The sequence below is a fragment of the Chitinophaga ginsengisegetis genome, from assembly GCF_900168065.1.
Classification (GTDB): Bacteria; Bacteroidota; Bacteroidia; order Chitinophagales; family Chitinophagaceae; genus Chitinophaga; species Chitinophaga ginsengisegetis.
The window spans coordinates 1-115343 of sequence record NZ_FUZZ01000004.1 but is presented as its reverse complement, the minus strand read 5'-3'; the positions used below and the strand labels follow the sequence as shown (position 1 = coordinate 115343).

General features: G+C 47.9%; 108 protein-coding genes, 3 tRNA genes and 1 riboswitch (1 of these 112 running past the window's edge). Of the genes, 41 read left to right on the top strand and 70 right to left on the bottom strand.

The features are described from left to right. On the top strand, positions 1–81 hold the final stretch of the coding sequence (gene ypfJ / locus B5Z18_RS23115) for a KPN_02809 family neutral zinc metallopeptidase (RefSeq protein WP_079471900.1). 783 nt of this gene lie to the left of the window's left edge; 81 of the gene's 864 nt are visible here — the last part of the coding sequence; its start codon lies beyond the left edge, outside the window; the stop codon is at positions 79–81. A 63-nt stretch (positions 82–144) separates the two neighbouring features. Here ypfJ and pncB read toward each other — a convergent pair whose 3' ends face one another. Beyond that, positions 145–1311, bottom strand: a complete 1167-nt coding sequence (pncB, locus tag B5Z18_RS23110) for a nicotinate phosphoribosyltransferase (RefSeq protein ID WP_079471899.1) — start codon at positions 1309–1311, stop codon at positions 145–147. A 61-nt stretch (positions 1312–1372) separates the two neighbouring features. On the opposite strand from pncB, the gene B5Z18_RS32580 reads away from it, so the two are divergent. Beyond that, the gene (locus B5Z18_RS32580; RefSeq protein ID WP_079471898.1) at positions 1373–1768 is read left to right on the top strand and encodes a hypothetical protein; all 396 of its coding nucleotides are present in this window, start codon (positions 1373–1375) and stop codon (positions 1766–1768) included. Between the two features lie 4 nt (positions 1769–1772). On the opposite strand, the gene B5Z18_RS23100 is transcribed toward B5Z18_RS32580, so the two are convergent. After that, positions 1773–2603 (bottom strand): ion transporter, encoded by an 831-nt coding sequence (locus B5Z18_RS23100; protein WP_079471897.1) that lies wholly within the window; start codon positions 2601–2603, stop codon positions 1773–1775. A gap of 90 nt (positions 2604–2693) precedes the next feature. On the opposite strand from B5Z18_RS23100, the gene B5Z18_RS23095 reads away from it, so the two are divergent. After that, on the top strand, positions 2694–3140 hold the full coding sequence (locus B5Z18_RS23095) for a DinB family protein (protein WP_079471896.1): 447 nt from the start codon (positions 2694–2696) through the stop codon (positions 3138–3140). A 4-nt stretch (positions 3141–3144) separates the two neighbouring features. Next, positions 3145–3789: a phosphatase PAP2 family protein gene (locus B5Z18_RS23090; RefSeq protein WP_079471895.1), complete on the top strand. Its 645-nt coding sequence runs from the start codon at positions 3145–3147 to the stop codon at positions 3787–3789. On the opposite strand, the gene B5Z18_RS23085 is transcribed toward B5Z18_RS23090, so the two are convergent. From B5Z18_RS23085 to B5Z18_RS23075, 3 genes are all read right to left on the bottom strand, one after another. Continuing rightward, positions 3778–4299 (bottom strand): hypothetical protein, encoded by a 522-nt coding sequence (locus tag B5Z18_RS23085; RefSeq protein WP_079471894.1) that lies wholly within the window; start codon positions 4297–4299, stop codon positions 3778–3780. The genes B5Z18_RS23090 and B5Z18_RS23085 overlap by 12 nt on opposite strands. Before the next feature lie 442 nt (positions 4300–4741). Continuing rightward, entirely contained in the window at positions 4742–5572 is an 831-nt protein-coding gene (locus tag B5Z18_RS23080) for a phosphatase PAP2 family protein (protein ID WP_079471893.1), read from the bottom strand. A 58-nt stretch (positions 5573–5630) separates the two neighbouring features. Further along, on the bottom strand, positions 5631–6134 hold the full coding sequence (locus tag B5Z18_RS23075; protein ID WP_168771358.1) for an FUSC family protein: 504 nt from the start codon (positions 6132–6134) through the stop codon (positions 5631–5633). A 64-nt stretch (positions 6135–6198) separates the two neighbouring features. Here B5Z18_RS23075 and B5Z18_RS23070 point away from each other — a divergent pair, with 64 nt between their 5' ends. Both B5Z18_RS23070 and B5Z18_RS23065 read left to right on the top strand, forming a co-directional pair. Next, positions 6199–7254: a PCMD domain-containing protein gene (locus B5Z18_RS23070; protein ID WP_159454399.1), complete on the top strand. Its 1056-nt coding sequence runs from the start codon at positions 6199–6201 to the stop codon at positions 7252–7254. A gap of 27 nt (positions 7255–7281) precedes the next feature. Then, complete coding sequence (locus tag B5Z18_RS23065) at positions 7282–8055, top strand: porin family protein (protein ID WP_159454398.1); 774 nt, start codon at positions 7282–7284, stop codon at positions 8053–8055. Positions 8056–8121: 66 nt separating this feature from the next. Here B5Z18_RS23065 and B5Z18_RS23060 read toward each other — a convergent pair whose 3' ends face one another. Further along, a complete protein-coding gene (locus B5Z18_RS23060) occupies positions 8122–9666 on the bottom strand; it encodes a S10 family peptidase (RefSeq protein WP_079471889.1) in 1545 nt (514 codons plus the stop codon). A 71-nt stretch (positions 9667–9737) separates the two neighbouring features. Then, entirely contained in the window at positions 9738–10529 is a 792-nt protein-coding gene (locus tag B5Z18_RS23055; protein WP_079471888.1) for a helix-turn-helix transcriptional regulator, read from the bottom strand. Positions 10530–10615: 86 nt separating this feature from the next. Between B5Z18_RS23055 and B5Z18_RS23050 the strand changes: the two genes are divergently transcribed. The 3 genes from B5Z18_RS23050 to B5Z18_RS23040 are packed head-to-tail and all read left to right on the top strand — an operon-like array spanning position 10616 to position 14616. Further along, positions 10616–11941, top strand: coding sequence for a TolC family protein (locus tag B5Z18_RS23050; protein WP_079471887.1), 1326 nt, complete (start codon positions 10616–10618; stop codon positions 11939–11941). Between the two features lie 3 nt (positions 11942–11944). Next, positions 11945–13018 carry an HlyD family secretion protein gene (locus tag B5Z18_RS23045; RefSeq protein ID WP_079471886.1) on the top strand — a complete coding sequence of 358 codons (1074 nt, stop codon included), beginning with the start codon at positions 11945–11947 and terminating at the stop codon, positions 13016–13018. Between the two features lie 2 nt (positions 13019–13020). After that, positions 13021–14616 (top strand): MFS transporter, encoded by a 1596-nt coding sequence (locus B5Z18_RS23040; protein WP_079471885.1) that lies wholly within the window; start codon positions 13021–13023, stop codon positions 14614–14616. Between the two features lie 376 nt (positions 14617–14992). Here B5Z18_RS23040 and B5Z18_RS23035 read toward each other — a convergent pair whose 3' ends face one another. The 4 genes from B5Z18_RS23035 to glk all read right to left on the bottom strand — a co-directional run bounded on the left by B5Z18_RS23035 (position 14993) and on the right by glk (position 18547). Continuing rightward, complete coding sequence (locus B5Z18_RS23035; protein ID WP_200817323.1) at positions 14993–15499, bottom strand: RidA family protein; 507 nt, start codon at positions 15497–15499, stop codon at positions 14993–14995. Between the two features lie 84 nt (positions 15500–15583). Next, positions 15584–16021, bottom strand: coding sequence for a VOC family protein (locus B5Z18_RS23030; RefSeq protein WP_143313668.1), 438 nt, complete (start codon positions 16019–16021; stop codon positions 15584–15586). Positions 16022–16071: 50 nt separating this feature from the next. Next, positions 16072–17358: a voltage-gated chloride channel family protein gene (locus tag B5Z18_RS23025; RefSeq protein WP_079471883.1), complete on the bottom strand. Its 1287-nt coding sequence runs from the start codon at positions 17356–17358 to the stop codon at positions 16072–16074. Positions 17359–17403: 45 nt separating this feature from the next. After that, positions 17404–17475, bottom strand: a riboswitch (Fluoride riboswitch). A gap of 16 nt (positions 17476–17491) precedes the next feature. Beyond that, positions 17492–18547, bottom strand: coding sequence for a glucokinase (gene glk / locus B5Z18_RS23020; RefSeq protein WP_079471882.1), 1056 nt, complete (start codon positions 18545–18547; stop codon positions 17492–17494). A 164-nt stretch (positions 18548–18711) separates the two neighbouring features. On the opposite strand from glk, the gene B5Z18_RS23015 reads away from it, so the two are divergent. Next, entirely contained in the window at positions 18712–20493 is a 1782-nt protein-coding gene (locus tag B5Z18_RS23015; protein WP_079471881.1) for a glycoside hydrolase family 15 protein, read from the top strand. 53 nt (positions 20494–20546) lie between these two features. Here B5Z18_RS23015 and B5Z18_RS23010 read toward each other — a convergent pair whose 3' ends face one another. The 4 genes from B5Z18_RS23010 to B5Z18_RS22995 all read right to left on the bottom strand — a co-directional run bounded on the left by B5Z18_RS23010 (position 20547) and on the right by B5Z18_RS22995 (position 26450). Beyond that, positions 20547–22733 carry a bifunctional alpha,alpha-trehalose-phosphate synthase (UDP-forming)/trehalose-phosphatase gene (locus B5Z18_RS23010; RefSeq protein WP_079471880.1) on the bottom strand — a complete coding sequence of 729 codons (2187 nt, stop codon included), beginning with the start codon at positions 22731–22733 and terminating at the stop codon, positions 20547–20549. Positions 22734–22972: 239 nt separating this feature from the next. Then, positions 22973–23875, bottom strand: a complete 903-nt coding sequence (locus B5Z18_RS23005; RefSeq protein ID WP_079471879.1) for an EamA family transporter — start codon at positions 23873–23875, stop codon at positions 22973–22975. Then, a complete protein-coding gene (locus B5Z18_RS23000; protein ID WP_079471878.1) occupies positions 23872–24486 on the bottom strand; it encodes a CGNR zinc finger domain-containing protein in 615 nt (204 codons plus the stop codon). The genes B5Z18_RS23005 and B5Z18_RS23000 overlap by 4 nt, the downstream gene beginning before the upstream one ends. Before the next feature lie 332 nt (positions 24487–24818). Next, positions 24819–26450, bottom strand: coding sequence for a hypothetical protein (locus B5Z18_RS22995; protein WP_079471877.1), 1632 nt, complete (start codon positions 26448–26450; stop codon positions 24819–24821). Between the two features lie 114 nt (positions 26451–26564). Between B5Z18_RS22995 and B5Z18_RS22990 the strand changes: the two genes are divergently transcribed. The 4 genes from B5Z18_RS22990 to B5Z18_RS22975 are packed head-to-tail and all read left to right on the top strand — an operon-like array spanning position 26565 to position 30125. Continuing rightward, entirely contained in the window at positions 26565–27452 is an 888-nt protein-coding gene (locus tag B5Z18_RS22990) for a decaprenyl-phosphate phosphoribosyltransferase (protein WP_079471876.1), read from the top strand. Beyond that, the gene (locus tag B5Z18_RS22985; protein WP_079471875.1) at positions 27452–28783 is read left to right on the top strand and encodes an FAD-binding oxidoreductase; all 1332 of its coding nucleotides are present in this window, start codon (positions 27452–27454) and stop codon (positions 28781–28783) included. Before B5Z18_RS22990 ends, B5Z18_RS22985 begins: the two co-directional genes overlap by 1 nt. A gap of 26 nt (positions 28784–28809) precedes the next feature. Beyond that, the gene (locus B5Z18_RS22980) at positions 28810–29541 is read left to right on the top strand and encodes an SDR family oxidoreductase (protein WP_079471874.1); all 732 of its coding nucleotides are present in this window, start codon (positions 28810–28812) and stop codon (positions 29539–29541) included. Beyond that, positions 29538–30125, top strand: a complete 588-nt coding sequence (locus B5Z18_RS22975; RefSeq protein ID WP_079471873.1) for an HAD family hydrolase — start codon at positions 29538–29540, stop codon at positions 30123–30125. Before B5Z18_RS22980 ends, B5Z18_RS22975 begins: the two co-directional genes overlap by 4 nt. 108 nt (positions 30126–30233) lie before the next feature. On the opposite strand, the gene B5Z18_RS22970 is transcribed toward B5Z18_RS22975, so the two are convergent. Together B5Z18_RS22970 and B5Z18_RS22965 are read right to left on the bottom strand one after the other, a co-directional pair. Then, positions 30234–31010 carry an acyl-CoA desaturase gene (locus tag B5Z18_RS22970; RefSeq protein ID WP_079471872.1) on the bottom strand — a complete coding sequence of 259 codons (777 nt, stop codon included), beginning with the start codon at positions 31008–31010 and terminating at the stop codon, positions 30234–30236. A gap of 112 nt (positions 31011–31122) precedes the next feature. Next, the gene (locus B5Z18_RS22965) at positions 31123–32766 is read right to left on the bottom strand and encodes an ABC transporter substrate-binding protein (RefSeq protein WP_079471871.1); all 1644 of its coding nucleotides are present in this window, start codon (positions 32764–32766) and stop codon (positions 31123–31125) included. 45 nt (positions 32767–32811) lie between these two features. Here B5Z18_RS22965 and B5Z18_RS22960 point away from each other — a divergent pair, with 45 nt between their 5' ends. Next, a complete protein-coding gene (locus B5Z18_RS22960) occupies positions 32812–34443 on the top strand; it encodes a M1 family metallopeptidase (RefSeq protein ID WP_079471870.1) in 1632 nt (543 codons plus the stop codon). Between the two features lie 53 nt (positions 34444–34496). Here B5Z18_RS22960 and B5Z18_RS22955 read toward each other — a convergent pair whose 3' ends face one another. Beyond that, complete coding sequence (locus B5Z18_RS22955) at positions 34497–35156, bottom strand: NADPH-dependent F420 reductase (RefSeq protein WP_079471869.1); 660 nt, start codon at positions 35154–35156, stop codon at positions 34497–34499. A 206-nt stretch (positions 35157–35362) separates the two neighbouring features. Continuing rightward, complete coding sequence (locus B5Z18_RS22950) at positions 35363–36115, bottom strand: menaquinone biosynthetic enzyme MqnA/MqnD family protein (protein ID WP_079472474.1); 753 nt, start codon at positions 36113–36115, stop codon at positions 35363–35365. Positions 36116–36257: 142 nt separating this feature from the next. Here B5Z18_RS22950 and purB point away from each other — a divergent pair, with 142 nt between their 5' ends. After that, positions 36258–37595, top strand: a complete 1338-nt coding sequence (gene purB, locus B5Z18_RS22945; protein WP_079471868.1) for an adenylosuccinate lyase — start codon at positions 36258–36260, stop codon at positions 37593–37595. Between the two features lie 163 nt (positions 37596–37758). On the opposite strand, the gene B5Z18_RS32575 is transcribed toward purB, so the two are convergent. Together B5Z18_RS32575 and B5Z18_RS22940 are read right to left on the bottom strand one after the other, a co-directional pair. Continuing rightward, positions 37759–37926 (bottom strand): hypothetical protein, encoded by a 168-nt coding sequence (locus B5Z18_RS32575; RefSeq protein ID WP_159454397.1) that lies wholly within the window; start codon positions 37924–37926, stop codon positions 37759–37761. Between the two features lie 87 nt (positions 37927–38013). After that, positions 38014–38364, bottom strand: a complete 351-nt coding sequence (locus B5Z18_RS22940) for a YraN family protein (protein WP_079471867.1) — start codon at positions 38362–38364, stop codon at positions 38014–38016. Positions 38365–38510: 146 nt separating this feature from the next. On the opposite strand from B5Z18_RS22940, the gene manA reads away from it, so the two are divergent. Beyond that, a complete protein-coding gene (gene manA / locus B5Z18_RS22935) occupies positions 38511–39713 on the top strand; it encodes a mannose-6-phosphate isomerase, class I (RefSeq protein ID WP_079471866.1) in 1203 nt (400 codons plus the stop codon). 237 nt (positions 39714–39950) lie between these two features. On the opposite strand, the gene B5Z18_RS22930 is transcribed toward manA, so the two are convergent. Genes B5Z18_RS22930 through B5Z18_RS22910 form a run of 5 tightly spaced genes read right to left on the bottom strand, consistent with a single transcriptional unit; the run spans position 39951 to position 46723 of the window. Continuing rightward, positions 39951–40901: an NADP-dependent oxidoreductase gene (locus tag B5Z18_RS22930; protein WP_079471865.1), complete on the bottom strand. Its 951-nt coding sequence runs from the start codon at positions 40899–40901 to the stop codon at positions 39951–39953. A gap of 37 nt (positions 40902–40938) precedes the next feature. After that, positions 40939–43542: a polynucleotide kinase-phosphatase gene (locus B5Z18_RS22925; protein ID WP_079471864.1), complete on the bottom strand. Its 2604-nt coding sequence runs from the start codon at positions 43540–43542 to the stop codon at positions 40939–40941. Then, complete coding sequence (locus tag B5Z18_RS22920; RefSeq protein WP_079471863.1) at positions 43526–44602, bottom strand: DNA polymerase beta superfamily protein; 1077 nt, start codon at positions 44600–44602, stop codon at positions 43526–43528. Before B5Z18_RS22920 ends, B5Z18_RS22925 begins: the two co-directional genes overlap by 17 nt. Then, positions 44592–45353, bottom strand: a complete 762-nt coding sequence (locus B5Z18_RS22915) for a nucleotidyltransferase domain-containing protein (protein WP_079471862.1) — start codon at positions 45351–45353, stop codon at positions 44592–44594. Before B5Z18_RS22915 ends, B5Z18_RS22920 begins: the two co-directional genes overlap by 11 nt. Further along, positions 45350–46723, bottom strand: coding sequence for a 3' terminal RNA ribose 2'-O-methyltransferase Hen1 (locus B5Z18_RS22910; RefSeq protein WP_079471861.1), 1374 nt, complete (start codon positions 46721–46723; stop codon positions 45350–45352). Before B5Z18_RS22910 ends, B5Z18_RS22915 begins: the two co-directional genes overlap by 4 nt. Before the next feature lie 152 nt (positions 46724–46875). On the opposite strand from B5Z18_RS22910, the gene B5Z18_RS22905 reads away from it, so the two are divergent. Continuing rightward, complete coding sequence (locus tag B5Z18_RS22905; RefSeq protein WP_079471860.1) at positions 46876–48180, top strand: O-acetylhomoserine aminocarboxypropyltransferase/cysteine synthase family protein; 1305 nt, start codon at positions 46876–46878, stop codon at positions 48178–48180. Between the two features lie 43 nt (positions 48181–48223). On the opposite strand, the gene B5Z18_RS22900 is transcribed toward B5Z18_RS22905, so the two are convergent. From B5Z18_RS22900 to lepA, 11 genes are all read right to left on the bottom strand, one after another. Further along, positions 48224–50650, bottom strand: coding sequence for an AsmA family protein (locus B5Z18_RS22900; protein ID WP_079471859.1), 2427 nt, complete (start codon positions 50648–50650; stop codon positions 48224–48226). A gap of 44 nt (positions 50651–50694) precedes the next feature. Further along, entirely contained in the window at positions 50695–51399 is a 705-nt protein-coding gene (locus B5Z18_RS22895; RefSeq protein WP_079471858.1) for a hypothetical protein, read from the bottom strand. A gap of 9 nt (positions 51400–51408) precedes the next feature. Next, positions 51409–52188: an urease accessory protein UreD gene (locus B5Z18_RS22890; protein WP_079471857.1), complete on the bottom strand. Its 780-nt coding sequence runs from the start codon at positions 52186–52188 to the stop codon at positions 51409–51411. Beyond that, complete coding sequence (gene ureG / locus B5Z18_RS22885; RefSeq protein ID WP_079471856.1) at positions 52185–52820, bottom strand: urease accessory protein UreG; 636 nt, start codon at positions 52818–52820, stop codon at positions 52185–52187. Before ureG ends, B5Z18_RS22890 begins: the two co-directional genes overlap by 4 nt. Before the next feature lie 17 nt (positions 52821–52837). After that, positions 52838–53518 (bottom strand): urease accessory protein UreF, encoded by a 681-nt coding sequence (locus tag B5Z18_RS22880; protein ID WP_079471855.1) that lies wholly within the window; start codon positions 53516–53518, stop codon positions 52838–52840. A 5-nt stretch (positions 53519–53523) separates the two neighbouring features. Then, positions 53524–54027 (bottom strand): urease accessory protein UreE, encoded by a 504-nt coding sequence (gene ureE / locus B5Z18_RS22875; RefSeq protein ID WP_079471854.1) that lies wholly within the window; start codon positions 54025–54027, stop codon positions 53524–53526. Positions 54028–54039: 12 nt separating this feature from the next. Further along, positions 54040–55761, bottom strand: coding sequence for an urease subunit alpha (ureC, locus tag B5Z18_RS22870; RefSeq protein ID WP_079471853.1), 1722 nt, complete (start codon positions 55759–55761; stop codon positions 54040–54042). After that, positions 55758–56132: an urease subunit beta gene (ureB, locus tag B5Z18_RS22865; RefSeq protein WP_079471852.1), complete on the bottom strand. Its 375-nt coding sequence runs from the start codon at positions 56130–56132 to the stop codon at positions 55758–55760. The genes ureC and ureB overlap by 4 nt, the downstream gene beginning before the upstream one ends. A gap of 21 nt (positions 56133–56153) precedes the next feature. After that, complete coding sequence (gene ureA, locus B5Z18_RS22860; protein ID WP_079471851.1) at positions 56154–56456, bottom strand: urease subunit gamma; 303 nt, start codon at positions 56454–56456, stop codon at positions 56154–56156. A gap of 163 nt (positions 56457–56619) precedes the next feature. Then, a complete protein-coding gene (locus B5Z18_RS22855; protein WP_079471850.1) occupies positions 56620–57174 on the bottom strand; it encodes a thioredoxin family protein in 555 nt (184 codons plus the stop codon). Positions 57175–57302: 128 nt separating this feature from the next. Then, positions 57303–59096, bottom strand: coding sequence for a translation elongation factor 4 (gene lepA, locus B5Z18_RS22850; protein WP_079472473.1), 1794 nt, complete (start codon positions 59094–59096; stop codon positions 57303–57305). A 248-nt stretch (positions 59097–59344) separates the two neighbouring features. On the opposite strand from lepA, the gene B5Z18_RS22845 reads away from it, so the two are divergent. From B5Z18_RS22845 to B5Z18_RS22835, 3 genes are read left to right on the top strand one after another with little or no spacing between them, the layout of a single operon-like run. Further along, a complete protein-coding gene (locus B5Z18_RS22845; protein WP_079471849.1) occupies positions 59345–59608 on the top strand; it encodes an acyl-CoA-binding protein in 264 nt (87 codons plus the stop codon). Between the two features lie 59 nt (positions 59609–59667). Then, entirely contained in the window at positions 59668–60906 is a 1239-nt protein-coding gene (gene rocD / locus B5Z18_RS22840) for an ornithine--oxo-acid transaminase (protein ID WP_079471848.1), read from the top strand. Between the two features lie 10 nt (positions 60907–60916). Further along, a complete protein-coding gene (locus tag B5Z18_RS22835) occupies positions 60917–61561 on the top strand; it encodes a VIT1/CCC1 transporter family protein (RefSeq protein ID WP_159454396.1) in 645 nt (214 codons plus the stop codon). A 55-nt stretch (positions 61562–61616) separates the two neighbouring features. Here the strand turns inward: B5Z18_RS22835 and B5Z18_RS22830 are convergent, their stop codons facing one another. Both B5Z18_RS22830 and B5Z18_RS22825 read right to left on the bottom strand, forming a co-directional pair. After that, a complete protein-coding gene (locus B5Z18_RS22830; RefSeq protein WP_079471846.1) occupies positions 61617–62012 on the bottom strand; it encodes a hypothetical protein in 396 nt (131 codons plus the stop codon). Between the two features lie 28 nt (positions 62013–62040). Then, a complete protein-coding gene (locus B5Z18_RS22825; RefSeq protein WP_079471845.1) occupies positions 62041–64203 on the bottom strand; it encodes a S9 family peptidase in 2163 nt (720 codons plus the stop codon). Positions 64204–64423: 220 nt separating this feature from the next. Between B5Z18_RS22825 and B5Z18_RS22820 the strand changes: the two genes are divergently transcribed. The 3 genes from B5Z18_RS22820 to B5Z18_RS22810 all read left to right on the top strand — a co-directional run bounded on the left by B5Z18_RS22820 (position 64424) and on the right by B5Z18_RS22810 (position 66071). Next, entirely contained in the window at positions 64424–64687 is a 264-nt protein-coding gene (locus B5Z18_RS22820) for a hypothetical protein (RefSeq protein ID WP_079471844.1), read from the top strand. Positions 64688–64766: 79 nt separating this feature from the next. Continuing rightward, positions 64767–65381 (top strand): trimeric intracellular cation channel family protein, encoded by a 615-nt coding sequence (locus B5Z18_RS22815; RefSeq protein ID WP_079471843.1) that lies wholly within the window; start codon positions 64767–64769, stop codon positions 65379–65381. Between the two features lie 42 nt (positions 65382–65423). Next, positions 65424–66071 carry a MarC family protein gene (locus tag B5Z18_RS22810; RefSeq protein WP_200817322.1) on the top strand — a complete coding sequence of 216 codons (648 nt, stop codon included), beginning with the start codon at positions 65424–65426 and terminating at the stop codon, positions 66069–66071. A gap of 392 nt (positions 66072–66463) precedes the next feature. Here the strand turns inward: B5Z18_RS22810 and B5Z18_RS22805 are convergent, their stop codons facing one another. The 6 genes from B5Z18_RS22805 to B5Z18_RS22780 form a co-directional block, all read right to left on the bottom strand. Next, a complete protein-coding gene (locus tag B5Z18_RS22805) occupies positions 66464–66664 on the bottom strand; it encodes a hypothetical protein (protein ID WP_079471842.1) in 201 nt (66 codons plus the stop codon). A gap of 48 nt (positions 66665–66712) precedes the next feature. Further along, on the bottom strand, positions 66713–67804 hold the full coding sequence (locus tag B5Z18_RS22800; RefSeq protein WP_159454395.1) for an efflux RND transporter periplasmic adaptor subunit: 1092 nt from the start codon (positions 67802–67804) through the stop codon (positions 66713–66715). 13 nt (positions 67805–67817) lie between these two features. Further along, on the bottom strand, positions 67818–71021 hold the full coding sequence (locus B5Z18_RS22795; protein ID WP_079471840.1) for an efflux RND transporter permease subunit: 3204 nt from the start codon (positions 71019–71021) through the stop codon (positions 67818–67820). 12 nt (positions 71022–71033) lie between these two features. Then, positions 71034–72413: a TolC family protein gene (locus B5Z18_RS22790; protein ID WP_159454394.1), complete on the bottom strand. Its 1380-nt coding sequence runs from the start codon at positions 72411–72413 to the stop codon at positions 71034–71036. 66 nt (positions 72414–72479) lie between these two features. After that, positions 72480–72836 carry a hypothetical protein gene (locus B5Z18_RS22785; protein ID WP_079471838.1) on the bottom strand — a complete coding sequence of 119 codons (357 nt, stop codon included), beginning with the start codon at positions 72834–72836 and terminating at the stop codon, positions 72480–72482. 87 nt (positions 72837–72923) lie between these two features. After that, complete coding sequence (locus B5Z18_RS22780; RefSeq protein WP_143313667.1) at positions 72924–73730, bottom strand: DUF6630 family protein; 807 nt, start codon at positions 73728–73730, stop codon at positions 72924–72926. A 93-nt stretch (positions 73731–73823) separates the two neighbouring features. Between B5Z18_RS22780 and B5Z18_RS22775 the strand changes: the two genes are divergently transcribed. Next, entirely contained in the window at positions 73824–74771 is a 948-nt protein-coding gene (locus B5Z18_RS22775) for an aldo/keto reductase (RefSeq protein WP_079471836.1), read from the top strand. A gap of 48 nt (positions 74772–74819) precedes the next feature. Here B5Z18_RS22775 and B5Z18_RS22770 read toward each other — a convergent pair whose 3' ends face one another. The 3 genes from B5Z18_RS22770 to B5Z18_RS22760 all read right to left on the bottom strand — a co-directional run bounded on the left by B5Z18_RS22770 (position 74820) and on the right by B5Z18_RS22760 (position 77467). Next, complete coding sequence (locus tag B5Z18_RS22770; RefSeq protein WP_079471835.1) at positions 74820–75857, bottom strand: outer membrane beta-barrel protein; 1038 nt, start codon at positions 75855–75857, stop codon at positions 74820–74822. An 82-nt stretch (positions 75858–75939) separates the two neighbouring features. Further along, positions 75940–77127: a BamA/TamA family outer membrane protein gene (locus B5Z18_RS22765; protein ID WP_079471834.1), complete on the bottom strand. Its 1188-nt coding sequence runs from the start codon at positions 77125–77127 to the stop codon at positions 75940–75942. A 61-nt stretch (positions 77128–77188) separates the two neighbouring features. Further along, the gene (locus tag B5Z18_RS22760) at positions 77189–77467 is read right to left on the bottom strand and encodes an Rdx family protein (protein ID WP_079471833.1); all 279 of its coding nucleotides are present in this window, start codon (positions 77465–77467) and stop codon (positions 77189–77191) included. Between the two features lie 139 nt (positions 77468–77606). Between B5Z18_RS22760 and B5Z18_RS22755 the strand changes: the two genes are divergently transcribed. Further along, the gene (locus B5Z18_RS22755) at positions 77607–79679 is read left to right on the top strand and encodes a tetratricopeptide repeat-containing sensor histidine kinase (RefSeq protein WP_143313666.1); all 2073 of its coding nucleotides are present in this window, start codon (positions 77607–77609) and stop codon (positions 79677–79679) included. Here the strand turns inward: B5Z18_RS22755 and B5Z18_RS22750 are convergent, their stop codons facing one another. Further along, positions 79680–80144, bottom strand: a complete 465-nt coding sequence (locus tag B5Z18_RS22750; protein WP_079471831.1) for an Lrp/AsnC family transcriptional regulator — start codon at positions 80142–80144, stop codon at positions 79680–79682. Positions 80145–80310: 166 nt separating this feature from the next. On the opposite strand from B5Z18_RS22750, the gene B5Z18_RS22745 reads away from it, so the two are divergent. After that, positions 80311–81441 (top strand): histidine decarboxylase, encoded by a 1131-nt coding sequence (locus B5Z18_RS22745; RefSeq protein WP_079471830.1) that lies wholly within the window; start codon positions 80311–80313, stop codon positions 81439–81441. Here B5Z18_RS22745 and B5Z18_RS22740 read toward each other — a convergent pair. The 3 genes from B5Z18_RS22740 to B5Z18_RS32850 form a co-directional block, all read right to left on the bottom strand. Next, positions 81438–82322, bottom strand: a complete 885-nt coding sequence (locus B5Z18_RS22740) for a mechanosensitive ion channel family protein (protein WP_079471829.1) — start codon at positions 82320–82322, stop codon at positions 81438–81440. The genes B5Z18_RS22745 and B5Z18_RS22740 overlap by 4 nt on opposite strands. 58 nt (positions 82323–82380) lie before the next feature. Further along, positions 82381–82635, bottom strand: a complete 255-nt coding sequence (locus B5Z18_RS22735) for a hypothetical protein (protein WP_079471828.1) — start codon at positions 82633–82635, stop codon at positions 82381–82383. 106 nt (positions 82636–82741) lie between these two features. Beyond that, positions 82742–83161, bottom strand: coding sequence for a DUF6496 domain-containing protein (locus tag B5Z18_RS32850; RefSeq protein WP_079471827.1), 420 nt, complete (start codon positions 83159–83161; stop codon positions 82742–82744). Positions 83162–83432: 271 nt separating this feature from the next. On the opposite strand from B5Z18_RS32850, the gene B5Z18_RS22725 reads away from it, so the two are divergent. The 4 genes from B5Z18_RS22725 to B5Z18_RS22710 all read left to right on the top strand — a co-directional run bounded on the left by B5Z18_RS22725 (position 83433) and on the right by B5Z18_RS22710 (position 85060). Continuing rightward, positions 83433–83753 carry a KGG domain-containing protein gene (locus tag B5Z18_RS22725; RefSeq protein ID WP_200817321.1) on the top strand — a complete coding sequence of 107 codons (321 nt, stop codon included), beginning with the start codon at positions 83433–83435 and terminating at the stop codon, positions 83751–83753. Between the two features lie 110 nt (positions 83754–83863). After that, entirely contained in the window at positions 83864–84247 is a 384-nt protein-coding gene (locus B5Z18_RS22720; RefSeq protein WP_079471826.1) for a ribosomal maturation YjgA family protein, read from the top strand. A gap of 28 nt (positions 84248–84275) precedes the next feature. Next, a complete protein-coding gene (locus B5Z18_RS22715; protein WP_079471825.1) occupies positions 84276–84638 on the top strand; it encodes a DUF1304 domain-containing protein in 363 nt (120 codons plus the stop codon). A gap of 8 nt (positions 84639–84646) precedes the next feature. Then, positions 84647–85060 (top strand): hypothetical protein, encoded by a 414-nt coding sequence (locus B5Z18_RS22710; protein ID WP_079471824.1) that lies wholly within the window; start codon positions 84647–84649, stop codon positions 85058–85060. Between the two features lie 2 nt (positions 85061–85062). On the opposite strand, the gene soxC is transcribed toward B5Z18_RS22710, so the two are convergent. The 6 genes from soxC to B5Z18_RS22680 are packed head-to-tail and all read right to left on the bottom strand — an operon-like array spanning position 85063 to position 94436. Then, positions 85063–86301, bottom strand: coding sequence for a sulfite dehydrogenase (gene soxC / locus B5Z18_RS22705; protein WP_079471823.1), 1239 nt, complete (start codon positions 86299–86301; stop codon positions 85063–85065). 5 nt (positions 86302–86306) lie between these two features. After that, the gene (locus B5Z18_RS22700; protein WP_079471822.1) at positions 86307–86873 is read right to left on the bottom strand and encodes a c-type cytochrome; all 567 of its coding nucleotides are present in this window, start codon (positions 86871–86873) and stop codon (positions 86307–86309) included. An 8-nt stretch (positions 86874–86881) separates the two neighbouring features. After that, positions 86882–88534: a hypothetical protein gene (locus B5Z18_RS22695; protein WP_200817320.1), complete on the bottom strand. Its 1653-nt coding sequence runs from the start codon at positions 88532–88534 to the stop codon at positions 86882–86884. Positions 88535–88544: 10 nt separating this feature from the next. Further along, a complete protein-coding gene (locus B5Z18_RS22690; RefSeq protein WP_079471821.1) occupies positions 88545–89894 on the bottom strand; it encodes a hypothetical protein in 1350 nt (449 codons plus the stop codon). Positions 89895–89920: 26 nt separating this feature from the next. Next, entirely contained in the window at positions 89921–91282 is a 1362-nt protein-coding gene (locus B5Z18_RS22685; RefSeq protein ID WP_079471820.1) for a RagB/SusD family nutrient uptake outer membrane protein, read from the bottom strand. A 19-nt stretch (positions 91283–91301) separates the two neighbouring features. Continuing rightward, positions 91302–94436 (bottom strand): SusC/RagA family TonB-linked outer membrane protein, encoded by a 3135-nt coding sequence (locus B5Z18_RS22680; protein WP_079472469.1) that lies wholly within the window; start codon positions 94434–94436, stop codon positions 91302–91304. A gap of 412 nt (positions 94437–94848) precedes the next feature. On the opposite strand from B5Z18_RS22680, the gene tkt reads away from it, so the two are divergent. Then, positions 94849–96924, top strand: a complete 2076-nt coding sequence (gene tkt, locus B5Z18_RS22675; RefSeq protein ID WP_079471819.1) for a transketolase — start codon at positions 94849–94851, stop codon at positions 96922–96924. A 9-nt stretch (positions 96925–96933) separates the two neighbouring features. Further along, positions 96934–97680, top strand: coding sequence for an HAD-IIB family hydrolase (locus tag B5Z18_RS22670; RefSeq protein WP_079471818.1), 747 nt, complete (start codon positions 96934–96936; stop codon positions 97678–97680). On the opposite strand, the gene B5Z18_RS22665 is transcribed toward B5Z18_RS22670, so the two are convergent. From B5Z18_RS22665 to B5Z18_RS22645, 5 genes are all read right to left on the bottom strand, one after another. Next, positions 97668–98672 (bottom strand): glycoside hydrolase family 130 protein, encoded by a 1005-nt coding sequence (locus tag B5Z18_RS22665; protein ID WP_079471817.1) that lies wholly within the window; start codon positions 98670–98672, stop codon positions 97668–97670. The genes B5Z18_RS22670 and B5Z18_RS22665 overlap by 13 nt on opposite strands. A 32-nt stretch (positions 98673–98704) precedes the next feature. Next, entirely contained in the window at positions 98705–99238 is a 534-nt protein-coding gene (locus B5Z18_RS22660) for an FEKKY domain-containing protein (protein WP_079471816.1), read from the bottom strand. Between the two features lie 121 nt (positions 99239–99359). Next, a tRNA-Arg gene (locus tag B5Z18_RS22655) sits at positions 99360–99436 on the bottom strand. Between the two features lie 144 nt (positions 99437–99580). Continuing rightward, positions 99581–99654: transfer RNA gene (locus B5Z18_RS22650), tRNA-Arg, on the bottom strand. A gap of 208 nt (positions 99655–99862) precedes the next feature. Next, positions 99863–101275, bottom strand: coding sequence for an aminotransferase-like domain-containing protein (locus B5Z18_RS22645; RefSeq protein ID WP_079471815.1), 1413 nt, complete (start codon positions 101273–101275; stop codon positions 99863–99865). A gap of 95 nt (positions 101276–101370) precedes the next feature. Here B5Z18_RS22645 and B5Z18_RS22640 point away from each other — a divergent pair, with 95 nt between their 5' ends. Then, positions 101371–101823 (top strand): GNAT family N-acetyltransferase, encoded by a 453-nt coding sequence (locus B5Z18_RS22640; protein ID WP_079471814.1) that lies wholly within the window; start codon positions 101371–101373, stop codon positions 101821–101823. A gap of 71 nt (positions 101824–101894) precedes the next feature. On the opposite strand, the gene B5Z18_RS22635 is transcribed toward B5Z18_RS22640, so the two are convergent. Continuing rightward, positions 101895–102515, bottom strand: coding sequence for a rhomboid family intramembrane serine protease (locus B5Z18_RS22635; protein WP_079471813.1), 621 nt, complete (start codon positions 102513–102515; stop codon positions 101895–101897). Positions 102516–102545: 30 nt separating this feature from the next. Then, the gene (locus B5Z18_RS22630; protein ID WP_079471812.1) at positions 102546–103019 is read right to left on the bottom strand and encodes a 23S rRNA (pseudouridine(1915)-N(3))-methyltransferase RlmH; all 474 of its coding nucleotides are present in this window, start codon (positions 103017–103019) and stop codon (positions 102546–102548) included. Positions 103020–103143: 124 nt separating this feature from the next. Between B5Z18_RS22630 and B5Z18_RS22625 the strand changes: the two genes are divergently transcribed. Continuing rightward, positions 103144–103217: transfer RNA gene (locus tag B5Z18_RS22625), tRNA-Arg, on the top strand. Between the two features lie 76 nt (positions 103218–103293). Here B5Z18_RS22625 and B5Z18_RS22620 read toward each other — a convergent pair. Further along, positions 103294–104043 carry a response regulator transcription factor gene (locus B5Z18_RS22620; RefSeq protein WP_079471811.1) on the bottom strand — a complete coding sequence of 250 codons (750 nt, stop codon included), beginning with the start codon at positions 104041–104043 and terminating at the stop codon, positions 103294–103296. A 772-nt stretch (positions 104044–104815) separates the two neighbouring features. Between B5Z18_RS22620 and B5Z18_RS22610 the strand changes: the two genes are divergently transcribed. Next, entirely contained in the window at positions 104816–105352 is a 537-nt protein-coding gene (locus tag B5Z18_RS22610) for a GNAT family N-acetyltransferase (RefSeq protein ID WP_079471809.1), read from the top strand. A gap of 70 nt (positions 105353–105422) precedes the next feature. On the opposite strand, the gene tilS is transcribed toward B5Z18_RS22610, so the two are convergent. Together tilS and B5Z18_RS22600 are read right to left on the bottom strand one after the other, a co-directional pair. Next, positions 105423–106760, bottom strand: a complete 1338-nt coding sequence (tilS, locus tag B5Z18_RS22605) for a tRNA lysidine(34) synthetase TilS (RefSeq protein WP_079471808.1) — start codon at positions 106758–106760, stop codon at positions 105423–105425. Positions 106761–106784: 24 nt separating this feature from the next. Continuing rightward, the gene (locus tag B5Z18_RS22600) at positions 106785–107096 is read right to left on the bottom strand and encodes a tetratricopeptide repeat protein (RefSeq protein WP_079471807.1); all 312 of its coding nucleotides are present in this window, start codon (positions 107094–107096) and stop codon (positions 106785–106787) included. Positions 107097–107232: 136 nt separating this feature from the next. On the opposite strand from B5Z18_RS22600, the gene B5Z18_RS22595 reads away from it, so the two are divergent. The 4 genes from B5Z18_RS22595 (at position 107233) to ispE (ending at position 110654) form a co-directional block, all read left to right on the top strand. Beyond that, positions 107233–107973 carry an electron transfer flavoprotein subunit beta/FixA family protein gene (locus B5Z18_RS22595; protein WP_079471806.1) on the top strand — a complete coding sequence of 247 codons (741 nt, stop codon included), beginning with the start codon at positions 107233–107235 and terminating at the stop codon, positions 107971–107973. Positions 107974–108009: 36 nt separating this feature from the next. Next, positions 108010–108981, top strand: coding sequence for an electron transfer flavoprotein subunit alpha/FixB family protein (locus B5Z18_RS22590; RefSeq protein ID WP_079471805.1), 972 nt, complete (start codon positions 108010–108012; stop codon positions 108979–108981). Positions 108982–109170: 189 nt separating this feature from the next. Next, on the top strand, positions 109171–109770 hold the full coding sequence (locus tag B5Z18_RS22585) for a bifunctional nuclease family protein (RefSeq protein ID WP_079471804.1): 600 nt from the start codon (positions 109171–109173) through the stop codon (positions 109768–109770). 74 nt (positions 109771–109844) lie between these two features. Continuing rightward, entirely contained in the window at positions 109845–110654 is an 810-nt protein-coding gene (ispE, locus tag B5Z18_RS22580; protein WP_079471803.1) for a 4-(cytidine 5'-diphospho)-2-C-methyl-D-erythritol kinase, read from the top strand. A 3-nt stretch (positions 110655–110657) separates the two neighbouring features. On the opposite strand, the gene rplT is transcribed toward ispE, so the two are convergent. After that, the gene (gene rplT / locus B5Z18_RS22575; protein WP_078673350.1) at positions 110658–111002 is read right to left on the bottom strand and encodes a 50S ribosomal protein L20; all 345 of its coding nucleotides are present in this window, start codon (positions 111000–111002) and stop codon (positions 110658–110660) included. A gap of 48 nt (positions 111003–111050) precedes the next feature. Next, positions 111051–111248 carry a 50S ribosomal protein L35 gene (gene rpmI / locus B5Z18_RS22570; RefSeq protein WP_079471802.1) on the bottom strand — a complete coding sequence of 66 codons (198 nt, stop codon included), beginning with the start codon at positions 111246–111248 and terminating at the stop codon, positions 111051–111053. Positions 111249–111676: 428 nt separating this feature from the next. On the opposite strand from rpmI, the gene B5Z18_RS22565 reads away from it, so the two are divergent. Further along, on the top strand, positions 111677–115343 hold a 3667-nt coding region (locus B5Z18_RS22565; protein ID WP_200817319.1), incomplete at its 3' end, for a hypothetical protein.

Here is a 115343-nt window from a genome sequence, read left to right as displayed (position 1 = left end):
AGAATGTTCTGGTTTAAGAAAGGCTTTGAATCCGGGAATGTGGCGGAAGGGGATACGGGTATTGGCCTGGGGAACTGGTAACTGATGGTTTCCGGATTTGTTACCTGTATCATGCGGGCAAACAAATCCGGAAACAGTCCGCTGTTAAATATCCAGCATTTCCTTTGCCAGTTCGATCATCCTCGGATCGCCGGTATATTTCCCGTTCACATCAGACAACTTCACAACAGGCGTCCACCGGGTAGCATCTTCGGGCAGGGCCTCATACATCTTAATTACAATATTCAGGGCTGTTAACCCTACATCATTGGTAAAATTGGTACCGATGCCAAACGACATCCCTATCTTTCCCCGGCAATAGGCGGCGATATCTGCTACTTTCTCATAGTTAAGGCCGTCGGAGAAAATGATGGTTTTGCTGAGTGGGTCTACGTTCTTGCCTTTGTAGTGAATAATAGTACGGTCTGCAAATAAAATAGGATCGCCACTGTCGTGCCGCACGCCATCAAACAGCCGGGCGAATTTCTTATCGAACTGCTCAAAGAAAACAGGCGTGGTATAGGTATCAGAAAGCGCAATCCCCAGATCCCCGCGGTACACCTGTACCCAGTTTTCCAATCCAAGCATATTGGCCATTTTAAAGCCATATTTAGCCGCATGGAACATAAACCATTCGTGTGCGTGGGTTCCTACCGGCTTTACGCCATTCCGCATGGCCAGGTGTACATTGCTGGTGCCAATAAAACAGCCTTCTCCATAGTCGCGCAGCGTTTTCACCACCAGCTTATGAACGGCGAGGGAATGCCGCCGCCGGGTGCCAAAGTCCGCGATGGTGATATCCATCTCTTTATATTTCTCAATCTTTCCCCGGGTAATGCGGGTTACTTCTTCATCGGCTACCCGTTCCTGGCCGGTTAGCTGGTAATAGAGCTCACAAATGAGCGACATCAGCGGTACTTCCCGAAGGATGGTACGGTACCAGTAGCCATCTGCATGTACTTCCAGGTTTTCGCCCTGTTGTGCAATATGTATTTCAGCAGGATTATAGCGATAGCCCTGTAAAAAATCGAGGTAGGTGGGATCGAGGTACGGACAGGTTACAGCCAGGTATTCTTTTTCTTCCCGGGTAAGCTGCAGTTCCTGCATGTTATTCACCGCTTCACGGAGAGCTTCCGCGAAGCCCGGCGGAAATGCGTGCTGTCCGCGGTTAATGAAAGTATAACGGGCACGGGCCTTCGGAAACAATTTGATAACACCATGTTGCATGGTGAATTTGTAGAAATCATTATCAAGTAGCGAAGTAAGGATCATATTTACCGTTTAGATTCACAATAAAATTATATTTTTGCGGCTAACCATATTGTTAATTACCATGAAGCAGATTAAAGTTAAATGGCCCCTTAACCCACAGGAAACCGTGTTATTCAAAGTAGACGGGGTGTACATCAAAAACAACTTTAATGCAAAACAAGTTACATTGTATATTACAAATGAGCGAATTGTTTTGGAATCAAAGCGGATGCTGATGTTTTTTTTATTTGGCATCATCGGTTGGTTGCTCACCCGTAAAAAGATTACCCTGGAATTTCCGCTGTCTGATATTACGGATTTCAGAAGAACTAAACACGGGTTTAATAAAAAGGTGGCCGAGTTTGACCTGATAGACGGCCGCACCATACGCATCGGCGTTTCCGGTAAATGGGAAGTTTTTGATGCCGCTTACCAGAAGGCGATGATAGATGTACAGCCATTATTCAGTGTAAATTAATTATTCAGAGTTTATTACCGCAGTATTTGCAGAAGTCCGCATTGGCATCGTGTCCTTCACGCATGCAATGCGGACAAACTCTACGATCTACATCTTCGCGGCTACGTATCCTGCTCATCTCTACTGTTACGATCCCTGTAGGCACTGCTATAATTGCATAACCCATTATCATAATGAGCGCTGAAAATGCTTGTCCCAGTGGTGTTATAGGCGCAATGTCCCCGTAACCCACGGTTGTTAGTGTAACTACTGCCCAGTACACACTTACCGGGATGCTGGTGAATCCCGAATTGTGCTCAGACTCTATCACATACATGATAGCGCCTAAAACAACAGTTAATAATCCAATAAAAAAAAGGAAAACAAATATTTTACGTTTGCTTTGTTGTAAGGCAAGCGACAGTTGTTTGCTTTCATTCAGGAAGGGAACCAGTTTAAATATCCTGAAGATACGCATGAGCCGCAGTATCCGGATGGTGAGCAGGAAATGCGCACCACCATAAAAAGCTTCTACATAGGTAGGCAGAATGCAGAGCAGGTCAACAAGTCCGTAGAAGCTGGTGATATAAGCCTTTGGGCGGTAGCTGCACCATACCCGGAAAAGATATTCAAGGGAGAAGATAATAGTGAATACCCATTCCAGTATGTGAAACAAGCGTCCGAATTTCTCCTGCAAAGGCATCACGCTTTCCATCATTACAATAACAACACTGATCAGGATGGCAACGAGAAGGATAATATCGAACGCCCTTCCCGCCGGCGTGTTTGCCTCGAAAATGATAGTATGCCATTTCTCCTGGAAGGGCGTAAGTTCGCGTTTGTTATTGTCAGTCATCCTGTTGGGTTATGTACTTTAAACAAAAACATATCAGTTTATGTTTAAGGAAAACTTTAGATGATTGCGGGCTTTTCCTATCTTTAGTATATGCTAAACGGAATTTTAATTAACTTATTTGAGCGCGATCTCAGCAAACTGGAAGAAGAGATCGCCGCATACGAAACAGCAGCAGGCATTTGGCGGGTTCCTCCCGGGATAACAAATTCAGCTGGAAACCTCTGTCTGCATCTCTGTGGTAATCTGCAAAACTATATAGGCGCCATACTGGGGAAAACGGGGTATGTCCGCAACAGGGAGCTGGAGTTCAGCGCGCGGAATGTACCCACGGAAGACCTGCTGGTGCTGATCAGTTCTACCCGTCGTGTAATCCTTACCGTTATAGCCGGTTTAACGGCGGAAGATCTTGAAAAAACGTATCCGGAAAAGGTTTTTTCAAGTGCCATGTCTACCGGGCATTTCCTGGTGCACCTGAGTACACATCTTAATTATCATCTCGGACAAATAAATTATCATCGCCGGTTAACCCAGTCGTGATCGCATGAATACCTTTCTGAAAAATTTCATTACAGTATACCAGCAGCTGAAATGGCTGGTGTGGCCATTTGCACTTTTAGTAATCACGGTGCTGATAACGCGGCTGGTGATAAGCCGTCAGGATGCTTATTTCTTTATCAATAAACTGCACACGCCTGCGGGCGACTTCCTGTTTCCCCGGATAACAGAGCTGGGAAGCGTTGCTGCGGCGGTACTCATTTCGTTGTTGCTGCTGGTTATTAACAGGCGTGCCGGCGCTATGTTGGCTACTGCTTACCTGTTTACCGCAGCTATCAGTTTCACGCTGAAAGCAATGATCGGCTTTCCCCGCCCGCACCGTTATTTTGCCAGCCGTTTACAGGAAATTTATTTTGTACCCGGCGTTCCGGTTCTTGATAATTTCAGGAGCTTCCCTTCGGGGCACAGCGTATGTGCGTTTACGGCAGCTACGGTGCTTTCCTATTATGCAAAAAACAAGTACTGGTCGTTGTTATACCTGGCGCTGGCTATGCTGGTGGGATATTCCCGGATGTATATGAGCCAGCATTTCCTGGAAGATGTTACCGCCGGCGCTACGCTGGGTGTTGTCTTCTCTATGGTTTGGTTAAGCATCTTCAGGGGTAAAACGGCACAGCTGTCAGGACAATAAATCTTTTTTGTCCTCCATTTCCTGTATCAGCGAGTCCTGGTGCTGCCTGAGCATTTCATTATATAGTTTTGCGGGAGATGCCATTTCGGTGTCTTTTTCTTTGTGCCATACAGGGGCAGGAGTGTACCTTGCCCATAGTATTTCATAGCCGATGTAGATCTGGTATTTGCCTTCCCTCACATGATCGGTATGTCCCAGCCGGCGTTCCTCTCCGGGAGCGAGGTTTTCAATGAGGCGGGCCTGGTGCGTGGTTCCCATAGTGGTAGTGATCACCTGGTTAATCGCCACGGTCATAAACCTTTTGTCCGACAGGTTCTTTACGCTGCGGAGATATTTGGATACGCTGAATACACTGTTGGATACACCTATTATCCTGACCGCATGAATAGCATCTTCTCCCGCTATGGGCTTTAGTTTCTTTTCTTTAAAAGACGCACTGCGAAAGCTTTGGGTTCGGAAATGAATGTACCACAACATGAAAAAGAAGAAAATAATTACCGGAACATACATAATTAACAGCTTTTGAGGAGGGGTTTGTTAAACACAGGATCAGTTTTATTTTGAGTCGTTTGCAGGTTAAAGGGTTTTAATGATTATCATATTGATAATGCTAAAATAATGGGTCCGGCACAGGCAACTGTAAATCCTATGTTAATGAAAGCACGATATTTTGCACAGATCACTGGTTTTTCACGGGGCCTGGTGCAAAAATGAACATTTTTTTTTCACGTTAACAATTAAATCACAAAATTTCTCAGGATAAACCCGCAACTTTACCGAATTGCCAAAAACAGGTGTTTGTAACCAGGTCAACTTTAGGGGTTAACCCCCATATACTCTTTCGTTAACACTCCAATTAATATTTTAATATACGTATTTTTCACATCCGGGACAGATGCAGCATCATAGCGCTGCATAGGCGTTATGACATGTTATATACTTATCAAGCTACTTAGCGGGGAAAGAAGATAAAGCTGAGGCCCGCGCTGTGAAATTGCGGGTTGTAATAAGGCATGATCACCTTATCCGTGGAGCGCGCAGGATCTTTAAAGAGCTGCCGTTGTATCCAGGGGTACATCCAATAGGCCGCTTTGGTACCCAGTATACCTATTCCGGCGCCTGCTACCACATCACTGAGCCAGTGTTTATTATTATACATCCTTAAAGCGCCGGTGGTGGTAGCGGCTAAATAGCCGGCCACGCCGTACCAGGGAGAAACGTCTTTGTACTCCTGCCGGAGATATTCTGCGGCGGCGAAAGCCGTGGCGGTATGCCCGGAAGGGAAGGACAGGTAATCAGAATGATCCGGCCGTTCTTCATGCGTGCCTTTTTTTACAATTTCCACTGTACTGGCGGTAATCACCGCGGAAATACCGAGGAGGATGGTGCGGTCGCGCAGGTTGTGTTTTCCCTGTATGCCGGCGGCATTCAGGATATAAACAGCTGCAACTGGAGCATACTGCAGGTAGTTATCAATATGGGTGCGGAATTGAGGATGGTCTTCCTTGATTTCCGTTTTGGTAGTGGAGTTCAGGTCCCGGAGGGTTGGATTGTTGAGCGCAACCACACCATAACCGATCATCACCGCCGGAACGGCAATACCAGCAAGGGTGGTATGAAACTGTTTTGTTTGCCAGGCAGGCAGCTGGCTCTTTTGTACAGGATACGTAAAACGGATGGAATCATTTCCGGCAGGCAGGGAATCTATTTCCTGTGCAGCAGCACAATAAGAACAGGAGAGGGCGCCTAATGCCAAACCTGTTGATAATATCATTTTCTTCATGCTTCACTCCTTGTAGCGACAAAAATAAGGGCCGATTCTGAAGCAAATCTGTATCATTTTATTCCCCGCCACGGTCGGGTTTCGGAAGGATCATTTCAGCGGTTTGTTTTGTATAACGGTTATGGAAGATGAAAGTAATCAGCAACCCAAGCAAACAACCGGCTAACACAGACAATACCCTTGCCACCGCAGTATCCCATACATGTTCACCAGCCTCGTGGGTCATTACAATAATAGTGGCCGCCAACGCTGTACGCGTAGCCGCTTCCAGGTTCAGCAGGTTGCAGATCACCACGGTAACAAATACAGCAGTACTCATCATCAGCAACATATTCGGATGCACCAATATCAGCAGGAACCCCGATATACCACCCACCACATTTGCCTTAATACGTGTAACCGCCAACGTTACTGCGTCTGATCCGTCCGGAGATAGCACCAGCATCACGGAAATCAGCACCCAGATGATGTCATTGTAATTTACTAACCACGACAGACCAAGCACTACCAGCACGCCGGTTACGCATTTGGCTGCATAGATTAATATTCGCCTGATTCTCATTTTGTCAATCATGATTGAACTTTTCACAGTTGGGAGTTGTTCTGGCTATTTAACCAATAACGGCATGAAAATAAGGAAACTATATTATCTGACCACGCTGACTATTTTGTTACACGCCTGTATTAAAGACGCACCCATTAACCCGGAGGCCGATATTGAAACATTTACTATTGAAAAAAAATATCTTACTGCCGATATTTTTATTGATCAGGCAAACAAAAAGATTATGCTGAATCTCACACCTGCTGCCTTTAAAAGCGGTGTGACCCCTGTTATTACAACTTCAGCGGGAGCCAGCGTATCACCGGGTTCCGGCGACTCACTGCACCTGGATTCCTCGCGGGTAAGCGAATATGTGGTGACCGCTGCAAATGGAAATAAGAAAATCTATACAGTTGAATTTGGAGGCATGGGAATATGGAAATGGGACTTTGAAACCTGGCTGTTGCAGGATAAAGATAAATACCAATACGTAGAGGAACATGGCAGCAGTTCTTTCTGGTCGTCCGGCAATCCCGGCATAGCCCTGTCGGGTGTAAAGAAAGATCCGATGGAATACCCGCTGCGCGCTTCCTCTGATGCATATCATGGAAAGTCGTCCGCTGAACTGGTTACCCGCACCGGCACCGCTTTGTCGGCCCTGCTGGGCATTAAACTGTTTGCCGGTTCTCTTTTTGTGGGCGTATTTGATTCGAGAAATGCCATGACGGCGCCATTAACGGCCACGCAATTCGGAGAACCCTATTCAGGTAAGCCACTGCGTTTTGTAGGGTACTATAAATATCAGCCGGGAGAACACTACCAGGATAAAGCCGGGAATATTATTGCAGGCATGAAAGACAGTTGTTCAGTATACGCAGTGCTGTTCAAAGGAACAACCAGGCTGGATGCCACCAACATTCATACATCAGACAGGATATTGGCTACTGCCAGCATACCGGATGGCGGCCCGCGCACTACATGGACCCGGTTTGATATTCCGTTTAAAACGGTACAACCATACACCGGAACAGAGAAAATGATGATGGCCATTGTAGCTTCTTCCAGTAAAGATGGCGACACCTATAAAGGCGCAATCGGCAGCAGGCTGGTATTAGACAGCCTTGAGATAGTGAAGTAACCGTAAATGAATAAAAGATTACAGCAGATGATGAATATAAAGATAACAGGAATGATGCTCGGTATGCTCACGGCTGCCACTGCGTTATTTGCACAGGATAACGGGCATGCACAAACGAATACGCACGGTTTTAAACGGATACTGGAACATCGCATCCTGGCCGGATTTAATTTTGGTGGAACAGCGCCGGTGGGCCTGCCCAATACTATCCGCAAAATCGAAACCTACCGGCCGGAATTTTCTCCTTCACTGGGTTACGAGTTATCATACCGCAAAACTAAAAAATGGGGTGTTGCTGTAGCTGTGAAACTGGATTATAAAGGAATGTTCACCAAAGATGAAGTGCAATATTTTCCTACTATCATTACTACCAGCGATGGTGGCCGTTTTGAAGGAGATTTTACCGGTAAAAACGAAACTACTGTACGTAACGCCTGTGTATCTTTCCCCATAAGCCTGGTATATACACCCGGCGACCGGTGGCGATTCAACCTGGGTGGTTATGTAGCGTGGTTGTTCAGCTCCAATTTCCATGGCAATGTTTCGGATGGTTATATCCGCAACGGCGGATCACTGGGAGAGAAGGTAAACATCACAGAAGCTACGTTCGACTTTGGCACCGAAGTGCGTTCCTTTGATGCCGGGGTACAGGGCGGCGCTGCTTATCGTGTAGGCAGGAAACTCAGCGTGGATGGGAACCTCAACTGGGGGCTACGTCCTATATTTCCGGACGATTTTAAAGGAATGGATTTCCCCTTGTACAATATCTACATGACATTAGGCGTAACATATAAGATATAGTTACCCGGTTATCAATAAAAAAGCAGCAGCGACTATGTCACTGCTGCTTTTTTTATCCAATGCGGATTAGTATTTCGCTGCCTGTCCGGTTTTAGGAAGGGATGCGCGGATAAAATCGCGGATATCATTATTGCCTGTTGCCAGATCATCTTTCCGGAGGTACATCATATGACCGCTGCGGTAGCCGCGCCACGACAGGCGGTCTTTCAGCCTTCCGCCCGGATCCATCTGCCACATGCTGTATTTCGCATTGAAATAATCACAGGCGCCATCGTAGTAGCCTGATTGGATCATTACGTGCAGGTAGGGGTTGGCAGCCATTGCTTCGCGGAGGTTTTCGCCGGTATTGTCGCCGTTTTTATCCCACGGATGCACCGGGCCAAACATCATGTATTTAAGATCGGTGCTGAATTTCAATTCCTGTCTGAGGTAAATATTAATCGCCGGCGTAAACGCATGCAGCCAGGAAGTCAGTTCTGCATTGTAATCAGGACCGTTGCCTGCATCTTCGCGGTCGAGGCCACGGTAGCGGGAATCCAGCCGGCCTACTGTAAACCCTTTATCTCTCAGTAATTCTTTCCAGAAAAAATTCGGTGGTACATCCAGGTTATGCTGCAGGATCACTTTTTCTGATAACCCGGAATAGCGGGCCATTTTTGCCGCGATGTTTTTTCTTTGCTGATCTTCCAGGAATCCACCCTGGCTGATGGCCGGTATTAATTCATGGATGGTGAAGTTTTCTACTTCCGGCAACACTGCCGTGAGATCTTTCTGTTGCAGATCCGGTGGCAGCATTTTATGATACCATGCGGTGGCCGCAAAGTAAGGGAGCCGCAATGCTGCATCCACAGGGCCGTTGCGGGAAATGCCCAGTTCAGTGGGGGATACGAGGATCACACCATTGAGATACATCCACTGGGCATTCTGTAATTCCAGCGCCAGGCCGGAAACACGGGTGGTACCATAGCTTTCACCGATCAGGTACTTGGGGGAAGCCCACCTGTTTTGCCTGGATACAAAAGTGTTGATCCATTCTGCCAGGTAGCGGATGTCTGCATTTACCCCGAAGAATTTTTCACGCGGTACATCTTTCCCTATAAGCCTGGAGAAGCCGGTGTTGGCCGGATCTATATAAATGATATCAGCGATATCCAGGATGGTTTCCGGGTTTTCGTGTATGCCATAGGGTTGTACCGGGTATCCTTCATCATCGATATTGAGTAGCCGGGGGCCGGTATAGGCAATCTGCATCCATACGGATGGAGTGCCGGGGCCCCCATTAAAGGAAATGACCAGTGGTCGCGCTGCGCGGTCTTTTACATCGGTTCTTTCATAATAGGTATAAAAGAGTCCTGCCAGTACTTTGCCGTCCTGGTCCCACACGGGCTGGGTACCAGCTATGGCTTTGTAAGGGATCTTCTGACCTTTTACTGTTACGTCATGGAAGGTGGTAACCGCCGTATCCGGGTTCAGTACAACGGACCGTTGTGGTGGCGTTTCTTCTCCGGCAGTGGGATTGGCTTTGCTGTTCTTCTGCTGCGCCTGTAGTTGCAGGCTCATAGTGCCTGCCAGCAATAGCGGCAGCCAAAGTTGTTTTCTTGTTACGTTCATGGATCGGATCTTGATTGCGCTTAAAGATTGTGCAATTGCCGCAAAAAATCAAGCACATTCGGATGAGTGGGTTATGGCTGAAAGTCGCTCGGCCTTTTACCTACCAGTTTAAAGAATGTATTACTGAACGCGGAAACGCTGTTGTAGCCGGTATCCCAGGCTATTTCACTGATCGTTTTCTCTGTTTCCAGCAGATACTCCATTGCTTTGATCATCCTGGCCAGTTTCAGGTATTGAAAGAAAGAAATATCCATTGTTGAGCGGAAGAGGCGTGTGAGCGTGCGTTCACTGTAGTTGAATTCATGCCCCACCGTTTCGAGGGTAAGCGGTTCGCCAAGGTTTTCCTGTATATACTTTAAAACCGGTTGAAGCCGGGGATTATCGGTAGTAGGTAAGGTAATGGGAAGCGGCACCGAGCTGATAGCCGGCAGCATATATTTAATGGCTTTGATAAACACAAAGCGCTTGTCGTCCGGCAGTATGTCGCCATCCCAGGCGGCCGTATGCAGGATCATTTCCAGCAGGAGATTACTGACAGGGTAGATGCCCGTTTTAGTATAAAAAGGATGTTCACTGTCGTCCGGCTCACTAAAGAAATAAATAGTGCGTACGTAGTTAGCCGGGTACCTGTGCTGAAAATAGTGCTCCACACCAGCGGGCACCCACATATAATGACGGGCGGGCAGAAAATAAGTTTTGTCCTTTGTGTACAGGAAAGCGGCGCCACCTTCCACATAAGTCAGTTGTCCTTTATTATGCTTATGAAGGGAAAAGTGATGTTCCGTTTTCCAGTGCCATATATACGCGGATTCCGGGATGGCATCAACATCTTCCAGTATCAGCTGCGGATTAATATCTTTCATTTGGCCGGTTCTAACAATTTTATGGCAATTTATAGAAAATAAATTAACTGACAGGGTCGGAACTTTGCATCTTCATCACTATAAATATGTCTACAATTATTAATAAGTGGCTTGGAGGGGCACTCATGTTAACGCTCTTCTCTACACAAACAGCCATTAGTCAGGACCCTGAGAAAAACACCCTAACGTTAACGGATGTATGGAAAAAAGCAGCAACCTATAACCGCCAGTTGCAGATGCAATATCTCCGTGTGCAGAGCATGGATGAGCGGACAAAATCCGCCAGGGACGAGCGTTTGCCTGAGATAAAGGCCAACGGTGTGTATGCCCGTGTTTCCAACCTGGCTATTTATGAAGATGGCTTGCTTAATAGTCCCACGCAATACCCGGTAGTGCACGGTTACTACCAGTTTGGCGCAGATGCCTATCTCAATGTATATAACGGCGGTAAAACTACCCGTGAAATCAAAGTAAGGCAAACCGAAACCGCATTGGCGCGGGAGCAGAAGAACCTCACGGCGGCAGAAATCCGGTACAAAGCAGCAGCTATATACCTCGATATCTATCGTGGACGTATGTACGAAAAAGTAATGCTGCAGGATATTGCAGAGCGGGAAAAAGAGCTGGAAGAGATCCGGCAGCTGAACAAAAACGGCGTGGTGCTGAAAAGCGACCTGCTACGTGCAGAGCTGAAATTATCCAAACAGAAAATGACACTGCTGGAAATAAGGAACGGCATCCTGATCTCCAACCAGCGCCTGAACATTATGATCGGGCAACCCGACAGCACAGACAACATGGTAGCGCCGGACACACTGATACTACCTGCACGCACCTACGAAGATTACCTGGCAGATGCATATGAACATTCTTTTGCCTTTAAGATTTCAGAAAAGGAAACAGCCCTGAGTGAATTGAAACTGAAGGATGTAAAGAGTAATATCCTGCCTAAAGTAGGACTGTATGCGGAGTACGCCTATACGTACCCGCAGATCCTCTTTTATCCTTACTCCATTGCACTTTACGGCTTAGGACAGGTAGGCGTGAAAGCGGGAGTACCTATCTCCGCATTTTATCAGAACAAACACAGGAAACAGGAAGCAAAGATTAACCTGCAACGGCAGGAGATAGAACACGCCGATACCAAAGACCAGGTGCGGCAGGAAGTGAAGTCTGCCTACCTGCGTTATACAGAAGCCATCACCCGGATAGATGTCGCTAACAACAACATCATCCAGGCAAAGGAGAATTTCCGCATTGTAAACAATACTTACTTCAACCAGTTATCACTGCTGACCGACCTGCTCGATGCAGAAACGCAACTGCTGCAATCCCGCTTTGATCTTACCACCGCACAGGTAACAGCGCAGTTACAATACTATCAATTACTGAAAGCAACAGGCAACCTTTAATATATGAACAAGACGAACACTAACACAACTACCAACAAAACCGACAGGCTTATTTCCCGTATCACCACCATCATAGCTTTGATTGTAGTGGTATTCCTGGCGATATGGGGAATAAAAACGTTGCTGCATCAATGGAAGTTTGAGGAAACAAACGACGCACAGATCGATGAATATATTAATCCTGTTGTAGCTAAAGTAACCGGGTATGTACAGGAGATCCGGTATGAAGAAAACCAGGAAGTAAAGAGAGGAGACACCCTGATTATCATTGACAACAGTGAATATGCCGCGCAACAACAGGAAGCTGAAGCTTCCCTGATGAATGCCAAAGCGCAGGTGTCGATACTGGAAAGTAATGTTTCTACCACCGCACAATCTTCCAAAGTTTATCAATCACAGATTGCCGCTGCGAAAGCAAAGCTAACGCACCAGGAACAGGAATACGATCGGTATAAAAAATTGTATGACGTGGAATCAGCTACCAAACAGCAGTTGGAAAGGGTAGAAGCGGCGCTGGCAGTGGCGCGGTCGGAGTATAATACCGCGCTTGATGCATATCAGGCTTCCCTTGCAAAGATCAATGATGTCAGTGTACAACAGCGCGCGCTGGAAGCTGAAATTAAAAGGAGAGTGGCCGTGGTGGCAAAAAATGATCTCAATGTTTCCTATACAATTATCACAGCGCCTTATAACGGAAAAATGGGCCGCCGCACCATTCAGCGCGGGCAGCTGGTTTCAGCCGGACAAGTACTGGCTTACATCGTAGACTGGGAAGCCGGTAAATGGGTAGTGGCCAACTTCAAGGAAACACAGATCCGTCATATGGTCATAGGCGAAACTGCGGATATAACAGTGGATGCTTTCCCGGGAACTACGCTCACTGGGAAAATTGAATCGCTGTCCGGCGCCACTGGCAGCCGTTTTTCATTGTTACCACCAGACAATGCCACAGGCAACTTCGTAAAAATAGCGCAGCGGATCCCGGTTCGTATACGCGTCAACGGTAGCCCTGAAGAATTAAAACAGCTTTCCGCGGGAATGAATGTGAATGTATCCATTGCAAAAGAACGTAAATAATCATGGGGCAAAGTAAACAGACATTCCGTTCCTGGGTACCCGAATGGCTGATCCGGCTAACGATCTTACTGGTATTATTTCCAACGGTAATGCTGTTTGCATTATCAACGGCTAACGTGAGCGCAGCTACGGGATTTTACGGCGCAGAACCGTCCGATATTCAATTTTCGATGCTGGTGTATTATGCCGCCCTGGTAGCTTTTACACCATTGGAGAAGCGGTTTTTCAGCCGTATTGCTACAAAAGAATATTTCCTGATTTGCCTGGTGTTGCAGGTAATGGTTACGTACTGCTGTTATCATACGAGGGAAGTATCTGTACTCTTTATCTGCCGTTTTTTACAGGGCATTTTGAACTGCGGGGTTACCAGTATCTGTTTAACGTTGCTGTTCAGCAGACTGAAATCAGAGCATGCGCGTGAAACAGGATACGCCATTTTCTATGGCATGGTCCTTTGTTCCGGCTCATTAACTTCCCTGGTAACGGCGCCACTGGTAGATGATTACGAGTACAATGCGCTGTATAAGATGATCATATACACCTTTATACCAGGAGCCGTGTTATTGCTGCTGTTAATGAACCGCGTGCATCTCGTTCGTAAAACGCCGCTTTACCAGCTGGATTGGACCAGTTTCGTGATATATGCGCCCATGCTCATTTTGATGGGATATGTGATGATTTACGGACAACAATATTATTGGTTGCAGGACAGCCGGATAGTATGGAGCATTGCGGGAATTATTTTCCTGGCTGCGGTATTTGTAGTACGGCAACTTTACAGCAAACGGCCGTTTATTAATATGGAGGTGTTTAAATCCAGGGGATTCCTGTTTGGCATCACCTTACTGGCAGGGCTTTACCTGATCAGGGGATCGTTCAATGTAACCACCAGCTTTTTCTCCACGGTATTGGGCATGGACCCGATACACACTTACGAATTGCTTGGCTATAATCTCGTGGGGATCTTGATAGGCGCTGTGGTGGCGGCGCGGCTGGTGATAAAAAAACGGCCCTTACAATTCATCTGGCTAGTGGGGTTTTTCCTCTTACTGGTTTTTCACAGCAGCATGTATTTCCTGTTCACGTCCGAGGCGGACCAATCGATCTTTATACTGCCATTGATTATCCAGGGAAGTGGGGCTGGGATGCTGCTTACGCCCATTGTGCTGTTCATCATTTCCTCGGTACCGGAAAACATCAGTATATCGGCTTCCACGGCTGGCGTATTTATCCGGTTCACCTTCTTTGGAATGAGTTCCGCGCTTATCAATTACGGCTCCCTGTATTTTACTAAAATCCACGCCATGCGGCTTAGCGACGGAATTTCAAAAACAGATAACGGGCTCGCGGAGCGGCTGCATACGTACCAGTCGGCGTTGCAGTCACGCGGACTGATGGCTGACCAGGCCGCAAAGCTGGCGCCGGGGCTGCTGGATAAAGCTATTCAGAAGCAGGCTTTTTTGAAGTATGCGATGGATTATTACGAGCTGATAAGCATCCTCATACTGGTACTGATGCTGCTGATTGTTATGACGCCATATATCAACCGTACTATCATCAATGTGAAAAGTAAACAGCCTGCGGCGGCTACTTTGTAGAATGAATCGGTTTTCATAAAAGGAGATAGGTATAGATTTAATATACCAGAGCTGAGTTTATTTTATTTAACATAATATAAATTATAGGATTAATTCTAATCTTTTTATTAAGAATATTAGTCTATAACAAACCGGTGGCTTTCGACCCTTTTAAATGAGATAATCACGTGAAAATGAAGCCGCTGAGAATCGCGTATAAAAATAATGTCTGCATATCTGGTGGAATTCTGCATCTATAGCGGGCTTTTGAGAAGCCCTGGTTTCCAGATGCGCATAAAAAAAACCGCTTGAATAAGTGATCTGTTCACTCCCATTCAAACGGTTTTAATCTGTGTTATGTGAATAGTCCGCCGGCAGTAATGCCAATGCGAATGTGCTATCTTTTTACGGCAGTTGCATCTATTTCCACCAGCATACCATCCAGTGCAAGTCGTGGAACCGGGATCAACGTATTTGCTGGAAACTTTTTATCTGGCCAGAGCCGCAGGGATTCTTCGGTGAAGATTTTCAGCTTTTCTTCATTGTGATCCACGATCAGCGTGGTCAACTTCACGACATCGCTGAATGCTAAGCCCTGCGATTTAAGCGCCGTGTCCAGGTTGCTGAGCGACTGCCTTAATTGCGCCCGGAAATCGTTCACCAGGTTGCCATCGGCGGTTTCGCCGCCCTGACCGGAGATCAGAACCAGTGTGTTTCCCGCTGGTACCTCCGCAATATGGGAATATGCATTTGGGGCCGGATCGTATAAGCCGGGCGGATTAATGAATGCCGGCGCTTTTGTTTCTTTTTCCATGTTAGTACTTTTAAAGATAATAAATAAGGAACCGGCCAAAGCCAATGCCAACAAGGCTATCAGCGCATTCCTCCGTAGGAAACCGTTCATGCTGTTGATTTTATACACCGCAAAATAAACGGAAATAGCTACGCCGAAACAGGTACAGATCTATGTATCTAAAGCATAACAGAATCAGCCCGGAAGTGTTTCAATAAACTCAATAACTTCTCCATCCAATCCATACACGAGGGAGTTATACACCGTCATGGGCGGTTCGCCTAAAAACAGTACAGATGGCGGCACACAACTGGCAGCTCCGGCGGCGATAGCCTCATGATAAGCTGCGGTGGCGTCTTTCACCGTAAACGAGAAATGAAGTAAAGCGCCGGCCACCGGTGTTTCGCCATCCTGGGCACGACGACCCTGGGCAGCAACATTCGCGCCCTTGTCAAATATTTCCACAAAGGAAGACGTACCGGGAATGCGCAGCAACGCGGCGTATTCGATATTGAACTCCGGCAATGTCCAGCTGTGAAACATAGTTAGTCCCAGCGACTCGTAAAATTTAATAGTAGCCCTATAATCTTTCGCCTGGATGGCGATATGGTGCATGCCTGTAATATTCGTCATCCAGCAAATGTAAAAGCTGTCGACAAAAGAACACGGTACTGACAAAATTGTTAGTGCAACTTTCTTACTTCCAGTCGCTGGGCGCCATAAATCCCGGAGTGTCCACTGAAATAGTAAGCCGTGAAACAAGCCACCGCGAAGTATAAAATGTGTTCGGTGCCAAATAATTCAGCACCCATTAAGGTACAGGCAATGGGTGTATTCGTAGCGCCTGCGAAAACGGCAATAAAGCCGAGTCCTGCAAACAGGTCCACCGGTGCATTGAATAACAGCGCCAGTGCATGGCCTAAGGTGGCGCCTATAAAAAACAGGGGAGTCACCTCTCCCCCTTTGAACCCCATTCCCAGGGTAATAGCCGTGAAAACCAGCTTCCAGAGCCAACTCCAGTCGCTAATGTGACTATCCGGATTAAAGGCGGCCACTATACTTACGCTATCTGCTGATTTACCGTACACGCCCAATCCCAGGTAGTCCGTGGTACCCGCCACGTAACTCAACACGATAATCATAATGCCACCTGCCACAGGAATCATCCAGGGTATTTTAATATAGGCTTTTGCGTTATCCTTGATGTTATGAATGAGTTGGGAGAATAAGAGGCTGCTCAATCCAAAAAACACACCGCTCACAATCACTTTCGCCAATAGCCAGAGATCCCGGTGAACAAAAGGAAGCCAGTTCATGAAGGGATTGGCCTTATAGAATATATGGTAGTGGGTATGTTCAATGCCCCATGACGTACATACAATGTCTGCGAAAACGGCGGCAATTAAACAGGGTATCAAGGCATCATACCGCATTACACCGATGGCCAGTACTTCCAGCGCAAACACGGCCCCCGTAAGCGGTGTGCCGAATACGGCGCCAAAGCCTGCGGCGATCCCGGTCATCAGTAAAATTCGTATATCCGCTGCCGGTAGCCCCAGCTTTTTGCCTATTAAACCGGCCATGCTGCCGCCAATCTGCACTGCTGTTCCTTCCCGCCCGGCGGAGCCGCCAAACAAGTGGGTGATGATAGTGGTGATCAATACCAGCGGCGCCATACGCGCAGGCACGCCGCCACCCGGCTGATGGATCTCTTCCATGATCAGGTTGTTGCCTTTCTCGGAGTCGCTTCCGCCAATGCGATAAAGCCAGTAAACCAAGATGCCCGCCAGCGGCAACCCGAAAATGAGCCACTCATGCTGCATACGCAAACCCGTTACCACATCCAGCAGCCAAAGAAACAAGGCGACTAAAGATCCTACAATAATGGCAACCGGTATTGTCAATACGGTCCAGCGCAGCAATTGATTAGCCACGGACAATTGTTCCAGCAAAGATTTCGTTTGTTTCATATCCTACAAATAGCAGTGTTATATGGCAGCTTTACTACCATTATAATATTTGTAGGCGCCATCAGACAGCCCTGGGCTGACGGTTTGGGTCAGGAAGACACCATTTCCTGTTATCTGTCTCCCAAAAATAAGTTTATTCTTTTAATAATCCGGCATAAAATGCAGCGCCCCATAAGGCGGATTTATCATTGTTCACGATGTGGATCGGTACACTAGCCAGTAATTCGGCCATACGATCGCCCTGCATATAATGATGATAGAACTCGCCCGTATCCAGGAGCGCGGCTATCTTTGGCGGGATTCCGCCACCCAGGAACAGGCCGCCCGTAGCCTTCATCTTCAGCACCAGGTTGCAGGATTCCCTGGCAAGGTAGCGTACAAACAGCTCCATCGTTTTTATGCAAACAGGAATCCTTCCGGCTATTGCAGCCTTGCTGATTTCAGCCGCCGCATCGCCGGCGTTCATGGCCGCCCGCAGTTCGGCGGGTTCTTCCATGCCTTTTATATCCCGGAGAAATTCAAAGATATCGGTGATACCAGGGCCGCTGATCAGCCGCTCCCAGCTTACTACATCATATTTTTCCTGGAGATACCTGAGCAGTAAAATATCCAGGTCCGTTCTGGGCGCAAAATCGGTGTGGCCTCCCTCTGTGGGAAACGGGTGATGATACTGGCCATCCCAATACAGCCCTGCCATACCCAACCCGGTACCCGGCGCTATAATGGCCATATTCCCGGTGTGATCCGGGGCGCCCCTGTGCAGGGTGGTAAGCTGCTGCGGTGATAGCGTAGCCAATCCGTAGGCGGTAGCTTCCAGGTCGTTGATCAGGGCTACGGTGTGGATACCCGTGCTCTGCCGGATCTCCTCCTCACTCAGTTCCCGGCTCAGATTGGTGAGTTCCACTTTTCCCTTCACCACAGGCCCGGCAACGCCAATGCATATACGCTGCGGTAAGGTATCGCTGCATCCACTGAGAAAGTGCTTAATCATCTCCGAAAAATGCTGGTAATCACGCGAAGCATATTTCTCCTGTTTTATCAGGTCCAGTTCTCCATTCAGGCTGCTGAACAAGGCCAGGTTGGTTTTGGTGCCTCCCAGATCTCCCGCCAGCAGATAGGTTTTGGTATCCCCACTGCTTACCGGCTCTATAAAATGAGGAAGGTATTGCTGCTTTTTCAATGTTTGCATCTTTGTGGAACTTTATACTTAAAAATAAGGGTTTCCCCCAAGAATACAACAGGAATATGTTTTGTTAATAATTGCCCCGGGTACATTATTGGAACAGCTTTTGTTCCGGGGGATGAACAATTCCGGTAGAAAAATGTAATTCAAAACACAAACGTAAGGCCCATATGGAAAGACACACCTATCAGACAGGACTTATTGGCAACTGTGCATTTCTCGCGCATATTAATAAGAATACAAACATCGATTGGCTTTGCTGGCCCCGCATGGACAGCTCCTTTGTTTTCGGCGGACTGCTCGATAAGAAGAATGGCGGCTCCTTCTCTGTTTTACCGGAAGCGGATTTTTCTTCTCATCAGTATTACCTGGAAAACACCAACGTACTGTGTACTGAAATTACGACCACAGAGGGCAGCTACCGGGTAACCGACTTTGCACCGCGCTTCCTCCAGTACGAACGTTTCTTTAAACCGCTCATGCTGATCCGGAAAGTAGAACCTCTGGAAGGCTCTCCGCGGATCCAGGTAAAATGTGAGCCTACCTGCGACTATGGCGCATCAAAGTTACGTCCAATGAGAGGCAGCAGTCATATTGAATTTACAGGCTGCGAAGAAAACATCCGTCTCACTACCAATATCCCTGTCAGCTATCTGATTGATGGCGAATTTTTTGTGCTGAATGATACCAGGTACCTGATCCTAACTTACGGCCATCCGCTCGAAGCGCCATTGGCCAGCACCGCAGAACGTTTTCTCCGGGAAACTATTTCCTACTGGAGAACCTGGATCAAACATTCTTCCATTGCCAATTACTTCCAGCCTTATGTGATCCGCTCTGCTTTAGCGCTGAAAATACACCAGTACGAAGATACCGGCGCCATCATTGCAGCCAGTACCACCAGCTTACCCGAGTTTCCCGAAAGCGGGCGTAACTGGGACTACCGCTATTGCTGGATGCGCGATACCTACTATATCATCACCGCCCTGAATCACATCGGCCATTTTGAAGAAATGGAACGGTACTTCGGCTATATCACGGATATTTCTTTCTCCGGCGACTTCCGGTACCAGCCGCTGTATGGGATTACCGGCCAGAAAACATTATCGGAAACCATCCTGCCGCATCTTGATGGCTATATGGGAAATAAACCCGTACGTATCGGCAACCAGGCATTTGAACATATCCAGAACGATATATATGGACAGGTGCTTATTTCCATGCTTCCATTGTATACTGACCACCGATTTATTTTTTCTGAAAGAAAAGATTCTGACCGGTGGATTGAACTGCTGCTGAAGAAGATAGAGAAAACGATCGATGAAAAAGATGCAGGTATCTGGGAATTCCGGAATATGGCTAACGTTCATTGCTATACGAACCTGTTCCAGTGGGCAGGCTGTGCAGCCGCCGAAAAGATGGCACGCACCATCGGAAATGAATCATTGCTGGAACAGGCCATTGCACTGAAGAACCGCGCTGCGGCTCATATTGAGAGCTGCTACGACCCGGTAAGAAAAGTGTATACCAACGCAGCTGGCAGTCAGCACCTGGATGCCAGCACCCTGCAGCTCATAATGATGAACTACCTGGACCCAGCCTCTGAACGGGCCCGCGATCACCTCATCGCATTGGAGAAAGAACTGAAAACACCGGAAGGATTGTTTTACCGCTACCGCCACTCCGATGATTTTGGTAAGCCTAAAACTACTTTCCTCGTGTGTGCGTTCTGGTACGTGGAAGCACTTGCCTGCGTAGGCCGGCTGGAAGATGCCCAGCGGGAATTTGGTAAGCTGCTGCAATACTCTAATCACCTGCTGCTTTTCAGCGAAGACGTGGAATCTGATACCGGCAGCCAGTGGGGGAACTTCCCGCAGGCATACAGTCACGTGGGATTGATGAACGCCGCTTACCGGATCGCCATGAAACTGGATACGCCCATTTTTCTATAGTCATGTATACATAAAATAAAGTAGGGGAGTTTGTGCTCCCCTCCTTTTCTTATTTAAACGCTTTCCCTGTTGCGTAATGTTCTCAGCAGATGCCGCACCTCATGATAGCTTCGCAGGTAATACTGCGCGGCAGATACCTGGCTGCCCACTTTAACAGTAATGGCTTTGTGCGGAAGCGCTTTGAAGATGTCTTCGTCTGTTACATCATCGCCCATGGCCATAATGAAATCGTATTTCTTATGATTCAGCCAGCTCAATGCGGCCTTGCCTTTGTTGATCTCTATGTTCTTTACTTCTATTACCTTGTCGCCGGGTAATACCTGCAATCCTTTCTCCACGGTAAAGTAACGCAGGGTGTTCATCAGTTCATTGGCGCGTAATTCGCCGAGCCCCGATTCTACTTTACGGTAATGCCATACCAGTGAGAAACTTTTTTCTTCAATGAAAGAACCGGGTGTGCGGTCGGTGGCCAGTTCCATGATGGGCAGCAGTTCCTTTTTCCACTTGTCCGTAAGACCGGGCAGCTGGTACCACTCCCCTGCTTTTGTTTTTTGCCACGCGCCGTGTTCCGCGATGAGATCCAGGTTCAGATGACCAAACCACTCCCCCAACGTATCATGATTCCTGCCGCTGATCATTACCAGGTCGTTGCCGGGTATGGCTGCCAGCTCGCGCAGCAGCTGGTACAGATCAGGATCCGGGGATGCCATATCGATGTTGGGCTGGAACCCAACCAATGTACCATCATAATCCAGGAAGATGATCCGCTTTTTGCTGTTGAAATACTGTTGCCGGATCAATACCGCTGTTTCCTGGTTTACGCGGCGGGCCAGCATGTTTTGCTGCATTTCATTTACCTCCTGCAGGCGCGTCATGAATAGCTTTACCCAGTGATTAATATTGAATTTGGCTACCACCGTGCGCATTTGTTTCATGCGGCGTTGCTGTTCCGGCAGCGGCATGTTCAGCGCGTCTACAATGGCGCGGGTGATAGCGCCGATGTTGTTTGGGTTGACGATAATGGCATCTATTAATTCTTTAGATGCTCCTGCCATTTCGCTCAGGATCAATACGCCATCATTGTTATTGCGACTGGCCACGTATTCCTTGCTCACGAGGTTCATGCCATCGCGCATGGGTGTTACGAGGCAGATGTCTGCGAAATTATAGAGGGCCGATAATGTTTCCAGCGGGAATGAACGGTAGAAGTATTGGATGGGATGCCAGGCCAGTGTACGGAACCGGGCGTTGATATTTCCCACCTGTTTATCTATTTCGTCGCGCAACTCTTTGTACTGTGGCACCTGGTCGCGGGAAGGCACTACAATCATATACAATACCACCTTCCCGATGTATTCGGGATGCAGTTGCAGCAGCAGTTCAAAAGCCTGGAGCCGTTGCAGGATTCCCTTGCTGTAGTCCAGCCGGTCGATAGAAAGTACGAGGCGGTCGTTTTGAAAGTTCTCCTTCAGGTTTTTTATCTGTTGCAGTACTTCCGGGTCGCTACCCATCTCTGCATATTTGTTATAGTCGATTCCCATCGGGAATGTTTCCACTACGATGGCGCGGTCGTTATAAGACACAACGTTAGCCGTGGTAGTTACCGGCAGGATACGGCTGGCGGCATTCAGGAAGTGACGGGTATCATCAAAAGTGTGGAAACCCATCAGATCGGCGCCCAGCATCCCTTCCAGGATCTCGGCCCTCCAGGGAATGAGGCGGAATAATTCGAATGAAGGAAAAGGAATGTGCTGGAAGAAACCGATGGAGATTTCCGGCATCTCTGCGCGGATCATTCCGGGTAACAGCAGCAGCTGGTAGTCGTGAATCCAGATGGTGTCTCCGGGTTCTGCCACCTTCATGATAATATCCCTGAATTTTTTATTTACCTGGTAATAGGCGTCCCAATAGGTTTGTTCATAGTGGGCATAAACAGCCATATAGTGGAAAACCGGCCACAGTGTTTCATTAGAAAAGCCTTCGTAGAAGTTGTTGATTTCGTCCTGTGTCAGGTATACCGGCATCAGGTTCATCTTGCGCAACTTTTTTGTTACTTTCTCCTGTTCCTTCTGGTCTGTGATCTCCTGTCCCGGCCAGCCTATCCAGATATTATTTCCTTCGCGGTAAATGGAGCCTAAACCTGTTGCCAGGCCCCCTTCGCTGGGTTGAAGGGAGTAATCCCCTTCTGTTTCCGAAATCTTTACTGGCAGCCTGTTCGATACAATAATGGTCTTTCGCATAGTCAGTTTATATAATCTATTATCTAATTACATTCAATTGGAATAGCACCCAACAAAACAAAAAATGCACCCAAAAGAGCGGAACCTACATATATAAATAAATACAATGCTGCTACAATGGCTATGGTTCATCAACAGGGTTTATCCGGAGCGGATAAGGGCTACACCTGTATATGTGTGAAAATGCAAGATAATCATTATCAGGGGGAAAAGGAAGTGGAAATATCTCCACTACCCTGTTACGACTTACGCCCGAGCGTCATCAGCACCACGCCACAGATGACAATGGCGGCAGCAATACCTACCAGGGAGGTAATGGCTTCATTACCGATAGCCCATCCCAGGAACAGGGCTACGATGGGGTTAATATAAGCATAGGTAGACGTGAGGCGTGGCGGCGCATTCTTCGATAACCAGCTATAAGAGGTGTATCCTACCAATGAACCGATCAGTACCAAATAGAGATATGCCTGCCAGGCTTCGGCGGTCATCAGGGGTAATGTGCCGAGGCCACCCGGTTCAAGCACAAAGCTCATTAGCAAAGAGAAAATGCCGCCGGCCAGCATCTGGATGGCGGTACTGGTAATTTGCGTAGGCATGGGGAGCCGCTGTACCAGCAGGGTGCCAACCGCCCAGCAGATATTTCCTACCACGATAACGATAACGGGCCATAAAGGAAATTGTCTTGCTTCATGATGGGCAAAGGGATTAAACAACAGGAACAGTCCTATAAACCCTACTACAATTCCCAGCATGGTCATGACCGAAGGGCGTTGTTTGCTGAAAAAGGCCCAGTCCATGCCCATGATCCAGGCGGGCATAGCGGCCACTATGAGCGCCACAATCCCGGAAGGCATATAATGTACGGCCACGGCTACGGTGGTATTCCCGACGCCTATGAGCAGCACGCCAATAAAACAGGCGGAAATAAACTGCTGCCGGTTGGGCCAGGTTTTCTCCCGCAGGCAACCTACCAGCAGCAGGATACCGCCTGCTACCAGGAAACGCATCGACGACAACAGAAATGGCGGTACTACTTTCGTTGCTATCTTCATGCCCAGGTAGGTGGAACCCCAGATGATGTATACGGCCAGCAGGCAAAAGATCATTTTGGAGGACAATACGCCTATCTTCTTGTTCATGTTTTCTTTCTTTTGGTACGCTGATAGTTCCGGGTTACTTTACTCACATCCCCGCAGGTGCTCATGCTGCACCATTTGCGGGACCCGTTGCGGCTTTTGTCCAGGAAAAGCCACCCGCAGGCAGGGCACTCTTTTACTTCCGCCGGCTTACCGGAGGTATACAATTCCACTGCCGATTTCACCAGCCACCAATACACCTGCTCCAGTGCGGGCGCATTGAACTGTAAAGTGCCGGCACCTGCCGACCAGCTGATTTCAATATTGGCATATGCCTCCCCTATATACGCATTGAACTGCATACTGTCGGCCGCAGCGGGTTGCTTTTTTGCAATGCCTGCCGTAAACAACCGGTGCAGCAATTCCCGCAAAGCAATGCTTTTCTCAAAAACCACCGCCGCCTTTTGCGGATAGTCTTTCGCCAGCCGTTCGAGGGTATGGATAATTTTGGGAGATAAAGCACGGGTATGACCATACCATTGCAACAGTTCTTTGAAACCGTTGAGATAGTCATGCGGTATTCCCCTCTTCCGGTTGTCGATGGTGTTCACGAAATCGAGACACAGAATGCCACCGTCGAGCCGGAGTGATGTGATGGATTTAGGAGCTGACATACGCGGGTTTTGTCTTACTCAGGATTGAACTGATGATACTGATTACGATGAATTTCTCCTGACCATTTCTGGTACTTTAGCGAAGGTAATTCATATTATTAACCGGTAAAAGTTATTTTACTGGTTAATAAAAAATGGGGTAAAAACGGGGTATTCATCTACCTGAAACAATACTTAAACATCTGTTTATTTAAGTGCTAATAATCAATTTATTACAAAACAAAAAACAGCTCCGTTAAGAGCTGTTTCATTGGTAATAATGATAGTATTTTAATATCCGGAGATTACCAGGCGACGTTATTTTCGTTATTTCGCTCTACAAGATACATTATTTATTTAACATATACTTCTATAATTGCATTAGTAGGTCTTCTGGGTGCAAGAAAGCTGTCTACCTGGTGGTAGTGTTGCTTCAGCTCTCCTCTCAAAGCAAAGGGATAAAAGTTGTTTAAACTGGGGGCATATTCGTAGATCACCAGGTCGTAATGATGGTCGCGCACCTTTTGGGTAAAGGTGGCTAACTGCCTGTTAAACATCCCCACTCCCAGGTGATACCATAATGGATAGTCGGGACCGGTTTCCAGTTTGTAAGGCATTGCTGCTGCCAGCGGGGTAAGCTCCGACATGTTCAGTACTTTGATATCTCCTTTCTTTTCGGCCACCACCGGCAGCGCCATAATCTTCTCCATTCCCTTTACCGTGGAAGCAGGCATATATATTTTGCGGAAAGGACGGAGATCGGAAAACACCCAGGACGACACCGGCACATCGGTAGTGTCGTTGTTGAGCATAAAGTTATGCCGGTTCACCACATTTTCATGACCGGGGGTTCCCATAGCCACCGTTTCCTGCGCCGGAAACAGACGGTCGGTGAAACGGCCTATATATTTCCACCAGGTACCAGACCACCAGAAAAGCACGAGAAAAGCAGCTCCGAGCAACGGGCGGAATGAGTTGATATTTATCTTCAGTAAGTCCAGTAAATAAGAAGCAATAAACGCAAACGCGAAACTGTGGAAGAAGATATTATTGTCCGGCGGCGTGTAGCTTGTTACCTGGAAAATGGCGGCTTCGCCCAACATACCCAGCGTAAGCAATGCAAACAGTACCTCCCTGCGCTGCTGCAGCCAGGCGCCCCACGCTTTCACTTTCGCCACAATACACAGCACCACCAGCACTACATATGCCTTGATCCAGTTAGAGCTGCCAAATATTTCGTCCGTAAAATCGTTGAAGGCCAGGCGGGAGCTGTGTGGTGGCTGTCCGTGGTTAAACCAGTACCCGAATCCCGGCATCAGCGGCAGGATCATGACGGCGGCAATCACGGCGAACATAGCTACAAAAATGGGCAGGTCCAGCCAGCGGCGTGTCTGGAAACTATTATACGCCAGGAACAACAGGCATAGCATAAACGCCATTCCGCCGCCGTCCTGTTTGGTGAAAACGGAGAGGAAGATAAAGAAAGCGGCTCCAAACATCCACAGGTAACTACGTGAACGGCTATCCGAAAAGAAGGACCGGAACAGGAAGCTGAGGCCCACCAGTTCAAATACAATCACCGTGTGATTATACCAGGGCCAGAAATTAAAGAAGGAATAGGACAATACAAATACCAGTACCGACAGGAGCCTGACACCGGGCTGCACGCCCATACTTTTCAGGATAGAACGGAAAGCAAAGCCCGCCATGATATTCAGGAGCACCTGCGCCTTTACAAGGGAAATGAGTTCCGGTCCGAATAGTTTAAAGAAGATGGCCGGGAAAATCCAGAAGCCATAACCGAGTGGCGAGCCAAAATCCCGGAAGGGAATTTGGCCGGATGATATCCGGTAAGCACCTTCCCAGGAGAGGAAAATATTAACACGGTACGGGAATGTTACAAATAATGGCACCAGGGCCAGTGCGATGATAATAATGCTTTCGGCAATGGCCGGGCGACGGCCTTTCAGTGAAAATTTGGGCATAGTAGATTGGGATTCGCTGTAATTGCTGACTATTCAGTAACATGAATGGCTGCAAAAGTAATTGAATAAATTGTAAATTAGACCCATCTAACATACCAAACAACTCCAGGTTCCGTGAAATTTTTAAAGCTGCTACGACCCAAACACTGGGTAAAGAATGCCTTCCTGTTTATTCCCCTGTTTTTTGCGGGAGAGATTTTTAAGCCTGATAAACTGCTTGATGTACTGGTAGCGTTCTTTGCCTTCAGTTTCATTGCCAGTAGTATTTATATACTGAACGACTACCGCGATATTGAGGCAGACCGCCTCCACCCGGTAAAATGCAAACGCCCCCTGGCTTCCGGGGCCATCAGCCGGCCGGCCGCCCTCGCCCTCTTTATTATCTGCGTTTCCGCCGGCTACGCATTCGCCATTATGGTAGGTGATAAGTTTGTTTTTGTGCTGAGTATCTATTTTGTGTTAAACATCCTGTATTGCCTGGGGCTAAAGAATATCTCTATCCTCGACATTATAATTGTGTCAACCGGATTTGTGCTGCGGGTTAAATCCGGCGGTGTGGCCGCGAAAGTAGCGTTATCGGAATGGCTGGTGATTATGGTCTTCCTGTTGTCTCTTTTTATGGCCATTGCCAAACGCCGTGACGATATAATAATCAAACAGGACTCGGGAAAAGATATGCGCAAGGCCGCGCAGGGTTATAATATGGATTTCCTGAACGTGATGCTGGCGCTTGTTTCCGCCGTTATTATAGTCGCCTACCTGATGTATACGATTTCTCCTGAAACACAGGCCAGGTTTCATACCTATCGCCTTTATTACACTACCCTGTTTGTAATTGGCGGATTATTACGATATTTGCAAATAACCTACGTACAGAACAGTACTGGTTCTCCAACCAAAATCCTATATAAAGACCGTTTTATTCAATTAACCATCCTCCTGTGGGTCCTGAGTTTTTATGTATTAATTTATTTACCGACAGATAAAACATTTTTTGAATAATGCAAAAACGGTTAGCCAACTGGGGGAACTTCCCTGCTGTTGACAGCGACGAAAATGCTTTTACCCAGGAAGATGAGCTTCGTAAATATGTGGTAGCCAATACCCACATGATTGCGCGGGGCAATGGCCGCTGTTATGGCGACGCCTCCCTGGGAAAGCACAGCATTTCCATGCTGAAGTACGATAAGATGCTTTCCTTTGACACGGCCAACGGGATCATGGATGTACAGGCAGGCGTAACGCTGGACCAGATACTGGATATTATTGTTCCGAAAGGATGGTTCTTACCTGTAACACCCGGCACCAAATATATTACGGTAGGCGGAGCTGTAGCTTCCGATGTACACGGAAAAAACCATCACGTAGATGGCGCCTTCTCCGGCCATATCATTGATATGGATGTATTAACCGCCAGCGGCGAAACCATTTGCTGTTCCGCCACACAACACGAAGATCTTTTCTGGGCTACCTGCGGTGGCATGGGCCTTACCGGGGTAATCACCCGTGTGAAATTCGGCCTCAAAAAAATAGCCACTGCCTATATCCGGCAAACACAACTGAAGGCTAAAAACCTGGAGGAAGTGATCCGGCTGTTTGATGAATATAAACACTATACCTACTCTATGGCCTGGATCGATTGCCTTCAGAAAGGCGATTCCTTTGGCCGGAGTATCCTGATTGTTGGTGAACATGCTACCCCGGAAGAACTGAATGCGGCACAACAGAAAGCCCCGCTCACCCTCCCGGCTAAACGAAAACTGACCCTGCCGTTCAACCTCCCCTCCTTTGTACTGAACACTTTTACTGTAAAAGCGTTTAACTGGTTATACTATGGGAAGAATTATAAGAAGGTGATGCACAAGGTAATCCCGTATGAACCCTTCTTTTATCCGCTGGACGCCATCCTTCACTGGAACCGCGGGTATGGCAAGGCCGGGTTTGTACAATACCAGTTTGTGGTATCCCTTGAGCAGAAAGATGGCCTGGTAGCTATCCTGCAACGGATCAGTGATAAAGGCTGGGGTTCGTTCCTGGCGGTATTGAAGGTGTTTGGTAAACAGGACAGCCTCATCTCCTTTCCGATGGAAGGATATACCCTCGCGCTGGATTTCCCCATCCGCAAAGGGTTATTTGAATTCCTGGATGAGCTGGATGAGATTGTACTGCAGTATGGCGGCCGTTTATACCTCTCGAAAGACGCGAGGATGAAGCAGAAAATTTTCTGGAACAGCTATCCTAATGCCGGCCGGTTTGCCGAAATTGTAAAACAATATAACAACAACGCGCGTTTTGAATCTCTCCAATCGGAGCGTTTATCACTGACGAAATAGTTTACCCTGATTAACCAAGTACACTCATGTCTACCCTTTTAATACTTGGCGCAGGTTCAGACATGGCGGTTGCCATTGCCCGGAAGTTTGCGTCTGAAAAATATGATATTCAACTGGCCGGCAGGAATACTGCCGCTTTGATACCACAACAACAGGATCTGCAGGTGCGTTTTGGCGTTAAAGCCACCACGCATATGTTTGATGCGGCCCACTTCGCATCACACACGGCTTTTTACGCCGGCCTGCCTGTTCCTCCCGATATTACCGTTTGCGTTTTTGGTTACCTGGGCGACCAGGAGAAAGCGCAGCAAAACTGGCAGGAAGCTGCTACCATTATTAACAGTAATTATACCGGCGCCGTTTCTATACTAAACATTGTGGCGGAAAGCTACGAAGCCAGGAAGCAGGGAACCATTGTGGGGATCAGCTCTGTAGCAGGTGAAAGAGGACGGCAAAGTAATTATATTTATGGCAGTGCGAAAGCAGGTTTTACCGCTTATCTCAGCGGGTTAAGAAACCGTCTTTTTCGTAGTGGCGTTCACGTGATGAGTGTGCAACCGGGATTTGTGAACACCCGTATGACTCAACACCTGACCCTGCCCCCCTTGCTCACCGCCCAGCCGGAAGCAGTGGCCACCGCGGTTTTTAAAGCAGTGAACCGTAAAAAGAATGTGTTGTATGTAAAGTGGCATTGGCGATACATTATGCTCATTATCAAATTAATACCTGAAGGTATTTTCAAAAAACTCTCCCTGTGACCATCGCTTTTTTCGACTTCGACGGAACCATTACTACGAGGGATACCCTATGGGAAATCATCCGCCATCACAGGGGGCGCGCCGCTATGTATGCAGGCATGATCCAACTGCTGCCCGCACTGCTGCGCTTCAAATTAAAAATGTTGCCGGCACAGCAGATGAAGGAAGAAGTACTGCAATATTTTTTTGCAGAAATGCCCGTCCATGATTTTTCCACAGGCTGTGAAAGTTTCTGCCGGGAGAAGCTGCCGGCGTTAATTCGTCCGCAAGCATTGGCGGCTATACGAAATCACCAGCAACAGGGGCATCATGTGGTGGTGGTATCTGCTTCCGCGCAGGACTGGGTAGCGCCGTGGTGCCGGAGGGAAAACATCGTTTGCCTGGCCACCCGTCTCGAAGTAAAAAATAAAGTCATCACCGGTAATATACAGGGTATCAACTGCAATGGTGAAGAAAAGGTAAGACGCATCCGTGAAGCTTACCGCCTGGAAAACTTCGGGGAAATATATGCTTACGGCGATAGTGAGGGCGACCGGCCCATGCTGGCGCTGGCGCAGCATGTTTCCTTTAAACCCTTCCGGTAAAACAGGAATAGCGGAAAACTCCTTCCGCTATTCCTCTAATAGAAAATGCCTCACCATTACGGCAAGGCACTTTCTATTATTGTAACAGATTGATTGTACGAAGTATTATCAGGCAGCTTTTGCTTTCTTCATCTGCGCTGTAACCATTGCGGGTTTCAGCTTAATGATACCAACGAAGTTCAGCAACTTCATTACCTGGTAGCTTGGATCCAGCTCATACCATTTCTTGGCAAAGTTAGGACTGTCTTTAAATTTGTGGTGGTTATTCTGAAACAGTTCGCCCATCAGTACAATACCCCATGGAGAAGTATTCCTGGAATGGTCGTTGTTATCAAAATTCTGGTAACCATATTTATGTCCGCACCAGTTAACGATAGCGCCCTGTACAGGTCCCATCAGGAAATGGATTGGCAGCAATAAATAAAGATACCACATACCGGCAGGAACAAATGCTACATAAAATGCTACATAAGCGCCCATCCAGAGGAAACGGGTGATGTTGCTGTCGCCGAATTTATCCATCGCATCCCATTCAGGTAACGGATCTTTGGTAAATTTAGGATCCACTTCACTGGTACGGGTTACAAAACCATTATAGATTTTGCGGGTTTGTACCATCATGCCCCAAACGTCTTTGAAGAAGTGCGGAGAATGCGGATCGTGTTCGGTATCACTGAATTCATGGTGCATGCGGTGCATAACGCCATAAGCTCTTGGAATCAGGTATGATGAACCCTGGAAAAACCAGGTGCTGAAATAAAAGAATCGTTCCCAGAATTTACTGGTAGTATACATCTGGTGAGATGCATAACGGTGTAAGTAGAATGTGTGAAAAAACAAGGAAAAGAACCAATGCACACAAAAGAATATCAAGATCGCCGTCATTTCTATACTTTATAAAGTGACAAATAAGCGCCAAAGGTAAGCTAATTTAGTGGATATCAAGCCAGATTTACTGTTCCGGGTGGTGAAGGAAATGTTAAAATAATTTTAAATTTTAATTTTTCTTTACCCGACGTAACTCTAAGAGATTCATACCGTTACCCGTGAATCCGGAGATGTTTGGCTGTACCAGTCGTACTACTTCATCATAGAACAGGGGCACTATTACGGCGTCTGCCATGATCAGGTTGTCCATCTCGCGGTATTGAATGTACCGGATACTGTCGTTATTTTCCTCCAGGGATGTTTCATAGAGCCGGTCGAACGCCGGGTTATGATAGCGGGTATAATTCGGCGGCGCCGGGTTTTTACTGTAAAACATAGCCAGGTAGCTTTCTGCGTCGGGGTAATCAGCGATCCAGCTGCCGCGGAAAAACAGCGCCTGTGATTTAGCGGTTTGCTCCAGCAGCAGGCTTTTCTGCACCACTTCCACCTGGATGCGGATGCCAACATTTTCCAGCTCATTGGCCACGTAGTTGGCGAGATCGGCGTAGATGGGAATAGACAACAGCTTGATAACGGGTAGTCCTTTTCCATCCGGGAAGCCGGCTTCGCGGAGCAGTTGCCGTGACATGGCCGGGTTCCAGGGATAGCCCTTTACTTTCTGGGCGTCGAAAGAAGGCAGCCCGGCGGGCACAAATCCTGCTGTAGCGGCGGTGCCTATGCCATTGCGGAGGTAGGTCATCATTTTCGTACGGTCGATACCGTAGTTAATGGCCTGGCGCACCTTTTTCCAGCGGAGCGGCGACTCCTTTACAAGCGCATTGGTGCTGTCCGCAAGAATTCCGAGGTATTCTGTATTCAGATAAGGATGTTTGCTCAGCACCATTTTGCCCTCCCACTCCTTCCGGAGTTTGCCTTGTTTGGTGAGCACTTCATCTTTAAAGGAGGCGTCTATATCGTTCATGAAATCCAGTTGCCCCTGGCGGAACAGCAGGAACTCCGATGCTTTGCTTTCGAGGAAGCCTACCTGAACGGCTTCGAGGTAAGGCAGGCGATGGCCGGTGTCATCTGTTTCAAAGTAAGCAGGGTTACGGTGCAGCACCAGCGCCTGTCCTTCGTCCCAGAGGAAAAAGCGGAATGGCCCGGTACCACAGGGATGGTTGCGGAAGTCTTTCCCGTATTTCTCAATGGCTTCATGTGGCACAATGGAGCAGTACTGCATACTGAGAATTCCCAGCACCGGGTGGAACGGCCGGTAGAGCGTGAGTTCAAAGGTGGAATCGTTCAGGGCTTTAAAGCCGCTGTCGGCGGAGAGCTTGCCGTTGAAGATCCAGGCGCCGGGTGAGGCCGTGGCCGGGTCCATGATACGGCGGAGACTATACACCACGTCGTGGGCCGTCATCCGGCGGCCTTTGCCTCCGGGGAAGATGTCGTTGTCGTGGAAATACACGTCTGTCCGGAGATCAAATGTATAGGTGCGGTGATCGGCGGACTCGCGCCACTGTTTGGCCAGCGAAGGGCGGATCACCAGGTTGGTGTCGGGTTCTACCAGCGTATTGTACAATTGCTTTACCGCCCATATTACTTCCTGGCTTTTGGCAAATGCGGGGTCCAGGCTGGCAAGTCCGTTGGTACTGTTATACCGGAATACCCGCAGCGACTGTTCTTCCGGGCTACCGCATGCCCCAAGTAAGAGGCTGCATAACACTGCAAGCCCCCATCTGCATATAACCACCTGACAATAACAACTTTTCATTTGGCAGTAAATTAATATCTTTCAGGTTAAAATATACGAATAAATATGCGCGGCATACCAATGCTTTGTATGGCCCTTCTGGCAACATTAACTGCAGGGGCACAACAGTTCAGCAGGGCTGACACGCTGAGAGGCAGTATCACTCCTCAGCGCGCCTGGTGGGATGTTACCAGTTACGACCTGCATGTACAGGTAAACCCGGACGACAGCACCTTCAGCGGCTTTAATACCATTACCTACCAGGTGCTGAAAACCGATTCCGTGATGCAGATAGACTTGCAGGTACCTATGGTGATAGACAGTGTGGTACAGGATAAGAAGTCGCTCACCGTTATCCGCGACGGCAATGCCTGGTTTATAAAGATGGTGTCGCTGCAGGCAAAAGACAAATCAAAAAAGATTACCGTGTATTACAGCGGTAAACCCCGCAAGGCATTAAAAGCTCCGTGGGATGGTGGCGTGGTATGGGCTAAAGATGAAAAGGGCCGTCCGTGGATAGCCACTGCCTGCCAGGGTTTGGGCGCCAGCATCTGGTGGCCGAACAAAGACACGCAAAGCGATGAACCGGAAGACATGACCATCAGCGTAACCGTTCCGGCGGACCTGACGGATGTATCCAATGGCCGTTTAAAAAAGACCATCGACAACCCCGATGGCACCAAAACCTTTGTATGGTATGTGGGCAGCCCTATCAATAATTATGATGTGGCGGTGAACGTAGGTAACTATATAGAGATGAAAGATACCTGGCATGGTGAAGGCGGCAAACTGGATCTTGGTTTCTGGGTATTGGATTATAATGAAGACAAAGCGCGGGAACATTTCAAAGTGGTGAAGCCGATGCTGAAATGTTTTGAATACTGGTTTGGTAAGTATCCTTTTTATAAAGACAGTTACAAACTGATAGAAGCGCCGTTCCTGGGTATGGAACACCAGAGCGGTGTGGCATATGGCAACAAATACCTCATGGGTTACTCCGGCAGGGATCTTTCCGGTACCGGCTGGGGATTGAAGTGGGACTTCCTCATTATCCATGAAAGCGGCCATGAATGGTTTGGTAACAGTATTACCAGCAAGGACCTGGCAGACATGTGGATCCATGAGTCTTTCACCAACTATTCCGAAACCCTTTTTACTGAATGCCAGTATGGACATAAAGCCGCGGAGGAATATGTACAGGGCATCCGTAAAAATATCTTAAATGATGTGCCCATCATTCCTCCCTATGGCGTAAACGCAGAGGGAAGCGGTGATATGTATTATAAAGGCGCCAACATGCTGCATAACATCCGGCAGATCATGGAAGACGACGAAGCCTTCCGCCAGTTGCTGCGCGGGCTGAACAAAACATTCTACCACCAGACTGTGACCACGCAGGAAATAGAACAGTATATGAGCCAGGTAGTAGGTATGAACCTCAGCAAAGTATTTGACCAGTACCTGCGGCATACTACCATTCCTACGCTGGAGTACCGTTTCAACGGACAGCAGATCCAGTACCGCTGGGTATCTGATGTAAAGGATTTTAATATGCCGGTGAAGGTGAAGCTGAGTGATAACGGGTTTAAGCTGATATACCCCGGAACGTTATGGCGGAGTTCCAATATTACTTTAAGTAACCTGAAGAACTTTGAGGTAGATAAAAACTTCTATATAAATTCCAAACAGGTAAAGTAAGTACACGGATATATAAGAGAGGGATCAGCTGATAGCTGGTCCCTCTTTTCATTTTATCGTTTCAGTAATTTGAAGGCATGACCGGTGCTGTCGTTCAGAAAGCCGTAGGCAGCCCATAAAATAGAGAGAGGTTCTATGCTGCGGCTCATTTCTATCTTTCCCATATCAGCCACATCGAGCCAGCCAATCTGGTGCAGCAGGTTGGTCACTTCCCGTTTGGCATCGTTGTTATTGCCGGCGATAAACATGGTGGGGGCTCCTTCTTTGAAATCCGGGAGCAACATTTTTTCATGGCCTATACAGCTGAGGGCCTTTACCACATTGGCATCCGGAGGCAGCCAGGCTTGTATTTGTTCCCCTGCCGAGTTATTATGACCGATGGTGAAGGTGAGTCGTCCGCTTTCATCGGGGCCTTTGCCATCGAGTGGATTGGTCACATCCACTACTGTTTTGTTTTTGAAGTTCCATATTCCGGCGGCTTCAATGGCTTTTTGGGTACCGGCCCAGCTGGTACAGATCAGCAGCAGTTCCCCGAATTCGGATGCCTGTCTGAAAGTGCCTGCCATTGCCTGTTTGCCTTGCTTTTTTATCCATTGCTGCAGGGATTCCCTCGCGGGGTTACGGGTACCGATTGTAACATGATGTCCTGCCTGAATAAGCCCTTTACCAAGGGTTAATCCTACAGGACCGCTTCCAAGGATACCGATTTTCATGAGCGTAGATTAATTTAAGCAGATGATTGTGCGAATCATGAAGATACTTAAAAAAGCAGAAAGGATAAAGTGATGCTTTATCCTTTCTGCTTTAAATATGCTTTGCCAATGCTTCGGATATACTTAGCGCATGCTTTACACATGCTTAGGACATGCCTTTGACATGGACTTTATACGGAGGGGACGTGGAGGGGACGTGGACTTGATCATACAACCCGCTCCTGTAGCAGGTATCCGAGGAATTTTTGCATGCCCTGTCGCTTCGCCGGCGTTAACGGATAACTGATATTATGAATATAATAAGTGGTAAGATCGTATACTGCGTAAGGGTTTTCGGCTACTACCGCCGGAATATTCTGAATTCCGATACCCGTGGCGTTGTTAAACTCCGTTATAAACGCTGCCGGCAGTTGTTTGTTACTGATCCAGGCGGCGAAAACAAACGGCAGGCTGGTAAAACGCACCCAGTTTTCTGCGAGGTCATATATATATGGCGATACTTTGCGTTGTTCCAGGGCGCGGTCGCCGATCACCAGGCCGGCATCGGTTCCCTTGATCTTGTCCTGGTAATCCCCGTTGGTATCTACAAACTCCACACCAAGCTTCCAGTATTCGTGTACCAGTACTTTGAGCAGCGCTACAGAAGTGCGGCTCTGGTAATCCAGGTAAATACGTTTGATTTCATTTAAAGGCACCTCGCTGTATAAACAAACAGATGCCACTGGTCCTTCGGCTCCGATACAATAATCTGCTATGATATGATATTCCTTTAATTTAGGAATAATGGCTACCGGCACAAGCGCTACGTCTACCTCTCCATCTATCAGCTGCTGGGCTATTTTAGCGGGATAATCCATCGATAATTCCATCATCTCCATCACCGGATGATTCCTGAATCCATACAATAAAGGCTTCGTATTCAAATAACTTACAGCCGCAACTTTTACTTTCCGTTCCAATTTCAGTAATTTTGAAGCTGCAAAAGTAATTAAATCCCGGTTAACAAGTTCCAAATGAATAATTGTGGTCCTGTAAATCAGGATTTAGGGAGAACTTGCAGCCATTCAAACATGTTAATAGTAATACTGGAATACATACATTATGCAACTACAACCTTTAACTGCCATTTCTCCGCTGGACGGGCGCTATCGCAAGCAACTGGACGAGCTGGCCAATTATTTTTCTGAATTTGCGTTGATCCGTTACCGTGTGATGGTAGAGGTGGAATATTTTATTGCGCTCTCCGAGCAGAAGCTGTTTACGCTGCCGAAAGCCAAGTTCCCCGCCCTGCGTAAAATTTACCAGGAGTTCACCATCGAGAACGCACAACTGATCAAAGACACAGAGAAAATTACCAACCACGATGTAAAGGCAGTTGAATATTTTCTGAAGAATGAATTGAAGAACCTGGGTTTGGAAGACAAACTGGAGTGGGTGCACTTCGGTCTTACTTCACAGGATGTAAACAATACCGCTACCCCGCTGTTCTGGAAAGACGCCATAGAACACGTGTACATGCCTGCACTGGCCAATATGATCCTGGAGCTGAAGAAGCTGGGATTGTCCTGGATGAAAGTACCGATGCTGGCGCGTACCCACGGTCAACCAGCCTCCCCTACCATTTTGGGTAAAGAGATCCTGGTGTTTGTAGAACGGTTGGAAGGACAGGTGAACCTGCTGGGGCATATTCCTTTCGCAGCAAAGTTTGGCGGCGCTACCGGTAACTTCAACGCGCATCACGTAGCTTTCCCCAAGATCAACTGGGAAAAGTTTGGCGAGAAGTTCGTGAATACCACGCTGGGCCTGCAACGTATGAAGTATACCACGCAGATTGAGCATTATGATAACATCGCTGCTCAATTTGATGCGCTGAAACGGATCAATACAATCCTGCTTGACTTCTGCCGTGATATATGGACTTATATCTCTATGGATTATTTCAAACAGAAGATCAAGAAGAATGAAGTGGGCTCTTCTGCCATGCCGCATAAAGTGAACCCGATTGATTTTGAGAACGCAGAAGGCAACCTCGGACTGGCGAATGCCCTGTTTGAGCACCTGAGCGCCAAACTGCCCATTTCCCGCCTGCAGCGCGACCTGACCGATTCCACAGTATTGCGTAACCTCGGCGTTCCGTTTGGTCATACCCTGCTGGCTACCAAATCTATTCAGAAAGGACTGAGTAAACTGATCCTGAATGAAGCCAAGCTGAAAGACGACCTGGAAAATAACTGGGCGGTAGTAGCAGAAGCCATTCAAACTGTATTACGTCGTGAAAACTATCCGCAGCCATATGAAGCACTGAAAGAGCTGACCCGTGGCGGAGAACAGATCACGCAGAAAAGCATGCATAAATTTGTGGATGGACTGAAGATCAGCGCTGCCCTCAAAAAAGAACTGAAAGCCATTACGCCACACAACTACACCGGTTTGTGGTAAGCATAAAACATAAAAGCTCCGTCTTGTAAGACGGAGCTTTTTTTTTACTTTCTGACTCCCGAAAGCAACTTCCTGTGATCAATGCGTTTAGTAGCGTAATAGCCGCGGTTAAACAAACGCTGTCAAATGTGTATTAATTTTTACTCCCCTGTTTCTTTCTTTGTTACTGGTATCGCCGTTGTTCATCTCTCCTGTTGGTATAGATAAAGTGCCTGCACAGGTCGCGCTGACCATTGCACCAGATCTTTTCAGAGAAAATGTTTTGCCTGAAATCTACCGGGATACCGGGGGTATATAACAACTCAGGGGTAGGTTCTAAAAGCTGGTACAAAGATATATAATATCATAGTATTAAAGAATAATCACAGGCATTTTTTTGTTAATAACTGGTTAACGATCTGAAGCGGGAAACCCGCGTTCAGAACACATCTTTCAGGTGTTCCAACTCATAATTTTCTCCTGAAAATGTGATGGCAATAATATCAAACCGGATGGCTGCCGGGTTAAGGTTATAATACAGGAGATAGTCGGTTGCCACGCTGCGGATATGTTCTTCCTTGCGGGCGTTCACGGCTTCTTCGGGCCAGCCGAAGCGATCTGTACTGCGTGTTTTTACTTCGATGAAATAAATCTGTTCGTTTTTCCGGGCGATGATATCTATTTCCTTCCTGCCGGATTTCCAGTTTACATGCAGGATGGTACAATACCGGCTAACATAAGCCTGTGCAATTGATTCGCCCTGTTGCCCCAGGGACAGATGATTGGCCATTTGCTATTGGGTTTGGGTATTACAAACAACTGCCTGAATAATTTACTTCCTGGTGCGGGGGAATTATTTACGGTTAACACCTATTTTTGCAGGCATATAAAATTATCGATTCTCTGCTATTTAACAAGTAAAACAGATTACTATATATGAACTTATTCAGACTGGAAGGAAAAGTACAGCATTACGCATGGGGCGGATATAACTATATTCCTGAGCTGTTGGGAATTGCCCCTTCAAATCAACCCAGTGCAGAATACTGGATGGGCGCGCATCCCAGCGCTCCGTCCACTATTACTACCGCCAGCGGGCAACTGCCGCTGAATGAGCTGATTGGGCAGGACCCGGCCAACATTACCGGTCCGGCAGTATGGGAACGGTTTAAGGAGCTGCCTTTTCTTTTTAAGATCCTGGATGTAAAAGACATGTTATCTATCCAGGTACACCCTACCAAAAGTGAAGCGGAGAAAGGATTTGCAAGAGAAAACGCCGAAGGTATTCCTTTGAACGCACCAAACCGTAACTACAAAGACGATAACCATAAACCTGAAATTATGGTGGCCCTGAGTGAGTTCTATCTCCTTCATGGCTTCCTGCCACATGAACAATTACTGAACGTGCTGAAAACCGTTCCGGAATTTACTTCACTGGTAAGCATATACGAAAAAGAAGGTTACTATGGCCTGTATAAAAATGTAATGGAAATGCCGCAGTCGCTGGTGAATATCATTCTCCGCCCGCTGACAGACCGCATGATCCTTCCATACAAATCCAACAAGCTGTCGAAAAGCGATCCTGGTTTCTGGGCTGCCCGTGCGGTTTTGAATGATCCTAACAGCAGGGAAAAACTCGACCGGGGCATCTTCTCTATTTACTTCTTTAATATCATGCAGGTACAACCCGGCGATGCAGTGTTCCAGGACGCCGGCATTCCACATGCATACCTGGAAGGCCAGAACGTAGAGCTGATGGCTAATTCAGACAATGTGCTGCGTGGCGGTCTTACCCCGAAACATGTGGATGTACCGGAACTCCTGAAGCATACCCGCTTTGAAGGGGTACAGCCGAATATCATTAAAGGCGATGTAAGCGCAGATGGACTGGAAAGAATTTATCCTTCCCCCGCGCCGGACTTTGAGGTGAGTAAAATTGATCTTACTGCCGGACAGGTATACAAGCATACCGCCAAAGCTGCGGAAATACTGATTGTAATGAAAGGTAACGTTACTATTAAAGGCGAGGATACATTGACTTTGCAAAAAGGACAATGTGCTTTTACAGCCTATGGCGCCACTTATGAAATCAGTACTGATGGTGAGGCGGAGTTGTTTAAGGCAACGGCTGGAGTGTAGTGGAGGAACGCCTTCGGCGTTGAAATTGTCTTGGAACAGGATTACGCTGATTTTACTGATTAGTCTGATTTTTAGTTTTAGGATTTCTTTAGATTTTTTATAAAAGATTAGGGGAGATAATGTGAATACTCACTTTATCTCCCCTAATCTTTAAAAATCAGTGCTGATCAAATCAAAAAAATCAGTAAAATCAGCGTAATCCTGTTCCAAGACAATTTCAACGCCGAAGGCGTTCCCTCAAATAACGATCACTGTTTTTCCTTTCCCTTTCGCCTGGCGGCTCAGGACAATGGCAGCCGGCACATCTTCCAGTTTAATTTTATTTTCTACAGGGATCGTAAGCGCACCCCGGTCGATGGCCAGTGTTAAGGTATCCAGCGAAGCGGCGCTACCTTGTGTTTCAAAGTTGCCTCCGCGGATATTCCTGTCTTTCAGGGCATTTTCTTCTGCTACAAATTGGGTGGTAAATGCAGTGCCGCCGGGTTTCAACAAGTCCAGGTTCGCCTCAAATCCGTCTGTTTTACTTACCAGGTCTATCAGCCCATCGAGTCCTCCGGGGAACTGTTCTTTTACCTGTTCGGTTAATGGCGCTTTTTTATAGTTGACAGTTATTGCAGCGCCCAGTTTCTTCATTCTTTCAGCGCCGGCTTCATCTGAAACAGTGGCAATTACCTGTAAACCCTGCGCAGCAGCCAGTTGTACCGCAAACGAGCCAACGCCCCCGGTGGCGCCGTTGATCAGCAGTGTATTTCCTTCCTGGAGATCCAGTTTATCCAATAGTTGCTGGGCGGTCATACCGGCAGTGGGTACCGCAGCAGCTTCAACGGCCGACAGGCTGGTTGGCGCTTTGGTAATCCCTGATTTTTCAGGCACGATGGCGTATTCGGCATAAGAGCCTTCGCCGATGGGCGAATGAATAAACTGACCGTAGATCTTATCACCTGCTTTAAACCGGGTAACGCCCTCTCCCACTTCTTCCACGGTGCCTGCACCATCTACGCCCATGATGAGCGGAAACTGGTGTTTGGTTTTCCCGTCGTCCATAATGCCATCGATCATTTTCCAGTCGAACGGATTCATCCCCGCTGCGGCTACTTTTACCAGTACAGTGCCTGGTCGTACTGCAGGTTTCGGCAGGTCCATCACCACAGGAATGTCTTTGAATTTTGATACGGCTACGGCTTTCATAATTATGTTTTTTTAATGTAGAAAGATGCTTTCATGGTTACAGTCTCGGATCTACCGGTTCGCTCTCCAGCGCTAAAATACCAAATACGCATTGATGTACCGCCTGCAGCGATGCATTATTTACAAACCGGTCGAGCCCTTCGAGGCCCAGTGCGAATTCACGCAATGCCAGGGAGCGTTTGCCCGACAGCTTGCGGCTGCGCAAACGGTGCAGGTTTTCCGGTGCGTCGTATTCAGGACCGTAAATGATGCGCAGGTATTCTTTTCCGCGGATCTTTACAGCGGGCTGGATGAGTCCTTTTTCATCCCTGGCCATAAAGGTGGATGGTTTGATCACCATACCTTCGCCACCGGCGGCGGTAAGATTTTCCCACCAGGTGACGGCAGCTTTTTCACTGGCTTCATTTCCTATTTCCACTTCCAGGAAAGGGGTAGCAATCAGTAATTGTTCATCACCAGCGCAGATACTTTTTATGGCAGACAGGTGCCATTCATGGTCTTTATCGAAATACGTTTTGCCTTCCGTGGCCATGATATGAAACGGCGCCAGCTTATAATCGTCCAGCGACTCCACCGGCCAGCAATACTGGCGATATGCCTTTACGTAACTGCTGGTTTGTTTGAGACGGCGGGAATACTTTTCCAGCAACGCCTGTGCAGGTACGCCCTGTGTAATGGCCTGCTGCAACGCATCCACCACTACGGGCAACGCCTGCCCTGCGGCAGTGCCAACGGTTGCGTACTGGTTTTGCAGTAATGCCTGGGCTTTTGCGCTCCAGGGCATCAGCTCTGCATCCAGGCATACCCAATCGGTTTCAAAGGTTTCGTAAAAGCCGGTGCTGATCAGCGCTGCGTTGATGCGGGCAATGAAGTGCTGTTCCGTTTGTTTATCGTTGAAGAAGCTGCGGCCCGTTCTCGTATATACCACACCGTTACCTTCTCCTGCAACGCCAAAACGTTTTACAGCCGTGGCTTCGTCGCGGCAAACAATTACCACCGCGCGCGAGCCCATGTGTTTCTCTTCACAAATTACTTTTGCTATACCTGCTTCTTTATAATATTGCAGGCCCTCCGCAGGATGCTCCAGCATTCCTTCTTCCCGGCTGGTTTCAGCGGGCGACATGGTGGGTGGCAAATATATGAGCCACCTCGGGTTGATAGTAAAACGGCTCATGGCTTCCAGTGCCGCAATATTGTTCTCTTCCCGGATAGTGATACTATGACTGTAGTTTGTCTGCAATATTTTCTTCCCGATAAAATCTTCTATGTCCAGTACATTATCGTACTGCTGCTCCAGGCTTAACGCGCTTTCCAGGTTGTAGCCAATGGGACGGGCAGGCTCGGCGTACTGCTCCTGTGCAGGTACTGACACCAGTATCTTTTCAGGGTAACGCAGTGCGGTAAGGGTAGCACCAAATACGCAACCGGTATCTATGTCGATAGTGTTGTTTAAAAATTTGGCTTCCGGAACCGGTGTGTGGCCGTATACCACCATTGCTTTGCCTTTGTATTCCAGCGCCCAGTTATATCTTACCGGCAGGCCGAATTCATCTGTTTCACCGGTGGTTTCACCGTACAGGCAAAACTCTCTTACTGCGCCGGAGCCGCGCCCCTGCATGTTTTCCTTTAACCCGGCATGTGCTACCACCAGTTTACCATCGTCCAATACATAATGACTCACGAGGCCATCCAGGAACTGTTTCACTGCCGCAAGGAACTCCGGTGTTTCACCTGCCAACTGGGCTACCGTTGCTTCGAGGCCGTGCCGTAGCACTACATTCTTTCCATTCAGATAGCGGAGCAGTTTAGCGTCATGGTTGCCCGGTACGCAGAGCGCGAGGCCATTGTTTACCATGTTCATTACCAACCGCAGTACCTGTGGTGACTTCGGACCACGATCTACCAGGTCGCCTACAAACACGGGTTTGCGGAAACGCGTGTATCCATCTGCGTTAGTAGTGAGCGGTGCGCTGATCAGGGTATAGTTTTCTTTATCTACTTCGTAGCCCAATGTACCCAGCAAGGTACACAGCTCATCGTAGCAACCGTGTACATCTCCTATGATATCAAAAGGTCCGTGTTCATCTTTCTTATTATTGTACAACGGGTTACGGGTAACGGTTTCCAGCTGCTCCACCTCTTCCGGCGAGTGCAGTTCAAAGATGTGACGGAAACCTTCGTCCCGGAGGTAGCGGACACCGCGCCGGAGCTGGCTGATCTGTTGCGGGATCACGTGCGTACCGAAATTACGGTCGCTCCGCAGGTTGTTGCGCTCCTGGCATACTTTCTCCGACATATTGAGTACAATGGCCACCGGGAGTACATGATACTCGCGGGCCAGCCGCACCCATTCCTTGCGCGCTTCCGGCTGCACATTGGTGGCGTCTATCACGGTGAGCAGCCCCAGCTTCAACCGTTTTGCGGCTATAAATCTAACTACTTCAAAAGCATCGGCGGAAACCGCCTGGTTGTTTTCATCATCGCTGATCAAGCCCCGGCTCACATCCGACGAAACAATTTCGGTAGGCTTAAAAAAGCGGCGGGCAAACGTGGACTTACCGGCGCCAGATGGGCCGATCAATAATACCAGTGATAATTCCGGTATGGAGATATGTGATAATTGTCTATTTCTCCGGGACATAAAATTCGTCTCTTATTCTGATTAACAGGCTGGCGGCCAGCTCCGGGTCCGGGTGATCCGGAAGATCGGAAGCGGCATACAGCTGTTCCATGTCATTTAATTTTTGGGTGGCCATATCCAGCAGTTCGTCGTATGTAAACTCCCCGTTGCGGATACGAAGCAGAAAATCGCGGTCGTTGCGATACACCCGTACTTCCTTGTATCGTGCAATCTCTTCAGCCATTGTGAGCAGGCGGAAGGTATGCATCATGTGCTTGCTGTCGTAGTCTGCGCCGAGTTCCCGGTTATGTTCGTAGCGGGCTTCATTGCGCAGCTCCACCCACTCCCAATAGGATGCAAAGTCTTTGCAATACACCGTATAGCCGTCTTTGTTAAACTGCATAATCGCCAACGGGTCCGGCCCTTTCGGGATGCTGCTGAGTTGCACATCATTCGCATCGGCACCGGAGAAGATCCCTTTAAAGGTAACACCGGGTTCAAACTGGCTGGTATGATACAACGCGTATACATCCCGGAAATGGTCTATCCGCGCAAGGCCGCAATCGTTTTGCGAGAGGTTGTTTTCGTGTAGCCACTCCCGTAAGGGAACACTGCGGCTGCCTGCAATTACGTAGCAAAATTCAGTTACGTCTTTCCTTTCTGTTCCATGCGACTGATTAATCTTTTTATTCAGTCCTTTTGCTTTCTTTATCTGTGTTTTGGCGTAGCCTGCAAAAGTTTCCAGGCATAGCTTCGACAGGAAGTCTTTTGGCTGAATGAGGTTCATCAGCGGATGCCGGAACAACTGGTTGCCATTTGCAGTACTCAGCAGTTCGAGGATATTAGGATTGTTTTTATCCAGCAGTTCCAGGAAACGTTTTATTTCAAAGTATACTTCATCGTTGCTTTGATTGGCCACCTGCGGGGTGTAGGTCATCCCATACAGTTCGCTTTGCGGTAAAATGAATACGCCTTTGATATCTGTATCTGACGTGGGTACCTGCAGGTTATACGCCTTGCTGCCGCTGATGCATTCCAGCAGGATGTACTCCCGTTGCTGTTGCAGTGCTTCAAAAGTCATACGAAATATATTTCCGGAAAAGCATATCCAGTTCTGCAGTATCGTTCTTTATGGCCGGTAATTCTGCTGCCTGCATTCTACAATCTTCCAGGGTATATGCCATCCACTGGTGCAGTACAGGATCAGGCGTTACCGTGGCTTGCTCATCCGCAGTGGCTTTTAGTTCCAGCAGTTTATCGATGATAGCCTGAATAGCATTATCTGTAATTAACGTACGTAACGGTTCCAGCTCCATCGGCGGCACACCTTTACCGGCAAGGATCCACTGGCAGGCGAGCATTGGGCGCAATACATAGAAGTACTTCTTCAGCTTGATGGCTTCTCCCTGTAATTCGTTGGAGAAAACATTGAAAGCCATAGAGAGATAATGATGACAACCTGAGCGTGGTGAAAAGTACTTTTCCATCAGGCTTGTCATTGTTTGTTTAAAATCCGTTTCTTCCTTGTAGATGATGGGCGACTGTAACCATTCGTACAGCGGGGCATTGGATTTCAGGAACAGCTGTAATCCTTTGCGGATATCCCATCCGCTTACATCCAGCACTTCATCTACCGGTAATTCAATTACATCGCGTGGTTCAGTGATACTCAGGTAGCTATCCCTGTGACGGGTATAAATATAGCGCACATCGTAGTCGCTGTCGGGAGAAGCAAATCCCCATGCGCGGCTGCCGGATTCGCAGGCATACAATACTTTTACCTGATGCTGTTGTTCCAGTTCCTTTATTTTCTCTAATATAATGTCTCTCATAATGATCGTTTAAATAAGGCCAGCTGGCTGGGTCCGCCCAGTGTTTCATCTATTTCTCCAAGTGGCCTGAAAGATACAATATAACCAAATTGTGCGGCTACGCCGTTGGCCCACGTTTCAAATTGTGCGCGTGTCCATTCAAAACGGTGATCTCCATGCCGGAACGAGCCAGCAGTAAGCTTTTCATACATCACATTATATTCTGCATTTACCGTGGTAATAATCACATGGGCAGGCCGGGCGTATTCAAATACTACTTTTTCCAGTGCCTGGAGGCGGGATTCGTCCAGGTGTTCAATCACTTCCACCAGTACGCCGGCATCAAAACCTTCCAGGCGTTTATCCCTGTACGTTAGTGATCCCTGGATGAGCTGTATGCGGTTACGCTGCATTTCGGGGAGGCGGTCGAGCTTCACTTTATCCAGTGCAATTTCGAGTGCGCGATAGCTTACATCCATTCCCAGGATCTTTTTGAATTGTGATTTCTCCATCAGCAGGCGGAGCAGTTTCCCTTCCCCGCAACCCATGTCTGCTACCGTGGATACATTTAATTCCTGGAGTATATCCCTTACCGTTAGCAGGCGGAGGTCATGCAGTTTTACTTTATCTTTCGCCGGTTTTTCCTCTACGGGTAGTACTTCGTCTTTCATGATCAGCTCCAGCGCCTGTTTGGCCAGTGGCGCAATATTACGGAGGTAGCGGCGGGTAATGAGTTCTTTGGCCGGATGCGCATCCAGCCAGCCCTCTCCTTTCTCCATCAGCTTTTCTATTTCATGGCCGCCTACGAAATAATGTTTGTCGTTGTCGCAAACCGGCACCAGGATATACAGTTGTTTCAGGATTGTTTTCAGCGGCAGTGTATGGCGGAGGGTTACATTGAAGTAACGGCTCTGGCCCCATGCGGGATATTGTTCATCCAGCAGGTGTGCCTGCACATTCACTTCATAGCCCAGCGGCTCAAAGAACTGGCGCAGCAAAGGTTCACCGCCCTTCACCGGTAAAACAGACAATCCAATTTCAAACGGAATGGCTTCATCCACCAGGTGTGGCTTGTCTTTGCAACGGCCGTTCATAGCGGTGGCATAAGCCTGCGATATAGCCGCGCTCATAAACGACGACGCTACGTATGGACGGTCGTTTACATATTGTTCCAGTGCAAAGTCGTGGCCGTTCCCGTTTCCGCGTACCAACCTTACCGGATCAATGTCCAGCAATAACGCGGCGGTGCAGGAATGGTCTGTTGCTTCCGGGTAAAAGATGTGTGCACTCCCTGCGGTCAGTTCAACGGTTTGTACTTTTGCGGGATGTTTATGCAACAGATAGCCCAGGTCTGTGGCGGGGTAACGTTTGGTGGTAATAGTTAATAACATCGGTCAACTGCATTTCTTCACTTAAACATTCATTTTATATTATGGTGCCGAAGATATTATTTTTTGTGTGAGAATCATGTTAAAATATTTTGTTATTAAAATTAGTCTACTATATTTGTAGACTTATATTCAAACCTTTAAATTTTCCGGTTATGTCTAATCAGCCATTACATTTTGACACGTTACAGGTGCATGCGGGTTATCAGCCTGAATCCTCTACCCATGCGGCCGCGGTGCCTATTTATCAAACCACCTCCTATACTTTTGAGAGCGCGGAACATGCGGCGGATCTTTTCCAGCTGAAGCAGTTTGGTAATATCTACACCCGTATTATGAACCCCACCACGGATGTATTTGAAAAGAGAGTGGCAGCGCTGGAGGGCGGCGTAGGCGCGCTGGCCGTGGCATCCGGACAGGCGGCGCAGTTCATTGCCCTGCATAATATCCTGTTACCGGGAGATAATTTTGTGACTTCCTCTTATCTGTATGGCGGCACCTTTAACCAGTTTAAAGTGAGTTTCAAGCGCATTGGTGTAGAGGCACGTTTTGCGGATCTTGATAAGCCGGAGAGCTTTGAAGCATTGATCGATGAAAACACAAAAGCGCTTTATGTGGAAACCATCGGTAACCCGGGATTTGCCATTCCGGATTTTGAAAAGATCAGCGCCATTGCGCGCAAACATGATATTCCGCTGGTAGTGGATAATACTTTTGGCGCGGCAGGTTACCTGGCCCGTCCGCTGGAGCACGGTGCCAACGTGGTGGTAGAAGCCGCCACCAAATGGATTGGCGGGCATGGCACCAGTATTGGCGGTATCATTGTGGATGGCGGCAACTATAACTGGGGCAATGGCAAGTTTGTACAGTTCAGTGAACCGGATGAGGCTTATCATGGTATGAAGTTCTGGGAAGTATTTGGCTCGCACAGTCCGTTTGGCAACATTGCCTACATTATCCGGGCGCGTGTGGCCGGCTTACGCAGCTGGGGACCGGCACTGGCGCCACAAAACTCTTTCCTGTTCCTGCAGGGGCTGGAAACCCTCTCCCTCCGGGTACAGCGGACGGTAGATAATGCACTCGCCCTGGCACAGTGGCTGCAACAACATCCGCAGGTGGAATCGGTAAACTACCCGGGCCTTCCAGACAACAAATACCATGCACTGGCGAAGAAGTACCTGCAAAATGGCTTTGGCGGCGTATTGAGTTTTAAGATCAAGGGAGGAAAAGAAACGGCCGATAAATTCGTACAGGCGTTAAAGTTAATTTATCATCTTGCCAATGTAGGCGATTCCAAAACGCTGATCATCCATCCTGCTACTACTACCCACCAGCAGCTGAGCGAAGAAGAGCAAAGGAAAGCGGGTGTAGCGCCAGGCGTGCTGCGCATTTCGCTGGGTATTGAACATATCAGCGATATTAAGGGAGATCTTGAACAGGCATTCCAAACGGTAGCTTAAAAATAGTGTGGTGACTTTTGTGATGGTCCGCAAAAGTCACCCTTTAATCGCCATCTCCTTTCCCCAGCTTTATTTTCACTTTACCATCCTTTTCCGATACTGCATGCAGGTGTATAACAATCCCTTTCCTGCTGCGTTTGCGCTTCTCTGCACTGTCCGTGATGGCCGAATCTTTCGCCGGGTTTCTTAACGGAATATCCAGGTTGATATTGGTGCCTCCATCTATTCCGTATACCCCGTTCACATCAATATTTATGGCGCTGGAAGCGATGCGCATGGGTGGGATCAGTATTTTATTGCCCTGTACCTGGAAGGTGTTGGACAGATTATCGATGGTGATGCTATCCAGGCGGCGCTTGCGGAAGGCGAAGTTGCCGATATCTGCGAGCGGCCCAAAGTTAATCAGGGCGCCGTTCTTCAGGTTAAAGTTGATGGTACCGTAGAGGGAGTTTTTAGCAAGACTCCCATTATCCAGTACATTCCCTTTCAGGTTCACCTTTGCCGATACATTTCCTCTCAGGTTATCTGATTTCAGGGCTGACATTCCGAAGTTATCAAATGCATAGAACAACTGGCTGATGTGCACGTTGTTCACCGTAGCATTCATGTTAAAGTTGTTGTTATTCCCCTGTTGGTGCATCACGCCGGCCAGCTGCATATTTCCACCTGCATGCTGCAGGGCGATCTGCTTTAATAGTATATCCGTATTCGTTAGTTGTACGGAGGCTTTAACATTTTGCGCAGCGAAACGCTGAAAGATGATCTTATCCAGCTGCACCTGCATGTTTACATTGCTGGACGCCAGCACTACATCCAGTTGCCGGTTCACGCGGGTCATTTTGGCTTTCTGCTGGCTGCGGGATGGTTTGGCTTTTCGCCGTGGCGCCAGGAAGCTCTTGAATTCATTCAGATCTACCAGCTGGCTTCGGATATTCCAGGTGAGTTCAATTTTATCCGGTGTGGTAAAATAGAGGTTCAGGAGGTTCTTCACCATGCCGTTCATTTGCAGGCTGCTTTTCTGTGTTTGTATGTTGACATTTTCCAGCATCAGATCCTGCCCGGTAAAACGCAGGGTGGCGCTGGCATCATGAAAAGACAGGCTACGCGGCAGGTAAGTAAACGCGCCTTGTTTTACCTGTACCACCCCTTGCAGGGAAGAAGGGGTATTATCATTGGCCAGTACGGGGCCTGTGTAGTACAAATCTGCGTTGGCGTTACCATCTTTGAATAAGATGGGGCTTTCCCCGGTATCGCTGTTCAGGTTAGTCAACGGGAAATTTGACCGGAAGTGGCCGTGGAGCAAAGGTTGCTTCAGGTTCACCACGCGGATAGTATCCGCTTTCAACGGTACTCCTGCCAGCGTAGCGCTCAGCTGAAAAATATTGACGGCGGAGTTTTCATCATTGTGACCCTGCCCCTGTAACACCTCGTTATTAAACCTTCCGGTGAAATTACAGTTGGTCCATTCGCCCATTGTAGTTACCAGTACGTTATTAGTCGTTTTCCAGGTGATAAGTACTCTGGGCGTATCCCTGTATTTCATATGTCCGTTGAGGTTAGCCTCAGCGTCCAGTGGTTTGGTGAGGGTAATGCTGCTTAATTTGGTGCTGATAGTGGGCGGCAACCAGGAGGCCGCATCATGCAGCAATACCTGGTTGGCATTAATTTTCAGCTGGAACGGCGGCGGCTTTTCGCTAAAGCCAAACTGCCCGGTAATGAGCACCGGGTGGTCATCTATGCGGATCTCCTGTGATGGTATCGTGAGAATCTTTGTGCGCTTATTGAATATTACGGAGAGGTTTAATTGCAGTTTTTTATCTTTCAGATAACTTCCTTTAACGGTGTTGAAAGCAAAACTTTTAGACAGGATATCCGATATTATGGTAACCTGTACACTGCTGTCCGTGGCACTCACCTTGCCATCCAACTGGCGTATATCCAGTTGGAATAATTTAAACTTCTGCCGGTTATCTATAATAAAACTGATGTTCGTTAGCATCAGTTTTTTGATGCTGGCATCTTTTGCCCCATTGCTTTTCTTCGCGGCCGATTTCCGTTGCAGCACATATGTGTTGGAATAGCCGGTGGTATCAGTATACAGGAAGATGGTACCATCCTGCAGGGTGATTTCATTTACATCTACGTGCTTGCGTAACAGTGATAACGTGTTTACCCGTACGAAAATGTAGTTAACATCCATCAATGGATGATGATGTTGCTGAAAGAGGCTGTCTTCCAGTACTACTTTTTTCAGGGCGATAGATACATTGGGAAAGCTCTTCCACAGGGAAGGTTCCATATCAGCGATACGGATATTCCCGCTCAGGCGATCATTGAGCTGGGCCGTGATCTGTTTCAGGAAATTGTCTTTATTGGCATGTATGTACCAGGTCATACCCAGGATTAACAACACCAGGAGTGCTATAAATATACCGCCGGTAATAAGGATGATCCTGAGCCATTTTCTCATGTGGTAAAGGTTTATCTGCTATAACAGCTGAGCTGCTAAACAGTTCACCAACCCATAAAAACCATGCCCGTTCCACAGAGTGTAACCGCAGCGCCGCTGATGGCGGCCATATATCTTTCCGTAGCAACGGGTTTCATGAGGGAAAACCCATAGTATCCCAGCAGTACCATAATGATCATGGTGAGAATGGTAAAGAAGGTAAAAGTAGCGATCAGCATTACAATGCCGGGTACAGATTGTTGCGCGGCCGGGTAAAACAATAACGGCAGCAAGGGTTCAGAGGGCCCCATTACGAATATCACAAACAGGATCCAGGGCGTTACGCGGATCCTTTTCTGCGGCGCTACGTAGGCTTCATTATGACGATGCTGATAAACATACATATCGCCATCGTCGTATACATCAAAATGTTTGTGTGGCCTGTTGGCGATGGCTTTATACAATCCCCAAATGAGGTAAAAAAGCCCCAATATCAGCAATGCCCATCCCGCAATGCCGCCACGTACTTCTGTGATAGCGGTAAAGCGCGATAACTGCCATCCCAGCACTACGCCGATCATCCCGATCACGAGCGAACTCATTACGTGTCCGAGGCCGCAGAGGGCCGTCCACCCGATGGTTTTAGCCACCGACCATTTCCGGGTACGGGAAAAAACGATAAAAGGCACATAATGATCCGGGCCGGAGGCCGTATGAAGACAGCTGATGGTAACTGCTGTTAGTAATAAACTGTTATCGATAAATGACATACTACTGTTTTAAACAGATAAAAGCTTTGCCAGTTGTTGCTGACATTCAAATAGTTGTTCCCCGCTATGGCCCAGCATTCTTACCATGATACCGTTGCCGGCGGTGCGTGTAACACCCGCCAATATGCGGGGTTGTTCTTCCAGGTAACGGTGAAGCCTGTCCGCAGTTTCATTAAGGGCTTCCTTTTCATGGGTATCGAAAAACAGGAAGGTAGCCTGGTGCGTGTATTCTTCCATCCAGCCCATTGCCTCAAAACTGGTAACGCCGGGTTGCATCAGGAGGTTATCTCTTAGCAGCAGCTGTTCTCCTGAAAATACCTGCGTGATGGTGTGCAGTTTTGTAAAGCGGAATACTTCCCCGTTTAACTTCCGGCCGCAGGTAATGATCTCTCCCCAGATGAGGCGGCAGTTATTTGCGAGGTGCAGGTTCGTATAGCCGGTGTAGGTAGCCTTTTCATGCGGCACCAGGGGGTGCGGCAAAAAGGTGAATGTGCTCCCGGTTTGCAGCCGTACGCGCATTTCCTGTGTAGCACCGGTTTCCATATTAAACAGCCGCTGGTACGCCTGCGTTTGCAGGTGTAAAGCCGTGCCTGCGGCAACGGTAATATCCAGCTGGTAATGATCTTTATCCAGCATTCCCGGTGAAGAGCTCATCATCATGAGACGCAATACCGGGTCGCTGCGTTCTTCCCGCACATTAGCCACTTTAAAAGGCCGTGTGCAGTAGCATTCCTTCAGATAGGTGCCACTGTCTCTTTTACCCGTCAATATCTTCAGTTCACTGATCATGTTAAGAGATTGGGCGCTGCAATGTCTTCCAGTAATACGTATCTTTTAATCCAGTTGATCACATCTTCCAGCCCGGTGCCGCTCATGAGGTCTGTGAACACGAAAGGCTGTCCCCCTCTCATTTTGCGGGCATCCCTTTCCATTACGCCAAGATCCGCATGTACATAGGGGGCAAGGTCAATTTTATTGATGACGAGCAGGTTGGAGCGGGTAATACCCGGACCACCTTTACGTGGGATCTTATCTCCTTCCGCTACGTCTATCACAAAAATGGTGACATCCGCCAGATCGGGGCTGAAGGTGGCCGACAGGTTATCGCCGCCGCTTTCTATGAAGATGATTTCGATATCCGGGAAACGGCGTACCATTTCTTCCACGGCTTCGAGGTTCATGCTGGCATCTTCACGGATAGCGGTATGCGGGCAGCCGCCGGTTTCCACACCGATGATCCTTTCCGGTGGCAACAGGCTATTCTGCGTGAGGAACTCCGCATCTTCCTTTGTATAAATATCGTTGGTGATAACGGCCACCTGGTAGTGTTGCGCCATTTGCCTTGTCAAGCGCTCAATGAGCGCTGTTTTCCCGGAACCTACAGGTCCGGCCACTCCTACTTTTATATATTCTCTGCTCATGGTTTCATTAATTATAGTTACGACATATACAACCGGCTGTACAGGCGTTCGTGCTGCATACTGCGGATATCAAATGCCGCATTGCAAAGCCCGAGCAGTGATTTATCGGGTTGTATTGTTGCTTCCGTCAGTTCTTTCAGTAAAGGTTGCAGGTCAAAGAGGATGTCCTGCCCATCCATTTGCCCGAGGGGCACCAGCTTTACGCAGTTGGTCACCATTCCCATAGCAGCATTGTAATAGTATGCGTACAACGCGGACGACAACGGGATATTAGTAAGCTGCGCATAGATGCCAAATACGAGGCAGTAGTGCGGGCTGTTGCCCGCAGCTGTTTCATATTGCGTAACCAGTTCGCTGGTATACCTGCGGCTGAAAATGCGTGTGAGCCGCGCTCCCAGCTTCTGGCTGGCTTCCCGGAGTTCACGCGGCGCTTTTACGGCGGTGCATAAGTGATGCAGCTCCAGCAGTTCGCTCACATTGTTTTGTGTAGCTGCGGCATAAGCCAGGCTCATAAATGCGGCATCGTTGTAACGGATATTATTCTGCAGCATGTTACGTACAAAGGTGGCGGCCGTAGCAGCGTTGTTCACCAAACCCTGTTGCACAAAGGTTTCCAGCCCGGCAGAATGCGTGTAACCGCCAATAGGCAATGTGCTGTCTGCCAGGTGTAGTAAGCTGCCGAGATAATGCTGTTCCATATGCTTTATTTTGACGCCAGTTCCAGGATCTTCTCAAAAAATGAAGGGCCGCCGTTGCCGTGCGTATGTGGCTGCACGTTAGTACGCAGGATGTGCAGGAGCTTGCGGCGTTCTTTTACCACCGGGTAACCGGCTGCATGCAGCCAGCGGTACAGCGGTTCATCTGCGGGAATCAGCAGTTGTTCTTCTTCGAGGAAAAGCGGCAGGTGTTTGTTACCGATTTCGTAACACACCTTTGCCATTTCCGCCATATTCCGCGGGCTGATCACGATGGCTTCGCACGGAAGGATATCTACCACGATCATGAGGTCATCATCCTGGTAAAGGATATCATTTTGCCTGAGCTGCTGCCCTTCCTTTGTAAACTTCAATGCTACTTCACGGCCGCCGGCAGTATGTTTCCGCTGAATGCGCCGGGAGGTTTCAAACCACTCCAGCGGCAGCAGGTCGGTTTCCTTACTGCTGCGTGTATGCGTATCCGTATTTCCTATGATTTCCCTTACCAACATATCTCCTCCGGGTTAAAATAAAAAATAGCGCTGTGCGAGCGACAGTTCCTTTAACGGTTCGCAGGTAATTTTTTCGCCGTCTACCCGTACTTCATATGTTTCAGGATTTACGGTGATATCGGGTGTTTTATCGTTGTGGATCAGGTCTTTTTTGGAGATGTTACGGCAGTTGCTCACCGGTAACAGCTGCTTCTGCAAACCGTATTCTTCTTTAATCCCTTTCTCTAACGATAACGCAGATACGAACAATACGCTGGTGTGCAACAGTGCTTTTCCGTGTGCGCCAAACATATGGCGGTACACCACCGGCTGTGGTGTTGGAATAGATGCGTTGGGATCGCCCATGCGGCTGGCATTGATCATGCCGCCTTTAATGATCATTTCCGGTTTCACGCCAAAGAAAGCGGGTTTCCATAGCACCAGATCCGCCATCTTACCGGGTTCCAGGGAACCGATATGTGTGGAGATGCCGTGTGCGATAGCCGGGTTGATGGTGTATTTGGCAATGTATCTTTTTACGCGGAAGTTATCGTTGTCGCTGTTTTTATCTTCTTCCAGTGCGCCGCGTTGTTTCTTCATTTTATCGGCGGTTTGCCAGGTGCGGATAATCACTTCACCGATCCGGCCCATTGCCTGTGAGTCGGAGCTCATGATGCTGAATACGCCCATGTCGTGCAGGATATCTTCTGCAGCAATGGTTTCCGGGCGGATGCGGGAATCTGCGAAGGCCACATCTTCCGGCACTTTTTTATCCAGGTGATGGCATACCATCAGCATGTCGAGGTGTTCATCGATGGTATTTACCGTGTATGGGCGCGTGGGATTGGTAGATGCGGGTAATACATTCGGGAAGGAGGCTGCGCGGATGATATCCGGTGCATGGCCGCCACCGGCGCCTTCGGTGTGGAAGGTATGTATTACGCGGCCGTTGATGGCGTTGAGTGTATCTTCGAGGAAACCGGCTTCATTCAGCGTATCGGTATGAATGGCGATCTGTACATCCAGTTCATCGGCTACTTTCAGGGAAGCGTCTATTACGGCCGGTGTAGCGCCCCAATCTTCATGAATTTTGAGTCCCAGTGCGCCGGCGGCGATCTGTTCCACCAATGGTTCTGTAGTAGCGCAGTTGCCTTTACCAAAGAAGCCGAGGTTTACCGGGTATGCCTCTGCGGCCTGCAGCATGCGCTGGATGTTCCATTTCCCCGGTGTTACCGTGGTGGCGCTGGTGCCATCCGCCGGACCGGTACCGCCGCCTATCAGGGTGGTTACCCCGCTGAAGAGGGCGTGATCCACCTGTTGCGGGCAGATAAAGTGAATGTGTGTATCAATACCACCTGCGGTAGCAATGAGGTTAGCGCCGTTATGTACTTCGGTAGATGCACCGATGATGAGCTGCGGATGTACACCGTCCATTGTATCGGGGTTACCGGCCTGCCCTACGGCAACAATCTTACCGTCTTTAATCCCTATATCTCCCTTCACAATACCCCAGTGGTCAATGATGATCACGTTGGTGATCACAAAATCGAGCACGCCTTCGCTGCGCAGTGCAGTGGCCGATTGCGCCATGCCGTCTCTCACGCTTTTGCCGCCGCCGAATTTGCTTTCATCGCCGTATACGTTATAGTCCTTTTCTATTTCGATGATGAGGTCTGTATCTGCCAGCCGTACGCGATCGCCGGTGGTAGGACCGTACATGTTTACATATTTTGTTTTGCTGATAGACAGGCTCATAGTTGTTCAGATTTAAAGTTGAGGGAAGCTGCTTTGGCGATGGCAGCGGCTTTTACAGCAGGATCGGTGGTATCGCCGTTTACGAGGTTGTTGATACCGATCACTTTCCGGGCGCCGCCGAGTTCCACCAGTTCTACTTCTTTGGCTTCCCCTGGTTCAAAGCGTACTGCGTTGCCTGAAGGAATATTAAGCCGCATACCGAATGCCGCTTCCCTGGGGAAGGACATCATGCGGTTCACTTCAAAAAAGTGGCAGTGGGAGCCTATCTGTACCGGTCTGTCGCCGGTGTTCACCACGCTGATCCTGACCGTTTTCCGGCCGGCATTGGCAATGATATCTTCTTTCTTCAAAAAATATTCTCCGGGGATCATGGTTGTAAGATTTAATAATGGTTAACGGATAGGATCGTGCACGGTGACCAGTTTGGTGCCATCGGGAAAGGTAGCTTCGATTTGTACTTCGTGTATCATTTCGGGGACTCCTTCCATTACATCTTCGCGGGTAAGAATGGTAGCGCCGTAGTGCATGAGCGCGGCCACGGTATTCCCGTCGCGGGCTGCTTCCATTAAACGGCTGCTGATGAGGGCAATGGCTTCCGGGTAGTTAAGGCGCAGTCCTCTTGCTTTTCTTTTCTCGGCCAGTTCTCCGGCCAGATGCAGTAATAATTTCTCGGTTTCCCGTGCAGTCAGGTGCATATGAATAGATTGTTGTATAAAAACTTGTTTCCGGGAGATTGGCTGGTGTATGAAAGGAGTGGTAAAGTACGAATTTTCCTGATAAAACGGCGGGGTATATAAACAGTAAAGCAGCTGTTCGTTTACCTACAGGTAGCTGAACAGCTGCTTTGATAAAAAATATTTAGTGTGCGGCGGAGGCTATTTTACCAAACCGGGTGCGTACTGCATCCAGTTCTCCGCGTTTCATTTTTGATGTTTTTTCGAGGATGCCTACAAAGTATTCCACTTCTTCTTTCTGGGCAGGGCAACCTACATTTTGCAGTTTACCGGTAGGACCTTTCATGCGGCTGTCGGCCAGCAGTTCGCCGTTGGTGTTTAATACCAGCCAGAAAGGAATACCTTCCTGATCGCCGTGGTATTTTGCCAGCAGGTCAGCGCCGCCCGGGTTTTCCAGTGCTTTGTTGGCGCCGTTTTCCAACACGGTGATATGACGGATCTCGTAGTTATTATCGAATGCTTTCTTAACACTGGCATCATTCATCGCGGTATCCATTTTATGGCACCAGCCGCACCAGGATGCGTGAAAGATGACGATCACTTTTTTATTGGCTTTTGCTGCCTGTGCGCAGGCATCTTTTACTACTTCATCCGCCGCAGGTGGCGCCTGTTGGGCTTTTACAGCAGAGAAAGTGAGCGCGGATAATACGAATGTTAAAGAGAGAACTAAAGAACGCATGGGTGATTGGTTTTCTCAAATGTAAGTTTTTCCCGGAATTAGAAAAGTTAAAAAGGATGAGGGAAGATGAAAGCTATATAGCCGGTTCATCTTCCCTCATCCTTATAAAAAGTATCGGTATTATTTTCTTAATCATCCAGTTTGAGTACCGCCAGGAATGCTTCCTGTGGTATCTCCACGTTACCTATCTGGCGCATACGCTTCTTACCTTCTTTTTGTTTTTCCAGTAATTTACGTTTACGGGAGATGTCACCGCCATAACATTTCGCGGTTACGTCTTTACGCATAGCGCTGATATTTTCGCGGGCAACAATCTTTGCGCCGATGGCAGCCTGGATGGCGATAAGGAATTGCTGGCGTGGCAGCAGTTCCTTCAGTTTTTCGGTGAGTTTACGGCCAAACTCCTGCGCGCGGCTTCTGTGGATCAGGGCACTGAGTGCATCCACTTTTTCGTTGTTCAGGAGGATATCCATTTTCACGATGTCACTGTCGCGGAATCCGATCGGCGTATAATCGAAGGAGGCGTATCCGCGTGTCTGACTTTTCAGTTTATCATAAAAGTCGAATACGATTTCCGTGAGTGGTATTTCAAACATCAGCTCCACACGGGTGGTGGTCAGATAGCTTTGATTCAGGAGGTTACCGCGTTTGCCGAGGCACAGGGTCATGATGTTACCGATATATTCGGGTTTGGTGATGATCTGTGCGCGGATGAAAGGTTCCTCGATCCTGTCCAGCTTGGTGGGATCGGGCATTTCGCTCGGGTTATTTACGGTGATTACACCATCGCGGGTGGTGTGTGCAATGAAGCTTACGTTGGGAACCGTGGTGATCACGGTTTGATTGAACTCCCTTTCGAGGCGTTCCTGGATGATTTCCATGTGGAGCATACCGAGGAATCCACAACGGAAGCCAAAACCCAGCGCCTGTGAGGTTTCCAGCTCATAGGTCAGGGAGGCATCGTTCAGCTGCAGTTTGTCCATACATTCACGCAGCTCTTCGAAATCTTCTGTATTTACAGGATAGATACCGGCGAATACCATTGGCTTTACTTCCTGGAATCCGTTGATACCTTCCAGGCAGGGGTTGTTCGACAACGTGATGGTGTCTCCTACCTTTACTTCCTTAGCGCTTTTGATACCGGTAATAATATACCCTACATCCCCGGTGAACACTTCCTTGCGGGGATCGAGGCCCAGTTTCAGGATGCCTACTTCATCTGCAAAATATTCTTCCCCGCTGTTAAAGAACCTGATCTTATCTCCTTTTTTGATGGAGCCGTTGAACACGCGGAAATATGCGATGATACCACGGAAGGAGTTGAATACGCTATCGAAGATGAGTGCCTGCAATGGCGCGTCGTTACTGCCTTTTGGAGCGGGAATACGGTGTACGATGGCTTCGAGGATATCTTCGATGCCGATACCGGTTTTACCGGAAGCGAGCAGGATATCTTCTCCTTTTACGCCGATGAGTTCAATGATCTGGTCTTTCACTTCCTCGATCATGGCGCCCTGCATATCAATTTTATTGATAACGGGGATGATTTCGAGGTCGTTTTCCAGTGCCAGGTAAAGATTTGAAATAGTTTGTGCCTGGATACCCTGTGCGGCATCTACCAGGAGGAGCGCTCCTTCGCAGGCGGCAAGCGCGCGGGATACTTCGTAGGAGAAGTCCACGTGGCCGGGGGTATCAATCAGGTTAAAGATATATTTTTCACCATTTTTTGCAGTGTAATCCATTTGAATAGCGTGGCTCTTGATGGTGATACCTTTTTCACGTTCAAGATCCATGTCATCCAGCACCTGGGCCTGCATGTCGCGGTCGGAAATAGTATGTGTAAACTCCAGTAAACGGTCTGCCAGGGTACTTTTACCGTGGTCAATATGGGCAATGATACAAAAATTGCGAATATTCTTCATATGATGTTTTGCTGTTCCGTAGTCTGCTGCAATGTACTGCATCGGACCTTTTCAGCCGGCAAAGGTATTGAAATTAGTTCATTAGTTAATGCGTTTAGTAATTATGTTTTGTTATTTGGTTTTTAAGGAGATAGAAACCATTGCGCGGGCTTTTTTTGATATATTAATATATAAAGCTCAACTTTATAGACATAAGGGAAAATGAGGGTGTTACCCCATATTATTAAAAAATTAAAAATTCACCGCACATGGAACTAACTAGTCAGTTTGAAGAGGCAGTGGCAGCGAGCAAAACCCTGCCGGAGAAACCGTCCAATGAAATTTTGCTGCAGCTGTACGCCCTGTACAAACAGGGAACAACCGGCGATGTGGATAATGACGGCCCTTCCAACCCGTTTGACTTTGTGGCGAAAGCCAAGCATGAAGCGTGGGCGGAGCTGAAAGGTAAAACGAAAGATGCGGCTATGCAGGAATATGTGGACCTGGTAAAGAAGCTGAAAGGAGGCAATTAGCCCGGAGCTGTTAGCTGACGGCTAACAGCTTCTTTCATCTTTTTCCTTACTTTTGAGTTATGGTACCTTCATACACGATAAGCGAAAAATCACAACATTACCTGGCGCTGGAAGAACAGTATGGTGCCCATAATTATCATCCGCTGCCGGTTGTACTGGACCGGGGCGAAGGTGTTTTTTTATGGGATGTGGATGGCAAACGTTATTATGATTTTCTATCCGGCTATTCTGCCGTAAACCAGGGGCATTGTCACCCTAAAATTATTGCCACCCTCATAGAGCAGGCAAAAAAGCTGACACTTACTTCCCGTGCATTTCACAACGATCTGCTGGGAGAATACGCACAATACATCACTACTTATTTCGGATATGATAAAGTGCTGCCCATGAACACGGGTGTGGAAGCGGTGGAAACAGCGCTGAAGCTTTGCCGCCACTGGGCATATATTGTAAAAGGCGTTCCGAAAGACAAAGCAAAAATCATTGTATGCGCCAATAACTTCCACGGACGTACGCTGAATGTGATCTCTTTTAGTACAGATCCTGCGGCACGTGATAACTTTGGTCCGTTTACCCCGGGTTATGAAGTAATTCCATACAACAGCTTAACCGCACTGGAACAGGCTTTACAGGATAAAAACGTAGCCGGTTTCCTGGTGGAACCCATACAAGGGGAAGCTGGTGTAATGGTACCGGATGAAGGATATTTGTCCAAAGCGCGGCAGTATTGCCAGGACGCCAATGTACTGTTCATTGCAGATGAGATCCAGACAGGATTGGCCCGTACCGGTAAAATGCTGGCATGCGATCATGAAAATGTGCGCCCGGATATCCTGATACTCGGAAAGGCGTTGTCGGCCGGCACCCTGCCCGTGAGCGCCGTACTCGCGGATGATGAGATCATGCTCACCATCAAGCCGGGCGAACATGGCTCTACTTACGGCGGCAACCCGCTCGCCTGCAAAGTGGCCATCGCTTCCCTGCAGGTACTGAAGGATGAGAAGATGGCGGAAAACGCTGCGGAAATGGGCCTGTTGCTCCGCAACGGCCTGAAGGAACTGCATTCGCCATACATCACCACCATCCGTGGTAAAGGACTGCTGAATGCCATCGTTATTGAACATAAAGACCCGGAAGCTGCCTGGGACCTTTGTCTTACTTTAAAAGAAAACGGCCTGCTGGCCAAGCCTACCCACGGTGATAAAATACGGTTTGCACCTCCCCTGTCTATCAATGCCGGACAGATCAATGATTGTGTGCAAATCATTAAAAGAAGCCTGGAGCAGGCTTTCAGTTAGTGAACCTTGTATGACTACATCCCATAAAGCCATCCGTAGTTCAGGATGGAAGACAGATTTTTTAATCGGGTTCCCCGATGGGCTTTTCCTGTTGTTCTTTGCTACGCAGGTGATACAGGTATTTCCCATTGAGGTCCAGACCTTTTATACCATTCACCTGTGTGCGTGGATTATCGGCGCTGTGCTGGTGATGATCAGCGCGTTCCAGGCTAACAAAGGCGACCTGCAGCACGACAGCGCCCTGTTGTCGGACCAGGAACGCACCAAGTTGCAACGCCTGGATATCACGCCACGTGTGATTGCGCATATAGAACAGGAAATGGAGAAGGATGCCCATTCATGGGAGCTGATGCTGGAACACGAGAAAGTAAAGGAATCTGCGTTTAGCCGTTCCCGTGCTATCAAGAGTGCGTTGATGACAGGGGTTTTCTTTTTGCTTGGCGGTATCCTTTCGCTGGGGCCTTATCTCTCCAATGAAAATTTCGCGGCTGCCTCACAAACCAGTATACTCCTGGTTTTCCTGGGGCTTACCATTTTCAGTTTTATCAAGGCGAAAGTAACCGCGCAACGTCCCCTCCCGGTAATTTTACGATATTGGGTGATGGGAGCCGGTATCCTGGCAGGTGCGTGGATCTTACATAAAACCATCTTCTGAAAATAAAAAAGCGGCATCCGGAAATTACCCGGATGCCGCTTTGGTTATTCGTTCCTTATTTACTGCTTTTTGGCGAGCGTGTAAACAACACACAGGCAAAAGCCACCAGCGCACCGGCGAAAGACAGGTACAGACCGGGTTGCGACTGCGGGCAATCGCCCATTTCACATCTTGAGTACAACAACATATTCCTGAAGGTCCAGGCCAGCAGGAACCCTACAATAAAGAGGTTCACCCTGGACACCCACTTGTTCTTCACCAGGAATATTCCAATTGCCAATACAGAAAGGATAATACATAACCGGCCGGGCTCTCCGTAATTGGAACCTGTTCCGTTTACGCCTGTAAATACCAGGTGCCTGCCTTCCACGTCTACCACCGACCACGGCAAAAAGGCGCATACAATCACCAGCAACACTGCCAGTATTCCAATAATAGCTGTCCTGGACATACTTTTCAATTTAGGGAGGCAAAGGTACTTATTTTGCGCCCGGTTCACAATGCGAACGCAAATAATTAGTATATAAAGTAGACAGGTGCTCGAAAGTTCCTTGTCCTTCAGAGATACTGTGCGTACGGTTAGGATAAGCCATAAACTGGAACTGCTTGTTATACCTGATCAGTTCATTCAGCAGCATTTCCGCATTCTGATAATGTACGTTATCGTCGCCGGTGCCGTGGATGTACAGCAGGTTGCCCTGGAGATTTTTTGCGTAAGTGATAGGCGAACCTTTTACAAAGTCTTCCCGGTTTTCTTCGGGCAGACCCATGTAACGTTCCTGGTAAATGTTATCATAAGTAAGCTGGTTGCCTACTGCGGCAATAGCGATCCCTGTTTTATAAATTTCCGGATACTGGAACAGGAGGTTCAGCGTCATAGAGCCGCCACCGCTCCAGCCCCATACAGCGGTCCGTTGCGGATCAAGAAAAGTATATTTCTGCAGCAATGCTTTAGTGCCCATTGCCTGGTCGCGTGCATTGATCAATCCTACCTTGCGGTACACGCATTTACGCCAGGTACGGCCTTTGGGCAACGGGGTGCCCCTGTTGTCCATTGATACGTATACATATCCATCGGCGGCCATGTCACCATCATAGAGGAAGTTACGGCCTGCGCCGATGGCGTCCAGTGTTGTAGCGCCGGCGGGTTCGCCGTATACATAAAATACCACGGGGTATTTTTTAGCGGGATTAAAATTGGCGGGTTTACTCATCCAGCCGCTCATGGTAACGCCATCAACCGTAGTGATGCTGAAAAACTCCGGTTTATTGGGCGCTGCGGCGCCTTTGGTGATCGCATTCAATACTGTATTGCCATTGCTTTTATGCGCAGGCAGCTGCAGGTTTTCACTAACAGGATAAGTATAGGCGTTGCTAAAGTCGTGGATAGCCCATGCGCCGTAAGGGGAAATTTTATATTCGTGGGAACCAGGTTCGTTGGCCGGCGTAATGCGTTCCGCCTTGCCGCCGTTTAACGGCACCCTATAAAGATATTGCTGGGTGGGATTATCCGGCGAGGCCAGGAAATAGATAGTGTTGGTGGCTTCATCAATTTTGGCAATGCTGATCACATCATAGTTACCGGGTGTGAGCAAGGTAGCTTTACCATCTTCCGTAGAAATATTGTAGAGATGACGCCAGCCGTCCTGTTCACTTACCCAGATGAAGGATTTGCTGTTGCGGATAAAGTCCCATCCGGCGATGTTGTCATCGTCCCAGCGTGATTTTACATCGATCCAGGCGCTGTCTTTTTCCTGGTAAATAGAGCGAACGTTTCCATTAGCGGCATCGCAGAGCATTATTTTGCTTTCGTTTTGTTTGCGGTTCAGCTGCTGGATGATGAGGGTATTTTTACCGGGTACCCATTCCATACGGGGAATATAGTGTTGTTGCTGATCGCCTGGAACCTGCATCCAGGTTGTTTTAGCAGTTTGTATATCTGCTACGCCGATGCGGCAGGCGGAAGGGCTCTCTCCTGCTTTCGGGTATTCTACCGGTACTGTAAAAGAATATATGGAATCGGTATTATCGATCATGAGGAAGTCGCGGATCTTCGTGGCATCGATCTGCCAGTAGGCGATGCGCTTGCTGTCGGGGCTCCAGCGGAAGCCGTCGCGGCAGCCGAATTCTTCTTCATAGGCCCAGTCGAATGTGCCATTGATAAAACGGCGGGTACCATCAGTAGTGATGGGAGTAATGGCGCCGGTGGAGAGGTCTTCCACGAAAATGTTATGTCCGCTTACATAGGCGGCTTTGGTGCCGTCCGGTGATAATTTAGCGAACATAAGAGAAGACGCGGGCTTATCTTTCCCGAGCTGCAGCAGCTTTCCGCTGGCAATGTCCAGTAGCCAGTAGTCGCCGCGGGTTTCGTAGCGCCATACTTTTTTTGAGTTGGTATAAAGCAGTACTTTTTTTTCATCTCCGGAAAAATAAAAATCCTTTATAGCAAGGCTATGATAGCTGGCTGCGGGAATTTTAAGGGAAGATGGTTCACCGGAAAGCGGGAAAGATTCGATCCCGGCCGGGGTGGCTTTAAAATAAGATTTGCCGTCGAGGCTCCACCGGATGCCCTTTCCGGGCTGCGCCTGTGTGGGTAAATAATACAGCGCGATAAAAACAATGAGTAGCGTAAGTTTCTTCATTATGTAAGAATAATTTGCAATGGTAGCCAAATTATAATAGAAAAAAAATGAACAATATAGGGACGGTAGCGTTAACTGGATAAAAAATCACCCTTTCGTATTAAAAAAACAATTTCTTTTTGCCTATTTTTATGTCAGAATTAATAATTAGATAATGAAAACCAGCCGGTTAGCCATATTTTAACCGGTAATCCTAAATCCTGCAGAAAAACCATCAGTTATGATACAGATTGCCTTATCTTATAAAAACCGTGAATACCGGCATTTTGAAGATTCCTCTCTTGCGCAGATAGCCGAACACACCCGGAAATTACTTTGTGCTTTGCTGGAAGACATTTATGACCTTGTTTCAAAGGAAACAGGCCGTTTCCTGATCTACCTGGATCATCATCCGAAAATTGAAGTGGAAGGATTCAGTCATGGTCTGCGTAACCAGATAGAGCGTACGCTTCGTGGTGAATCTGCCTATGAGGATGATTATTAAGCAGCATTAATTAGTTGCTTCTCTCCTGTTATAGTCATATAAAGTATCCTTACCTTAGTTCATAAATACGACAAGGAGAATGCAGCTTACCTTCATCCAGGTATTGGAATTACTGGGCACTTTTGCGTTTGCTGTTTCGGGAGCCACAGCAGCTATTAATAAATCGTATGATGTAATCGGACTACTGGCGCTGGCCTTTATCACGGCAATTGGCGGCGGTACTATCCGCGACCTCCTAACCGGCGCCACACCAGTTGCCTGGATGACGGATGAACTCACCAACAGTGCTATTATTGTGGCCGCCATTATTGCCGCATTATTTTTTTCCTATGTAAAAAAACTCACCCGTTTACTCAGCACCTTTGATGCGATAGGGCTGGGACTCTTTACTATTACCGGTATCAACAAAGGACTGGCAGCGGGGCTTCCCATGCCTATATGTGTGGCGCTGGGCGTAATTACCGGTACTTTCGGCGGATTGCTGCGTGACGTTATCACCGGGGAGCAACCCATTCTTTTTACCCGTGAAATATATGCAGCCGCGTCCATAGCGGGTGGCATCCTGTACCTGGTTGCCGGGCACTTTACCGGTGTTTCCGGAGATATTGCGCAGGGTATAGCCGTTACCGTTATAGTGGGCATCCGGCTGGCAAGTCTGCGGCATAACTGGCAACTGCCCCGGTTACGTTCCTAGCGGGGATATTTGCTGATAAATAAAATTTATTATATTGCTGATATGATGGCATTATTTGATAATTATATCGCGTTTGCGACTACCGTATTTATGGGATTACTGGCAATTGTAAATCCTGTTTCAGCCATCCCTGTTTTCATGGAGCTGACATCCAATATGGATAAAAAAGCGAAGCGAAACATTGCCACCAAATCAGTGATCATTGCCTTTTGTATTATTCTTGTTTTCAGTGTGGCGGGCAAACTCATTTTTCATGTTTTTGGCATCACGCTGGCTGCACTGCGGGTTACCGGCGGTATCCTTGTTTTTGTGATTGGATATGAAATGGTACGCGGAGAAAAGGAGAATAAAAATGAGAATCCAAAACTCGGTACACAACCGGTGAAGGCCGACCAGGGAATCAGCGTAGCCATTACCCCACTGGCGATGCCGCTGCTGGCGGGCCCCGGCGCTATTACCACTTCTATGAGCTATTCAGCGGCTAAAGATCTCACACATCTCGCAATTGTAATAGGCATTTATGCATTTATATGTTATATCACCTATCTCCTCTTTATTGCAGGTGAACGCATTGTAAAAATTATCGGCACCAACGTCATGATGGTGATCACAAAAATGATGGGACTTATCCTGGCCGTTATCGGCGTTCAGATGTTTGCCCTCGGCATCCGCGAACTTTTTAATTTTTAAAATAGTTTTTCAGAGAACAATTTTAAATCGTTTCGTGTTATTATTTCAGATGCGCATTAAAAGGATTATTTAGGGTAAAAACAAAAAGGAAAGAATATTTAAGAAGATAGCAGCCATCATCCACATAGCGTTAGCCCGCTATGACTGTCATTACGCATCATTCAAAAAAATCCAAAACCATTTTATCCTATTGAAACTCTTCACGTAAAAAGCGTGAGGGAATCTTATTGCCTTCTTTAAAAACTTTTTTTAGTTGAACAACAGGTAAATCCGTTATTGATTACTAGGTGGATGTTATTTGTTCTCTTTTTTTAATAAGAACATAAGAAAATCAATATAGACGGAACAGTTAGCAGAAAAGCCGTCCCGATTCCTCGGGACGGCACTTTTTTTCAGCCCTGGCTTTTCTTTCTGCGCTTGCTGTCTGCTATATCTTTCTGATCATATTCGTCTTCGTCGTATCCTTCCAGTACATTGTTCCGGTCGTCGTTCCTTTCCTTTTTGGCGCCGCCTTTTGCCGGGGCCAGTGCTTCATTCCTACGCTTTGTTTCTTTCAGCTCACGCTTTTCGGAAGTGCTTTTTTTGATCGTCATAAGTCATGGTTTTATGGTAGGGTTACAAAAAAAACGCCGGAACCACATTTACGGAATCATAATACCCTCTTTAATTTCATCTGTTGCAGGCGCAATCACCCGTTCATCTGCCTGCAGGCGGCCGAACACTTCCGTGGAATCATTGTGGTGATTGCCTTCTTCTATATCAATCCATTTTGTATGATGATTCCTTACGGCGATGACATACTTTTTTTCCGTAGACATTACAATGGCGCTGGCGGGCACCAGCAGCGCCTGTGCCGAGCCTTTCAGCGGCAGCATCACTTCCGTATACATTCCTGCTTTGAGTAACCGTTTCGCGTTCTGTACATCTATTTCTACAGCTTCAGAGCGGTATTTATCATTCAGCGTGCCTGCCTGCCGGGCAATGGTACCCTCGAAATGCCCACCGGGAATAGCGTTTACCTCAAAGGTAATTGCCGATTGCTCCGATAGCTGCGCACTGTATATTTCGGGCACCTCCAGCATCAGCCTCAGCTTATCTTCCTGCTCCAGCATCAACATGGGCTTATCATCAACTTTGGTATCCGGCCCTACCAGTGCGCCGGGATGGATATTGCGTTCTGTGATCACACCATCGAAGGGCGCCGTAACGGTTAAGTAGCCGCGGTTCACTTCCTGTGCGCGGAAATTGGCCTGTTCGCTGTTCATTAATGCGCTGTCGGCCAGCATACGGGCTTTAGCCAGCTCCAGGTCGTGCGGGGAAATGGTGCCTGGTTCTTCGCTGGTGGCCACGGTGCGTTCGTAGTTATCCTTGCTGGAGGCGAACATGGCCGCTGCCTGCAGGTATTTGGATTGTGCCGCGTAGTAATGCTGGGTTACTTCCGGTGCTTCCAGCACCAGCAGTACCTGTCCTTTCTTTACTTTGGAGCCACGGTCTACCGAAATGCTTTTTACAAAACCATTAATCCTCGGATAGATGCTTACTTTCTGAAAGGCAACCAACGTACCAGGCAGGCGGATACTCCCTGCCAGGGGCCGTTGTACCGCTGTTGCAAGGGTATAATGACGTTCGTCTTTACTTGTTTTCTTTTTATCGGTCATAGCGGCTGAATTACAGGCAGCCATGATAACGATCATACTTACAGTGAACAGATAATATTTAGAATGCTTCATCATGTTAGATTTTATTTTAAACATTGGCGTTGTCCGGCATTAAGGAAGGCGACTGGTAGCCTGTTTTACGTTGCATCAGTGCATATACCTGTGGCAATATGAGCAGGGCTGCGAGTGTGGAAGCTATCAGTCCGCCGATAACGGCGCGGCCCAGCGGCGCTGTCTGATCGCCAGCTTCCCCGAGGCCGCTCGCCATCGGGATCATCCCTGCAATCATGGCCAGGCTGGTCATCAGGATGGGGCGCAATCTTACGCCGGCGCTCACAATGGCCGCTTTCCGTGCATCATGGTATTCCATCCGGAGCTTTTCCGCATTGGTAACAATCAGGATGGCATTGGCTACCGACACACCGGTAGACATGATCATACCCATATAAGATTGCAGATTCAGCGTAGCGCCCGTGAGCAACAATGCAATCAGCGCGCCTGCAATTACCGCCGGGATGGTAGTAAGTACCACCAGTGATAATTTAAACGACTGGTAGTTGGCGGCCAGCAGGAGGAAGATAACGGCTACCGCTATCATCAGCCCGTTCTGCAGGCTGTTCAGCGTTTCCACGAGGAGACTGGAAGCGCCTTTCAGTTCTGTGATCAATCCCTTTGGCGGCGTGCCGGTTTCCCGGATTGCCTGTTGTACGGCGGCGGTGGCAGCGCCCAGATCTTTACCGGAAATATTGGCACTAACGGTAACGAACCTACGCGGACCGGAACGATCGTATTCCCCCGGCATTTCCGTTTGGGTAAAAGTGGCCACGTCTGCCAGTACGGGCCGCGGCTGGCCTTGCACCAGCGGGATCTCTTTCAGGTCATTTAATGCCGTCATGTTATACTCCGGCACCTGTACCTGCACCTGGTAGGTATAGGCCACCTTTTCATCGAGCCATTGATTTTTTTCGGTAAAACGGCTGGAGGACGTGGATGCGGTAACAGAGCGGGCTACCTGGTAAATGTTTAACCCCATCTGCGCCAGTTTGAGGCGATCGATGTGAATGCTGATCACCGGGAAATGCAGTGGCTGCGCAATCTGTACATCCCGCAGAAATGGAATGTCGTGCAGCTTATTCACCAGTTGTTGTGCATACGTCGAGATCTGTTGCATATCCTTCCCGGCCACCCTTACTTCTATAGGTGTAGCGGCTCCCTGGCTCATAATTTTTTCCGTGAGATCTATCGGCTCAAAAGACAACCGCATCTCCGGTATTTTTGCCGTGATGTTCTTCCTGAGCTGATCTTTCAGTGTTTCGATATTTACCTTATAGTTTTCCTCCAGGTTCACCTGCAACACCGCTTCGTGCGTGCCGCTGTTAAAAATATAGAGGTTGCTGGTACCGTAGCTGCTGGGAATTAGTCCCACGTAAGCGGAACTGATGGCCACATGTCCTTCCACGGTGCTGTCCACTACTGCCAGCACTTCATGCAGTGCGGTTTCCGTACGTTCCAGACGTGTACCATCGGGCATGCGTAAACGAAGCTGGAACTGCCCGGCGTTGATGTGGGGCATGAGGTCCTTCCCTATCCATACATAGCAACCACCTGCCAGCAGCAGCGAACCAATGATATAAACGGTAACGACTACACGCGATTTATTCATACCGCTTTCGAGCACCCGCATAAAGCCTCCTTTAAAACGTTCGAAGCCCGTTGCTTTTTCCGGGTGCCGCGTGGCCTGTTGCAGATGTTCATTCACTTCTTTTACTTCTTCCGCATCCAGTGCCATCACGGCGTGCGCATGATGCTGGTATTTATCTGCCTTCAGCCACCAGTTGGCTATAACCGGCACCAGTGTTTGCGCCGCGAAATAGGAAGCTACCATCGCAAAACCGATGGATAACGACAGTGGCAGGAACATGGCGCGAGGTACGCCCGTCATGATAAGTGACGGTGCAAAAACCGCCAGGATACAAAGCAGGATGAGCAACAGCGGGAATGCAATTTCCTCGCACGCATCATAAATCGCCTGCCGTTTGGATTTACCCATTTCCAGGTGCTGGTGGATGTTTTCAATAGTCACCGTGGCCTGGTCTACCAGGATGCCAATGGCCAGTGCGAGGCCGCTTAGCGTCATGATGTTAATGGTTTGCCCGGCCAGTTTAAGCCCCATTACCGCGCATAACACCGCCACCGGTATGGTGACTACCACCACCAGGCAGCTGCGCAGGTCCCGCAGAAACAGCAGTACCATCAGCCCTGTGAGCAATGCACCCAGTGCGCCTTCTGTGATGAGGCTTTTCACGGCATTGATCACAAACACCGACTGGTCAAATTCGTACGATACGTTTACGTCGTCCGGCAGCAGGCTTTGCATTTCCGGGATTTTGGATTTCAGTGTTTTCACCACATCCCAGGTGGAGGCGTCGGCCGTTTTTACAACGGGGATATACACCGAGCGCTTACCGTTGACCAGTGCATAATCCACCGTTACATCCGTGGCGTCGGCCACGCGGGCCACATCGCGTACAAACACGTTGTTGTTGCCATTGGTCACAATGGGAATATCGCCAAAGCCGGCCACCTCCTTTTCGAGGGAGTTGATGGTGGTTACGAACATGGTGTTGTTGATACGGATATTGCCGGAGGGTGTCATCACATTATTTTTTGCGATGGCTTCTACTACTTCATCAGCGCTGAGGTTGAAGCTGCGCAGCTTTTGCGGATCAACATTAATGACCACCGACCGGGAGTTGGCGCCAAAAGGCGGTGGCGCCGAAAGTCCGGGTACAGAGGCAAACATAGGCCGGATGCGGGTAGCGGCCAGGTCGTAAATTTCCTTCAGCGACTTTTTCGGGCTGCTGAACACCAGCTCTCCCACAGGAAGGGATGATGCGTCGAAACGCATTACCTGCGGTGGCAGTGCTCCCGGCGGAAAAAATTTCATGGCCCGGTTTACCTGTAATGCCACCTGGGCGGAGGCTTCCGCCATATCTGTATTTTCATAAAAGGTGAGCTTTAATAACGTTAACCCCTGTATGTTTTTCGTAGAAATACTTTTTACGCCATTTACATACAGGAACTGATCCTGCAGGCGGGTGGCAAAGAAGCCTTCCATCTGCTGCGGCGACATCCCCCCGTATGGCTCTATCACATAGATAGTGGGCAGGTTTAATTTCGGAAAGATGTCGATGGGTATATTGAAAACAGACAGCAAAGAAAAAAGCAGCAACCCGCCGGTGATCACCACCACTGCAATAGGCTTCTTCAGTGCCGAAGATACAAATGACATAATGAATAGCGTTTAGTTCAGATCAGGTAAAAGTTGTGAAATAGTATTGCCCGCGTAAGCTGCACGGAACAGTGCTTTCCAGGCGGCGTCGCGGGTTTGTACCAGGTCTGTTTCCGCGCGGTTCAGCACAAACAAAGCGGTGGTGACATCAATAATATTGGTGAGTCCTCCTTTATACAGCGCCATTTTCTGCCTTGCTGCAGCCCGTGCGGCGGCCAGTTGCAAAGGCAGCTCCTTCAGCTTATCGCGCGATGTTTGGATATCCGACTGCGCCTGTTGCAGTAACCCGCTGAGCGTAGTGCGGGTAGTGGCCAGTTGTTGTGCGGCTACTTCCGAACGGTATTGCTGTACGGCTACTTTTTCATGTGTGCGTTTCAGGTCAGTAAGATTGTAAGTGATTCCCAGTCCGAGCAAATAGTTGTACCTGCTGTATCCCAAGCCGCTCCACAGGTTTTTATCATATACATCATTGAATGATCCACTGGAACCGCGCATCCATCCTGCTGCCATCAGGTTTACTTTTGGCAGCCGTGATTTGCGGATCACATCGGCGGCGGCGCGTTGTTGCTGGTATACGGCATTGTAATATGCCAGCATAGGATGGGCCGCCAGGCTATCCGGCGCTTCACTGCCCAGCAGTACCGGTAAGCGTTTGTTATTAACGGTATCAGGCTGTATCTGTGCAGTATCAAGACCGGTAAAAACGCCCAGTTGAATGCGTATCTGGTTGTAATTGTTTTTTATATCCAGCAGCGTGAGTCTGGCTTTCGACAACTCTGCGGCTGCGATGGCACTGTCCACCCCGGGTTTGAGGCCATGCAGCACGGTGGCCGTAACCGCCTTCAGCACTTCTGCATTACGCTGGATATTGTCTGTGGCTATTTGCTGCAATGCGTATAGCCGGAGCAGTTCCAGGTAGTTTTGAATAACGGATACCGTAAGCTGGTTAGCCGTATTATTCAGATCTGTTTGCTGTACTTTCAGCGACTGGGCCGCTTCTTTCTGTTCACTGCCATAGGCGCCGAAATTGTAGATCTCCCATTGCATGGCTGCCATTGCGATGTTACCGCTCAATAAGGCGCTGTTATTTTCTGCACGGATACCACCTGATGTGGAAGGGATCATCCCCAATGTGAAGTAAGATCCATAAATGCTGTTGTCTGTACCGGCATCTACCTGGTCGTGCAGTTTTATGGCCGGGTACCAATTGTGTTTAATATCTGTAAGGCTGGCCTGTCCGGCGTTTACCTGGGCCTGTTTGGCCTTTATAGCGGGGTAATGTGCGAGGGTAAGCGCAATAGCCCGCTGCAGCGAAAAGCTATCCGCTGCAGATTGTGCGAATAAAGAAGTGAAGGGGACAATACATAGCAACCACCAACACCTCTTCTTCACGATCCTATGTAAGTTCATAAATCGCTAAAAAAGAAAATGAAATAAATAAAATGATAAAACGGGTTATCAGGCGGCAGGTGGGCCTCTCCAGCTTCTTAGCGGCGTGGGTACGCTGAGGTAAGGATTGAAATAATATCCTTTGAGGATTTTGTCTACATAAATAAACCGGGTAGTAACCGCCGACAATAAAAGCGGGCAAACCTTTTCGTGGCCGTAGCTGTCGTTGATACCAACGGGGCGGCGTTTGAACCGGTTAATGGTAGCGCGGAACCGGGGCGCTTTATCCACCGCTTTAAACGTGATGCCGGTGGTGGCGTGAATATTATCCGTGCCTTTTAATTGTATCCTCCCGGTCTGCCCCTGCACCTGTGGGAGGAACATCACCGCGATTAATACAAAAAATAAATGCCGGAATAATTTCATGTGGTATACTGTAATGAATTTACTAAGATATCCAAAAGTACGGGCTTCGGTAGCCGGTATATATTTTTTTAACCGGATTTTAATGTCTTAAAAAAAACAGATGAGACAGAGTTCTTCCATTTTCAGCAGGGCATTGGCAAGGCGGAAGTCCTGCATATTGAGGCAGGTGAAGGATTGATATTCATCCAGGCTGGTGCCGGCTGCTACTATTTTCAGTTCGTGTTCATCCAGCTGATCATTTACAAAGTCCAGCACGCCTTTAGCGAAATCTTCCGCGCCGATGATGGCTTCAAAATCGGCCGCATCAGGGGCTTTCAACATAATACCGGCCTGCCGCAAAGGGGTAAGTTCATTCAGCGCGCTGATGCCGCTTTCTGCAAACTGCTGCCATTCAAATTCCACCACGTTGCCGGTAGCTGATAATGCAGTATATAATTCTTCCCAGATGGCGGTGGCATTTGGCAGCACGATATCCGGCAAATGGCTGATCTGCTCCTCGGCATCGTCTTCATTAAAGATATCGAGATATAGCTGTACCAGTGGTTCACGGGCATTGGACAGACCGTGCAGGTTTTCCAGCATCTTTAGTTCCTGCATGAGAGCGGACCAGCGGAGCAACAGTTCTTCTTCATCTTCCTCATTCATCTCATCCGGGATGAGCACTGCTTTGTCGTGCAACTTATAATTATCCAGCCTGTTTTTCCGGATGTGCAATCCCGGCGTACCAAAAGAAAGCTCATAAGAAGCACAATTCAGGAAGGCAGTACCGATAAGTACCTTATCCATGAATATTTCGTGTACCACGCTTTCTTTGGTATCTATGTGCGAGTAGCCACTCTCCTTCCCATAGGTTTGTGTTAACCAGTTAAAATCTTCACGAGAAATAGCAGGCATCTGTTCTGGCATAAAAATTAGTCGGTGAAAGACAAAAGTAGTTAAATTACGTACGGGATGTACCCGTAGTATGAATCAATAAAAAAAATTATTATGGAAAAACGGAAACTGGGACAATCCGGGCTATTGGTAGCCCCGCTGGCCTTTGGCGGCAATGTATTCGGCTGGTCGGCCAATGAATCCACTTCTTTTTCATTACTGGATGAATTTACTGCAACTGGTTTCAACCTTATAGATACCGCAGACGTATACCCGCGTTGGGTACCGGGAAATTCGGGTGGCGAATCTGAAACCATTATCGGTAAATGGATGCGTGACCGCGGCAACCGCGACAAAATAATTGTGGCCACCAAAGCAGGCGGCGATATGGGCGAGGGCAAAAATGTGAGCAAAGCTTATATCCTCAAAGCCGCAGAGGCTTCCCTGAAGCGTCTGCAAACAGATTATATAGATCTCTACCAAACACATTTTGATAATGAGGCGACTCCTGTAGAAGAAACGCTGGCAGCTTATGATACGCTGATAAAAGCAGGTAAGGTCAGAGCTATCGGCGCTTCCAATATGAGCGCTGCCCGCCTGCTGGCAAGCCTGGAAGCCAGTAAGCAAAACGGCTTGCCACGGTATGAAACATTTCAGCCGGAGTACAACCTGTACGACCGGGAAAATTATGAGCGGCAATATGCAAAGATCTGCGAAGAACATCACCTCAGCGTGATCAATTATTATTCACTGGCGAGTGGTTTTCTTACGGGCAAATACCGCACAGCCGCCGATACCGGCAAGAGTGCGGCCCGCGGGCAGAAAGCACTCAGCTATCTCAATGAAAGAGGGCTCCGTATCCTGGCGGCGCTGGACCAGGTAGCCGCACAATATCATTCCACACCGGCGGGCGTTGCACTGGCGTGGCTGCTTACACGCCCTGCGGTGGCGGCGCCTATTGCCAGTGCCACCAGTAAAGAACAGCTGCATGAGTTGATGAACGGGGTGCAGCTCCAGCTGGATACAGCAGCGGTGGCATTACTCAATAAAGCAAGTGCGTAAAAAAAGGGAAGGCTTTTAGCCTTCCCTTTTTTATGCACTTGCTTATTGTTACAACCGGAATTTCAATCCTGCATTCAATCCCAGTCCCCCGATATTGATATAGGATTTCAGGTCATTGGCCGGTTTATTATCATCTTTATAAATCACTTTGGTGCCCTGCTGGTTTACCGGTGTATTGGAGCTCTGATCCAGCGTGGTTACATATTTTGTATTCTTTTCCGCTACCGACAAATCGTTGATGGTACGGCCCGGCAGCGATTGTACTACTGCACCGGTGGTACCATTTATGAGCGTATTGGTTTCATTGTATTCAGTGATCTCTTTTTCTTTACTGCGCACCGGTACATTTTTGTACTCCGTTTCCACGAAAATATCAAAGCGGGGCGATACCGTAAAAGACACACCCAATGCGCCCTGGAAACCGACAGTAGGATTAGGTTTAATTTCCTCTTTCCTGCTGATATTGGTAACCACCTGCGTACCCGGAGGAATACCGGCAGGACTGGACACCTGGGTAGCATCGGTTTCAATATAGAGACGGCCCCATAACGGCACTATAACACCGAAGCGCACATATGGATTTACTTTTTCCAGGCCCGGACTTACCACCAGGCTGGGTGCAAAATCAATTGCGTTTACATATCCGTGCGACTCCACATGGCCCAGTTCCTTGCCGGAACCAGCCATAGTAGCACGCTGACGGGTCATCAGATTTTTTTTACTGTGGAAATAGTTAAAGGTTCCTTCTACCGCAAAATATTTGTTGATATTATAGCCGACAGAAAGACCAGCCCTGAAACCTTCTCCGTAAGAGCCTGTAAGCACCTTACGGCTAATGGTATCCAGGCCGGATGCACCAAATTCAGTATGCAGATCCTGCGGTGGATATGGGCCAACATTCGGGAACTGCCCCGGGGATACGCTGAAAAAATAACCGCCTACAACTTTCAGATAAAATTTTGAGTGTGAAGAAGAGCTTGTGCTGGAATTGTCCTGTGCCTGGGTGCTGGAATTGTCCTGTGCCTGGGTGCTGTGGGTAACAATCAAAAGCATGGCGACTGCCCCTAGCAGGAATAGATTTTTCATATGCGATGGTTTTGGAGTATGGTATTTAATCTATTGAAAGTTAACAAATTATTACCACATAACCATCGCCGGAAGCATTCAGTTAGAATGCTTCCGCCAGAGACAGATACAATCCTTTTTGTCTGGATTCACCGCTTCGTTTTTCACCAACGGCATAGTCTATACGAATAGTGAGCCTTGCATTTTCGTCATAGAAGTAACGGATTCCGGCGCCATAGCTTGGCTTAAATCCGCCGAAACGGAAATCACGGTTGGCGAATACGGTACCGGTACCGGCAAATGCAGCCAGTGCAAATTTTGGTTTGATATCTACAAACCAGATATGAATGCGCATTTTAGGATCGATGAGATAACGATATTCCGCCTGCCCGGCCAGGTAGTTCTGGTTACGGTACCTGCCGGTGTAATAGCCGCGCATGATCAGGTCGTTTCCCATTTCAGGCAGCAGGTAAAAGGGCAGCTCATTGCCCTGGAGGCTATTGAAGATGCCGTTAAAGCCCAGTGTGCTTTTGCGGGAGATGGACAGGAAATGTGAACCCTGTGCTTCTATTTTAAAGAGCGGATGTTTGCTTAAAAAAGAAGGTGCGTATGCCAGGTTGAGTTTCAGCCAGGAACCGCGGCGGGCATAGTTTTCATTATCGCGGTTATCGAAAATACCGGTGAGCCCGAGAAAGGTAACATATCCCCCTTCTTTGTCGGTAAGCGGCATGGTAGTGTAAATGCCTTTATCATCGCCGCTGCTGTACGTGTCATGCTGGTATAATATGGAGGCACCTGCGTAAAAGTGTCCGCTGATGCGCCGCTCCCCTTCCACCTGTACTTTATAGCGGCTGTTGTTTACCAGCGACCGGTTATCGTAATGGGTAGTATCGCCGATGCCAGAGAAATAGAGCGGGTAATTATGATACCGGAGATTGCTTTTAAAATGCCAGGTATTGCTGCGGGTCCAGATATTTGCTTTCAGGTCGATTTTAAACTGGCTCTCCGTGGTAACTGCGGGGATCAGGTTGAGGGTCGAGTTCCGGGTAGTCCTGTCGGGATTCTTGTTATCGGTATAAAAAGAATACAACATGGCGGCGCCGATTTCCAGTCCTTTTTCCTGGGAATAGCCCAGCACCGGCAACGGAAAGAAGCTCCGCTTACGTAACCATACGCTGTCGTATAGCCCTTCCCGTGAAGAAGAAGGGGTTGTGATAGTGCTATCCTGCTGAGCCTTTGCGCCTATTGCTAATAAAAGTGATAAAGCCGTGATATGGAGGTTTTTACGCATAGGGTGCAAATGTAAAGATTTTAGAGAAGAGGATCGCATTCCGGGATCCTCTTCTCTGAAATCATGGCCTGTCCGAATGCCCCAAGCTCTTTTCAGGATTCACCTGATCCCGTACCAGCTGTTTCAGGAATTTGATTTCCGGGAAATGCCCGCTTTCCTTGCGGTCGAAGATTTTTTCTTCGCCGAGCCAGATAATATAGGAGCCCCCAATTTCACTGGGACGAAGGGTAACGCCTCCCAATTCATCTGTAAAAGTGGTGAGGAGTTCCTGGGCCATGTAGGCGGCACGGAGCAGCCAGCCGCATTTCGGGCAATATTCTATGGTAATGAGCGGTTTCATCGTTACTAAACTTTGCAGAAAGGTACAACCATAATTGATTTATAGGGTCATAACACTAAATTCATCGCCCCATTCCTCACTTTTTTCTCAACTTACTTTGAATCGTGGCACATTATCTTTAATTTTAACCTATGTTAAAGTGGACCGTCCCCGAATCGCTCCACCCTTGTCACTGCCAACACTATTACATATGCTGCCGGCCAGTCCTTTGAAGAAGAGCGTTTTAATCCCATTATGTCTGATTTTGCTGTCGCCTGCGGTAACAGCGCAACAGTTTATCAACGACAGCCTGCTGGCAGTACTGCACTCCCATTCACAAAACGATACCACCCGGGTGAACCTGCTGAACCAGGTGGCCAGGACGTATTTCACTATAGACGCCCCCACTGCAGCAAAATATGGCGCCGAAGCGCTCCGGTTAAGCGATAGTCTTCATTATACCAAAGGAAAAATATGGGCCTGGCGCAACCTTGCCCTCGTGGAAAATACCAAAGGACACCTGGATCAACAGATGCAGCTGACCCTCAATGCCCTGAAACTGGCGGAAGCCCTGGGCGATTCTTATACCCTGGGCGTACTGAATAACGATGTGGGGAATATTTTCACAGAACTGAATACCCCGCGGGACGCACTCATTTATCTTAAAAAGGCCCTGGCAATAAAGCTGAAAAGAAACGAAAAAACAGAAATTGCCAAGACCCTCAATAATATTGGCTCCGCATATATCTCCCTGAAAATACCAGATTCTGCGATGCTGTTCCTGGAGAGGGCCGAGAAAATAAAGCTGGAACTGCATGATCAGCGCGGACTGGCCTATACCTATGAAAACATGGGTATTGTAGCCATGCTCCGGCACCGGTATGATGATGCGCTGCGCTACCACCAGCTTTCCAATACCTATTACCAGGATGCCGGCAATTTACCCGGTGTGGTGAAATCCAGCCTGAACCTCGCTGAAATACAAACCATGCAGGGCGATCTGAAAGGCGCCGCGAAAAACCTGGAAAAAGCGAAGCTGTTAAATGATACGCTGGGCAATGTGAAAAATGAGATGATCTATTACAAGATCCGCTATGAGCTGGATTCTGCCCGGAAAGATTATGCCGCCGCCTTTGAGAGCTATAAGGAATTCAGTAACCGGAACATCGACTTTTTCAACGCCGAAAAAGGCCGGCTGATATCCCGCTCGCAGGAGAAATATGAATCTGAAAAAAAGCAACGCGAAAATATTTTACTGAAGAAGGAACAACACATGCACCTTGCTACCATACAGCAACAGCGGGTGCTGGTACTGTCTGCCGCTGCTCTTTTCCTGGCGTTGCTGCTGATTACCGTGATGGTGTACCGCCTTTATAAAAGGCAGCAGGAGCTGTATCTTGAACTGAATAACAAGAACCGGGAAGTATCCATGCAGAACCGCATTATCCTGGAACAAAACGCTACCCTGGAAAATCTCAACCAGGTAAAGGATAAAATATTCTCGGTTATTTCACATGATCTGCGTTCGCCGCTGGCCATCCTGGAGGGACTGCTCTTTTTACTGAAAGATGAAAAAATTGATGCGGCGCAGTTCCGCATCTATACCGATGAATTATGGAGGGACGTAAAAAATACGGCCTACATGATGGACAATATGCTGCAATGGGCCAGCAACCAGATGAAAGGTATTGGTGTGAAAGCGGATGATTTTGATGTGACCCTGTTATTAAACCGCGAATTTGAGCTGCTGCAAACCCTGGCGCGGCAAAAAGAAGTGAAGCTGTCGCACGAACTGAACGAATGCATTATGGTATACGCAGACCCTGATATGATCAGGCTGGTAATGCGTAACCTGATCAATAACGCCATTAAGTTCACCCCTTCCGGCGGTGAAGTACTGATTACCGCCACACATGATAATGAGCAGGCGGAAATCACGGTAAAAGACAATGGTACCGGTATTCCCGTGGAAAACCAGCACCGTATTTTCTCCAACATCTACTACTCTACTACCGGCACGCAGAATGAAAAAGGCTGCGGACTTGGGCTGCATCTCTCCAAAGACTTTGTAGAACGCAATCACGGGCAGATCTGGTTTAACAGTATGCCTGGCAGCGGCAGCAGTTTTTCCTTTACCGTTCCCCTGTCTGAAGAACCGGAGCCTAACCCCCGCGCCTATACGGTGGTGGTACAGGATCATCCGTTGGGCGGCGTGAGTGTGCTGAGGCGATAACTATCCCAGCCGGAAAGCTGTGGTGTGCTTGATTTCCGTCATTACGAAAGAGCTGTGTACCTGCCCGATATTTTCAATGGCCGCCAGTTTATTGGTTAAAAAATGTTGGTAGCTGCGCATATCGTTTACCACTACCTTCAACAGGTAGTCGTAGGTACCGGCCACATGATAACACTCCATCACTTCTTCCATTTTTGCGATAGCGGTTTCAAATTTCTTTATCAGCGGCAGTGAGTGCAGTTGCAGCGATACATTACAGTAGGCCGCCAGTGTTTTGCCGGCTTTATCGCCATGCAGCAGGGTTACATAGCTTTTGATCACCCCGCTTTTCTCAATCTTTTTAAGCCGTTCATAGGTGGGGGTAACGGACAGCCCTATACGATGCGCAATTTCTTTGGTGTTCAGGCGGGCATCTGCCTGTAGTGCCTCCAGTATTTTCCGGTCTGTTTTATCCAGTGTATCCATAGTAGTTATATTTTTCTTTTAAAAGATGTCCGGCGGTGGCCGGGCAGTGCTATTTATCTTCCAGAAACTTAAAAGTAGTATATCTTTTCTAATTATATTATTATACCAGTTCAATCAGATTATCAATACTTACTTTTACAGCATCATACACCTGTAAAATACGATTATGAAAGAGTACCGGCTGGCTGCAGCAGATGCTGCGGCGCTGAATGAACTGTTAGCGCAGGTACAAACACGTACCAGGGATTTCCTAGGATATCCTGTATCCAAAGATTTTGATTATAGTCCCCTCCTGCCTTTTTTACAATATCCGTTAAATAACCTCGGTGATCCTTTTGTGCCCGCCACTTATGCTGTGGGGTCCAGGGAGATGGAGAAATACGTTGTTTCCTTCTTTGCCGGCCTTTTCCGCGCACCGGAAGACGACTGGTGGGGATATGTTACCAACGGCGGTTCCGAAGGCAATTTATATGGCTTATATCTTGCGAGGGAGCTGTATCCCAAAGGGATGGTCTATTATTCCGAAGCCACTCATTACAGTGTGCAAAAGAACCTGCATCTGCTCAATATGCCGGGAATTATTATCCGCACATTGCCCAATGGTGAAATAGATTATGACGACCTGGAAAATACCATCCGTATGAACAGGCATCTGCCGGTAATCATGCTGGCAAATATTGGTACTACCATGACCGAAGCACGGGATGATGTAAAAAGGATCAAGGGTATTTTGAAGAACCTGGCAATACGTCATCACTATATTCATGCAGATGGGGCGCTGTCCGGCAGCTACAGCGCTTTCCTGGAGCCGCGGCCCGCTTTTGATTTTGCGGACGGGGCAGATAGTATTGCTATCAGCGGTCACAAATTTATTGGCGCACCCATCCCCTGCGGTGTGGTGATTGCGAGAAAATCCAACCGCGACCGGATTGCCCGCTCGGTGGCGTATATCGGGAGTATGGACACCACCATTACCGGTTCAAGAAACGGCCATAGTCCATTGTTCCTGTGGTATGCACTGAAAAGCCTGGGTGTGGAAGGTTTGCGGGAAAGGGCCAGGCACAGTTTAACAGTAGCTGCGTATGCCGTGGAACGCCTCAACGAAAACGGTATTCCGGCATGGCGCAACCCCGATGCTATTACGGTGGTGTTTCCGGATCCTCCCGGAAGCATCCGCCGGAAGTGGCAGCTGGCTTCAGAAAGCGGTTGTTCGCATATCATTTGCATGCCTAACGTAAGTAAGGCGCAGGTAGATGAATTTGTGGACAGCTTCGTTGGCGCGATGGCGTTGGTTTAATTTACGCCCTCTGCAATGGCCATGATCTCGGTGTTGAGCGCCCGCCTGATGAGGCGTTCCGTTTCCTTGTTGGTTTGCGGCATCAGCAGTTGTACTTTAAACTGTACAAAGTCTTTTTTGATCTCGATTGTTTTCAGGGAAAAACTTTCCGGCGTATAGCTGCGGGAATAGGCGTCTATAGAGCGTTTCAGCCGGTCTTCCACTCCGCGGATCGTAAACGGGTGTTTATGATCCAACTCAAATTCAATGGTCAGTTTCCGGATATTTTGCTTGGACTGGTTCAGTACAGTCGAAGTAAACACTACCGAATTAGGAATAATAATGATATCATCGTCGTCGTTCTGCAACACCACGTTGATAAGGGTAATATCCATCACCCTGCCTTTTACTTCACCGATGCGGATATGATCGCCGAGCGACAACTGATCCGAGAACATAATGATGAGGCCATTGATCATATTGGTAATATAATCTTTTGTAAGCAGGGCGATAGCTGCTGCCACAATAGTGATGCTGGTTACAAGCCTCAGGAGATCCACGCCAAAAAAGATGGTGATAGCCAGCAGGAGAAAAAGCGTATTTAAAACAGAGGAAATACGGTTGATCCCTAGAATAAAATTATCCTTTTCAATGGGCCGCTGCCGGTTGCGGCGGCGGGTGTACCAGGAGAGGATCACCAGCCAGGCCAGGGAGATAACCAGATTGGCGCCCAGGAAAAAAGAGAGCGCGTTGGTGAGCTTAAACAACCATGTAAACTTATCATATACGGGAGGGTGTTCAAGGTTAAAATAAACAATGCCCAGATATACCAGCAGTTTTACGAGGAATATGACCCTCTCCCTGCGATTAGCGTTTTTATAGGTTTTATCGGTTACCATCATAGCAATTCATACTCGCTTTGCTGCGAAGGTACAACCGTAGTGGTTAAGCAACAAAGCCTTATTTCATTTTATCCAGAATATCTTCCCAGATAATGCGGGCAATCTGTTCGGTTTCTACCGTGCGGATGCTTCCCTCAAGCGTATCTTCGTGATCAGCAGTAAAGCTAGTACTATGGGGTTCAAATTCATCGAGCACATGTTCGCTCACATCAGGAATCACTTGAAATGCTGTTTCCAGAGCGCCCTTGTCGATCGTAATAATCAACCCATAGGGCTTCCCTCTGATGATCACAGTAATGCTGTGTTTTTCCATACTTAAAATCCTGCAAGCGATATACCACAAAAAAAGACCGGTGCTGTCCAGTCACCGGTCCTTTTGTATATATTGAACGGATAAAACGACCCGGAAAGCCCGTTATTCATGCAGTTGCGGCTGATTTTTTACGGGCGGCTGACTTTCTTTTAGGCGCTGCTTTTTTTGCGGTAGCTTTTCTGGCCGTTGTTTTCTTAGCAGCCGTTTTTCTTCCGGCAGATTTTTTAGCCGCGGCTTTTCCTGGTGCGGCTCTTTTAGCGGTTGTTTTTTTAGCGGGAGATTTTTTCGCTGCTGCTTTTTTGGGCGCTGCTTTTTTTGCGGTGGATTTCCTGGTAGTGGATTTTTTTGACGCCGGTTTTTCAGGCACCTTTGCTCCTTCTTCGCGGGCCTCAGACAAACCTATGGCGATAGCTTGCTTAGGATTCGTAACCTTTTTATTACTTCTTCCGCTTTTCAGTTTTCCTTCATGCATTTCGTGCATACTTCTTTTCACTTTATTCTGTGATTCTTTTGAATATTTTGCCATAACAAAAAAATTTAGATGGGTTAAGAAAAGAAATAACGTTGAAGCAAAAACAAAATATAAGCCACGGAAAATGAGGGAGTTCCTGTTTAAAAACTGTAGAATGGACAATAAAAGTGTGTGGAAAATTCTATGGATTGTGGAATGTATTGCCCCATTTCATATCCCCACGAGCCTCAAGTCCGCTACCAGCGTGGCTGATCCGTGATGGCACATATCTTGTTCCGGGTTAGCGTAAATGTTTAACTACTATCACTAAAAAAACCTCAGGATTATGGAAGACATCAGATATCAAACTGCCATGCCGGTTAATCATGTTTCGGAAAAGAACTCTGATCAAAAGAGTAAACACAGTAAACGCGGATTTGCTTCTATGGACCCTGAACAGCAACGTGCCATTTCAAGAGAAGGTGGAAAAGCTGCACACCAGCAAGGTGTTGCCCACAAATTCACTTCTGAGGAAGCCCGTGCTGCAGGCAAAAAAGGCGGTGAAGCCGTTAGCAGAAACCGTGAACACATGGCCGCTATTGGCCGTAAAGGCGGAACCAACCGCGGAAAAAAGAAAAGTAGCGTTGAAAGTGATAATCAGCAATAACCCGATCACCCGGGTTATTGCATCGCATAAGGGGCCACAGGTCCCTTTTTCTCTCTCCTGACCACACTCATATTCCAGATTTCTTTGCTATATTTACCGCTTTTTTACCTATGGTAGCAAAAAGGCGCTGGATTTACTTTTTCCTTATTTTACTGAATATCCCTTTAGGACTCGCCACCAGGTGGGCTCCTCAATATTTCCCTGATATCATACGTATATATGGAGGCGATGTATTATCGGCCACCTGTATCTTTTTTGGCATCCGTTTCCTTTTTCCGGTCGCCTCACTGTGGAAAATTGGCATCGGCAACTACGTGGTTTGCCTGCTGATAGAAATACAGCAGCTATACCAGGCCGAATGGGCCGTGAAGTTCAGGAACACGCCTGCCGGCATCCTGCTGGGACATGGATTCCTGTGGAGCGACTGCGTATGTTATGCCGTGGGCACCCTCCTGGCGCTGGCAGTTGCCTGGCTTGCAGAAAGAATAATTTGACCTATATTTATTTATAAACCACAACACTATGCTGGTACTCATCAAAATACTGATCGCTTTTGTGATGCTGGAACATCTTTATATCCTTTGGTTTGAAATGTTCGCATGGACCAGCAGGGGGCCTAAAATATTCAAGCAACTGCCCAAAGAGCTGTTTCCTCCTACCAAAGCCCTGGCGGCTAATCAGGGCCTGTACAACGGTTTCCTGGCTGCCGGCCTCGCCTGGACCTTTTTTATTTCAGACCCGGTATGGAGCTTACGGGTAGCCGCTTTCTTTTTAGGTTGTGTAGCCGTTGCCGGTATATACGGAGCGCTTACCGCCGATAAAAAAATCTTTTTCGTACAGGCATTACCGGCGTTGATCACCCTGTTGCTGATTATATTTTATTAAGATAAAACATGATAGAAGAATCAGACATAAGGATAGGCAACTATGTATCCTACTTTGATTATAACATGGAAGAAACAGCCTTTGTAGTAGAAGGCATTTTGCAGGGTTTTGTGTATAATTCAGGACTGCCGCTCAGCAAACTTCCCTATGCAAAAGTAAACCCGATGGTGCTGGATGTGGACCTCCTGCTGAGATTTGGCTTTATCAAAGGAGATCCCGACTACGGCGAAGATGTAAATGTATATTCCCTGAAATATAACCGGCTGCACAGCGTGCATATCAGGCACGAAAACGAAGTATTCCAGCCGCTTACAGACGCCGCAGAAGGACTGGTACCCTACGGCCGCGCCATTGTACATGTACACCAGCTGCAAAATCTTTTTCATGCAGTTACCCGCGATGAACTTACCTTATTTGAGTAAGATCACTTCCATTTTTCCGGCTTGAACAACACGGTGCCATCTCTCTTCAGCACCCATGCGGTAACCGGGTTCACATGATACCCGCCCATGTCTGTACCACGCGCCTGGATCAGTTGTTTTAATGTTGGCTGACGATAGCCGGTGTCATCTACCGCAAGGCTCATGATCTCTGTGGGTTGCCCGTCCCAATACCAGAGATGACGGAAATATGTATGTGCTTTGTCCATTACCGGCTCCTGCAATACCGCTTTGGTCCAGTGCTTCCCCGCATCAGTACTGATTTCCACGCTATCAATTTTTCCGCGGCCACTCCATGCGATGCCTCTGATTTCTATCCAGCCCTTTTCCACTTGCTGCGGAAACGACGGATAGGTGATGATAGAACGGGCATCCATGTCGAAGCTGAACTGCCGGATCTTATGATCCCGGATGGTTTCCGTGTATTTGGACGTTTCCTCCCGCGTCATAAAGGGCTGGTCCGATAATTCAATACGCCGGATCCATTTCACATTGGTATTCCCCTCCCATCCCGGCAGAAATAACCGCGCAGGATAACCCTGCTCCGGGCGGATCGCCTCTCCATTCTGCCCGTAGGCGATCATAGCGTCTTTCCAGCCCTTTTCCACGGGGATACTGCGGGTCATCACCGCGGCATCAGAGCCTTCTGCCAGGAACCAGGTGGCCTTTGGATGCACGCCTACTTCGCGGAAAAGAGTGGACAGCATTACACCGGTCCATTCACTCTGACTGGTGAGTCCACAAATTTCCTGCGGCGTCATGGTTTCCTTGCCCGATCTGAAGTTGCCTGAGCACTCGATAAAGGCGATACGGGATGCCGCCGGAAAACGCTTTAAATCGCGCAAGGTAAAGATCATAGGCCGATCCACCATCCCGTGAATCAGCAACTCGTATTTATCAGGATGGATAAGCGGCACGCCGGCATGACTTCTTTCAAAATGAAGATCCGACGGGGTGATAATGCCATACAGGTCCTGCAACGGTGTGCGGGAGGAAATATCAGAGGGCTTTTTTACCGGCTGCTCAAATGGGGATCGGGTGCCCAGTTTTCCGGGAAGTGTACCCGTGATTTTGGTAGGATCAATATAGGTAGTGTCTTTTCCTGTGGCGGTAGTATCTGTGCCACGCTGCACCCTGGAAGCGCCCATTAATGCCGCAGCAGCAGAAACTGCCACTGCTCTCAGTATCGTTCTTCTTGGTATCTTTTTATCTTCGCCTGACATAATATTCATTTTATTTCATTACCACCGCGACGATCGTCATTCACATAATATTTTTTCGCCGGCATCACAATGTTTGGCAGCTTCACGGCATCCAGCTGCAGGGTGCTGTCAATGATATTGTTGCGGTACAGCAGGAAAGCAGTAAGACTATACACCTCTTCATTTGTGAGCGATCCCGGTGCATTAAAGGGCATAGCGCGGCGGATATAATCAAATACCGTGGTGGCGTAAGGCCAGTAGTTACCGATCGTTTTTGTGCGCACCGTATCGCTGAGCGTGGCCACCAGCCGGTTTGGTGTGGGCTCTGCGCCGGTTTCACCATGACAGGAAGCGCATTTTGCCAGGTAAATAACCCGGCCTGCTGCCGCATTGCCGCTGCCGGCGGGCAATCCTTTGCCATCGGGGGCAATGGAGATGTTCAGTGAATCGATTTGCCTGCGGGTGGCTGTTTTTCCAAATCCGAAATGTTCCGGCCAACCTGGTACCGGTGGCCGGGTGTTGGTATGGCAAGCCAGCATACCCAACACCATTACAACGGCCGCCCGGTAACAGTTGGTTCGTTTTATAAACATAGTACTGCTTAATATTTTCCTGCCTGCAAAGTGCTTGGCGTCAATGTGTATTTCCTGTCGATGCGGTCCAGCACTACATAAATGCTATTCTTATTCTCATCCACACCGGTGAGTATTACATGCGAACCATCGCCGGTGGAATATTTCACAGTAAAGCGTTTCCTGTTTTCCCAGGCAGGTGCGGCGGCATAGTCTTTCGCCCTTCGGGCAGACAATGCAATGGGTGCTATCTTGAGTGATTCATCTCCAATATTTTTACGCGCTGCTGCGGGGATCCAGTCTTTCGCCGATTTGGCCGCCTCTTCACGCGCGGCCTTTTCCGCAGCTACATCCACTACCACGCCGCCATCGCCGCCCACACCGGCAGTGCGGTTACGCCTGTCCGGAATGGGTTTGTATTTATCTTCGAGATAAAGCACTTTATTTACTTCATCGGCATAATAGTGAAAAGCCCGCTGACCACCGGCAAGACCCGTTATTTCAAAGGTGCGGTTCACATCACGCTGCGGATCGCCGCCACCATTCGACAAATCGAGCGGATGCGGTTTATTTACGCGATAAGTAAAAGTAGACCAGTTCTCAAACGTGGCTTCCTGCCAGCGAACCGTATCTACCGGTGAATACGGGATCACCTGGTCGTTTAACCGGAATTCCGTTACCTGGTAGTTACCGCGTAACTCCTTTACGCCCGCTACGGATGGTTGCTTGTATGGATCATACAGGAAGTTAATCAGCTGCAAATAAAAAAGCACTCCCAGGAAAAGGAAGATGGTAGCAGATTTCAGCCCTATGCGGGTATAGCGTTGCCATCTCTCCGGAAAAACCGGATAATAATTCACCGGCACAGTAAACCGCTCCTGTACCAGCAAACGATAAATTTTGGGGACATCATTTACCAGCAGTAACGCTGCCAGCAGTACGAAATAACTGCTGTATACATGTACGCCGCCGTCGTAGGCAAAATTCACGTACACAATATCTCCCAGCGCGGCGAACAGTAAAATGGAACCCAGCGTGGTAGTTTTACGGAAAAATAACAGCGTGCCTGCCGCTACTTCCACCACGCCCGCAAAGATCTGGTACCAGGGCACAATGCCGATAGATAACCAGTAAATTTTCTGGGCAGTAAGATCACCAAAGTTGGTATTTAAAATTCCGAAAGATGGATACGGCATCTGTACCGGTAACAGCTTCGTAAACCCAAAGCCGATGATGCCGATACCGGCGCGGTATCTTACCACTACCCGCAGCCAGTACCATGCGGTATAATATTCCTTCCGCGGCAGTTTACGGACCTTTACAATACCGGTCCATACAAGGCCGCCGGCGGTAGCTATCAACGCTGTGGTGATCCAGTTGGCATATCCCAGCAGGGAACTGCCAAAGATGGTGTTGCCGAGAAAATTAATCCCGGAACCAAAGCGCGCAATATCATACAGGTCGCGGTAATTCAGCCGTGCCCAATCCAGTTGCACCAGTTGCTGGTACCACTCCACACTATTGGGAACGGATAACGCAATGAAAAAAATAAAAGCGATGCGGAATAATATCAGCTGATATTCTTTCCAGGCGGGCAGCTGCAACAGCGGTGCGTTGATAGCCACAGAAGCAGCGTCCCTGATCACGGGTTCATCTGGTAATGTTTGTGTGTTATGAGCCATGATAATTGGTTTAAAGTTTTAACTTCCTGTTTCGTCCCCCTCCGTTTGCCACTTCTTCCAACAGGTATTTTTTATTTACTTTTTCCAGTACTACATAGATAGAATCCCTGCTGTAAGTGGTGCCTGTGAGGATCACCCGGTTTGTATCAGGCCGCGAATAGTGCAGCGACAAGGTTTCCGCCGACAACGCGGGATGCCTGTTTTGCAGCGTGAGCAGGTGTTGCGTGGTATCGGCTGCATAACTGTAGTAATGCCGGCCGCTGGTACCTTCTATTTCGTATAGCCGTTCCGCATTATCCCGTTTCACCAGGTGCAGATTATTGGAATCTACCAGTGCCGGTTTGTTAGTGCGGATGCTGATCGTATTCCATTCTTCAAACACCACGTTGCGCCAGCGAAGGGAATCCGTTAAAGAATAAGCGAGTGTGTCGCCATTGACAATAAACGTGGCCACGTTATATAACCCGCTGATAGCCGGTAATCCTTTGGTGGTGGGATACTGGTAAGGATCGTGTTTGGCGCCCACGCCTGTTTTTACACCATAGATCACCACAAAGAAAAGCAGGAAGGCTGTCTTCAAAATCCATCTGCCGTTTTTCCGGATGCCTTCAAACACCGGTTTAAAAGTAGCCGCCGCTGTGGGCTGTTGTAAAATGAGCAGGCGGATGATCCGTTGCAGATCAAAGCTCAGGATAACAAAAGCGTAAGTGATCAGTAACAGGCTGTATACCTGGTCGCCCCCTTCGTATGCAAGGTTGGACACGAAGATGTTGCCGCAAAAGATGAGGAACATGAAAGCGCCGATAGAAGCGGTTTTGCGGAACAGCAGCAGCAATGCTAACCCGATTTCCACGCCACCGAGAAACAGTTCGTAGGAAGGTACGATACCCAGGCTCAGTGAAAATAATTTCCAGCGGTTAAAATCACCATACGGTGTATTGAGGCTGCTCAGCGAAGGATAGGGCGCCTGCAACGCGTACAGCTTCAGGAAGCCATAGGCCAGCAATGCCAGCGCCAGCCGGTACCGGAGAATCACGCGCAACCAGTAAAAGGCTTCGTCGTAGGTGCGTGTCCGTTGACGGTCGGTGTAAGTCCACACGATAGCGCCGGCTACTGCAATTATCAGCAGTATGCCCCAGTCGGCATACGTTGCAGGCCCCGCGCCAAAGCGTGTTGTAAAGTTGGCCAGGTTAAAAATATCTTCATAATGAAGGTTAAAAATGGGAGTAGAAAAAAGGTAACTGTAAAACTTCCAGTCGAACGGCAACGCCTGCAACAGGAAATAAATAAATATTACCCTGAACCCAATCTTTTCATAGTCTTTCCAGGCAGGAGTTTCCGCGGTTATGACATTACTCATTGGTGATTTGTTATAAGGTGATAAGATCAGTAACCATCATTTTGTTTCAGATTGCCGTTCGATAATGTGACTTCGTTGGCCGGGATCGGAAATACATATAGCTGAGGATTCGTGATATTTAAAACAGCGCCTGCGCGTTTGGTACGTACCAGATCGAACCATCGGTGAGGTTCCAGTGCGAATTCTATTCTCCGTTCATTTTCAATAGCCAGCAGCAGATCATCTTTTCCGATCAGTTCCGTCACCGGTGTGAGCCCGGCCCTGTCGCGGATGCTGTTGAGATCTTCGCGGGCCAGGTCCGTTTTACCCAGCTGGGCGCGTGCTTCTGCGCGGATCAGGTACAGCTCAGCAATGCGGATAACATAGGCAGGATCGGTGGCGGGGCTTCTGTAATACAGGTTACCATACCACAGGCCGGCGGAGGTTTTAGCAACCAGCGCGTTGCGGTTGCCGCCTGTTTTCGGATCATTTACCAGCGTGATAAACGCGTCCGACGGCGCCCATTGCCGGGTACCGCCGTTGGCGGGCGGCTGCCAGTAGTTGCGGTGGCCACTCAGGTAAGTAGCGCTGTACGACAGCTCAAATACTGATTCCTTTGTAGCGATGGCGCTGGCCGGTGAAAAGAAAGCGCTGTAAGGCTTCAGCAAAGAATAACTTCTGGTATCGCTGATTACTTTGGTGGCATAGGCTTCTGCCTGCGCCCAATCAGACTGGTACAAATAGTAGCGCGCTTTCAGCGCCCAGGCGGTTTGCTGGTTTACCCTCACCGGGTTGGGTGTTTGAGAAGGCGGCTGCAGCAGGGAATCTGCCGCATTCAGATCGCTCAATACCTGCTGGTATACCTGCGCCTGTGTGCTGCCTTTTACATCCAGCTTATCGGAAGCATTGAGTGTAGGCGTTAGCGTTATCTGCACATTTCCCCAGGTGCGGGCGAGATCAAAGTAGCTCAGGGCGCGGATAAAGTACGCCTCTCCCACTGCCTGGTTCTTTTCTGTGGCAGAAAACGTAGCATCCTGCAAGCCGGGAACTTTTGCAATCACGTTGTTGGCGCCGTTAATAGTAGCGTAAATAGCTGCCCACACAGTTTGCAGGTTGCCATTGTCCGCATTTATTTTATGGGTGATAAACTGCTGAATAACCGACTGGGAGCCGGTCCACTGCACATTGTCGCCAGGCAGGTAGCCGAAGGTCTGGAACAAAGCGCCGTAGTAGCCGTCGCTGCCCAGCTTCCGATATACGCCGCGCAAGGCAGTATTGGCGGACGTTTTATCAATGATCGTTTGTTCATCAGACACACTATCCCGTGGTTCCACGTCGAGAAATTTCTTGCATGACAAAGCTGTCAGCGAAAGAAAGAAGAGCGATATATATTTCCGATATGCTTTCATATAGGAGAATTAAGAGCGTTTAAAGAGTTACGTTTAAGCCAAACTGTACACTGCGCGGTTGCGGCGGTGTGCCAAGATCCAGTCCCTGTACGGTTTGTATACCGGTTACGTTTGATTCAGGATCCAGCCCGGTGTATTTGGTAAGCAACCAGAGGTTACTACCGGTGAAGTATACACGCAGCAACTGGATATGCAGTTTTTCGCTGACAGACTTGGGAATGGTATATCCCAGTGTGAGTGATTTGAGCCGCAGGAAGGAACCATCTTCCAGGAAGCGGTTGTTCTGATCGATGGTGTAGTTAAGACCGTAAGCGGTGAGGCGCGGTACATTTGTGATGTCGCCGGGTTTCTGCCAGCGGTTCAGCTGATCGGCAAACAGTACACGGTTGGCATCGCGGGTGCCACCTCCTTCTCCGAAAAATTTGTTCAGGTTATATACATCGTTGCCATACTGAAATGACAACAGCACGCTCAGATCAAAACCTTTATAGGAAACGGTATTGCTGAAGCCACCATAGAATTTGGGCATAGCGTTACCCATTACCTTACGCGCAGACACAGGAAGCTTACCATCTTTCTCGCCTTCAAAGATTACGTTACCGGTTTGCGGATCCACACCCAGCTGGTTGTACAGCCAGAAGGAATACATGGGTGAACCTTCCTGCATAATGATCCAGTCGCGGTTATACTGGTAAATCGGTGTTGGCAGTTTTTCAATACGGTTGGTATTACCGGCAATATTCAGGCTGCTGGTCCAGGTGAAATTACGGGTGCTGATATTGGTAGTATTGATCCCGATTTCATATCCTTTATTGCTGATTTCACCGGCGTTGCTATAGATAGAAGTAAAGCCGGAAACGCCTGCCTTAGGCAGTTGCAGCAGTACATCGCTGGTGTATTTGTAATATACATCTGCGGTGATATTGATACGGCCATTGAATAATCCGAGGTCCACTCCGCCGTTGAGCTGACTGGTTTTTTCCCAGCGCAGGTCGGGGTTGGGCAGCTGCAAAGGCGCCGTGCCTGGCTGATCGCCGGTGCTGTTGTCGGGGTAGCCTGCACCACCGGACCACAGTCCTTTTGCCGCAAAGTTGCTGATACCGGACTGATTCCCGGTGATGCCGTAGCTGGCGCGAACTTTCAGATCGCTGATACTGTTCACCGACTTCAGGAAATTTTCTTCCTTGAGCCGCCAGGAGGCGCTGACGGAAGGGAAATACCCCCATTTATAGTTGTCGCCGAACTTGGAAGAACCATCTGCGCGGATGCTGGCTTCAAAATAATATTTACCTGCGTAGTTATAATCGATCCTGGAGAAGAAAGACGACAACGTGCTGCGGGTCCATGTTTGCGTAGCAGTCCGTGTAGCAGCAGCGGAAATATATTTGTAGGAATTGTTAGGGAAACCCGTGCCCTGTGCAGCCGTTAATGTTTCCGTATTACTCTGGATGGTGTTGCCTACCAGTACGCCGAAGAAATGTTTTTCTCCTGCATGTTTGCGCCAGGTAAGTGTTTGTTCATTGATCCAGGAAGTATTCTGTGTAATGGCGGAAGTGGCCAAACCGTTGGTGGGACTGGCTCCCAGCTGGGTGAGGTTATTCCAGTATTCGGATTCGTTGTAGTTGTTATAATCGATGCTGATATTACTGTGAAATTTCAGATCCGGCAGCAGTGTGGCATCGAGGTAAAGGTTACCGATATAACGGAGGCTTGTCGTGTGTACGTCGTAGTTATCGATGAGTACCTGCACGTTATCAAAGCCTGCCCACCGGGCGGGTGTACCGTCGGGATTTGTTTCCGGGAGATAGGTAGGCGTATGTAAGGCCGCCTGTAACAAACCTCCCTGCGGACCATCACCTGCGCGGCCCTGGCTGCGGAAGCTACGCGAGAAGCTGTTGCTGGAACCAATGGTTACCTTGTCATTCACGCGCTGATCGATATTCAGTTTGAAGCTGGCCCTTTCAAAGGAAATGGGCCGGAGAATAGACTCCTGCTTCGAGTAGCCGCCACCGAAATAATACTTTGTTTCGCGGTTACCACCGGAAAGGGATAAGTTATAATTCTGGAGCGGGGCTGTCTGGAAAATTTCCCCGAGGCGGTCGTAGGTATGCTGATCCTGCGGCAGTCCACGCGGGGCAGGCGATTTATCCGGATTATCATTCAGCGCGCGGAAAGGCTGGTAGCTGTATTTGGTGATGCCAGCCTTATCGTTAAGGGCCGTGGCATCTGCCAGGGAGTTGCGGTAAAACTCATTGACCAGCGTAGCATGTTCCGGCCCCGTGGTGAGGTCCCACATTTTGGGCGCCCAGGCCACGCCTGCCGATACATCTGCAGTTACTTTGGCTTTACTGTTATAATTGCCGCGACGGGTAGTAACAATCACCACGCCGTTGGCGCCCCGGGAGCCATAGATGGCTGTTGCGCTGGCATCTTTCAATACCTCTATATTTTCTATATCGGCAGGATTGATATCTGCCAGCGGGGAGCTGGACCGGCCGCCGGTGTTTACCGTTTGCAGGCTGGAATTATTCATAAATACGCCGTCGATGATATATAGCGGATCATTGTCGGCGTTGATGGAGGTAGTACCGCGTACCCTTACAAACACGCCATCGCCGGGAACGCCGGTATTCGAATTAATTTGCACCCCGGCCGCCCTGCCCTGCAGCTGTGCATCAAAGCTGGCTACCGGTACGGTTACCACGTCGCTGCCTTTTACGGAGGAAATGGCGCTGGTAAGATCCCTTCTTTTCTGGGTACCATACCCTACTACCACCACGTCGTTCAGTTGTGTACTGAGCTCTTCCAGGGCGATGTTGCCGGCATTGGACTTATCGGCATATACTTCTTTGAGTTTATAACCCAGGGAAGAGATCTGGTAGATGACCGGCACTTTCTGACCGGTAAGAAACGCGAACTCCCCGTTTGTACCGCTCTGCACCTCATGGGTGGTGCCTTTGATATGTACAATAGCGCCGGCGATAGGTTGTTGTGATTTGGCGTCGATAATTCGTCCGGAAAGGGAAATGTTGTTTTGAACGATGTTCCTGTGCGCAGGTTTGGTGGTGTCGGCGCTGTGAGGTGCGCGCAATTCCTGCGACCATGCGGTAGCCGCCAGCAGCAGCCCGCAGCTGCATGCAATAGCAATTTTCATTATCTTTACTTTGGTATGAAAAAATGAGGCCGGTGAAAGCAGGTAACTGCCATCACTGTAAAATGTCTCCAACAGCCTTGATTACCAGCCGGAACTGCGTCAACAGTTCCGGCCTTTTTATTTCTGATTGATGCTTCCTAACATCGGTTTGCTGAATATTCCACGCAGCAAATTTTCCTCATTAAGTGTAATGATATATCCATGTCGGTATTTTTTGAAAGATAAACGGGGTATGTCAACAGGTGGATGAATTTCCCCTAAAGCGGACCCGGAAAGCCTACGAAGTACAATAATACAATATTTTTTGAAAAGTCTATAATTTTAGTAGACTAATTAAAAAATAATACGGCAACCTTCTGCGCATGAAGTTTGTTGACCTATGTGTGATCATCTTTTACAAAAAAAGAATACCATGACCAACAACACTTCTCTTATTCCCAATCCTGCTGCGTTGGATGAGCTATGTATCAATACGCTTCGTTTCTTATCGGTGGATGCCGTGCAGAAAGCAGACAGCGGACATCCCGGGCTGCCATTGGGAGCGGCGCCGATGGCCTATGTATTGTGGACCCGGTTCCTGCGTCACAACCCTTCAGATCCGCACTGGTTTAACCGCGACCGGTTTGTTTTATCTGCCGGGCATGGGTCTGCATTGTTATATAGTTTGCTGCATGTTACCGGGTATGATTTACCGTTAGAAGAACTGAAACGGTTCCGGCAATGGGGCAGTAAAACGCCGGGGCATCCCGAACGGGGTTTGGCGCCGGGCGTGGAAGTAACTACCGGTCCGCTTGGACAGGGCTTTGCCAATGGCGTGGGTCTTGCCATGGCGGAAGCCTACCTGGCAGAAAAGTATAACCGTCCGGGTGATGCGGTAATTGATCACTACACCTATGCGCTGGTAAGCGATGGCGACCTGATGGAAGGCGTAGCCTCCGAAGCCGCTTCCCTCGCCGGCCATTTACGGCTCGGCAAGCTGATCTATTTATACGATGATAACCGGATTACCCTGGCATCTGCCACACCGGTTACCTTTACAGAAGATCACGCCAAACGGTTTGAATCGTATGGATGGCATACCCAGAAAGTAGCAGACGGCAACGACCTGGAAGCCATTGATGAAGCGATCCGCAATGCACAGGCGGAAACAGACCGGCCTTCTATCATCCTGGTGCGCACGCATATTGGTTTTGGTTCCCCGAAACAGGATACTACCGGCGCGCATGGTTCCCCGCTGGGGCCTGAAGATGTAAAACTGACGAAAGAAAAACTCGGCTGGCCGGTAGCACCGGATTTTTTAGAACCTGCGGAAGCCCTGGATCATTTTCGTGCAGCCGTAGACGTTGGGAAAACATTATCTTCCAAATGGGAAGAGCAAATGATCATCTACGGACAAAAATACCCAGAGCTGGCAAAAGAATTACGTTCGCTGATACATGATCATATTCCGGAAGACTGGGATAAGGATATCACTCCATTCCCGGCAGATCCTAAAGGACTGGCCACCCGTGCTGCTTCCGGTAAAGTGATACAGGCATTTTTTAAACACCTTCCCGGCTTCATCGGCGGCTCTGCGGACCTCAATACTTCCACTAATACTGAATTAAAGGATGCCGGTAATTTTGAAAGTCCGGCGATGAAGCAGGGCGACCTCCAGGGCGCAGCCGGCGGCGTATGGGGATACGACGGCAGGAACATCCAGTATGGTGTGCGTGAACACGCTATGGGCGCTATTTCCAACGGTTTGGCAGCACATGGAGGTATTATCCCCTATTGCGCCACCTTCCTCACTTTTTCAGATTATATGCGGCCATCCATCCGGCTGGCGGCACTTTCAGAGCTGAAAGTGATCTATGTTTTTACGCACGACAGTATTGCGATGGGAGAAGATGGCCCCACACACCAACCGGTGGAACTGCTGGCCGCACTTCGCGCCATACCCCACCTGGTAGTGATTCGTCCGGCAGATGCCAATGAAACCATTGCAGCGTGGCAAATAGCTATACTTGAACCGGACAAACCGGTTGCATTGATCCTCTCCCGCCAGGCGGTGCCTACGCTGGATCGCAGCAAATATGCCGCAGCAAATGGCCTGCGCTATGGCGGTTATATCCTCGCAGATGCGCCCGATGCAAAGCCTGAGCTGATCCTGATAGCCACCGGCGCTGAAGTGGATTTAATTGTGGCCGCACAGGAAAAACTGCAATCGTTTAATATCGCGGTGCGCACCGTATCCATGCCCAGCTGGGAATTGTTTGAAGCGCAGTCGCCGGCGTACCGCGACCAGATACTTCCTCCTGACGTCACCAACAGGATAGTGGTGGAAGCAGGCATTTCACAGGGCTGGCACCGTTATGCGGGCGACAAAGGCGAAATTATATCCATCGACCACTTTGGAGCATCCGCACCGGGACCAGTGTTATTACGCGAGTTTGGATTCACGGTAGAAAATATCTGTGAACATGCACTGGCCTTATTAAAAAAATAACTATCACAAATGAAGAAGCTGGTGGTATTTGACCTGGATGGCACGTTGGCGCAAAGCAAGTCTGCTATTGATGAAGAGATGAGCGGATTATTATATTCACTGTTAACTGTGGCCAGGGTAGCGATTATTTCCGGTGGTGCCTGGCCACAGTTTGAGCAGCAGGTACTGGCAAAACTGCCTGGCGAAAAAGGGCTGGAACGATTATCCATTCTCCCTACCTGCGGCACGCAGTTTTATGAGTATACCGGCAAATGGCATAAACTATATGCGGAAGATTTTACCACAGCAGAAAAAAAGAAAATCACCGATGCTTTGAACGAAGTGGTAAACACCCTGGGCTACAAGGCGGCTAAACTCTGGGGGCCTGCTATAGAAGACCGTGGCAGCCAGATCACTTTCTCTGCATTAGGACAGGAAGCACCGCTGGAAGAAAAGAAAAAGTGGGACCCTGACTTTGCAAAGCGGCAAAAAATGAAAGCATTGCTGGCGGGTATCATTCCTGAATTTTCTGTGAGCCTGGGCGGCACTACTTCGGTAGATATCACCAAACCAGGTATCGACAAGGCTTACGGCATCCGTAAACTCCGGGATATTTTAGGTATCCCTATTGAAGAGATGTTGTTTGCGGGAGATGCTATTTTTCCCGGTGGCAATGATTACCCGGCAAAAGAAACCGGCGTGGCCTGTATCAAAGTGCGTGACCCTGATGAAACGAAACGGGTAATAGAAACGATTATAGCCTGCTATACAGGATAAGCCAACAATTCATTGAGCAATGCGGTTAAGCAGATGGTTCCGGTGGCGATCACCTCATCGCCGGCGCCATAGTAAATATAGAGGGTATCATCGAATACGACCGTGCCTGTAGGAAAACAAACATTGTCCACATCTCCCCTGATTTCCCAATCCCGCTCCGGTACCAGTATTGGGTAAGGTAACCGCGCAATTTCCTTCATGGGATCATCCAGATCGAACAGTGCAGCGCAGCCAACGTATACGTACCCGCCAGGTGTTTCATGCACGCCGTGATATATGAAAAGCCAGCCGTGCGGGGTTTCCACCGGCGGACAGCCAGCGCCCACATAACTCATTTCGTGTTTATACTTTGGCGTTAGTATGATATGATCCTGAAGGTGGAGATAATAATCTTTCCAGAACTCCGGGGTGAGGTCAGCTATTTCGTTCACCGCCACCAGTTGTATATGCGGTTTGATACGGTGCAGAAAATAGAATTTGCCGTTAATCTTTCTGGGAAAAAATACAACATCCTTATCCCATAAACGGGGATTAAAATCGTTGTACCGGATATATTTTTCATCCAGCGGCGCATTGGTTTCCGCGAGTTGTTTAAACTCGGTGAAGTCCATCTGCGCCACTATCAGCCCGTGCTTTTCGAATTGCAGACCATCTGAAGAAGTAGCCAGTGCTGCACAGGCGCTCACGCCATCGTAAGCGGTATAGGTGAGGTAGTATAACCCGTCGATATGCACCACGCGCGGATCTTCCAGTCCTTTGGCCTCGTAATCGTGTTCCGGAAATAAAATGGGTTTATCCAGGCGTTGTTCTATTGTAAGCGGATCGCTTAATTTACAAAAACCAATACTGGAGTGATTGCCTTTCTGCACTGCCCGGTAGTAAAAAAGCACCTGGTTTCCCGCCCTGATAGTGGCTGGATTCAGCACGCCTTCGTTTTCAAATTCCAGATCGCTTTGTTTCAGGAGTATGCCTTCTTTTTTGATCCGTATCATAATTCCCGGTTTCCGTTTGGGTAAAACAGTTATCAGTTTGTCAGCAGGGAAACTTTATATTTCGGATAGTCCACCAACAGCTTGTAAAAGATAGTATTTTTTAGTGATCCGGAAACGATTACCTTATAAACGCCTTTTCTTCCGGTGGCAGCCCAGGCATAGTGCAGGCTGTCGTTATGCATTTTTAATTCCTGTTCTTTACGCCAGATGTACAACTGCTGATTTACCAGTTGCTGCGCCCTTTCAGGCGTAGCGAAAGCCGCATCTACTTCCTGCTGGTACCTGCTTCGCCAGTTGCTGCCGTATCTTGCTTCCATCCTCTTATTGGCTGCGTCATTTACACGGGCCACGCTGTCGATCAGCGCCTGATCGATGGTACACTCTCCCACCGTATAAAAAGCAAAGCCCCATTTTCCGGCGATGGCCTGTTCCACCTCCACTCTTTCCACGTCCGGGAAGCCGTAGGTAAGGAAGCAGATCTTCTCTTCCGTATGATTGTTTTGCGGCTGAGCCAGGGAGGTAGCCGAGATCAGTATAAGAACGGCGGATGCGAGTAGTGTTTTCATGGTTGTGTTGGCAAAAGACAGCAATAGGTAGCGACACCTAAATATATACTAAATATAAATAATATAAATATCCGCACATAAAAAAAGGACGAACCGATGTAACTCGTGTTCGTCCTTTAGTTGGTGACCTCATCTGGATTCAAACCAGAAACCTTTTGATTCGTAGTCAAATGCTCTATTCAGTTGAGCTATGAAGCCGTTTTCCCGTTTCGGGATTGCAAATGTAGAACAATTTCTTATTCTAACAAATTATTTTTCAATTTTTTATATCTGAAAGCTTTTCTTCAGATTTTTTCTTTTGACAGAAAATGCTGCAGTTAATGCAGCATTTCTATCTTTTTGTGACCTCATCTGGATTCAAACCAGAAACCTTTTGATTCGTAGTCAAATGCTCTATTCAGTTGAGCTATGAAGCCATTTCCCCGTTTGGGATTGCAAATGTAGGATTTGTTTTAAATTAAACAAAAAAAATAAGCACTATTTTTTCGGGAGGCTATCGTTAACGGGTACACGCAGTTTATGCACATCGCTGCAACCCGCTGCCATCAATGGATGGCGGCGATCATTCTTCTGTAAAAAAATAATAGCAGGAAATTAAATTGAAAAATAGCACCGGGCAGTAACTCATAAATTTGCAACCAATCTGCCGAGCTGTTTCAATTTAAGCTGCACCTCTTCCGACCAGGGCAGGCCGATAGAAAGTCTCATGCAGTTTTCAAATTGATTTTGCATGGTGAACATCCTTCCCGGAGCAATGCTGATCTTTTGTTTCATGGCACTTTCAAACAGTTCTGTAGTATTGATTTTTTTATTGAACTCCACCCACAAGGCAAGCCCACCCTGTGGTCTGCTTGTTTTGGTACCCGCCGGAAAATATCCAGCGATGGCCTCTATATAGTGCTGATAATTGCTCTGTAAAGTGTGCCGAAGCTTACGCAGATGATTTTCATACCGCCCGCTTTTCAGAAAGCCGGCTACTGCTTCCTGCGTAATTGCAGGCGAGGATATGGCATGCACCAGTTTTAGTTTCAGGATCTGCTCTTTGTATATGCCAGGTGCTACCCAGCCTACCCGGTAGCCCGGCGCAAGGGTTTTGGAAACAGAGCTGCACCACAGCACTATACCTTCTTGATCAAACGACTTGCAACATTTGGGACGTTGCCTTCCAAAATAAAGATCGCCATAAATATCATCTTCGATAAGCGGAATACCATGACTGGCCAAAAGCTTCACCACTTCCTTTTTATGTTCATCAGGCATACAAGAGCCCAAAGGCGTATTGAAGTTGGGAACCAGCAAACAAAGGTCGATTTTTGGGATGGCTTTCTTCAGGGCATCCAATTCAATACCTGTAGCCGGATGTGTAGGCAGCTCCAATACTTTTAGCCCTAAACTGCCCGCCAGTTGCAGGATACCCGGATAACAAGGACTTTCAATAGCAATGGTATCACCCCGCTTTCCCAAAGCCATCATACAAAAAGATAAGGCATTCATTCCCCCGGCAGTAGTTACCAGGTCATTTTCATGGAGGTTCCCTCCCCATGATAAGGAGCGGGCTGCAACTATTCTCCGCAATTTTTCGTTGCCCTGCAACTGTTCATACCCGGTACCACTATCGCTGAGTTCACGGGTGGCAAGCATTATTTCCTTATTCAGTTTTGCCAAAGGCAATAATTCATTAGACGGCGCGCCAACAGAAAAAAGCGTAAGGTTATTTTTACCCATGTTGGCATAAACTTTCCCGATCAATTCTGCTGGCTCCTTACTGTTACTGACCGGTGAAGGTTTGCTTACTTCCGGAAGCGGAAGCCTCTGATAAGGCAGCCTGCTTACAAAGTACCCCGACTGTGGCTTTGATTCGATAAGCGATTGCGCTTCCAGTTCCAGGAATACCCTTTTGGCAGTGTTCATACTGATGTTGTGTTCCCGGCATAGCATTCTGACGGAAGGCAGGCGGTCACCCGCTTTTAAAACTCCGTTCCTGATCAGCTTTGCCATGTTATCTGATATCTCCACGTATAGAAAGTCGTTCTTCATAGGATAAAGATAACTGTGTCTATCAAAATACACAAAACTGTGACTGTATCCATTGAACCGTCATGATTATTTTTGCATAAAAACTATACTTTAATATGCCAGAAGTAATCATTAAAACGGGTAAGGAAAATATGGATGTTAAGATGATACATCGTTTCCTGCAGGAAGACTCCTATTGGGCGAAAGGCATTTCTTATGCGCTGGTAGATCATTCACTGACCCACTCATTTTGTACCGGCGCTTTTGTAGATGGCGAACAGGTAGGGTTTGGAAGAGTGATTACCGATTACTATACTTTCGGATGGTTCGCCGACTTTTTTGTATTACCCGCATACCGGGGGAAGGGCATTTCAAAAAAAATGTTATCCTATATACTGGATCAGCCCTGGTCAAAGCGTTTGAGGAGGAAGATGTTGAATACAAGCGATGCACATGGCTTATATCGTCAATTTCAATTTAAGGATCTTGCTAACGCTTCCGGCTTACTGGAAATATATCATCCAACTGTTCACCTGGAATATAAGGAAGAAGCAGACTTCAGCAGATAACCGGCCTGTATGGCAGCTTTTGAGACGGGCCGGCAGGAGCGGAAAATACCGCTACTGCCGGCCGTTTTTATTTATCGTCCGAATCTTGGATGCCTGAGCGCTTCCAGGAAATAGGCTCCCAGTTCAGGATGGAAGATCAGTGGAAATACAATCCCGAATAATGCTCCCCACATATGCGCATCATGGTTGATGTTGTCTCCGCCTTTTCTCGACATATACGCTGATAAAGCGAGAAATAAAACGCCATAAATTACCGCAGGAATGGGAATGAAAAATAAAAAGATAGTGTTCCACGGATCTATCATGATGGCGGTAAACACTACCGCGGAAATTGCGCCCGAAGCGCCCAGGGAAGAATAACTGGAGTTGTTCCGGTGTTTTATGTAAGATGGAATATTCGCAACAATTATTCCCAGTATATAGTATAAGATATAAACCAGCTTGCTATGAAAAAGCTGCATGAATAAATTTTCAATGGCCGGTCCAAAGAAAAATAAGGTGAGCATATTGAAAATAAGATGCTGAAAATCGGCATGCACAAACCCTGAAGTAATAAAGCGGTAATATTGTTTGTAACGCTGTACCATATAGGGTTGCAGGCTCATCTTGTCCAGCTGGTCATAGTTCTTAAGGGCAGTATAGGAAACAAGACAGGTAATGATGATAATGATCAAACTGATAGAAAGCGTCATATAGCCGGTTTATTTAGATAGTAAAGGTACTTATTGATGATGATACTTTTCTCTGTTTAAAACTGTATAGGCACGATACAATTGTTCTGCAAAAATAAGACGCACCAGCTGATGCGGGAAAGTAAGCGGGGATAAAGACATTTTCAGTTGCGCTCTTTGCAGCACGGCATCATCGATACCAAATGCACCGCCGATTAATATGATCAGCTGCCGCGTACCTGCATTATTACGTTGTTGCAGGAAGTCGGCAAATTGCACAGTAGTCATCATTTTTCCCTTTTCATCCAGCGCCAGCAGAAAGTCGGTGGGCTGCAACATATCCAGGATAATTTTTGCTTCCTGTTTCTTCAACTCCGGAACAGATAAACTGGCCGCCTGCTTTACCGTCGGGATCAATTTCACCTCAAAATCCACGTAATGCTGCAGTCTTTTCTGAAAAACAGCCATCCCATCCCTGATGTAGGGATCATGTTCTTTTCCTATGCTCCAGAGTTGAATTTTCACTTCGTATAATAATTAAGCAATTGATGTAAAAGTAAGTGTAAATCAGAAGATTGCAGGATTTTTTTTAACAACTATTTGGGATTTTCAAAAAATCTCCTACCTTTGGCATCCACTATAAACGCATGGCTCCGTAGCTCAATTGAATAGAGCATCTGACTACGGATCAGAAGGTTTCAGGTTTGAATCCTGACGGGGTCACGAAAGAAAGAGGCATCTTAACCGGTGCCTCTTTTTCTTTTATACGATGGAGACACTAAATTCGTTTAGCTACCCCTCAAATCAACTTACTTGCCACTGCAAACGACAACGCATCCATCACATTGCCCACCTCCAGCCGTTCAAAGATCTTTCTACGGTAATATTTCACCGTATCCGGAGCAACAAATAACTTCTCCGCAATCTGATCGATTGAAAAGCCCTGGGCATGCAACCGCAAAACGTCCAGCTCTCTTTCCGTGAGCGAAGGCTTTACCAACTTCTGCCAGCTCTTTTTTCCAATGGATAGCTCCCACATCTCGTTGCTCCCCTGTCTGTAAATCCGTACATTCCCTGCAGCCTGCTGCCGCGATAAGGATACTAAGCACATAGACTTCCACATCTTCCCCTCTGGTGTCAGGAAGAGCGGAGTTAGTTTATGATTGATGAGGATTTGTTTGCCGTTTTTATGACGCAGATGAAAATCATAGGTAATACTGTAAAGTATTCGCTCCTCCACCGGGAGTTGCGCGTAGAAATCAAAGCCAGCTTCATTGAGCTCCGATAATAACTCCATGTCCTGGGGTGGGACCTGCCGGAAGTAAAATTCATAGCCCAGTTGCAATACCTCGGCCGCACTATACCCGCACAGGAAAAGCGGATTTTCTGAAACGTATTCGAAAGACATGTCCTTATAGTCGATCACATAGATACTCTCGTAGCTCAGGCGCGCAAAGGCCTTTACCGCCTCCAGGTAGTGCTGGTCGGTTTCCGTGATGTCTCCCAGCTTATTGGTGGTCAGTAAGGTAGAACCGGCGTTGTGCTTCATGTACAAAATTTACAGAAAACTAAATTTACACCCCGGTGTAGGCATTTACAAATTTTTTGTTTCGATTTTTGAGAAAAATACAATTGTAGCATGTCTCCTTTCGCCGGAACACCCCTGAATCCTATCAGCATAATACATTTTGACCTAATGCAACGCGGGTTTTACACGTGTTGCTTATTGTACCCGGGCTATCAATAACATTTACGCTAACAGCAATTCTTTCACCAACATCAATAACCTGATAATAAAACAATAGAAATATGGAAAAGAAAAAGGCACTAACGTTTACTTTTAGTGTTGTAGCAATCATTTTAGGTGTAACATTGTTCAAGCAATTCGACTTCAAAAATTTAAAATTTGAGAATACAGGACTAGCCATTATTTACGCAATTGTGTTCATATTCTCAATATATCTTCTAATAAAAAATTCAAAAAACAAACAATAGGTCACAAAATGGGAGGAGTCTAAAATTAATAGACTCATCCCATTTTCTTTTCCGGCGAAAGCATCCTGCTAAAATATGGAAGCCCTATCGGATCATGTAAAATTTCCCCATAAATTATAGGCAGTTTAATTTTAAAATCCTATTTTCGTGTCCTATGTTAAGTAACAACTTCATATATCGCCTCTCTGCAATAGCATAATAGCCCATTTCCGGGCGCTATATCACTGCCATAGACCTATGGCACGTTATCTATTTATTTATTATTGAACACGATCTTTTATCGTTTAAAGTTTTAACACTTGAACGATGAGATAAATATTTATACAATGACCGCACATTTAAATATCCGGAAAGAAACATCCGCTGACCATAAACATGTCTTTACCCTGATTACGAAAGCTTTTAGCGCTTTAGAACATTCAGACCATAAAGAGCAATTCCTGGTAGAACGATTAAGGAACTCGACTGCTTTTATCCCGGAATTATCCCTGGTGGCAGAAATTGATAACCGGATTGTTGGATACATTTTACTGACAGGCATCTGCATCAAAAACGGTAGCGGGGAATGGCCATCATTGGCTTTGGCTCCGGTAGCTGTGGATCCTGATTTCCAGGGACAAGGAATTGGTGGGAAATTGATTATGGCCGCGCATCGCATTGCAGCTGAATCAGGCCACAAATCAGTGATACTGTTAGGACACGCCGAATATTACCCTAAATTCGGCTATGTGCCAACAGTTAACTTTGGCATTTCCCTGCCCTTTGAAGTTCCTGCGGAAAATTGTATGGCTGTGGAACTTGCCCCGAAAGGACTGGAAGGAGTTTCCGGGACAGTTGAATATCCTCATGAGTTTTTTGAGTAACACACACTAACCTGGTCACCTCTCCGGACTGGCTTCCAAAATTGGAAGCCAGTCCTTTTAATAACAGATGTTATTTCGCAAAAGTGATACTAAGTATTGCTTTCGTTTTGGGCGTAATTTTCACACGGTCATCTACCCGCATTCCTACCAGCCACACGATACGTTTGTTGGATTCCAGCACCCATACATTTTCTTTCTGCGGCATTGATAACTTCTGATCAATCAGAAAGCGGCTTACCTTCTTCTTTTTTGGCATACCCAGCGGGTAAAAGTAATCCCCTTGTTTCCATTTTCTCAGGATCAGCGGGAAGCTAACCTGCGCGGCATCCAGCCAGGCAATTTCCGGTGCTGTTGGAATACCGGCGTTGCCCCGCTCCTGCTCACGGATCTGTAATTGTCCGCCGCCGAAATGAATGTGTTGTTGTCCCGGTTCAATCACCACCAGCGGCGACGCTGCTGTTGCCAGCGGGGTAATGAGCAGCCATTGGCGGTTACGCACGATGCGGTGACTCGCAGTATCAACATAACGGCCGGACTCACTTTCCAGCAATGACAATACCTGCTGCGTTTGCGCGGAAGAACAGCCAAAGGTGCGGAACAGTTCCCAGGCAATTGTTTGCAGCGGAATTGTTTTCTGCAGCTTCAGCACAGGAACCATCCAGGTATTCCCCTGTTGAAACAGCAGCCGTTTACGGTGCTTCGTTAATGCTTCCTGGTAAAGGATTTCCGCCTCCTTCATCCGCTCAATGGTAGCCGACATATTTTTCACCACACCGGGAAAAGCTTCCTGTAAGCGCGGAATTACCTGGTGACGGAAATAATTGCGTGTATACTTGTCAGTTATATTGGAACTGTCTTCTACAAAAGATATATTATTCAAGGCAGCATAAGCTACGAGCCTGTCTTTCTCCGTAAATAACAGCGGGCGGATCAGGTGCTCCTGCTTTGGCAGAATACCATGCAGGCCGGCGATGCCGGTTCCTTTTGCAAAATTCATCAGCGCTGTTTCCACGCTGTCCTGCATATGATGGGCAGTAGCAACATACGCATATCCTTCAGCGGCGCGCATTTCTTCCAACCACTGATAGCGCAGTTCGCGGGCGGCTACCTGTATGGTTACACGATGTTGGGCCACATAGGCATTGGTATCAAATTTCACTACGTGCAGCGGCAGTTCCAGGGTTGCAGCCATGTTCCGCACAAAGGCTTCATCCCGTTCAGACTCTTCGCCCCGCAGCTGAAAGTTGCAGTGGGCAATACCGGCACGGTAACCGGCATTTTTAAACAACCAGGCCATTACGATGGAATCCACACCGCCACTTACGGCCAGCAGCACCTTTTGTGCAGGATCAAACAATTGCTGGCGGGAGATATAAGCAGCGAAATCAGTTACTAAATGTTGAGGCATGCGTTGTTTGTTGGATTAATAATATCAGTATACCAGGTCTTCGTAGGCCGACTGTAATTCGTTGTATGCATGTCTTTCATTACCTGCTTTAGCCATTGCCATTCCTTTTTCATAGGTGCTGATGGCAGCGGCGTTATCACCTGCACGTTCCAGTAACTTCCCCAGGTGATAATAAGAACCTACATAGCCGGGTTCATGAGCCAGCAGTTCTTCGAACAACTGCCTGGCGGTTACGTCGTCGTTGAGCTTAATATATTCCAGCGCCAACGCATGTTTCAGGAAGCTGTCGTTAGGTGTGGCTGCCAGGAACTGCTTTATTTGTGCGATTCTGTCCATTCCGTTTGTTATTATTTAATTATACAATATGTCGATCTCTGACACTGATTAAAATCATCTTCCCTCTCTGCGGTTGGCGTATATTATTTAGATATATTTGCTATTACCGCATTTTAAAACAAAACAGTTTAAGGCCATGAAGATTTTAGTATGTATCAGCAAAACTCCGGACACGACTGCAAAAATAGCTTTCACGGACAATAACACGAAATTCAATGAGGCTGGTGTACAGTTTATTATTAATCCGTACGATGAATGGTATGCATTGGTAAGGGCGCTGGAGCTGAAAGAAACCATAGGGGCTGATGTGCATCTCATTACGGTAGGTGGTGCAGATTGTGATCCTGTGATCCGCAAGGCCCTGGCTTTGGGCGGAGACGAGGCATTCCGTGTAAATGCGGATAGTGCAGACAGTTACTATATTGCATCGCAGATAGCTGCGCATGCAAAGGATAAACAATACGATATTATTTTTACCGGGAAAGAAACCATTGATTACAATGGTTCCGGTATAGGCGGTATGGTGGCGGAGCTGCTGGAACGGCCCTATGTATCCATAGCTGCCAAATTTGACCTGAATGGTACAGTAGCTACCGTTAACAGGGAAATAGAAGGCGGAGAAGAAGTTTGTGAAGTATCGCTACCGGTAGTTGTTTCCTGCCAGAAAGGAATGGCAGAAGCCCGGATCCCCAATATGCGCGGTATTATGGCAGCCAGAACCAAACCCCTCACGGTGGTGGAACCTGTTGCCGCAGATGCCCTCACTTCCGTAGTAAGCTTTGAACTGCCTCCTGCAAAGGCCGGCGTTAAACTGATCAGTCCTGATAACGTGGACGAACTGGTGAAATTACTTCACGAAGAAGCCAAAGTGATCTAAGGGTAAACTATCTCTCAACTACTAATTAAATTATTCATGTCTATATTAATATTCGCCGACCAGGCACAGGGTAAAATCAAGAAAGCGGCACTGGAAGCCGTGCAATATGGCGCTAAAGTGGCTGAACAGCTGGGTACTACTGCTACAGCACTGGTACTGGGTCCTGTTGACGCAGCCGAGCTGGCCGCACTGGGCAACTATGGCGCTCAGAAAGTTTTACACGCAGCAGATGCCCGGTTACATGAAGTGGAAAGCATTGTATATACTAAAGCTATTGCTGAAGCAGCAGAAAAGGAAGGCAGTAAGGTGCTGATCTTCCCTCATAATTTTGATGGTAAAGCCATAGCACCGAGAGTATCTGCCAGGCTGAAAGCGGGGCTGGTGGCCGGCGCCATCTCCTATCCGGATACGACCAACGGTTTTGTGGTAAAGAAGAACGTATTCTCCGGTAAGGCTTTTGCCAATATCAATATTACCTCAGATAAGAAAGTGATTGCCATTATACCCAATACCTTCCCTGCTAACCCGGGAACTGCCACAGCAACAGTAGAAGCCTTCTCTCCCGCTATCAGCGATGCTGATTTTAAAGTGAAGGTGGTGAAAACTGAAACCGTGAGCGGCGAAGTGCCGTTAACCGAAGCTGAGGTAATTGTGAGTGGTGGCCGTGGTATGAAGGGTCCTGAAAACTGGGGAATCCTGGAAGACCTGGCAAAGGCGCTGGGAGCTGCAACTGCAAGTTCCCGCCCGGTAGCTGATGCAGGCTGGCGTCCGCATCATGAGCATGTGGGTCAGACTGGTTTAACGGTACGCCCCAACCTTTACATCGCGGTGGGCATTTCCGGGGCCATTCAGCACCTCGCCGGTGTGAACGGCAGCAAGGTGATTGTGGTCATTAACAAGGATCCGGAAGCGCCTTTTTTCAAAGCAGCAGATTATGGCATAGTAGGTGATGCATTTGAAATAGTGCCTAAGCTTACGGACGCAGTGAAAAAGCTGAAACAGCGCTAATCAAAGGGTTTACGGTATAAGAATTACGAGTGAGGTATTCAATTTTTAAGATCGTGTTGATTTTTCATTCGTAATTCCTGTACCGTAATTCTTATATCATAGATTTATCATTATAGATTTTTTTTAGATAAGGAATATTTTTCTAACTTCACGGTCTTACAAACTATTCAGCGACAACGCAAGACAGATATGAGAAAAATAGAACTGGAAATAGTTGCTTTATCGCACAGCATTACGCAGACTCATTCATATGCCGTGGTACTGGGAGAAGTAAACGGTTTGCGCCGTTTGCCTATTGTGATTGGTGGCTTTGAAGCGCAGGCGATTGCAGTAGCTCTGGAAAAAATGCAACCCAGCCGGCCTTTAACACACGACCTGATGAAAAACTTTATGAACGCCTTTAATGTAGAATTACAGGAGGTGGTCATTAGTAATCTGCAGGAAGGCATCTTTTACTCAAAGCTTATCTGTTCTAACAACGACGAAACAATAGAGATAGATTCCAGGACATCGGATGCACTGGCCCTCGCAGTTCGCTTTGGATGCCCTATTTATACTTTTGAAAATATCCTCAACAGCGCAGGGATCCTGCTGGATGACCCTGCCGGCAAGAAAACCAATAAGCCGGTAACCCCTACTATTTCAGAGCATGAGAAAGGTGTAGAAGATGACCTGAAAGCATTGAATGTAGAGGAATTAACGACCCTGTTACAGGAAGTGCTGGAACAGGAAGATTATATCCGTGCCATCGCTATCCGCGATGAGATCAACAGCCGCAAAAGCAAATAACCTTTTATTTCGTATACTCCCTGCAGCCGGCGGTGTAAAGACTGTAGCTGTTGGTTTGCCGTGCAATTAACTATATGATTGTATTTCCAAACTGTAAAATAAACCTGGGCCTGCATGTTACCGGTAGGCGCCCGGATGGTTTCCATGACCTGGAAACCATCTTCTACCCCCTGCCCGTTAATGACGCACTGGAGGTAATTACGCATACGCAGCTTCAGTTTGAAAGCAGCGGCATTCCGGTTCCCGGTGATGCAGCTGATAATCTTTGTATACGGGCATTTCAGTTGTTGCAGGCCGACTTTCCGCAATTGCAACCAGTGAACATTCATTTACTGAAGAACATACCCATTGGCGCCGGCCTGGGTGGTGGTTCTGCGGATGCCGCATTTATGCTGCAGCTCCTGAACCAGAAATACCAGCTGGGGCTTCCGGAAGCTGCGCTGGTGAACTATGCCGCTCAACTGGGCAGTGATTGCCCTTTTTTTGTTGTCAATAAGCCTTGCTATGCCACCGGGCGTGGAGAAATCATGGAAGAGATAACGCTGGATTTGTCCGGCTACTCCTTTTTGCTGGTACATCCGGGTATTCATGTAAATACGGGCTGGGCATTTAAGCAACTCATTCCGGGTACGCCGGTTCATTCGCTCCGGGAGATGATCCAGCTGCCGGTGGAAGAATGGAAAGATATAGTGACGAACGATTTTGAGGCGCCGGTGTTCCGGGCACATTCCGTGCTGGGGGCGATAAAGGAGCAGATGTATGCTTCCGGGGCGATATACGCAGCGATGAGTGGTAGTGGTTCTGCGATATTCGGGATATATCCTAAAAACAAAATAGCTGACATCCTGTGGGATGCCAGCTACCGGGTATTTACTATCAGGTAAGTCTTACTTTACAGAAGCTACCAGTGCTTTAAATGTTTCTGGTTCATTCATAGCCAGATCAGCGAGAACTTTTCTGTTCAGGTCGATATTCTTACCGGCTAATTTGTTCATAAACACAGAATAGGTCAACCCTTCCGCTCTAACAGCAGCGTTGATACGGGCGATCCACAGCTGGCGATAGTTTCTTTTCTTTAATTTACGGCCAACATAGCTATAAGTGAGTCCTTTTTCAAGAACGTTCTTTGCTACGGTGTACACATTTTTTCTTTTACCGTAGAAGCCTTTGGCTTGCTTTAAGATCCTTTTTCTCCGGGCTCTTGAAGCTACGGCATTAACTGAACGAGGCATTTGCTTTGTTTTTTCTCAGGTTATAAAATTCGATTCTTTTGACAGATACTAGCGCATTCCGAGCATTCTCTTAACCAGGTTAAGATTTGCTTCATGAACCAGCGTACTACCTCTTAAGCTACGTTTTCTTTTCGTAGATTTTTTAGTCAGTAAGTGGCTTTTGAAGGCCATGAACCGCTTAATCTGTCCGTTCCCACCAACCTTGAACGTTTTCTTGGCACGGGAATGTGTCTTTACTTTGGGCATCTTACATCAAATTTGGTCTGCAAAGGTATGAAAATAATTTAATAAAGCACAGTCTCCTGCAAATAATTCGGCTCCCATCCTGAATGTGGATAACTTTTCTGATATTTTTTTACCCCCTTTAAGCAATTGACAATCAATTTTTCGCTAACCCATTCCTCCAACTTATCTGGCACTTTATCATATTACAAATAATGATACTTTTTTTATTTCACTATATTATATCTAATTTTAATCTTATTTTAATTATATATTTTAGCCATACCATGTATAAACACCTGACGCCTATGAAACCATTTTACACTTGCTCCACCCTCTGCCGGAAAAAACCGTCCGGGAAAAATAACCGATGTAAAGAGTTGAGGTACAATATGGATTGAGCAAACAAACTGCTCAACCCTGATACTTTTCTTACTTAACTGTTTGCACCTATGAAACGACTATTAACCTTTTTGTACCTGATACTGGGGTTTGTGCTGCTTAATAAGCAGGTGGCAGCACAATCTGCGCCGGCAAACGGCACTCCTTTTATGAACCTTCCCGATACTATATGTAAGGGAAGTTTCGCCAGTATGAATGCCTTTTTCTGGAATAACACCAGTAACTACGCGGATTCGGCTACCTGGACCATCACGGGGGGGACCTATGATGTTCTCTTCACCACTGACAACAGGCCAGGCCATGAGTTAGTGGGACAGCTGCGGGATAACAGCACAAATATTAATAAGAACTCTCTGACCATTAAATTCAACGACGCCAGCCAGTACCAGGTCACCGTAGTGTTGTTCAGAGGAAACAATAAGTATACAGTTAAAAAGCCTATTTATGTAAAAGACTGTACTATTCAACCCTGTTTGGGTAATACCACCAGCAAGAGCGATTTCCTGGAGGACTTTGGTAAATTTAAAAAGAATGCAACCGACAGCCGCTCCAACGCAGCGGTTACCGGATATAACTATGTACCCATGCCTCTGAACGGGGCTAATTTTATTGATGACAGTTACAATATCTTCTGGCATACACAAATAAGAAGTGAGTGGGTAAAGGCAACTGACCACACAGGAAGCACCGTAGATTCCGTGGGTGGTATGCTCATCGCCAACTCATCTATCAATAAAAAATCTTTCTATACTAAAAATAATGTGCAGGTATGTCCGGGCTCTTCTTATAATTTCAGCGCCTGGTTCCTGAACGTGAACAGTTACGGTGTATTTAACAATAACTGTGCGGCAGGTAACTGGGATGGTTATCACTATGCCGGGGTTACCTTTCTTATCATTAATAAAAAGGGCAGTACTAACGCTGCTTTGTGGGATACACTCGCCAGGTTTAAAACTTACGATGTATCCATGAACCTGTCTTATTCAACATGGCAGCAATATGGCGGCAGCTTTAAAACACCCGGAGGTGTAACAGCTGTTACACTGGAAATTGTGAATGACCGTCTTGGTGATTGCGGAAATGATATTGCGATAGATGATATCGGCTTTAATTATTGCAGCCCGGATATCTACTCATTTATCGATGGTCAGATTGATACAGAATTAAGAGCGGATTCACTTTGCGAAGGCGCTCCTATTACTATTAAAGCGTTATATAGCCCGGATGGTCATCTGCCGAACGGTACTTATGATCCCAACCAGGATTATTTTAAGAATCCAATATACCAATGGTTTTACAGTAACACCGGCGACGAAAATAATCCGGCCGACTGGTTTCCTGTTGTAAACGGAAATGGTATTTCGGGAGCAGCCACCAACACGCTCACATTTGCGGATGGCGCGCTGAAAGGGGATCCCAACCAGATAGTACATAAATACTACCGGGTAAATATCCTCGAATCGGGGAACGTCAGCAACTGTGCGTCTCCATCGAAATACACCAAGATCACTATTCTCCCCAAACCTAAAGTAACCATTTCGTCCGGCAGGATCTGTATCGGCGAAAGTGTGGATCTGACGGCAGATGGAGGATATAGTACCTATGAATGGAAAGTGAACCCGGTTTATATTGGTCCTAAAATGACGGTATTTCCCGACAGCACCAGAGACTACTGGGCTATCGGGATTGCCGATTATGGCTGGAACTCCGTGAAGAATGAACCGCGGCAATGTAAGGACAGTGGATTTGCCAGGGTTATTGTAGATAAAAAACCGGTAACTGCTATCACAGGCGGACCGGTAAATATTTGTCTTGGTGCACAGGTTAACCTGAACTTAGGCATAACAGGCGCGCCCGTGGACAGCCTGAACTGGAAATGGAAATACGGAATTGATTCTATTAAAGGTAAAGTTCCTGCTATTACCCATGTTCCTGCAGATACCGGTACCAAAGCGTATAACGTTGTGGTGACCAACAAAACCTGCGTGGTGGTTGACACATTCAGGGTAAATGTGCGGTCGGTGCCGGTAGCAGATGTGGACACTATCTACAGACAGTGTAATACCTCTACCTTTAATATTAAAAGGAGCACGCCTCCTGCGGATCAGAAAGGTGCCTGGTCATTTGACGGTTTGAGCAAAGGAGCTGTTATCACCAGTGCCACTACTCCCGCCACCAGCGTAACGGGTGTTCCCGCGGGTGATACCGTACGTCTCTTCTGGGTAATTACCAACAAAGCGCTGGCTGCGTGTACAGATACCAACCGGATTACACTCATTAACACCAAACCGCTCACACCAAGTGTTGCCGGCCTGGATCAGGTACAATGCGAGATACGTGATTTCCAGTTGAACGCCAGTAAGCCAGGTGTTGGTGAAACCGGTAAATGGACATTACAGCCCGGTACCACCTCTTCGGATATCACCATTAACTACGACACCGCTTATAATGCGATTGCCTCCGTTGTCAGCAATGCTCGGCCTAAAACCTTTGTGTTGACATGGACTATCTCCAATGGCGTTTGTCCTGGTCCGAACTCAACTACCGTTAACCTCACCATTAAGGATAAGCCTACGCTGAGTGTTACAGCAGCAGCGGTTTGTAATAACGTAGCCTCCTTTACCGTAGCCTACAGCAATGTGAAACCGGGAACTTTAACGAAGTATGTACTCGATGTAGCCAGCACCAGGAAGATGCCCGGTTTTGTAACGGTGGCCCAGGCATGGCCATCTAATAATACCTCCGGTACCTTTAATGTGCCGCTGCCTGCTAACACACCGGCCGGTAGTTACGACTTCGTAATTACTGCAAAGGAGGACACCTTACATGGATGTAGCGTTACTGTACCATTTTCTGTTTCGGTGGAGAAACCATCCATAGCTCCTACTGCTATTGATGCCAGCACAGATAGTATATGCGTTTCCGGTAATGTTACTTTAAAAGTGATTGGCGGTTCCCTGGGAACTGATTCTCTCGGTAATACCCATAAATGGAAATGGTATACCGGCGCCTGTCCTGGTTTACCAGGCAGCGTAGCCGTTACTCCGGCTTCCTCCATTAATAATGGAGCTGAAGTGGTGTTTAATAATGTAACTGCTACCACTACTTATTATGTACGTGCAGAAAGTACCGGTCCTTGTGGAAACACCGCCTGTGCAAGTGTAACAGTAAAAGTATTTGCCAAGCCTAATGCTGCTAACGCAAGTACCGATCAAACAGAATGCGAACGCGCCACTGACTTCCAGTTAGCCGGTAATACGCCTGCTCCTGCCGGCGCAACGGGCGTATGGACATCTCCTAATCCAAGAGTTACGATTACCAATCCAACACAGTGGAATGCTACTGTGAAAGTACCTGTTGGTGACACTGCTTCATTGGTGTGGACTATTTCCAACGGACCATGTTTGACTACTAATGACACAGTATTTATTACCAATTATAAGCAGCCGGCTGTTCGTGATGCCGGCACCAACCAGATTGCCTGTGATAAAACCGTGTTTACCCTCAACGCTACCGCTCCTACTGAGCTGGGTGCCAAAGGTACCTGGTCGTTTACACCGGCTACGGCTTCTGTAATTTTTGCAGATAAAAATAAAGCCAATACTACGGTAACTGTTCCCGCAGATAGCACCGTGTTGCTCTTCTGGCAGATTTCAAATTCAAAGTGTTCTGCCATTACTTATGATACCGTAAGAATCACAAGCCTGAAAAAACCAG

Excerpts from the sequence above, each read along its gene's own strand:
- pncB (WP_079471899.1), bottom strand. The coding sequence starts at position 1,311 with ATGATCCTTACTTCGCTACTTGATAATGATTTCTACAAATTCACCATG.
- B5Z18_RS32580 (WP_079471898.1), top strand. The coding sequence starts at position 1,373 with ATGAAGCAGATTAAAGTTAAATGGCCCCTTAACCCACAGGAAACCGTG.
- B5Z18_RS23100 (WP_079471897.1), bottom strand. The coding sequence starts at position 2,603 with ATGACTGACAATAACAAACGCGAACTTACGCCCTTCCAGGAGAAATGG.
- B5Z18_RS23095 (WP_079471896.1), top strand. The coding sequence starts at position 2,694 with ATGCTAAACGGAATTTTAATTAACTTATTTGAGCGCGATCTCAGCAAA.
- B5Z18_RS23090 (WP_079471895.1), top strand. The coding sequence starts at position 3,145 with ATGAATACCTTTCTGAAAAATTTCATTACAGTATACCAGCAGCTGAAA.
- B5Z18_RS23085 (WP_079471894.1), bottom strand. The coding sequence starts at position 4,299 with ATGTATGTTCCGGTAATTATTTTCTTCTTTTTCATGTTGTGGTACATT.
- B5Z18_RS23080 (WP_079471893.1), bottom strand. The coding sequence starts at position 5,572 with ATGAAGAAAATGATATTATCAACAGGTTTGGCATTAGGCGCCCTCTCC.
- B5Z18_RS23075 (WP_168771358.1), bottom strand. The coding sequence starts at position 6,134 with ATGAGAATCAGGCGAATATTAATCTATGCAGCCAAATGCGTAACCGGC.
- B5Z18_RS23070 (WP_159454399.1), top strand. The coding sequence starts at position 6,199 with ATGAAAATAAGGAAACTATATTATCTGACCACGCTGACTATTTTGTTA.
- B5Z18_RS23065 (WP_159454398.1), top strand. The coding sequence starts at position 7,282 with ATGATGAATATAAAGATAACAGGAATGATGCTCGGTATGCTCACGGCT.
- B5Z18_RS23060 (WP_079471889.1), bottom strand. The coding sequence starts at position 9,666 with ATGAACGTAACAAGAAAACAACTTTGGCTGCCGCTATTGCTGGCAGGC.
- B5Z18_RS23055 (WP_079471888.1), bottom strand. The coding sequence starts at position 10,529 with ATGAAAGATATTAATCCGCAGCTGATACTGGAAGATGTTGATGCCATC.
- B5Z18_RS23050 (WP_079471887.1), top strand. The coding sequence starts at position 10,616 with ATGTCTACAATTATTAATAAGTGGCTTGGAGGGGCACTCATGTTAACG.
- B5Z18_RS23045 (WP_079471886.1), top strand. The coding sequence starts at position 11,945 with ATGAACAAGACGAACACTAACACAACTACCAACAAAACCGACAGGCTT.
- B5Z18_RS23040 (WP_079471885.1), top strand. The coding sequence starts at position 13,021 with ATGGGGCAAAGTAAACAGACATTCCGTTCCTGGGTACCCGAATGGCTG.
- B5Z18_RS23035 (WP_200817323.1), bottom strand. The coding sequence starts at position 15,499 with ATGAACGGTTTCCTACGGAGGAATGCGCTGATAGCCTTGTTGGCATTG.
- B5Z18_RS23030 (WP_143313668.1), bottom strand. The coding sequence starts at position 16,021 with ATGACGAATATTACAGGCATGCACCATATCGCCATCCAGGCGAAAGAT.
- B5Z18_RS23025 (WP_079471883.1), bottom strand. The coding sequence starts at position 17,358 with ATGAAACAAACGAAATCTTTGCTGGAACAATTGTCCGTGGCTAATCAA.
- glk (WP_079471882.1), bottom strand. The coding sequence starts at position 18,547 with ATGCAAACATTGAAAAAGCAGCAATACCTTCCTCATTTTATAGAGCCG.
- B5Z18_RS23015 (WP_079471881.1), top strand. The coding sequence starts at position 18,712 with ATGGAAAGACACACCTATCAGACAGGACTTATTGGCAACTGTGCATTT.
- B5Z18_RS23010 (WP_079471880.1), bottom strand. The coding sequence starts at position 22,733 with ATGCGAAAGACCATTATTGTATCGAACAGGCTGCCAGTAAAGATTTCG.
- B5Z18_RS23005 (WP_079471879.1), bottom strand. The coding sequence starts at position 23,875 with ATGAACAAGAAGATAGGCGTATTGTCCTCCAAAATGATCTTTTGCCTG.
- B5Z18_RS23000 (WP_079471878.1), bottom strand. The coding sequence starts at position 24,486 with ATGTCAGCTCCTAAATCCATCACATCACTCCGGCTCGACGGTGGCATT.
- B5Z18_RS22995 (WP_079471877.1), bottom strand. The coding sequence starts at position 26,450 with ATGCCCAAATTTTCACTGAAAGGCCGTCGCCCGGCCATTGCCGAAAGC.
- B5Z18_RS22985 (WP_079471875.1), top strand. The coding sequence starts at position 27,452 with ATGCAAAAACGGTTAGCCAACTGGGGGAACTTCCCTGCTGTTGACAGC.
- B5Z18_RS22980 (WP_079471874.1), top strand. The coding sequence starts at position 28,810 with ATGTCTACCCTTTTAATACTTGGCGCAGGTTCAGACATGGCGGTTGCC.
- B5Z18_RS22970 (WP_079471872.1), bottom strand. The coding sequence starts at position 31,010 with ATGACGGCGATCTTGATATTCTTTTGTGTGCATTGGTTCTTTTCCTTG.
- B5Z18_RS22965 (WP_079471871.1), bottom strand. The coding sequence starts at position 32,766 with ATGAAAAGTTGTTATTGTCAGGTGGTTATATGCAGATGGGGGCTTGCA.
- B5Z18_RS22960 (WP_079471870.1), top strand. The coding sequence starts at position 32,812 with ATGCGCGGCATACCAATGCTTTGTATGGCCCTTCTGGCAACATTAACT.
- B5Z18_RS22955 (WP_079471869.1), bottom strand. The coding sequence starts at position 35,156 with ATGAAAATCGGTATCCTTGGAAGCGGTCCTGTAGGATTAACCCTTGGT.
- purB (WP_079471868.1), top strand. The coding sequence starts at position 36,258 with ATGCAACTACAACCTTTAACTGCCATTTCTCCGCTGGACGGGCGCTAT.
- B5Z18_RS22940 (WP_079471867.1), bottom strand. The coding sequence starts at position 38,364 with ATGGCCAATCATCTGTCCCTGGGGCAACAGGGCGAATCAATTGCACAG.
- manA (WP_079471866.1), top strand. The coding sequence starts at position 38,511 with ATGAACTTATTCAGACTGGAAGGAAAAGTACAGCATTACGCATGGGGC.
- B5Z18_RS22930 (WP_079471865.1), bottom strand. The coding sequence starts at position 40,901 with ATGAAAGCCGTAGCCGTATCAAAATTCAAAGACATTCCTGTGGTGATG.
- B5Z18_RS22925 (WP_079471864.1), bottom strand. The coding sequence starts at position 43,542 with ATGTCCCGGAGAAATAGACAATTATCACATATCTCCATACCGGAATTA.
- B5Z18_RS22920 (WP_079471863.1), bottom strand. The coding sequence starts at position 44,602 with ATGACTTTTGAAGCACTGCAACAGCAACGGGAGTACATCCTGCTGGAA.
- B5Z18_RS22915 (WP_079471862.1), bottom strand. The coding sequence starts at position 45,353 with ATGAGAGACATTATATTAGAGAAAATAAAGGAACTGGAACAACAGCAT.
- B5Z18_RS22910 (WP_079471861.1), bottom strand. The coding sequence starts at position 46,723 with ATGTTATTAACTATTACCACCAAACGTTACCCCGCCACAGACCTGGGC.
- B5Z18_RS22905 (WP_079471860.1), top strand. The coding sequence starts at position 46,876 with ATGTCTAATCAGCCATTACATTTTGACACGTTACAGGTGCATGCGGGT.
- B5Z18_RS22900 (WP_079471859.1), bottom strand. The coding sequence starts at position 50,650 with ATGAGAAAATGGCTCAGGATCATCCTTATTACCGGCGGTATATTTATA.
- B5Z18_RS22895 (WP_079471858.1), bottom strand. The coding sequence starts at position 51,399 with ATGTCATTTATCGATAACAGTTTATTACTAACAGCAGTTACCATCAGC.
- B5Z18_RS22890 (WP_079471857.1), bottom strand. The coding sequence starts at position 52,188 with ATGATCAGTGAACTGAAGATATTGACGGGTAAAAGAGACAGTGGCACC.
- ureG (WP_079471856.1), bottom strand. The coding sequence starts at position 52,820 with ATGAGCAGAGAATATATAAAAGTAGGAGTGGCCGGACCTGTAGGTTCC.
- B5Z18_RS22880 (WP_079471855.1), bottom strand. The coding sequence starts at position 53,518 with ATGGAACAGCATTATCTCGGCAGCTTACTACACCTGGCAGACAGCACA.
- ureE (WP_079471854.1), bottom strand. The coding sequence starts at position 54,027 with ATGTTGGTAAGGGAAATCATAGGAAATACGGATACGCATACACGCAGC.
- ureC (WP_079471853.1), bottom strand. The coding sequence starts at position 55,761 with ATGAGCCTGTCTATCAGCAAAACAAAATATGTAAACATGTACGGTCCT.
- ureB (WP_079471852.1), bottom strand. The coding sequence starts at position 56,132 with ATGATCCCCGGAGAATATTTTTTGAAGAAAGAAGATATCATTGCCAAT.
- ureA (WP_079471851.1), bottom strand. The coding sequence starts at position 56,456 with ATGCACCTGACTGCACGGGAAACCGAGAAATTATTACTGCATCTGGCC.
- B5Z18_RS22855 (WP_079471850.1), bottom strand. The coding sequence starts at position 57,174 with ATGCGTTCTTTAGTTCTCTCTTTAACATTCGTATTATCCGCGCTCACT.
- lepA (WP_079472473.1), bottom strand. The coding sequence starts at position 59,096 with ATGAAGAATATTCGCAATTTTTGTATCATTGCCCATATTGACCACGGT.
- B5Z18_RS22845 (WP_079471849.1), top strand. The coding sequence starts at position 59,345 with ATGGAACTAACTAGTCAGTTTGAAGAGGCAGTGGCAGCGAGCAAAACC.
- rocD (WP_079471848.1), top strand. The coding sequence starts at position 59,668 with ATGGTACCTTCATACACGATAAGCGAAAAATCACAACATTACCTGGCG.
- B5Z18_RS22835 (WP_159454396.1), top strand. The coding sequence starts at position 60,917 with ATGACTACATCCCATAAAGCCATCCGTAGTTCAGGATGGAAGACAGAT.
- B5Z18_RS22830 (WP_079471846.1), bottom strand. The coding sequence starts at position 62,012 with ATGTCCAGGACAGCTATTATTGGAATACTGGCAGTGTTGCTGGTGATT.
- B5Z18_RS22825 (WP_079471845.1), bottom strand. The coding sequence starts at position 64,203 with ATGAAGAAACTTACGCTACTCATTGTTTTTATCGCGCTGTATTATTTA.
- B5Z18_RS22820 (WP_079471844.1), top strand. The coding sequence starts at position 64,424 with ATGATACAGATTGCCTTATCTTATAAAAACCGTGAATACCGGCATTTT.
- B5Z18_RS22815 (WP_079471843.1), top strand. The coding sequence starts at position 64,767 with ATGCAGCTTACCTTCATCCAGGTATTGGAATTACTGGGCACTTTTGCG.
- B5Z18_RS22810 (WP_200817322.1), top strand. The coding sequence starts at position 65,424 with ATGATGGCATTATTTGATAATTATATCGCGTTTGCGACTACCGTATTT.
- B5Z18_RS22805 (WP_079471842.1), bottom strand. The coding sequence starts at position 66,664 with ATGACGATCAAAAAAAGCACTTCCGAAAAGCGTGAGCTGAAAGAAACA.
- B5Z18_RS22800 (WP_159454395.1), bottom strand. The coding sequence starts at position 67,804 with ATGATGAAGCATTCTAAATATTATCTGTTCACTGTAAGTATGATCGTT.
- B5Z18_RS22795 (WP_079471840.1), bottom strand. The coding sequence starts at position 71,021 with ATGTCATTTGTATCTTCGGCACTGAAGAAGCCTATTGCAGTGGTGGTG.
- B5Z18_RS22785 (WP_079471838.1), bottom strand. The coding sequence starts at position 72,836 with ATGAAATTATTCCGGCATTTATTTTTTGTATTAATCGCGGTGATGTTC.
- B5Z18_RS22780 (WP_143313667.1), bottom strand. The coding sequence starts at position 73,730 with ATGCCTGCTATTTCTCGTGAAGATTTTAACTGGTTAACACAAACCTAT.
- B5Z18_RS22775 (WP_079471836.1), top strand. The coding sequence starts at position 73,824 with ATGGAAAAACGGAAACTGGGACAATCCGGGCTATTGGTAGCCCCGCTG.
- B5Z18_RS22770 (WP_079471835.1), bottom strand. The coding sequence starts at position 75,857 with ATGAAAAATCTATTCCTGCTAGGGGCAGTCGCCATGCTTTTGATTGTT.
- B5Z18_RS22765 (WP_079471834.1), bottom strand. The coding sequence starts at position 77,127 with ATGCGTAAAAACCTCCATATCACGGCTTTATCACTTTTATTAGCAATA.
- B5Z18_RS22760 (WP_079471833.1), bottom strand. The coding sequence starts at position 77,467 with ATGAAACCGCTCATTACCATAGAATATTGCCCGAAATGCGGCTGGCTG.
- B5Z18_RS22750 (WP_079471831.1), bottom strand. The coding sequence starts at position 80,144 with ATGGATACACTGGATAAAACAGACCGGAAAATACTGGAGGCACTACAG.
- B5Z18_RS22745 (WP_079471830.1), top strand. The coding sequence starts at position 80,311 with ATGAAAGAGTACCGGCTGGCTGCAGCAGATGCTGCGGCGCTGAATGAA.
- B5Z18_RS22740 (WP_079471829.1), bottom strand. The coding sequence starts at position 82,322 with ATGATGGTAACCGATAAAACCTATAAAAACGCTAATCGCAGGGAGAGG.
- B5Z18_RS22735 (WP_079471828.1), bottom strand. The coding sequence starts at position 82,635 with ATGGAAAAACACAGCATTACTGTGATCATCAGAGGGAAGCCCTATGGG.
- B5Z18_RS32850 (WP_079471827.1), bottom strand. The coding sequence starts at position 83,161 with ATGGCAAAATATTCAAAAGAATCACAGAATAAAGTGAAAAGAAGTATG.
- B5Z18_RS22725 (WP_200817321.1), top strand. The coding sequence starts at position 83,433 with ATGGAAGACATCAGATATCAAACTGCCATGCCGGTTAATCATGTTTCG.
- B5Z18_RS22720 (WP_079471826.1), top strand. The coding sequence starts at position 83,864 with ATGGTAGCAAAAAGGCGCTGGATTTACTTTTTCCTTATTTTACTGAAT.
- B5Z18_RS22715 (WP_079471825.1), top strand. The coding sequence starts at position 84,276 with ATGCTGGTACTCATCAAAATACTGATCGCTTTTGTGATGCTGGAACAT.
- B5Z18_RS22710 (WP_079471824.1), top strand. The coding sequence starts at position 84,647 with ATGATAGAAGAATCAGACATAAGGATAGGCAACTATGTATCCTACTTT.
- soxC (WP_079471823.1), bottom strand. The coding sequence starts at position 86,301 with ATGTCAGGCGAAGATAAAAAGATACCAAGAAGAACGATACTGAGAGCA.
- B5Z18_RS22700 (WP_079471822.1), bottom strand. The coding sequence starts at position 86,873 with ATGTTTATAAAACGAACCAACTGTTACCGGGCGGCCGTTGTAATGGTG.
- B5Z18_RS22695 (WP_200817320.1), bottom strand. The coding sequence starts at position 88,534 with ATGGCTCATAACACACAAACATTACCAGATGAACCCGTGATCAGGGAC.
- B5Z18_RS22690 (WP_079471821.1), bottom strand. The coding sequence starts at position 89,894 with ATGAGTAATGTCATAACCGCGGAAACTCCTGCCTGGAAAGACTATGAA.
- B5Z18_RS22685 (WP_079471820.1), bottom strand. The coding sequence starts at position 91,282 with ATGAAAGCATATCGGAAATATATATCGCTCTTCTTTCTTTCGCTGACA.
- B5Z18_RS22680 (WP_079472469.1), bottom strand. The coding sequence starts at position 94,436 with ATGAAAATTGCTATTGCATGCAGCTGCGGGCTGCTGCTGGCGGCTACC.
- tkt (WP_079471819.1), top strand. The coding sequence starts at position 94,849 with ATGACCAACAACACTTCTCTTATTCCCAATCCTGCTGCGTTGGATGAG.
- B5Z18_RS22670 (WP_079471818.1), top strand. The coding sequence starts at position 96,934 with ATGAAGAAGCTGGTGGTATTTGACCTGGATGGCACGTTGGCGCAAAGC.
- B5Z18_RS22665 (WP_079471817.1), bottom strand. The coding sequence starts at position 98,672 with ATGATACGGATCAAAAAAGAAGGCATACTCCTGAAACAAAGCGATCTG.
- B5Z18_RS22660 (WP_079471816.1), bottom strand. The coding sequence starts at position 99,238 with ATGAAAACACTACTCGCATCCGCCGTTCTTATACTGATCTCGGCTACC.
- B5Z18_RS22645 (WP_079471815.1), bottom strand. The coding sequence starts at position 101,275 with ATGAAGAACGACTTTCTATACGTGGAGATATCAGATAACATGGCAAAG.
- B5Z18_RS22640 (WP_079471814.1), top strand. The coding sequence starts at position 101,371 with ATGCCAGAAGTAATCATTAAAACGGGTAAGGAAAATATGGATGTTAAG.
- B5Z18_RS22635 (WP_079471813.1), bottom strand. The coding sequence starts at position 102,515 with ATGACGCTTTCTATCAGTTTGATCATTATCATCATTACCTGTCTTGTT.
- B5Z18_RS22620 (WP_079471811.1), bottom strand. The coding sequence starts at position 104,043 with ATGAAGCACAACGCCGGTTCTACCTTACTGACCACCAATAAGCTGGGA.
- B5Z18_RS22610 (WP_079471809.1), top strand. The coding sequence starts at position 104,816 with ATGACCGCACATTTAAATATCCGGAAAGAAACATCCGCTGACCATAAA.
- tilS (WP_079471808.1), bottom strand. The coding sequence starts at position 106,760 with ATGCCTCAACATTTAGTAACTGATTTCGCTGCTTATATCTCCCGCCAG.
- B5Z18_RS22600 (WP_079471807.1), bottom strand. The coding sequence starts at position 107,096 with ATGGACAGAATCGCACAAATAAAGCAGTTCCTGGCAGCCACACCTAAC.
- B5Z18_RS22595 (WP_079471806.1), top strand. The coding sequence starts at position 107,233 with ATGAAGATTTTAGTATGTATCAGCAAAACTCCGGACACGACTGCAAAA.
- B5Z18_RS22590 (WP_079471805.1), top strand. The coding sequence starts at position 108,010 with ATGTCTATATTAATATTCGCCGACCAGGCACAGGGTAAAATCAAGAAA.
- B5Z18_RS22585 (WP_079471804.1), top strand. The coding sequence starts at position 109,171 with ATGAGAAAAATAGAACTGGAAATAGTTGCTTTATCGCACAGCATTACG.
- ispE (WP_079471803.1), top strand. The coding sequence starts at position 109,845 with ATGATTGTATTTCCAAACTGTAAAATAAACCTGGGCCTGCATGTTACC.
- rplT (WP_078673350.1), bottom strand. The coding sequence starts at position 111,002 with ATGCCTCGTTCAGTTAATGCCGTAGCTTCAAGAGCCCGGAGAAAAAGG.
- rpmI (WP_079471802.1), bottom strand. The coding sequence starts at position 111,248 with ATGCCCAAAGTAAAGACACATTCCCGTGCCAAGAAAACGTTCAAGGTT.